General features: G+C 48.9%; 97 protein-coding genes, 1 tRNA gene and 1 pseudogene (2 of these 99 only partly in view). 30 read left to right on the forward strand and 69 right to left on the reverse strand.

The features are described 5' to 3' along the window. Positions 1-352, reverse strand: partial view of a M20/M25/M40 family metallo-hydrolase gene (locus BM202_RS06245; protein WP_093824100.1) — the 5' end (the start) only. Its footprint begins 923 nt before the window's first position; only the first 352 of its 1,275 coding nucleotides appear in the window; its start codon is at positions 350-352; its stop codon lies beyond the left edge, outside the window. Between the two features lie 213 nt (positions 353-565). Here BM202_RS06245 and BM202_RS06250 point away from each other — a divergent pair, with 213 nt between their 5' ends. Next, a complete protein-coding gene (locus BM202_RS06250; RefSeq protein ID WP_093824102.1) occupies positions 566-1,705 on the forward strand; it encodes an amidohydrolase in 1,140 nt (379 codons plus the stop codon). A gap of 7 nt (positions 1,706-1,712) precedes the next feature. On the opposite strand, the gene BM202_RS06255 is transcribed toward BM202_RS06250, so the two are convergent. After that, positions 1,713-2,084 carry a GerW family sporulation protein gene (locus tag BM202_RS06255; RefSeq protein WP_218160521.1) on the reverse strand — a complete coding sequence of 124 codons (372 nt, stop codon included), beginning with the start codon at positions 2,082-2,084 and terminating at the stop codon, positions 1,713-1,715. Positions 2,085-2,250: 166 nt separating this feature from the next. On the opposite strand from BM202_RS06255, the gene BM202_RS06260 reads away from it, so the two are divergent. Further along, positions 2,251-3,063, forward strand: coding sequence for a hypothetical protein (locus BM202_RS06260; protein ID WP_093824105.1), 813 nt, complete (start codon positions 2,251-2,253; stop codon positions 3,061-3,063). Between the two features lie 77 nt (positions 3,064-3,140). Here the strand turns inward: BM202_RS06260 and BM202_RS06265 are convergent, their stop codons facing one another. Further along, positions 3,141-3,842, reverse strand: coding sequence for a porin family protein (locus BM202_RS06265; RefSeq protein WP_093824107.1), 702 nt, complete (start codon positions 3,840-3,842; stop codon positions 3,141-3,143). A 73-nt stretch (positions 3,843-3,915) separates the two neighbouring features. After that, entirely contained in the window at positions 3,916-5,382 is a 1,467-nt protein-coding gene (locus BM202_RS06270; protein ID WP_093824109.1) for a DUF952 domain-containing protein, read from the reverse strand. A gap of 462 nt (positions 5,383-5,844) precedes the next feature. Here BM202_RS06270 and BM202_RS06275 point away from each other — a divergent pair, with 462 nt between their 5' ends. Then, positions 5,845-6,786 (forward strand): helix-turn-helix transcriptional regulator, encoded by a 942-nt coding sequence (locus BM202_RS06275; RefSeq protein ID WP_245776544.1) that lies wholly within the window; start codon positions 5,845-5,847, stop codon positions 6,784-6,786. A gap of 8 nt (positions 6,787-6,794) precedes the next feature. Here the strand turns inward: BM202_RS06275 and BM202_RS06280 are convergent, their stop codons facing one another. Further along, the gene (locus BM202_RS06280) at positions 6,795-7,292 is read right to left on the reverse strand and encodes a cupin domain-containing protein (RefSeq protein WP_093824113.1); all 498 of its coding nucleotides are present in this window, start codon (positions 7,290-7,292) and stop codon (positions 6,795-6,797) included. 258 nt (positions 7,293-7,550) lie between these two features. Here BM202_RS06280 and BM202_RS06285 point away from each other — a divergent pair, with 258 nt between their 5' ends. The 3 genes from BM202_RS06285 to BM202_RS06295 all read left to right on the forward strand — a co-directional run bounded on the left by BM202_RS06285 (position 7,551) and on the right by BM202_RS06295 (position 12,003). Next, positions 7,551-8,636, forward strand: coding sequence for an alkene reductase (locus BM202_RS06285; RefSeq protein WP_093824115.1), 1,086 nt, complete (start codon positions 7,551-7,553; stop codon positions 8,634-8,636). A gap of 64 nt (positions 8,637-8,700) precedes the next feature. Beyond that, positions 8,701-9,642 (forward strand): NAD(P)-dependent alcohol dehydrogenase, encoded by a 942-nt coding sequence (locus BM202_RS06290; RefSeq protein ID WP_093825145.1) that lies wholly within the window; start codon positions 8,701-8,703, stop codon positions 9,640-9,642. Positions 9,643-10,116: 474 nt separating this feature from the next. Further along, positions 10,117-12,003: a CocE/NonD family hydrolase gene (locus tag BM202_RS06295; protein ID WP_245776545.1), complete on the forward strand. Its 1,887-nt coding sequence runs from the start codon at positions 10,117-10,119 to the stop codon at positions 12,001-12,003. A 63-nt stretch (positions 12,004-12,066) separates the two neighbouring features. On the opposite strand, the gene BM202_RS06300 is transcribed toward BM202_RS06295, so the two are convergent. Continuing rightward, entirely contained in the window at positions 12,067-12,327 is a 261-nt protein-coding gene (locus tag BM202_RS06300; RefSeq protein ID WP_093824119.1) for a hypothetical protein, read from the reverse strand. Between the two features lie 246 nt (positions 12,328-12,573). On the opposite strand from BM202_RS06300, the gene bla reads away from it, so the two are divergent. Further along, positions 12,574-13,323 (forward strand): subclass B1 metallo-beta-lactamase, encoded by a 750-nt coding sequence (bla, locus tag BM202_RS06305; protein ID WP_093824121.1) that lies wholly within the window; start codon positions 12,574-12,576, stop codon positions 13,321-13,323. Positions 13,324-13,393: 70 nt separating this feature from the next. After that, a complete protein-coding gene (locus tag BM202_RS06310) occupies positions 13,394-14,323 on the forward strand; it encodes a nucleoside hydrolase (RefSeq protein ID WP_093824123.1) in 930 nt (309 codons plus the stop codon). An 81-nt stretch (positions 14,324-14,404) separates the two neighbouring features. On the opposite strand, the gene BM202_RS06315 is transcribed toward BM202_RS06310, so the two are convergent. The 3 genes from BM202_RS06315 to BM202_RS06325 all read right to left on the reverse strand — a co-directional run bounded on the left by BM202_RS06315 (position 14,405) and on the right by BM202_RS06325 (position 20,817). After that, positions 14,405-15,391, reverse strand: coding sequence for a GlxA family transcriptional regulator (locus BM202_RS06315; RefSeq protein WP_093824125.1), 987 nt, complete (start codon positions 15,389-15,391; stop codon positions 14,405-14,407). A 368-nt stretch (positions 15,392-15,759) separates the two neighbouring features. Beyond that, entirely contained in the window at positions 15,760-18,645 is a 2,886-nt protein-coding gene (locus BM202_RS06320; RefSeq protein ID WP_093824127.1) for a M14 family zinc carboxypeptidase, read from the reverse strand. 48 nt (positions 18,646-18,693) lie between these two features. Beyond that, positions 18,694-20,817: a S9 family peptidase gene (locus BM202_RS06325; protein WP_093824129.1), complete on the reverse strand. Its 2,124-nt coding sequence runs from the start codon at positions 20,815-20,817 to the stop codon at positions 18,694-18,696. A gap of 378 nt (positions 20,818-21,195) precedes the next feature. Here BM202_RS06325 and BM202_RS06330 point away from each other — a divergent pair, with 378 nt between their 5' ends. Beyond that, positions 21,196-22,074: a hypothetical protein gene (locus BM202_RS06330; protein WP_143100642.1), complete on the forward strand. Its 879-nt coding sequence runs from the start codon at positions 21,196-21,198 to the stop codon at positions 22,072-22,074. Positions 22,075-22,290: 216 nt separating this feature from the next. On the opposite strand, the gene BM202_RS06335 is transcribed toward BM202_RS06330, so the two are convergent. Genes BM202_RS06335 through BM202_RS06345 form a run of 3 tightly spaced genes read right to left on the reverse strand, consistent with a single transcriptional unit; the run spans position 22,291 to position 25,780 of the window. After that, on the reverse strand, positions 22,291-22,656 hold the full coding sequence (locus BM202_RS06335) for a hypothetical protein (protein ID WP_093824133.1): 366 nt from the start codon (positions 22,654-22,656) through the stop codon (positions 22,291-22,293). Positions 22,657-22,699: 43 nt separating this feature from the next. Then, entirely contained in the window at positions 22,700-25,450 is a 2,751-nt protein-coding gene (locus tag BM202_RS06340; RefSeq protein WP_218160522.1) for an ABC transporter permease, read from the reverse strand. A gap of 3 nt (positions 25,451-25,453) precedes the next feature. Further along, on the reverse strand, positions 25,454-25,780 hold the full coding sequence (locus BM202_RS06345) for a PadR family transcriptional regulator (RefSeq protein WP_093824135.1): 327 nt from the start codon (positions 25,778-25,780) through the stop codon (positions 25,454-25,456). Positions 25,781-26,008: 228 nt separating this feature from the next. Between BM202_RS06345 and BM202_RS38690 the strand changes: the two genes are divergently transcribed. Further along, positions 26,009-26,143 (forward strand): hypothetical protein, encoded by a 135-nt coding sequence (locus BM202_RS38690; protein WP_262507664.1) that lies wholly within the window; start codon positions 26,009-26,011, stop codon positions 26,141-26,143. Between the two features lie 223 nt (positions 26,144-26,366). Here the strand turns inward: BM202_RS38690 and BM202_RS06350 are convergent, their stop codons facing one another. Together BM202_RS06350 and BM202_RS37125 are read right to left on the reverse strand one after the other, a co-directional pair. After that, positions 26,367-26,693, reverse strand: a complete 327-nt coding sequence (locus tag BM202_RS06350; protein WP_093824137.1) for a hypothetical protein — start codon at positions 26,691-26,693, stop codon at positions 26,367-26,369. A 210-nt stretch (positions 26,694-26,903) separates the two neighbouring features. Further along, a complete protein-coding gene (locus BM202_RS37125) occupies positions 26,904-27,119 on the reverse strand; it encodes a hypothetical protein (protein ID WP_177236516.1) in 216 nt (71 codons plus the stop codon). Between the two features lie 257 nt (positions 27,120-27,376). Between BM202_RS37125 and BM202_RS06355 the strand changes: the two genes are divergently transcribed. The 3 genes from BM202_RS06355 to BM202_RS06365 are packed head-to-tail and all read left to right on the forward strand — an operon-like array spanning position 27,377 to position 29,989. After that, complete coding sequence (locus BM202_RS06355; RefSeq protein ID WP_093824139.1) at positions 27,377-28,516, forward strand: FIST signal transduction protein; 1,140 nt, start codon at positions 27,377-27,379, stop codon at positions 28,514-28,516. Further along, a complete protein-coding gene (locus tag BM202_RS06360; RefSeq protein WP_093824141.1) occupies positions 28,513-29,559 on the forward strand; it encodes a sensor histidine kinase in 1,047 nt (348 codons plus the stop codon). The genes BM202_RS06355 and BM202_RS06360 overlap by 4 nt, the downstream gene beginning before the upstream one ends. Positions 29,560-29,614: 55 nt before the next feature. Beyond that, a complete protein-coding gene (locus tag BM202_RS06365; protein WP_093824143.1) occupies positions 29,615-29,989 on the forward strand; it encodes a response regulator in 375 nt (124 codons plus the stop codon). A gap of 92 nt (positions 29,990-30,081) precedes the next feature. On the opposite strand, the gene BM202_RS06370 is transcribed toward BM202_RS06365, so the two are convergent. The 4 genes from BM202_RS06370 to BM202_RS06385 all read right to left on the reverse strand — a co-directional run bounded on the left by BM202_RS06370 (position 30,082) and on the right by BM202_RS06385 (position 34,531). After that, positions 30,082-30,627, reverse strand: coding sequence for a DUF4136 domain-containing protein (locus tag BM202_RS06370; protein WP_093824145.1), 546 nt, complete (start codon positions 30,625-30,627; stop codon positions 30,082-30,084). A 170-nt stretch (positions 30,628-30,797) separates the two neighbouring features. Further along, positions 30,798-31,904 carry a hypothetical protein gene (locus BM202_RS06375; RefSeq protein ID WP_093824148.1) on the reverse strand — a complete coding sequence of 369 codons (1,107 nt, stop codon included), beginning with the start codon at positions 31,902-31,904 and terminating at the stop codon, positions 30,798-30,800. Between the two features lie 9 nt (positions 31,905-31,913). Continuing rightward, the gene (locus BM202_RS06380) at positions 31,914-32,774 is read right to left on the reverse strand and encodes a class I SAM-dependent methyltransferase (RefSeq protein ID WP_093824150.1); all 861 of its coding nucleotides are present in this window, start codon (positions 32,772-32,774) and stop codon (positions 31,914-31,916) included. Between the two features lie 17 nt (positions 32,775-32,791). Further along, entirely contained in the window at positions 32,792-34,531 is a 1,740-nt protein-coding gene (locus tag BM202_RS06385) for an FAD-binding protein (protein WP_093824152.1), read from the reverse strand. 252 nt (positions 34,532-34,783) lie between these two features. On the opposite strand from BM202_RS06385, the gene BM202_RS06390 reads away from it, so the two are divergent. Both BM202_RS06390 and BM202_RS06395 read left to right on the forward strand, forming a co-directional pair. Then, the gene (locus tag BM202_RS06390; protein WP_093824155.1) at positions 34,784-37,156 is read left to right on the forward strand and encodes a glycosyltransferase family 4 protein; all 2,373 of its coding nucleotides are present in this window, start codon (positions 34,784-34,786) and stop codon (positions 37,154-37,156) included. A 166-nt stretch (positions 37,157-37,322) separates the two neighbouring features. After that, positions 37,323-38,828 carry a glycoside hydrolase family 130 protein gene (locus BM202_RS06395; RefSeq protein WP_093824158.1) on the forward strand — a complete coding sequence of 502 codons (1,506 nt, stop codon included), beginning with the start codon at positions 37,323-37,325 and terminating at the stop codon, positions 38,826-38,828. Between the two features lie 70 nt (positions 38,829-38,898). Here the strand turns inward: BM202_RS06395 and BM202_RS06400 are convergent, their stop codons facing one another. Together BM202_RS06400 and BM202_RS06405 are read right to left on the reverse strand one after the other, a co-directional pair. Then, positions 38,899-40,275: a SusD/RagB family nutrient-binding outer membrane lipoprotein gene (locus BM202_RS06400; RefSeq protein WP_093824161.1), complete on the reverse strand. Its 1,377-nt coding sequence runs from the start codon at positions 40,273-40,275 to the stop codon at positions 38,899-38,901. 21 nt (positions 40,276-40,296) lie between these two features. Beyond that, positions 40,297-43,401, reverse strand: coding sequence for a SusC/RagA family TonB-linked outer membrane protein (locus BM202_RS06405; protein WP_093824163.1), 3,105 nt, complete (start codon positions 43,399-43,401; stop codon positions 40,297-40,299). A gap of 1,125 nt (positions 43,402-44,526) precedes the next feature. Here BM202_RS06405 and BM202_RS06410 point away from each other — a divergent pair. Both BM202_RS06410 and BM202_RS06415 read left to right on the forward strand, forming a co-directional pair. Next, complete coding sequence (locus tag BM202_RS06410; protein WP_093824166.1) at positions 44,527-45,042, forward strand: hypothetical protein; 516 nt, start codon at positions 44,527-44,529, stop codon at positions 45,040-45,042. Positions 45,043-45,104: 62 nt separating this feature from the next. After that, the gene (locus BM202_RS06415) at positions 45,105-45,500 is read left to right on the forward strand and encodes a hypothetical protein (protein ID WP_093824168.1); all 396 of its coding nucleotides are present in this window, start codon (positions 45,105-45,107) and stop codon (positions 45,498-45,500) included. Between the two features lie 136 nt (positions 45,501-45,636). On the opposite strand, the gene meaB is transcribed toward BM202_RS06415, so the two are convergent. The 4 genes from meaB to BM202_RS06435 all read right to left on the reverse strand — a co-directional run bounded on the left by meaB (position 45,637) and on the right by BM202_RS06435 (position 48,880). Then, positions 45,637-46,623: a methylmalonyl Co-A mutase-associated GTPase MeaB gene (gene meaB, locus BM202_RS06420; RefSeq protein WP_093824170.1), complete on the reverse strand. Its 987-nt coding sequence runs from the start codon at positions 46,621-46,623 to the stop codon at positions 45,637-45,639. Between the two features lie 4 nt (positions 46,624-46,627). Next, a complete protein-coding gene (locus tag BM202_RS06425) occupies positions 46,628-47,299 on the reverse strand; it encodes a 2-C-methyl-D-erythritol 4-phosphate cytidylyltransferase (protein WP_093824172.1) in 672 nt (223 codons plus the stop codon). 58 nt (positions 47,300-47,357) lie between these two features. After that, positions 47,358-48,401, reverse strand: a complete 1,044-nt coding sequence (queA, locus tag BM202_RS06430; RefSeq protein WP_093824174.1) for a tRNA preQ1(34) S-adenosylmethionine ribosyltransferase-isomerase QueA — start codon at positions 48,399-48,401, stop codon at positions 47,358-47,360. Between the two features lie 119 nt (positions 48,402-48,520). After that, a complete protein-coding gene (locus BM202_RS06435) occupies positions 48,521-48,880 on the reverse strand; it encodes a hypothetical protein (RefSeq protein WP_093824177.1) in 360 nt (119 codons plus the stop codon). 147 nt (positions 48,881-49,027) lie between these two features. On the opposite strand from BM202_RS06435, the gene BM202_RS06440 reads away from it, so the two are divergent. Next, a complete protein-coding gene (locus BM202_RS06440) occupies positions 49,028-50,017 on the forward strand; it encodes a gluconolaconase (RefSeq protein WP_093824179.1) in 990 nt (329 codons plus the stop codon). A gap of 119 nt (positions 50,018-50,136) precedes the next feature. On the opposite strand, the gene BM202_RS06445 is transcribed toward BM202_RS06440, so the two are convergent. Continuing rightward, positions 50,137-50,781, reverse strand: coding sequence for a 3-keto-disaccharide hydrolase (locus BM202_RS06445; protein ID WP_093824181.1), 645 nt, complete (start codon positions 50,779-50,781; stop codon positions 50,137-50,139). A 314-nt stretch (positions 50,782-51,095) separates the two neighbouring features. On the opposite strand from BM202_RS06445, the gene BM202_RS06450 reads away from it, so the two are divergent. After that, positions 51,096-53,081 carry an ABC-F family ATP-binding cassette domain-containing protein gene (locus BM202_RS06450; protein WP_093824183.1) on the forward strand — a complete coding sequence of 662 codons (1,986 nt, stop codon included), beginning with the start codon at positions 51,096-51,098 and terminating at the stop codon, positions 53,079-53,081. Positions 53,082-53,184: 103 nt separating this feature from the next. Here BM202_RS06450 and BM202_RS06455 read toward each other — a convergent pair whose 3' ends face one another. From BM202_RS06455 to BM202_RS06490, 8 genes and pseudogenes are all read right to left on the reverse strand, one after another. Then, entirely contained in the window at positions 53,185-55,455 is a 2,271-nt protein-coding gene (locus BM202_RS06455; RefSeq protein ID WP_093824185.1) for a TonB-dependent receptor, read from the reverse strand. Positions 55,456-55,478: 23 nt separating this feature from the next. Next, positions 55,479-56,816: a HupE/UreJ family protein gene (locus tag BM202_RS06460; RefSeq protein ID WP_093824187.1), complete on the reverse strand. Its 1,338-nt coding sequence runs from the start codon at positions 56,814-56,816 to the stop codon at positions 55,479-55,481. Between the two features lie 396 nt (positions 56,817-57,212). Beyond that, positions 57,213-58,655: a DUF3500 domain-containing protein gene (locus BM202_RS06470; RefSeq protein ID WP_245776546.1), complete on the reverse strand. Its 1,443-nt coding sequence runs from the start codon at positions 58,653-58,655 to the stop codon at positions 57,213-57,215. A 339-nt stretch (positions 58,656-58,994) separates the two neighbouring features. Further along, positions 58,995-59,699, reverse strand: coding sequence for a LytR/AlgR family response regulator transcription factor (locus BM202_RS06475; protein ID WP_093824189.1), 705 nt, complete (start codon positions 59,697-59,699; stop codon positions 58,995-58,997). Further along, positions 59,696-60,892 carry a sensor histidine kinase gene (locus BM202_RS06480; protein WP_093824191.1) on the reverse strand — a complete coding sequence of 399 codons (1,197 nt, stop codon included), beginning with the start codon at positions 60,890-60,892 and terminating at the stop codon, positions 59,696-59,698. The genes BM202_RS06475 and BM202_RS06480 overlap by 4 nt, the downstream gene beginning before the upstream one ends. 492 nt (positions 60,893-61,384) lie before the next feature. Then, complete coding sequence (locus BM202_RS38135; protein ID WP_245776547.1) at positions 61,385-61,567, reverse strand: hypothetical protein; 183 nt, start codon at positions 61,565-61,567, stop codon at positions 61,385-61,387. A gap of 82 nt (positions 61,568-61,649) precedes the next feature. Continuing rightward, positions 61,650-61,856, reverse strand: a pseudogene (locus BM202_RS39015) (DUF3667 domain-containing protein); the annotation flags it as partial. A gap of 140 nt (positions 61,857-61,996) precedes the next feature. After that, positions 61,997-62,467 carry a DUF2306 domain-containing protein gene (locus BM202_RS06490; RefSeq protein WP_093824195.1) on the reverse strand — a complete coding sequence of 157 codons (471 nt, stop codon included), beginning with the start codon at positions 62,465-62,467 and terminating at the stop codon, positions 61,997-61,999. Between the two features lie 261 nt (positions 62,468-62,728). Between BM202_RS06490 and BM202_RS06495 the strand changes: the two genes are divergently transcribed. Next, positions 62,729-63,787: a PA0069 family radical SAM protein gene (locus tag BM202_RS06495; protein WP_093824197.1), complete on the forward strand. Its 1,059-nt coding sequence runs from the start codon at positions 62,729-62,731 to the stop codon at positions 63,785-63,787. A gap of 8 nt (positions 63,788-63,795) precedes the next feature. Here the strand turns inward: BM202_RS06495 and BM202_RS06500 are convergent, their stop codons facing one another. Next, positions 63,796-64,740: a bestrophin family protein gene (locus BM202_RS06500; protein WP_093824199.1), complete on the reverse strand. Its 945-nt coding sequence runs from the start codon at positions 64,738-64,740 to the stop codon at positions 63,796-63,798. Between the two features lie 189 nt (positions 64,741-64,929). On the opposite strand from BM202_RS06500, the gene BM202_RS06505 reads away from it, so the two are divergent. Further along, positions 64,930-66,186 carry a type IX secretion system plug protein gene (locus tag BM202_RS06505; protein WP_449448520.1) on the forward strand — a complete coding sequence of 419 codons (1,257 nt, stop codon included), beginning with the start codon at positions 64,930-64,932 and terminating at the stop codon, positions 66,184-66,186. A 50-nt stretch (positions 66,187-66,236) separates the two neighbouring features. Here the strand turns inward: BM202_RS06505 and ychF are convergent, their stop codons facing one another. Together ychF and BM202_RS06515 are read right to left on the reverse strand one after the other, a co-directional pair. Beyond that, positions 66,237-67,337, reverse strand: coding sequence for a redox-regulated ATPase YchF (gene ychF, locus BM202_RS06510; protein ID WP_093824203.1), 1,101 nt, complete (start codon positions 67,335-67,337; stop codon positions 66,237-66,239). A 227-nt stretch (positions 67,338-67,564) separates the two neighbouring features. Continuing rightward, positions 67,565-67,891 carry a DUF3276 family protein gene (locus BM202_RS06515; RefSeq protein WP_093824204.1) on the reverse strand — a complete coding sequence of 109 codons (327 nt, stop codon included), beginning with the start codon at positions 67,889-67,891 and terminating at the stop codon, positions 67,565-67,567. 272 nt (positions 67,892-68,163) lie between these two features. On the opposite strand from BM202_RS06515, the gene BM202_RS06520 reads away from it, so the two are divergent. Beyond that, positions 68,164-68,598, forward strand: coding sequence for a septal ring lytic transglycosylase RlpA family protein (locus BM202_RS06520; protein ID WP_093824206.1), 435 nt, complete (start codon positions 68,164-68,166; stop codon positions 68,596-68,598). Positions 68,599-68,787: 189 nt separating this feature from the next. Next, positions 68,788-69,699 carry a DUF58 domain-containing protein gene (locus tag BM202_RS06525; protein WP_093824208.1) on the forward strand — a complete coding sequence of 304 codons (912 nt, stop codon included), beginning with the start codon at positions 68,788-68,790 and terminating at the stop codon, positions 69,697-69,699. A gap of 99 nt (positions 69,700-69,798) precedes the next feature. Here BM202_RS06525 and BM202_RS06530 read toward each other — a convergent pair whose 3' ends face one another. Continuing rightward, on the reverse strand, positions 69,799-71,289 hold the full coding sequence (locus BM202_RS06530) for a TlpA family protein disulfide reductase (protein WP_093824210.1): 1,491 nt from the start codon (positions 71,287-71,289) through the stop codon (positions 69,799-69,801). 101 nt (positions 71,290-71,390) lie between these two features. On the opposite strand from BM202_RS06530, the gene BM202_RS06535 reads away from it, so the two are divergent. After that, positions 71,391-72,203: a YdcF family protein gene (locus tag BM202_RS06535; RefSeq protein WP_093824212.1), complete on the forward strand. Its 813-nt coding sequence runs from the start codon at positions 71,391-71,393 to the stop codon at positions 72,201-72,203. A 10-nt stretch (positions 72,204-72,213) separates the two neighbouring features. Here the strand turns inward: BM202_RS06535 and pfkA are convergent, their stop codons facing one another. The 15 genes from pfkA to pseB form a co-directional block, all read right to left on the reverse strand. Next, on the reverse strand, positions 72,214-73,188 hold the full coding sequence (pfkA, locus tag BM202_RS06540; RefSeq protein WP_093824214.1) for a 6-phosphofructokinase: 975 nt from the start codon (positions 73,186-73,188) through the stop codon (positions 72,214-72,216). Positions 73,189-73,431: 243 nt separating this feature from the next. Then, entirely contained in the window at positions 73,432-74,187 is a 756-nt protein-coding gene (locus tag BM202_RS06545; protein WP_093824216.1) for a glycosyltransferase family 2 protein, read from the reverse strand. 60 nt (positions 74,188-74,247) lie between these two features. Continuing rightward, a complete protein-coding gene (locus BM202_RS06550; RefSeq protein WP_093824218.1) occupies positions 74,248-75,567 on the reverse strand; it encodes a glycosyltransferase family 4 protein in 1,320 nt (439 codons plus the stop codon). After that, on the reverse strand, positions 75,564-76,535 hold the full coding sequence (locus tag BM202_RS06555) for a hypothetical protein (protein ID WP_093824220.1): 972 nt from the start codon (positions 76,533-76,535) through the stop codon (positions 75,564-75,566). Before BM202_RS06555 ends, BM202_RS06550 begins: the two co-directional genes overlap by 4 nt. Before the next feature lie 72 nt (positions 76,536-76,607). Further along, the gene (locus BM202_RS06560; protein ID WP_093824222.1) at positions 76,608-77,414 is read right to left on the reverse strand and encodes an FkbM family methyltransferase; all 807 of its coding nucleotides are present in this window, start codon (positions 77,412-77,414) and stop codon (positions 76,608-76,610) included. 83 nt (positions 77,415-77,497) lie between these two features. Next, a complete protein-coding gene (locus BM202_RS06565) occupies positions 77,498-78,994 on the reverse strand; it encodes a lipopolysaccharide biosynthesis protein (protein ID WP_093825151.1) in 1,497 nt (498 codons plus the stop codon). A 67-nt stretch (positions 78,995-79,061) separates the two neighbouring features. Beyond that, complete coding sequence (gene pseI, locus BM202_RS06570) at positions 79,062-80,123, reverse strand: pseudaminic acid synthase (protein ID WP_093824224.1); 1,062 nt, start codon at positions 80,121-80,123, stop codon at positions 79,062-79,064. After that, entirely contained in the window at positions 80,120-80,617 is a 498-nt protein-coding gene (locus tag BM202_RS06575) for a GNAT family N-acetyltransferase (RefSeq protein ID WP_093824226.1), read from the reverse strand. Before BM202_RS06575 ends, pseI begins: the two co-directional genes overlap by 4 nt. A gap of 31 nt (positions 80,618-80,648) precedes the next feature. Beyond that, positions 80,649-81,680 (reverse strand): UDP-2,4-diacetamido-2,4,6-trideoxy-beta-L-altropyranose hydrolase, encoded by a 1,032-nt coding sequence (pseG, locus tag BM202_RS06580; protein WP_093824228.1) that lies wholly within the window; start codon positions 81,678-81,680, stop codon positions 80,649-80,651. Between the two features lie 60 nt (positions 81,681-81,740). Continuing rightward, complete coding sequence (gene pseF, locus BM202_RS06585; RefSeq protein ID WP_093824230.1) at positions 81,741-82,430, reverse strand: pseudaminic acid cytidylyltransferase; 690 nt, start codon at positions 82,428-82,430, stop codon at positions 81,741-81,743. Then, positions 82,430-83,080: a pseudaminic acid biosynthesis-associated methylase gene (locus BM202_RS06590; protein WP_093825153.1), complete on the reverse strand. Its 651-nt coding sequence runs from the start codon at positions 83,078-83,080 to the stop codon at positions 82,430-82,432. The genes pseF and BM202_RS06590 overlap by 1 nt, the downstream gene beginning before the upstream one ends. A gap of 11 nt (positions 83,081-83,091) precedes the next feature. Beyond that, positions 83,092-83,757, reverse strand: coding sequence for a TylF/MycF/NovP-related O-methyltransferase (locus tag BM202_RS06595; RefSeq protein ID WP_093824232.1), 666 nt, complete (start codon positions 83,755-83,757; stop codon positions 83,092-83,094). A gap of 95 nt (positions 83,758-83,852) precedes the next feature. Further along, a complete protein-coding gene (locus tag BM202_RS06600; RefSeq protein ID WP_093824234.1) occupies positions 83,853-85,448 on the reverse strand; it encodes a hypothetical protein in 1,596 nt (531 codons plus the stop codon). Positions 85,449-85,474: 26 nt separating this feature from the next. Beyond that, positions 85,475-86,671: a UDP-4-amino-4,6-dideoxy-N-acetyl-beta-L-altrosamine transaminase gene (gene pseC / locus BM202_RS06605; protein WP_093824235.1), complete on the reverse strand. Its 1,197-nt coding sequence runs from the start codon at positions 86,669-86,671 to the stop codon at positions 85,475-85,477. 87 nt (positions 86,672-86,758) lie between these two features. Then, positions 86,759-87,775, reverse strand: a complete 1,017-nt coding sequence (gene pseB, locus BM202_RS06610) for a UDP-N-acetylglucosamine 4,6-dehydratase (inverting) (protein WP_093824237.1) — start codon at positions 87,773-87,775, stop codon at positions 86,759-86,761. 607 nt (positions 87,776-88,382) lie between these two features. On the opposite strand from pseB, the gene BM202_RS06615 reads away from it, so the two are divergent. The 6 genes from BM202_RS06615 to BM202_RS06640 all read left to right on the forward strand — a co-directional run bounded on the left by BM202_RS06615 (position 88,383) and on the right by BM202_RS06640 (position 91,143). Continuing rightward, complete coding sequence (locus BM202_RS06615) at positions 88,383-88,781, forward strand: hypothetical protein (protein ID WP_093824239.1); 399 nt, start codon at positions 88,383-88,385, stop codon at positions 88,779-88,781. Positions 88,782-88,849: 68 nt separating this feature from the next. Then, a tRNA-Arg gene (locus BM202_RS06620) sits at positions 88,850-88,921 on the forward strand. A gap of 180 nt (positions 88,922-89,101) precedes the next feature. Beyond that, positions 89,102-89,311: a hypothetical protein gene (locus tag BM202_RS06625; protein ID WP_177236517.1), complete on the forward strand. Its 210-nt coding sequence runs from the start codon at positions 89,102-89,104 to the stop codon at positions 89,309-89,311. Beyond that, a complete protein-coding gene (locus BM202_RS06630) occupies positions 89,308-89,490 on the forward strand; it encodes a helix-turn-helix domain-containing protein (RefSeq protein ID WP_177236518.1) in 183 nt (60 codons plus the stop codon). The genes BM202_RS06625 and BM202_RS06630 overlap by 4 nt, the downstream gene beginning before the upstream one ends. Positions 89,491-89,864: 374 nt before the next feature. Continuing rightward, on the forward strand, positions 89,865-89,981 hold the full coding sequence (locus BM202_RS39020; RefSeq protein ID WP_093824243.1) for a transposase: 117 nt from the start codon (positions 89,865-89,867) through the stop codon (positions 89,979-89,981). A gap of 730 nt (positions 89,982-90,711) precedes the next feature. Further along, positions 90,712-91,143 carry a DUF1810 domain-containing protein gene (locus BM202_RS06640; protein WP_093824245.1) on the forward strand — a complete coding sequence of 144 codons (432 nt, stop codon included), beginning with the start codon at positions 90,712-90,714 and terminating at the stop codon, positions 91,141-91,143. A gap of 10 nt (positions 91,144-91,153) precedes the next feature. Here the strand turns inward: BM202_RS06640 and BM202_RS06645 are convergent, their stop codons facing one another. The 17 genes from BM202_RS06645 to BM202_RS06725 all read right to left on the reverse strand — a co-directional run. Beyond that, a complete protein-coding gene (locus tag BM202_RS06645) occupies positions 91,154-91,978 on the reverse strand; it encodes a ceramidase domain-containing protein (RefSeq protein ID WP_093824247.1) in 825 nt (274 codons plus the stop codon). Positions 91,979-92,072: 94 nt separating this feature from the next. Further along, positions 92,073-92,783 (reverse strand): DUF92 domain-containing protein, encoded by a 711-nt coding sequence (locus BM202_RS06650; RefSeq protein ID WP_093824249.1) that lies wholly within the window; start codon positions 92,781-92,783, stop codon positions 92,073-92,075. 67 nt (positions 92,784-92,850) lie between these two features. After that, positions 92,851-93,039: a hypothetical protein gene (locus BM202_RS36580; protein ID WP_143100643.1), complete on the reverse strand. Its 189-nt coding sequence runs from the start codon at positions 93,037-93,039 to the stop codon at positions 92,851-92,853. Positions 93,040-93,124: 85 nt separating this feature from the next. Then, positions 93,125-94,024 carry a helix-turn-helix domain-containing protein gene (locus BM202_RS06655; RefSeq protein ID WP_093824251.1) on the reverse strand — a complete coding sequence of 300 codons (900 nt, stop codon included), beginning with the start codon at positions 94,022-94,024 and terminating at the stop codon, positions 93,125-93,127. Then, positions 94,002-94,700, reverse strand: a complete 699-nt coding sequence (locus BM202_RS06660) for a siderophore-interacting protein (protein ID WP_093824253.1) — start codon at positions 94,698-94,700, stop codon at positions 94,002-94,004. The genes BM202_RS06655 and BM202_RS06660 overlap by 23 nt, the downstream gene beginning before the upstream one ends. A 370-nt stretch (positions 94,701-95,070) precedes the next feature. Beyond that, positions 95,071-97,071 carry an FAD-dependent oxidoreductase gene (locus tag BM202_RS06665; protein WP_093824255.1) on the reverse strand — a complete coding sequence of 667 codons (2,001 nt, stop codon included), beginning with the start codon at positions 97,069-97,071 and terminating at the stop codon, positions 95,071-95,073. 61 nt (positions 97,072-97,132) lie between these two features. Continuing rightward, entirely contained in the window at positions 97,133-98,893 is a 1,761-nt protein-coding gene (locus BM202_RS06670) for an FAD-dependent oxidoreductase (protein WP_093824257.1), read from the reverse strand. 102 nt (positions 98,894-98,995) lie between these two features. Then, positions 98,996-99,739 carry an RraA family protein gene (locus BM202_RS06675; protein ID WP_093824259.1) on the reverse strand — a complete coding sequence of 248 codons (744 nt, stop codon included), beginning with the start codon at positions 99,737-99,739 and terminating at the stop codon, positions 98,996-98,998. 25 nt (positions 99,740-99,764) lie between these two features. After that, the gene (locus BM202_RS37775; protein WP_218160523.1) at positions 99,765-101,417 is read right to left on the reverse strand and encodes an SMP-30/gluconolactonase/LRE family protein; all 1,653 of its coding nucleotides are present in this window, start codon (positions 101,415-101,417) and stop codon (positions 99,765-99,767) included. Next, positions 101,414-102,670 (reverse strand): spinster family MFS transporter, encoded by a 1,257-nt coding sequence (locus BM202_RS06690; protein WP_093824261.1) that lies wholly within the window; start codon positions 102,668-102,670, stop codon positions 101,414-101,416. The genes BM202_RS37775 and BM202_RS06690 overlap by 4 nt, the downstream gene beginning before the upstream one ends. 2 nt (positions 102,671-102,672) lie before the next feature. Then, positions 102,673-105,534 carry a beta-mannosidase gene (locus tag BM202_RS06695; protein ID WP_093824263.1) on the reverse strand — a complete coding sequence of 954 codons (2,862 nt, stop codon included), beginning with the start codon at positions 105,532-105,534 and terminating at the stop codon, positions 102,673-102,675. A 12-nt stretch (positions 105,535-105,546) separates the two neighbouring features. After that, positions 105,547-106,335 carry an SDR family NAD(P)-dependent oxidoreductase gene (locus tag BM202_RS06700; RefSeq protein WP_093824265.1) on the reverse strand — a complete coding sequence of 263 codons (789 nt, stop codon included), beginning with the start codon at positions 106,333-106,335 and terminating at the stop codon, positions 105,547-105,549. A gap of 102 nt (positions 106,336-106,437) precedes the next feature. After that, the gene (locus BM202_RS06705) at positions 106,438-107,628 is read right to left on the reverse strand and encodes an enolase C-terminal domain-like protein (RefSeq protein ID WP_093824267.1); all 1,191 of its coding nucleotides are present in this window, start codon (positions 107,626-107,628) and stop codon (positions 106,438-106,440) included. Between the two features lie 92 nt (positions 107,629-107,720). Further along, the gene (locus BM202_RS06710; RefSeq protein ID WP_093824269.1) at positions 107,721-109,100 is read right to left on the reverse strand and encodes an endo-1,4-beta-xylanase; all 1,380 of its coding nucleotides are present in this window, start codon (positions 109,098-109,100) and stop codon (positions 107,721-107,723) included. Between the two features lie 61 nt (positions 109,101-109,161). Beyond that, positions 109,162-111,069 (reverse strand): glycoside hydrolase 5 family protein, encoded by a 1,908-nt coding sequence (locus BM202_RS06715; protein ID WP_143100644.1) that lies wholly within the window; start codon positions 111,067-111,069, stop codon positions 109,162-109,164. 104 nt (positions 111,070-111,173) lie between these two features. Then, entirely contained in the window at positions 111,174-112,625 is a 1,452-nt protein-coding gene (locus BM202_RS06720) for a RagB/SusD family nutrient uptake outer membrane protein (protein WP_093824273.1), read from the reverse strand. 144 nt (positions 112,626-112,769) lie between these two features. Next, positions 112,770-115,343, reverse strand: partial view of a SusC/RagA family TonB-linked outer membrane protein gene (locus BM202_RS06725; protein ID WP_093824275.1) — the 3' portion only. The gene runs 438 nt beyond the window's last position; only the last 2,574 of its 3,012 coding nucleotides appear in the window; its start codon lies off the right edge, out of view — the gene reads right to left on this strand; it ends in the stop codon at positions 112,770-112,772.

The following is a 115,343-nucleotide window of genomic DNA, read 5'->3' on the forward strand; positions in this document are numbered from 1 at the left end:
GCAGGCTTTTTTCAAAGACAGTGTCCAGGTGGCCAATCAGAAACAACTTTTTGCCCTTTTTACCTTGCCGGGTGGCCACCAGATGTCCCGCCCGATTGAGCGAATCAGGAAGCGATACCCATTCGGTTTTAAAGCCTAGTTTATCAAATTCATCGGCCATCAATTTACCAACCGTGCGTACGCCTTCTTTATTGAGCGTGCCACTGTTGATGTTGACGACTTTTTCCAGAAACGCTTCGGTTTCGGGCATGTGTTTCTTAACGGTGGCAATGACCGCCGTTTCGGGTCTGGAAAGTGACTGCGCTGACGCGCCAAAACTGGCAAACAGCCAAAGAAGGACAAGTTTTCTCATGAGGTATTTTTCGCTAAAACAGGTTGTGTAAAGGGCTAAAATAAGTAAAGTAATCTGTTGATTATCTGATGCGATGGTTTAGTGCAACTTTTACTGAAATAGCTTCTACTACGTTGTAATATCCATGTTTATATCGCCTAAGGCAGAAGAATACTTTGTTCTTCTGCCTATCTTCGATTGAAAAAATGAATATTCACTGAGCCTGAGCCAATCATGCCTTTAGACCAAACTGACCGCTTCGTCCAGTTCAGACGTGAACTTCACCGGTTTCCCGACGTTTCGGGTCATGAAGTAGACACCCAGAAACGGATAAAATCGTTTGTTAGCCAGTTTAATCCCGTTGCCAGTTGGGAGGTTGGCGGAACGGGTTTATTACTGCAATACGGGCCGGGCAATACGGGTCCCGTTACGTTGATTCGGGCCGATATTGATGCGTTGCCCATTCAGGAGGTCAATACGTTTGGGCATAAATCGCAGATCGACGGCGTGTCACACAAATGCGGTCATGACGGCCACACTGCAATTCTGGCCCGATTGGCATCTTTGTTAGCCGAAAATCCGGTTGCGAACGGTCGGGTATATTTGCTGTTTCAACCCGCCGAAGAAACTGGTGCGGGCGCTGCCGCCGTTTTGAACGATCCTGCTTTTGCCGACATTACGCCTGATCGCGCGTTTGCGCTGCACAATTTACCCGGCTTTCAACAGGGCGTTATCGTATGCAAACCCGGCCCGTTTACAGCATCCGTTTTGAGTATGATCGTTACGTTCACGGGCTACGTATCCCATTCGGCCGAACCCGAAAAAGGACGTAACCCGGCGTATGTGATGGCAGATTTTACGCTAAGGAGCCGCACCTTGCAACAGCCTGCGGATCAGGCTGATGACTTTGCGCTAATCACGCCAATTTATACGACAATGGGAGAGAAGTCCTACGGCATTTCGGCGGGTTATGGAGAGGTGCATCTTACGCTCAGAACCCGAAATGCCAAACGAATGGAAGCGCTGACCGCCGAACTACTGGCTTTACTGACGGAACTGTCGACCGGCACGGGTATCGACGTAGCAACGAGCTATACGGAAGCGTTTTTTGCCAATGAGAACGACCCTGATGCCTTCGCCCAAATCAAACAAAGCGCCCTGAAACTCGGATATGCTTTTGTTGAAAAACAGGAACCCTTCAAATGGGGCGAAGATTTTGGCCTCTTTACGCAAAAATACAAAGGGGCTATGTTTGGTATTGGCAATGGCGAAGACTCCCCGGCACTGCACAACGACGATTACGATTTCAACGATAACCTGATCGAACCAGCCGCCCAACTGTTTTTAGACCTGATTGCCGTGGCGCATGGATAAGCAGCGATCAACGATTGAATAACTTGCTGACGACAAGGCCAATGGCCACGCCCAGTGCTACATACCGCACTCTTCCAATTGGTACGTAGCGGGTTTCGGTGGGCGTTACTTCAATAAATCCCTGTGGGCTGATCATTAAACCGCCCCCTAAGCCGCCCCCGTCTCCCTGGCTGCTGCCAGCTGCATCACTGGTCGTTTTTCCGGCCGCCAAATTTCCCTCACCGAAACCTCCGCCCAAGCCGAGAGTAACCCTAGCGACGGGAATAATGGTTTTATCTCCGGCCACAATGGGTTCTCCGTAAACCTTGCGGACCGAAGCTTCTCCGGTGAATCGATCGATGAAGGATCGCATGAGTTGTTCTGTATGTAGCGAGCTCATAAACGGGATGGGTTTGGGTTAGCCGTAAGACAAAAATAAGGTAAATTGAATGAGCTTACTTCTTTGTTGTACACGGAAATTTTTGCTTATGTCTGCAACAAATAAGTTCTAAATCGGTGTCATTCCAGTAGCAGTTACAGAACACGTAACGAACCTCATTCCACCAATGAAAACAACAATCCTGTTCCTATTACCACTGGCGAGCGTATTATCCTGCAAGGAACCCCGAAAGGATATCACGCCCACGAATACTACGAACCCTTCTTCGGCTGGCTCACAAACTCCGCCTGTAGTCGAGAAGTCGGGCGTTGTGAAGTTAGGGCCAGTTGTGCAGATTTCGGGCTATTCTGTAGACCCAAATGGCGACAAAACGTTCCTGCTGAATGGAAACCAACTCAGAGTAGTCTGGACCCGTACGACCAATTATGACTACGACGAACAGAACCGGCTGACGGGTGAAAAATCTGTGGCCAGCTACGACCGTAATTGGTGGGAGGGATATTCCTATCAGTATGCGCCAGATCTGAATACGCGCTACCAGAATTCAGAAAATAAGGAGTTTCTCAATACGTTACTGCTGAACGAGCAAGGCTACCTGAAAGGAAACTCAGGCCCCGGCGAATACATTTATAATGCCGAAGGGTATCTGATCAGCTACAACGGAAACGGCCAGGAAGATACGTACACCATAGAAAACGGGAATGTTATCGCCAGGAAAACAGTCTATCGGAATGGCAGTGTGCAATACAATACCTATGAATATGACCTGACAAAACCCGGTATTCCATCCCCTTTCACCTACCGGGGCAAGCCAAGTCAGAATTTGCTTATTAAGCAGACATTGGCTGATTCGGCATCACCGACTACCGTATTCACCCACTACTACCATTTTGATACGAAGAATCGGCCCATCCGGGAGTTTGTCGTTACCGATAAGGACCCCGTTCCAAGAAGCATTCGGGAGTTTATGTATAAATGAGTTGACTCACGAGCGTATTCATAAAAAAAAGGCCAATGCTACGTAGCACTGGCCTTTTTTCATGAATACGCTTCTGTCTACAGTTTGTATTCCAATGACAGAGAGGCATTTCTGTTCTTGTAGCTATTTTTATAGAAAGGAAAATAAGGGTCACCCGCTGGTCCAATATTTTTCAAGCCCAATTCATACGTCAGGCCTAGAACGGTTCTGCCGAACTCAAACCCGATTCCGGTTCCTACGCCAAAATCGAAACGCTTGAGACCCCGGCTATCAAATGTCTTTTCCTCAACGGTGCTGTAATCAATCATATCGCCATAAATGATATCGCCAGTTAGTTGGGTTTTGCCGCCTATGCCATAGGCAAAGTACGGCCCAGCATTAAGTACAAGCTTTGTTCCCGGCTTTAGATCAATCTTGTAGCCTAGATAGACAGGTGCCTGCAAATACCGCTGATTGCTTTTCATATATGCTTCTCTACCTGGCATTACTATCCTGTATTCGTAGCCAAGGGGCGCTTCGCCTTTTATTTTTGTCCCTTTGGTGGTAAACGAAAGCCCGGATTGAAGAAAGAGGTTTTTGCTAAACTTGTAGTTGGCGGTAACCCCTGCATTGACACCGGTCTTTACGTTATAATTTGGTAAAGTAGTGTTGTTCAGGGATAAAGAAGATAGATTCAATCCGCCCTTTAATCCGAATTCAAACGGTGAACTCTGTGCCGATGAGGTAAATCCTGTCAGGAGCAATAAGGCTGTAAGTAAGGGTCTATACATATTTTTCATTTGTGTTGAAATAAGGTTCGCTGAAAAGACCCAATACGTAGCAAGACGGTTGTAACAAGCAATCCACGTTTGTTTAAAGATTTTTGCTGGTTTCCCAGGAGCAGGTTTCCAGAAACATTCGGCCCTCAAGTGTTCTGGTGGTGGAACCTTCAGAAATTGAGAGGGTGGCGGGTCCGCCCACGGTTCCCCAGACCTGATTTGGGTCGGGGGAGGGATAACAAACCAGGGTTTTCGACGTAGCAGGAGGGAGCTTCAGTCGAAATGTGAGGTTCTCGTGCCGAAACGATATCTCGCCACCGGTCAACAACTTGGTGTGATCGGGGCTGGAAAACGTTCGATTTTGCAGCGTATACTGCCTGGCCAGCATGTGAAAGCCAGCCCGTATAATCTGGTCGCCCTGCTGAAGGTAAATATAGCTGCCCGGACTGCCGAAAATATTCCACCCGTCTCCGCTGAAATGATACCAGGTCCAGCTACCGCCCTGCCGGTCGGGTGTGTCGTCCAGCCGTCCCTGTTCGTGGTAAGCCTGCCCTTTGATGTTGGTTTTATAATCCCCCCAGGCCAGCGACCCCGATACGTTGCTATGGGGAATCTGGGAGACGTAGCTAAAGCTGGGGCTACCTAGGCGCGCACCACTCATCAGGCTCACCAGAATACCCGGCATAACGCCCGTTGGGAAAGCAGCAAATGGCGGTTTCGTAGGGGTAATGTCAAAAACGCCCGCTATCTCCGGGAAATTTACCTTGATGGCATACGTTCTGTGTTTACCGGAACCGCTGGCCTGAATAAGAAATCGGGATGGGACTTCCAGCCGGTCTGCCGAAGTCCTGATGTCTGCTTGAGGAATTTCGGTTAAAAATCGTTTTACAAGACCATCCCTGGTCTTCAGAGCCATAGTGAATACCGACTTTTTCTGGCCCGATCCGGGTTTACTCCACCAGTCCTGAGGGATAAACCCCACCACGACTGAGCTGCCATCGCTGAGGAAAAAGTCAAAATACCACCACTGTAACTGAACTTTAGGCTGGGTGAAGTTTTTTGTCTGGAGTTTATGCAATCGGTCGGTCTTCTGCCAATCCTGGTAATACAGGAATTGGTTTATGGTGGATTTGGGAATGCTCCACGCCACCATTCGTTTGAGAAAAGGGTCAGCAGGCAGTGTAAAACAGCCATCTCTTTTTGGTGGGAAGGCATAGACCTTCCGAACGTACTTTGTTGCGAGTGAACCGTAATAATGCGGGCAGGAACCCTCGCAGCCTACTACGTTTTCCCACTTCAATAGTGGATCGCTGTCGGAAATTTCGATTTTAAGTAAGAGCAGATCAGCCTGACCCAAAAACAACGTATTGGCGGTTGGAATCACCTGCTCTGGTGTTGAAAGCTGAATATATCCCCTTTCTGAAAGAGACAATGGGCAAAAACTGGCCTTGTCCGCTCGGGAAAGCCAATCTGATTTCTTGACGATATAGAAAAACGTTTCCGAAGCTAAAGCAGTACCGGCGTTTAGTAGGGCAAACAGAACTAAAAATAGCTTACTCATAAACGTCTGACTCTAGTGGAACAGGCTCGGCCAGCCGGTCATCTCTACGGTGATGGGTTATCTCCATAAAATACGGAAAATACAGCGTTAGCGATTTAGTAAAGAATCAGATACGTAGCGCGAATTGTTTCGTGATGGATATTGTCCGTCTGCGTCTATTATCGGGCCATACATAGGGTGATGCCCCCGGCTTGCTGACGAGTCTAAGAACAGATAGCCGCAGGCTTACATTTTGACGTACTGGATCGCAGGTTTCGATGCGATTCCAACACACTACTTGTTTTGCCGGTAGAGGGGAATGCCAAACGATATATAGACAAATGCTTGGCTGATCAAAGCGTAACAATTTTCAAATCCGAACCTGAAATTATACATTACGAATGTGCGATATTGCTAAACGTTGGCACATAAGGCTCTATCGTTATGCTATTCAGCTTTACCTCTACACCCGATTTTGACTTTATGACTTACTTTGCCCGTCATATACAGGCAACGGTACAGAACGGCCTGCTGGTGATGCCAGAGCATGTTGGACAGGGTTACATTCGCAAGTTAGTATTCGAGCCGGACTTCAAGATCACCATACATCGTTACTCTCTCAAGGAAGATCTTATCATCAAACGCAATGCATCCGGCCAGAGGAATGACCTGATCACTGTCTTTTTTTACAACAACGAGCAGGCGCTTGAGATCGCTTACAATGATGACACCCAGGTCCTGTTTTCGCAGCGCGATGAGTCGGCTATCCAGGTTACTTCCAACGATCTCAGCTCAACTATTCGTTTTCCCGCCTATCAAACTATTCATTATGTAGTTGTCGCTATAAAGCCGCTCCGTTTAACTGAATTGTTGGCTGTCAGTGAGCCTAATTCGGTACTCCAGACCATCACCGGCAGCGGTAATTCCTTTCTTTTCTTCGAACGCATGGGAGCCGAAACCAAGCTGTTGCTTAAAAACATGGCCGCCGTGGACATGAATGATCGCTTGAGCCACTTCTACATGCAGATCAAGGTGCAGGAGCTACTTTATCTGGTTTTCCATAAATTGTCTTTCCGCGAAAGCGCTGCTCATCAAACGATCAACAGCGCCGACGTGGAAAGACTCTTGTACATACGGAATGAGATCATCAGCGACCTGAGTGTGCCGCCAGTAATCCGTGAGCTGGCACAGGTGGCAGCCATGAGTGAAACCAAACTAAGACAGCTTTTCAAGCAAACGTTTGGCACCACAATCTACAATTATTACCAGCAAGCCAGAATGGAAGAAGCCGCCTTCCTGTTGAAACAGGGCAAGCACTCCGTTGGCGAGGTGGGCTATGAGCTGGGATTTTCCAACCTGAGCCACTTCAGCCGACTATTTGAAAAGCATTATGGCCTGAACCCGAAGCGGTACTCGTATTCCTAACGCGCTGTCTACCCCAGATAATCGGGTGGGAATACTTTCTGACCATGCTTTTCGGCTATGGCCTGTAGTTTTTTCACGGCGGCTTCGTCCAGCGGTGGCGGAGGAAGAAACTGGCCGGAAGCAACCGGCTGGCCAATCTCTTCGAACAGCGTTTCCAAACCGGCAGGTACCACGGTGCAAAGCAAATGGGCCGTTTGCTGGGTCTTATTTGTAAAGGCGTGCACCACCCCCCCTTTAGGAATGGTAATAAATGATCCTTTACCCGCTACATAGTCGCCAAACTCGGATTTGACTTCTATTTCGCCTTCGATCACGTAAAAGGATTCCTCAAAATCTGCATGGGCATGCGGCCCAGGTCCACCGCCGGGCGGGATTAGCATGTCAATCGTGGAGAAGGCTCCTGCTGTGTCTTTTCCACTGATCAGGATTCGGTAGGTGTCACCCACAACGGAAATGCTTTTTCCCTCTTCGGCCCCCACGGTGAACGGTTTTTTGTGATTTTCCATACCAGTTGATTTAAATACGCCACAAATCTCGGAAAGCTCCAGATTAGAAAATATTCCGATAGGACTGATTTATAGTCCTATCAGACAAACTGGATCATGCGGCTCATCAGCCTGTATAATCATACGATAACAATACCCGCCGGGTAGATATCTGGATTGACGGGTCTCGTCGGATTCGACTGTTTTTCTGGCTCTTTGCGCTATTTACAGTTCGTTTGAAGGCTCAACTTTGCTGTGCAGAAACTAAAACACACGGCAATGAGAAAATTAGTAATGCCTTTTACAAAAGGCTCACTACGGTTAAAAAACCATGTTGTAATGGCCCCGATGACGCGCAGCCGGGCACTGAACAATCTACCCAATGAATTAATGGCTACCTATTACAGACAACGTTCCGGCGCTGGCCTGATCGTTACTGAAGGTACCTCACCTAGCCCGGAAGGATTAGGCTATCCGCGCATTCCGGGCATTTTTTCCGAAGCACAGGTTGATGGCTGGAAAGCGGTAACGAAGGGCGTACATGAGGCCGGTTCCAGGATATTCCTACAGTTGATGCATACTGGCCGGATTGCCCATATCGCTAATTTACCGGAAGGCTATCAGCCAGTAGGACTCTCTGATCGTAAAGCAGCCGGAGAAATCTTTACCGACACCGCCGGTTTGCAGGAACATTCCGTGCCGGTAGCCCTGGATGCGGAAGGCATAGTCAATGTGATCAACAACTTTGTAAAAGCTGCCATAAACGCTGTCAGAACTGGTTTTGACGGTGTGGAACTTCACGGTGCCAACGGGTATCTGTTGGAACAATCGTTAAATCCCCATGTCAATACCCGTACGGACAACTATGGCGGAAGTATTGAAAACCGCAGCCGCTTAACCCTGGAGATCGCCGAAAAGATAGCCAGTGCCATCGGTCGGGAGAAAGTTGGTCTGCGTATATCGCCGTACTCTACGCTAAGTGATATGCCGGCGTACGACGAGGCAGACGTACACCAGACCTACGCTTACCTGAGTGGTGAATTGAACCGCCTGGGCATTGCATACATCCACATTTCCGACAATCCTTCGATACCACAAAAAACGCATCAGTCAATCCGCAGCGCCTTTTCCAATACGCTTATTTACTGCAATGGACTAACCGCCCAAACAGCCGAAGCAAAATTACAGGCCGGATCGGCCGATCTGGTGGCCTTTGCCAGAAGCTTTCTGTCAAACCCCGACTTCATGCGGAGGATAGAAAAAAACGCCCCCCTGAATGAGGTGGATTACAGGACTTTATACACCCCCGGTGCGCAGGGGTACACCGATTATCCTGTACTGGATGAATTGGCACAACTCGTATAACCTATAAGGCCCGGCACCTTTTTGGATGACCGGGCTTCTTGTTCAACTTAACAAGTCAACCAACATGAGAAAAGTAATTTATAGGCAATTTGGCGACGAAAGCGTGCTGGAGGTAACCGAGCAAGCGGTGCCAGGTATTGAGAAAGATCAACTGCTGATTCGGGTAAAAGCGGTTTCGATTAACCCCCTGGACTGGAAGGTGTACGGGGGAGAAATGAAATTGATGTCAGGATCTACATTTCCCAAATCGGTGGGTATCGACTTCTCCGGCATTGTCGAACAAACTGGCAGCGCCGTAACACGCTTTACCGCTGGTGATGCGGTCATTGGGGTGCTGGACGTATTTAAAGGCGGAGCCCTGGCCGATTTCCTTGTCGTTAAAGAGTCTGATATTGCCCCAAAACCTGCCAATATTTCGTTTGAGAAGGCCGCAGCCCTACCCGTAACCGGACTGTCAGCCATTCAGATCATTGATCAGCTGGCCGCCGTCAGCGCTAACCAGGAGGTGTTGATCAACGGGGCTACCGGTGGGATTGGTGTGTTTGCCGTGCAGATTGCCAAAAAACGCGGTGCCCGGGTAACGGCGGTTGTCAGTACCAAAGGCGTTGCCGAAGCAGCAAAATGGGGCGCAGATACCGTAATCGACTACACAAAGCAGGATATTAAGCTTCTTAATCGACGGTTCGACGCGGTTATTGATTTATCGACCACGCTTTCCTTTAACCAGGCAAAAATCCTGATGAAACCAAAGGCCGTCTTTGTCACTACGCTTCCATCCCCGTTGACGCTCATTTACTCGTTCGTTAACAATCTTATTTCAGGGCAAAAACTCAAGGTCCTGATCGTGAAACCGACCATTGAAGGGCTCAATACGTTGACGAATCTAGCTGAAGCTGGCCTGCAGATCGTGCTGGATAAAACGTATTCCTTCACTAACGTCAGGGACGCATACCGGGAAGCCCGTCGGGGTAAACTAATCGGAAAATCGGTGATTGTTCTTGATTGATGGCAGACTCAGCAATTGACTATTTGCCCAATACAAGGGCATGAAAAATGGCTAATCAGTAAGTAACTCCTTACCTGGATGAGGTGAGGATTTTTTCCGTGGTATCTTACCTGGGGCTAATTGACTCTATAAATTTGTACTGGTAGAAGGTTTTTTTAGCAACCATCGGGGGAATGAAAATCTTCCAGTTTACCAAGGGGGCAACAGCGCAGAGCCTGTAGGAAAGGCAATTTTCAAGATTCATTTAGCGTACCGTCATGTACGCAACTATATTGTTTTTACAACTGATTGTGTATCTGAGGATGCTCTCAGGGTATAGATAACCCGATTTCCTGCCGACGCAGCCCTGTTGAGCTTCTGACGGAACAGGATCATGCATGTCGAATAGGCTACTAATTAAAATTGGTACCTACCAGCGTTGACCAGTTCAATTAGACGCTATTTTGCACCACAAACCAACTTCATTCAATCTCATTGAAAACGCTACTAGCTTTTCTGTTACTGCCAGCCATAGTCCTTGCCCAGGCGACGCCATCGGCCAATCCATATCCATACACGCCCGCGCAGGATTCGGTTTATGTGGCTGAGACGTATCAGAAGTCTGAATTTATGGTGCCCATGCGCGATGGCACGAAGCTCTTTACGCAGGTATATGCGCCTAAAGATCAGGTAACGAAGCATCCGATTATCATGCAGCGGACGCCCTACAGTTGTCAGCCTTATGGACTGGATCGCTTTCGTCGGCGGGTAGGGCCGAATGCGTTCATGCTACGTGATAATTACATTGTTGTGTATCAGGATGTTCGCGGACGTTGGGCGTCGGAGGGGAAGTTTGTGGAAATGACCCCGCATGTGGACGTTAAAAAAGGAAACGCCGATCATGACGAAGCTTCCGATACGTATGATACCATTGACTGGCTGCTGAAAAACATACCTGGTCACAATGGAAACGTAGGGCAGTGGGGCATCAGCTATCCCGGTTTCTTTACATCGGCGGGGTCGGTGTCGGGACATCCGGCCCTGAAAGCGTCATCACCACAAGCGCCGATGGCTGATCTCTGGCGCGACGATGCGTTTCATAATGGAGCCTTCCAGATTGCAGCTAACTTTGGGTTCTATACGTCGTTTCAGGAGCAGAAAGGGCCAACGAAGCAGCGCCCGCCCCTTTTATTTAACATCGACGATCCGGATGGTTACCATTTTTACCTGAACATGGGGCCAACGGCCAATTCGGAAAATAACTATTACAAGGGTCGGAATGTGTATTACCACGAAAATTTCGAGCATCCCGACTACGACGAACACTGGAAAAAACGTAATATTTTACCGCATTTAAAAGGCCTCAAACACGCAGTGATGGTGGTTGGTGGCTGGTACGACGAGCAGGATCTGTATGGTACGTTCAATACGTATAAAGCTATTGAAAAACAGAATCCGGGTATTCAAAACATCTTTGTGGTAGGTCCCTGGGTACATGGCGGCTGGGCGGGTCCGTCGGGGCAAATCCTGGCCGATCAGAATTTTGGCTCGAAGACGTCGCCCTATTATCAGGAGAACATCGAAGCTAAATTTTTTAAGCATTACCTGTTCAATGAAACAACACCGCTAGCGCTGCCCGAAGCTACGTTGTTCGAGACCGGCACCAACCGCTGGCGCAGTTTCGATACGTATCCGCCGAAAGGAACGGCGCAAAAACAGTTATATTTGCAGGGAAATGGTAAACTCGGTTTCTCCCCATCCACAACCGGAACCACCTTCTCCGAATTCCCGTCGGACCCTGCACACCCGGTTCCGTTTTCCAGTAAAATCAATGATGGTTTTTCGGCTGATTATATGGTCGAAGATCAGCGGTTTGCGTCGTCCCGCCCCGACGTGTTGACCTTTCAAACCGACGTACTCACCGACGATTTAACACTGGCCGGGCCGATTCTGGCTCAACTGACCGTATCAACGACCGGCACCGACGCCGACTGGATGGTGAAAGTGATCGACGTATATCCGCCCGATATGCCCCAGAATCATCAAAACGGCGATGTCGTTTATGGAGACTATCAACAGTTGATACGTAGTGAAATCATTCGGGGACGTTATCGGAACAATGTTAGCAAACCCGAAGCTTTTAAACCGAATCAGCCAACCCAGGTGGCTGTGGAGTTGCAGGACGTACTACACACGTTTAAAAAAGGACACCGGCTGATGGTGCAGGTTCAAAGCTCTTGCTTCCCGCTGGCTGACCGTAATCCGCAAACATTCGTCCCCGTCTTTTTCGCCAAAGAAGCTGATTATCAGAAAGCCACGCATCGGGTGTATCATGGCAAATCGGGTGCAAGTTTCCTGAAAGTTGGGGTGCTGAATCCGTAGTATCCTGGCGACTTCTCTGCTGAGCGTAATCAGAGACTACGCTCAGCAGAGAAGTCATGATAGCTATGATGCCGTATACAATCCACCGCCTACCAGACCATTATCTACCCGATTACTTCCGTAAAGCTTGATGCTTTTAATAAGTCCATTGCCGATATAGTCGCTGGGTTGAGCATACTCGTCTGTACTTGCACCCGAAGTGCTAGTACCAGCACGTTGTCCGCTTTTATTTTTGAAGTATTTATAGATGCCAAAACCAGCACCGGCAAGTAGGGTGGCGGCTCCTAACGCAATACCCAGTGAAGTTGTCGTTTTCTTGTCCATGATTATGAATGGGTTGTTTACAGAGAAAACCTGTGGTAGACCAAATAGTTTTCGGCAGCTATTCAGATTTATTAAATAGGCGCTGGCCTGTTTTGTAGCTTGTTAAACCCTGTTTTGGCTTGTTTTGCCACTTTTTTACTAGTCATAACCAAGCATTATGAAGGAAACTAAACCGCTCGATAAGCCTTGCGCAATAAGTTATCAACGTGCCTGTTTTAGTGTAAAATTGCCAATTTCCTCCGACCTATGCGTAGTCTGATTGCACTCTTTCTTGCTTTTTTCTCTCACCATGTCGTACAAGCTCAGCCGCCCATAAGGCCTAAATTAACCGTTACCCCCCTCAACGAGCAGGTGTATGTCCACACTACGTATGGTATGTATGGCAAGACGCCATTTCCATCCAATGGGCTGATCATTAAAACGAAAGACGGCGTGGTGCTGGTTGATACCGGCTGGGATACCGATACCAACACCGATAATACCCGGGACTTACTTCAATGGGTTTCCAGTAACCTGCACCAACCTGTCCGACTTTGTATTGTTACGCATGCTCACGAAGATCGTGTGGGTGGAATCAGTGAACTCCACAAGTCAGGGATTCGGGTTGTCAGTACGCCATTGACCGCCCGGAAATCGGTCAAGCTGGGCTTTGAATCGCCCGAAGGTATTTTGCCCGCCGATACTACGTTTAAAATCGGCCGGGAGCCCATTCGCTGTTATTTCCCCGGCGAGGGGCACACCAGCGATAACATTGTCGTGTGGTTGCCGAACCAGAAAATCCTGTATGGTGGCTGTCTGGTAAAAAGTGTCGTTGCCTTTGGCATGGGGAACCTGGCTGATGCCAACGTAAACGCCTGGGCTGGTTCCATGCGGAAGGTGCTGAGTCAATTTGAAACCGCCCGAGTTGTGGTACCCGGTCATCAGGATTGGGGTGATACCAAGGCGCTGGCGCATACCTTGCAGATGGTGGAAAAATGCATGGCTTCCCAAAAATGATAACCTCAGCCAAGCGTGAACGGGGCAACACAATACTACGTTGCCCGAACTTCATTTAACGAATAATATCATGCCCAAACTTATTTTAATGGATCACGACGGAGCTATTGACGATTTGCTATCGCAATTGCTTGTCCTGACAATGCCCGATACTGAACTGATCGGCATCACCGTAACGCCCGCCGATTGTTACATCGAGCCAGCCCTGGAATCGACCTATAAGTTACTTCAATTAATGGGGAAAGAATCGGTTCCGTTGGGTAGGGGAGACTACTACGGCATTAATGCGTTCCCGAACGAGTGGCGGGCACGACCGGAGATTATAAACGCCTTACCAATGTTGATCAATCTCCCGAAATCGCCTGATCCGTACACGTACCTGAGCGCGCCCGATCTGATTATCGACAGGCTGAGTTCGGCTACAGAAACGGTAACGATTTTGATGACGGGTCCTTGCTCCAATCTGGTGTTGGCCCTAGAGGAAGTCCCGGAGCTGAAAGACAAAATTAAAGAGATTGTCTGGATGGCGGGCGCATTTCGCGTGCATGGAAATGTCCAGACCTTTCAACACGACGGCACGGCCGAATGGAATGTGTTCTGGGACCCGATCAGTTCCCAAAAGCTGGTTTCGTATGAATTGCCGTTAACGCTGATTCCGCTGGACGTAACGAATCATGTGCCCGTTACCCGGAAATTTCTGTCAACCTTAGCGACGCAAATCGACTACAAGTTGTCGAATTTAACGGGCCAGTTGTGGGCATTGACGCTCGATACCATTCCGAGCTATCATTACACCTACTTTATGTGGGATATTCTGGCGACCAGCTATCTGGCGCTACCTGAGAAGTTCACCACCGAGATTGTGAAAGCAAACGTCAGCACGCGCCCGCCCAACGCCGGACAGACGTATCTGGATGATAACGGCTATACGGTGAAAATAGCCACCGATGTCAATCCAGCCCATTTTTACGAATATATCCTGACGCATTTTAAGCGGTAATGAATGTAAGTCAGGAAGCTCCTTTCTAGCCTGTATTTATATAGACGAAAATAAGCTTCCTGATTAGTAGTCATTGTTGTGTCAGGCTTCTAAAACCATCGTTTCTTTATTGTACTTATTTCTATAATCGATGGGTGATAATCCGGTAATTTTTTTAAATGTCGTTCTGAACGCTTTGTTGTCGGAATAGCCGACATCATACATAATTTCGTTGACGGTTTTTCGATTCGTTTCAAAGCTTTTTTTCGCTACTTCAATTTTTACGCGCTGTATATATTCTGTAACGGTATTGGCGGTCGCTTTTTTAAATCTCCGTTCTAAACTTCGGCGACTTAGCGCTAAAATATCTGATAATTGATCAATCGTTATTTTTTCCTGGAAATTAGTCTCAATAAACTCCTGTGCTTTTTTAATTGGCTCATCTTCATGTTCTTTCTGCCCCTGGAAAATAGTAAAGGATGATTGGCTGTCCCGCTCTATTTCGATCGCGAATACTTTGGCTGAAAGAATCGCTATATCGCGACCGGCGTACTTCTCAATAAGGTACAGGATCAGGTTGAGGTAGGAGAAAGCGCCCCCGCTCGAATAGATGCCGTGCTCATCGGTAATGATTTTCTCCGTCACCAGGTCGACGTCCGGAAACAATTGTCTGAACTCATTGGCGGCCATCCAGTGCGTAGCACATTTTTTTCCTTTTAACAAGCCCGTGGAGGCCAGAATAAAGGCACCTAAGCAAAGGCTGGCTACTTCTGCGCCCCGTTGATGCTGTTTTGTTATCCAGGGGAGGAGATCACTGTTGTTTTCAATAGCGCTTTTCAACTCGCCATCAACGGCCGGGATAATAATCAGATCGGTTTTTTTTACATCGTCCAGTAGCACATCCGCGTGAACCGTGAATGAGCCGCCACTTAGGGGGATTTCTTTCGAACTACCTACCAGTTGCACCGTAAACAAAGGGGACTCGCCCCTGGCCATAACGAACTGATTTACCTGAGTAAGCAACTGGCGTGAGCCTTCCAGACTGCCTAAAATAGCCCCTTTAGGAACAAGGATCGATATATGTTTCATAGGGTAAAAATAGGTAAAATCTATGTCGTAACCAATACTCAATTTGACGCGTTGGTAGCCTGTTTTCAGCTGATGAAATTCGTTGAAATAAAGAACTGGATAGTGGCGAGGTTAACAAATAATCCAGACAGAATTAATTTAATTTAGTGTGTTAAGTTTAATGATTTTTGCCAGTAAAATCGCAGAATATAATTGAAAAAAATGTTTAGTTTGTAATCTATAAGTAGCTATTTAAATTGATTTTTCTAGTATTGGTTGCTAGGGGGTTTAATTTGAACGAAAGAGGTTTGATATGTTCTCTACCAGGGAAAAACAAAGGGGTTACAAATTAATGTAGCCCCTTTGTGACGTATTAAAAAACGCGTTTTCTACTCATCTGATTTCGTTGCCGGGGTTGCTTTTGCTTCAGCCGTATTGGCTGGGCTGGCCGGTGTGTCCAGGTGATTCCAGTTAATCAATACGTTCCAGAGTAGGGGCGCATCATGATGGTTCAGGTAACGGTGCAATGGGTCGAAGGTGAACGCAATGACCCGTCCAGTGCCGACCGGTACGTTAAAAATACCGCCGTGGCCAATAATCGTCTGTTCGTTGCGAACCATGCCAGATACGACGTATGGATCTTCCTTTTTAGGCGTCGCGGGTTTCGCAGGTTCCTTTGCGATCTTTTTGTCGGGCATACCCATAATCAAACCTTTATATTCCTCCTCGTCCTTGAGTGGTTTCGTGCCGTACTGCATCAGCATCATGTCGCGGTTGTACCGTTTCGTTTGCAGCAGGGGCGCAATACCGCGGAAAATCGAGAAGGTTTCCGGGAAGCCGTACATAACCGGGCTGTCTGGTTTCCGGTTTTTTACCTGCACAATCGACCCCGGGTGGAACAGCGTTGGCGCACTCACCTGATCCAGATCGCGGGCAATGCCCGTCTCGGCAATCATCAGCGATGAATTATCTAACGTAACGAGTACACCACCCGCTTCAACAAACTTTTTCAGGTTGTCGACTCCCTCAAAACCTGGTCCGCCGGTGATGTCGGCAGTAGCATCGGGGAAGCCATGCGACGGAAATTCAGGCGTTTTGGTGTAGGGGATTGGCCCGTATTTCGAATCGAGTTCGTGAATAAAGTTCGTCGCCGATCCGCGCATCCGGGGAATGAGAATCACGTCGAATTTCTTCCGGAGATCGCCCGCTTTCAACTGGTCTTTATTGATGGACGTATACGGAATACCGCGTTGCTCGAACGTGTACCGCGCCCAGCCTTCGTCCTGCGTATTGAACCAACTGTGGTAAATCGCCACGCGAGGCAGGCTAACTTCATGCTGACGCAACGTAGTACCAAGTCCTGTTGGCTCGGCCTTCGTGGCCAGCAGATCAAGGCCAAACTGGGTCGATAGCTTTTTCGCCTGATCGGTCGTTAAGCCTTTGAAAACGACGGCTCCGGCCGTTAGTGTGTCTTTAATCCCGGCAAAGGTTGTTTTGGTATCCAGCACAAATGCTTTCGCTGTTTTGCCCTGCGTTTTCATCCACAGAAGTGCGGGCATCAAAGTGCTCTGCGCTTTGTAGTTCAGTACGTAGTTCGTGCCGTCGCCATCGAGAATACCAGTGTACTTTACGTCCTCGCCAACCATTTTCAGTTCGCTTGGCGCATATGTAAGGCTGTCCTGCGCTTTTACGTCCACGCCATACAAATAGCCCAATGTCCAGGCAATGTCATCGTAAGGCGGAAACTTCGCTTCTTTCGGATAGTTCTGTTTGGTCAGCAGCGATACAGCCAGATTGCGATACGGCTGATTCAATAGCACGACGTAATCGCCCTTGTTTTTACCCGATTCCGCCTTGTGTACTTCAATAGCCTGCGCCCGAAGCTGATTGACCAGGTAAGCCGCCATTGTCGGGTCACGCTGATCTTTGGAAATGACAAACGCCCGTGGTTTTTCCTCTGTGCCTTTTCGAATGTTGTTCAGCCCTTTCTGATAGAAATTCTTCAGCAGCATTCGGCTGTTCGTTGCGCCGTAGGACAGAGAAGCCAGTACACCAGCTTCCATGTAGTTGATGCCATTCCGGTAAGACCAGAGTACTTTTTCGGTGGCCGGATCGGGCCGGTACCACTCCTTGGACGTAACGGCATCGCCCGCATATTTCTGCTCGGCCAAATCGCGGAGGTACGTATTGGCACCTGCGTTTCCGAACGTTTCGTAGAAGCGGCCAACGGCATTGTGATTGTTGGAAATCCAGAGGGCATACCCCGGATACCAGCCATCGTAGAACGCCCAGGTAAATACGCCGGGTAATCCCTGTGCCGCCAGCGCGCCCATATCGTGGTTCCCCATCGTCTGCCATTCGCCAATGGTGATCGGGTCGATAGTTTCGTTGTAAGGGCCAGTTCCGGTCGAAATATAGAGCAGCGGCACCGACTCGTGAAGGTCCAGACTGGCCGTTGGATGCCAGTCGTAGAATATTTTAAACATGGCTTTGGTGATGGCCTGTGACACCTGCAAACCGTCGCGGTTGTTGTCATGATAGACGTATTTCCCCCAGTACGGTGGTGATTTTGGGAAGCCGTCATCAAAGTCTTTACGGGATTTCGTAAAGCGGAAATACCAGTCTACCTGCTTGTCCCAGCCATCGGGTTCCGACACGGGATTGATCAGGACGATAATGTTATCCCGAATTGTTTTAATCTCGGGCGTTTGGCTGGTAATCAGGCGATACGCTAACTCCATCAGCATTTCGGGTGATCCCATTTCCGGTGAATGAAGTCCCCCGTTCAGGTAATACACCAGCTTGGTATCGCCCAGAATTTTCTCAATATCCTGCGTACCCATTTTGCGGGGATCGGCCAGCAGCGCCAGTTGCTTTTTGTAGTGATCGAGCCGTTTCATGGCATCCTCGCTCCCAATGGCGATCAACTGAATCGGGCGGCCTTCTTCGGTGGTGCTCACCTGCTCCATGCTGATGTTCGGCGAGGTTTCCGTCAGCTTTTTGTAATAAGCGTAAATCTCGGGTGTGCGATGCAGAATGCCGGGCGTCCCGATAATTTGTCCAAAATGCTTCCGTGGCGAAGGGACTTTCGGGTCGTCGGGCAGGTTCAGGACCGAAGCTGGCAGGAAACGTTTGTCGGTCGTGTACTCCTTGATTTTCTCATTATACGTCTCGTCGATCGACTGCGCCCGGAGTGATACACTAGCGAGCGTAAGTCCGGCCAGTGTAAAGGAACGTAGCTGGCCGAGTCGATGCCTGCTGATAAAGGTTTTCATGATTGCAGCGTTGGTTTATTAGTAAAGGTTCTTTGGTATACCGAAAATTTATTGCTTGGGCTTCATAAACTGCCGCTTGAAATAATCGGCGGTGGCGGCACTCATTTTGATCGCATTGCTATGTTTCATCCAATGGTGCGTATCATCGACGATCACGAGCGTTTCCATGGGTACGCCCTGCTTGTCAAGGCGTCGGACCAGATCGGTGCTCTGATTGAATCGTACGTTACGGTCTTCGTCTCCGTGAATGATGAGCACGGGCGATGTCCAGGTGCTGATTGACGAAACCGGCGACGATTCCCACACCACTTTAGCCGCTTTGTCGGCATCGGGAATTTTCTCATAGCGGTCGGTCTGGCTGATGCCGTTGCGTTGCTGACTCCAGTCATGTACGCCATGAATGTCGACGCCAGCTGCAAACAGTTTGGAATCACGGGCGAGGGCCAGTGCAGTCAGGTAGCCGCCGTATGAACCACCGTAAATACCAATTTTTGACGCATCGACCTGTGGTTGTTCCGATAACCAAACGGCTCCAGCACGAACATCCTGATATTCAGAAGCGCCCGTAGCTCCGCCATTGGCGGGTTGGTGAAAATCGAATCCGTAGCCAATACCCAGTCGATAATTTATAGACAAAACGACAAACCCCTGGCTAGCCAGGTATTGATTGAGGGCGTATGAGTTAGCGTAGTAATCGGAGTAATTCCAGCCCAGCAGCATCTGGCGGGGTGGCCCGCCGTGTACATAAATGAGAGCCGGTTTTTTGGACGGGCCACCTGCTGGTTCAAACAACTGACCATGAACCGTCATGCCATCGGGCGCCTTGAAAATGACCTGTTTGGGTGTGACCAGTTGATTGGCTGGGAAGTTCGCCGGCACCAGATTCTGGCCCAGCACTTTGGGCGTTCCTTTCGTAAATGCCATCACGGTGGGCAGCGGTGGCCGTTGGGCGGTGGCACTGATCATGGCAACCGTTGCACCATCTCCCGTAACGACGGGCGTCCATTCGAGACCCGTTCCTGGGACGAGTACTTCCATTTGAGCCTTGTCTACGGGTACCCGAACCGCGTGCCGACGGTCGATGTCCAGTTTGTCGGGGCCGGTGTTTCCGCTGAATAACAGCCATTTGCGGTCGTGGCTTAACGTAATGTGCTCGGCCATGAACGAGCCAGGCGTTAACAGCAGGGGTATACCACCCGACGAGGCAATCGAGTAGAGGTGCGGCCAGCCATCCTGATACGACAGGAAAACGATACGTTCGTTGGCCGCCCAGTGCAGATTGAATCCACCATGTGTGGAAGGTTCCGAACCCGCCAGCGTTTTTGGGGCCGTCCAGATGGGCGACGCCGTTCCTGAAGCGACATCGGCGGTCCAGATCGACCAGGGGCGGTGTCTGCGAGTCAGAAGGGAGTCTGGAGCGCCACCAGTGCCGGGCGTACGAACAAACACCAGTCGTTTGCCATCCGGCGACCAGCGTGGCGATTCATCATGCCCAAAGGACGGCGCAATCCAGTTGATAGGCGTTGTTTCGTTCGTAAAGACACCCACAAATGCGTGATCTTTCCGATCGCAGACAAACGCCAGTTTTGCCCCATCCGGCGACCATTCGATGGAACTGTTCGTACCGCGTGCGTTGAACATCGCTTTAGCCGCCGAAGAACCGTCGGTTGGCGATATCCAGACCTGTCCGCCTTTGATGAATGCAATCCGGTCGCTCCTGGGCGAGATAACGGGCATGTCCCCTTCGGCGATGGCTTTGGGCTCACCCCCCGCAAACGGAACACTCCAGACCTGTACTTTGGGTGGTACGGGCGACGAGGTTACGTTGACGGGCAATTCATCGTCCCAGTTGGAGCCATGGTCACCACCCCGTACATAGACGACCCAATTTCCATCGGCAGAGATTGATAAGCTGGTGATTTCCTGTCCGTCGTCGTTGGTGTAATTTGTGAGTTTACGGGGCGCGAAATCAGGGCCCTCTGCTACGTAAACATTGCGTTTACCCTGCTCGTTAAATGCCCAGGCGATTCGTGAGCCCTTCGCTGAACTGGTTAATTCATTGGGAAAAGGGTAGCTTTTGACCGATTCGAGTGAGAAGGTTTGGCCCGGCGATGGGCTGGATTGAAGGAACAAAAAGCCTGTTAACAGGCACAATAGAGGAATCGTTTTCATGAGTAATGCAGGAAGAATTGAACGTTATACATAACGAGCTCAAGTGCGGAACTCAAATAAGCTAATAATTTTCTATTATGCTCGTTTGGGGAAATAAAATTCTAAAGATCACCAATATAATACTATGATCTGCCAAGAAATAGCAGGTGTTTTACTTGTTGCAGCAGAGTGGTAGTCAGGGGGTAATTGAGCCCCTGGATTTCCTGAAATTATGAAACTGAATCCTAATTTTTACCGTATATCATGGAAAGGTAACAACGATTATGCGATTGTCCAGTAAAACAGATTACGTTACTGGACTTGGTCAATTAAGGGTAAACTAGTATACTTACAGATTAATAAGCTGAATACGTGATCATACAACACTATTACGATCAAATGAACGACTATATATTGAGCAGGGATGGGCTAATGAATCGGGTTGTTGCGACGCTTTGCTTCTGTGCTCTTTTGACAAACTGGACAGGAAGTTCAGCCCAACCAGCACTAGGCATCCCGTCGCAGCGAGTCGCTCGTCTGGAAATTTTTTATCCAGAGTTTTCGCCCTATCCTGCCAGTCGGAAAGCGCTGGACGTAGTAACGGTTGATGGGAAAGAAACCCAGTTTGTGGCCAAAGATACCCGGCTATTTCAGTATGACGGTCAGCAACGCTTGATCAGCTATAAATTAAAGCAGATCGCTCAGACCGACGAGGGTCAGGAGTATGGCGGTGATACGCTCAGAAACAGGTACTCATATAACAATGGACGCATGACGGAGGTCGAAGGTGGGACGCAACGAACTTATGAGTATCCGCTCGACGACACCCAGCATCGGGTGCTGACGCATACCAAAACGGGTTATTCATACATCAATGTCGATACGTTACGAAAATATTCGACCGAGGGCATTCTGACAGAAATAACCACCCAGGGTTCACGGCAGGTGATTACTGTTGCTGAGGGTAATGTCACTAAAATTGAGCAGTATAACGTAGCGTCAGGCAAGCTGGAAAAGGTTACGAACTTTGATTATGATAATGCCCATTACGCCCCGCCGGCTCAGGTTACATTTCTGGGAGAAGCCAGCCGCAATGCCCTCAACAAACAGACAATTCTTGATTACTCGTTTGCCGAGGGTGTGCGGACATATACCTTTTCATACCGAAACCAGTATGATAATCAGGGGCGTATGAACCAGCAACTTGAATACACTGAAGACCCAACGTTAAATCAGGGCAAGGCTTTTGTGTCGCAGTTGAGAAAGTATTATTACTGAGCAGCATACATAACGTAGTCATGGAAATCGCTTAGCTGAACAGAAACAGGAAGCGATTCAGCTACCCCTATCAGCCAGTGTGTTCAGTCTGGTTGATAGGGGTAATTTTTTGCCGGTAACTATTGGGTTTACGGCCTGGATCGTTTGCCAAAATTCCGGGCAGTGAACAGGTGTATTAGGAGCGGCTGTCGAAAAGTCAACAGAATACGTAAGACCTCACAAGCCAGCTGGTTTCATAAACACTCCTTTCCTGACCTGATACCCCACGATCAATCCCGTCAAAATCAACGTAATTACGACTAAAGCGGTAAAAAACAGCCACGAAATTTCGTGAAAAGGGATGGCTACGCCAGCTGAGTTGAACGCACGGTATTTGAGCATTGTCTTTTGTAACGCGCTCATGTCCGCTACGCTAAAATGTTGGCTATAATGAATCTCCTTACCATTTTTGAACCCATCGATTTGAATCGAGAGCGTTTGGTTATCGTCGGAGATACGCGTTTTTAGGTTCGACGCATTTGCGTTTGTGGTCATTGCGACCAGGCCAATGCTCAGAAGCAGGGCGATTAGAAGGTGTTTCATAAGGGCATAGGGTAGGGCAGGGTTTTATTTCCCATGCCCTGCGTTATTCAGAACGTAGTGATTTAACGGGATTCATCAGGGCAGCTTTGATACTGTGGAAACTGACCGTAGCGAGGGCGATCAGGATGGCGGCAAGACCGACCAGAATAAATATCCAGACGCTTATTTCGATCCGGTAAGCATAGCCATCCAGCCATTTCTGCATAAAGAACCAGGCCAAAGGCGTAGCCAGGGCAATGGCCAGAACAACCAGTTTTACAAAGTCCTGCGAGAGGATAATAACGATGCTCGGAATACTGGCACCCAGTACTTTACGAACGCCAATCTCTTTAGTACGTTGTTCGATCACCATCAGGGCAACGGCAAACAGACCCAGGCAGGAGAGCAGAATCGCGATGCCCGAGGCCAGACTGAAAATCTTTGACAGCCGTTCCTCGCTTTTATACCAGGCATCGGTATTTTCATCGACAAACGTCCCGGTAAACTCCGATTGCGGAGCGACTTCTTTCCAGACGCCTTTCAGCTTATCCATCGAGCCCGCCAGACTTTGGGGAGCCACCCGGACAAAAATGTAATTGATGTTGTCGTTGAAAGAGAGGAACATCGTAATCGGTTTTTTCTCATTCGTCGTGGAATACAAGTGAAAATCGGGCACCATACCGATGATCTGGTACCTGGCACCAGCCGTATCGGTCTGGAAAAACTTGCCAACCGGATCTTTTTCGCCGATCATTTTGGCCATGCTTTCCGTGATAATCACCCGAGCTGACGTATCTGACGGATAGGCCGGGTTGAATTCTCGGCCAGCCAACAGGTTAATGTTAAGGGTTTTCAGATAATCATAATCGATGTGTAGCCAATCGGTCGAGACCTCTCTCTCTTTATACGTAAACCCCATAACAGACCTCGACGTACTTCGATCCTTACCAAGGCCAAGGTTTACCCCGCTTCCGGTTATCGCCACAACCATAGGATCGCTGGCCAACAAATTCCGCATCCGTTTAAGCGCCTGCTGGCCATTCACTTTATTGCCTACGGGAATGCTGATGACCTGTTCTTTCTGAAAACCCAGCGGCTGTTTGCGCATGTGATCTACCTGCTGAAGGGCAATGATCGTACAGCAGATCAACAAACTCGATAGCGTAAATTGCGTAACAATGAGCGAATTACGAAGGAGGCCCGGACTTTTTATCGTTACCTTTCCTTTCAGGACTTCCACGGCGTTGAACTTCGCCATTTGCCAGGCTGGATACCCACCCGCCACCAGCGTAACCAGCACAAACAGGCCCAGTATGATCGCCAGCTTGTCGGGCTGGAGGATATAGTCGAGGGTTAGCTTTCCCTGGAACGTTGTGTTAAACGTGGGCAAAAGCAGGTAGGCCAGCACCATCCCGACGACAAACCCAACGAAGCAAATAATGGCGGCTTCGCCCCATATCTGCACAAATAGCTGATTTTTGAGCGCACCGAGCGACTTCCGAACGCCTACTTCCTTAGCCCGGCTGAACGACCGGGCAATGCTCAGATTGATGAAGTTGATGCAGGCGATCAACAGAATAAATGAGGCAATGCCGCATAACGCGTAAACGAGCGCAACCGGCGTTCCTGATCGGCCAGATATTTCCGTGTCGAAATGGACGTTCGCTAGTTTTTGCAGCCTGATTGCAAATAAATCACCCCGTTCGTCGGGTTTGGCCCCTTTCTTTTTAAGGCCGTCAAAATTTCCGGCAAAGTATTTTTTGGCAAAGGGTTTTAATTGATTCTCAAACGTAGCCTGATCGACCTGGGGCGATAATTTTAGATAGACTATATGAGACATTGCGTCCCATTTGTCTTTATCGCTCTGATAATTGCCCGAATTGGCGATTTGAATAAAGGCATCGTACTTAATGGATGAATTATCGGGGAAATCGCCCAATACGCCCGTAACCACGTAGTCCTTTCGGTTCTCATCCAGCCCCAACTGCACGCGTTTGCCAATGGGGTCTTCGGTGCCAAATACGGCCTTCGCCATGTTCTCGCTGATGACAATGTTACTCCGATCATTCAGCGCTGTGGCCCGGTTGCCTTTGCGCATCGGAAACGAAAAGATCTTCAGGAAATCAGGGTCCGTCAACATGACCTGCTTATCCAGTGATTTCCCTTTATAGGTCACTACATTGCTTCCGTTCATGAGCCTCGATACGGCTTCCACTTCCGGGAAATCGGCTTTTATGGCTGGCGTAAGCGGCAGCGGCATGCCACTAGAGCGACTTGCCTTTTCGGGATCATTCGAGAAGAGATAGGTCTGGAAAATGCGGTCGCCATCTTCATGAAAGGAATCGAACGACAGTTGGAAATAAGCCGTCAGAAACAAGAACACGCTGACAAAGAAAGCCACCGAAAGGCCAACCACGTTGATGGCCGCATAGCCTTTGCTTTTCCACAGATTCCGAAAGGCGATTTTAAGATAATTACGTAGCATAGAGGGATGGAGTAAAAAGGGTCGGGGATAATCGCCATAGGTAGCATTCCGAAGCGGACGTACTGCCGAAGTATGAAGTTGATTTCCCGTTTTTAGTGTATCATTTGTATTGTTGATGAAATGGGCTGCCTGCCGGGTAAGGAAGTAAGGCCGAATGAATGTAAGGACCTCTACTACGTAGCGTTGCCGCGCCTTGTGCTCACCGATTTCGTCTACCTGATCGGCAAACTGCTCATGCAGATCGCCCAGCAATTCTTCGACCAGATAAGGCGGACACAGCCACCGTAGCAAGCGGTCGGCCCAGGCTGGGGGAGTGGAAGGGTTAGCCATACGTTACGACATTGACGGATTAGGAATGGAATTCCATAGTTCGTTACGTACCTCCCGCAGCTCGCCCAGCGTTTGTCTGCCCAGGGACGTAATGGTGAACAGACGCTTTCGGCGACCCCCTCTGGCCGACGTAGCACCGCCCAGTTCGGAGTGTACAAACCCTTTCTCCTCCAGGCGATACAGGGCAATATGCACACCACTAAGGCTAATGGTTCGGCTGGTTCGTTGCTTCAATTCAGCCGCCACCGCCACTCCATACGCTCCGTCGGTCAGTACGGCTACAGCGAGTAAAACCAGTTCCTCAAATTCACCCAGGTATGATCTGCCCATAATCGCTCGTCAACGACCGTTTATTTCATTGCTATTTGCTAAACAAATCAAGTGCCAAACCTGAAAAATGGCTTTAGGGCGCTATTTGGGCGTGAGCCGATAAGAGGGCATGTCCGAAATCGTACAAGCGTTGTCCGGTAGTGTACGGAGGAGTTGTTTCATTCTCGCCGGGCACGAACGGCTATTATGCTATTGATAGTGCGGACCGCAAAATGATCAACGGCGGTAGTGGAACCGTTACCATTACAGGAAAACTATCACCAGCATAATTGGCACCTTAGCTTCACGGCCTACGATGCAACCGCCACCAACAAGCGGGCATTAACTGAAGTCACCTTCAACGTACCAGTTCGCCAGGGATAGTTAGACATATAATTTTAACGCGGCCAGTCCTGAGGACTGGCCGTTTTTGTTGTTTTAAACGGGTTTATTTGTAGTAATTTCACTGGGTCCACTTTCATTTACAGTAAAAACGTCCACGGCTAAACCGTAGGCACAGAAAAGCTCAATTTCGTTTTAACCTTAAAGCATATGATCTACAGGTGCTGCCTCTGCTTATGGCAAAAGAATAGAATTTTCTACCTACCTAAGTGCTGAGCGTGAAGGTGAGAGCTTTGAGATCGCCGTCAATGGAACGGGACTGGATGATCAATCCCGAATCCTCGTTGAACAAACGATCGCCAATTTGGGGTAGGGTACCAAAGGTTGTATAATACGCTTGTAAGCTAGTAAAGCAAATGCTGAGTCTGTCCATCACGGTTGAGGTTACAATCGGGTCTTCATACCAATTGTCGACCCGGGATAGTTTTTTTACCTGATGCAAATACCGTTCGGAGAGCAGGAATTTTACTTTCCATTCTTTAATTACCCAATCCTGATCTTCAATAGCCTCTACAATCGATTTTGTAAGCATAATTAAAGAAGTTAAAATTGAGTTGTATTTAATGAGCTGAAAAGGGTAACTACAACTTATTATTCGTTGGTCGATATTGTAGCAAACTGCGCCAGGAACCCGTCCAACCCCTATAATTGGTAAAACATGTTATCCTCCCCTCCGACGTACCGGTATCTTCTAGCGTAGTAAATCTTCATGTCGAACGGACAATGACTCTTCGTCGAAATCCTAGCGGGAAATATCCATGTTTTTCTCGATAAAATGAATAAACAATACGTTTATTTTGTGAACTGGTTGACTGGTAAAGTCGCTGATCGTTAACTCTTTATTACGTCCAAAGTGAGGTAGCGGTACAAATTGTCCGGCACCCCTAATTCCACTAGCTGTGTAAATGCTACGTTTATAGCCAACGTTGCATATACGGCTCAAGCTAATTACAAGCATATGTACCGAAAATGTAGTAATAATTGACTGAAAAACGCCATTTCCGCAAGTTGCAACACCTATCCCCTTATGGGATTCGTGCCGATTAAATCAGCGCTTTATGAGTAGACACCCAAAAGCCTGTAGTTTGCTCCTTTTCTTTTGTCGCTCGCGGCATTTTTCTGCCTATTGGAGACCAATTTAGTATGTTTGGTAAGCGATAAGTTGTAGCCTATGCTACCTTACAAACAATACCACTTTGCCTTAAGCCCTCTGTCATGAAAGCCAAATCAATTAAAGGAAAATCACCCGCAGCCATCGCTACTCATCTTCAGGAAAGTATGGCCGACGGGTTTAAGCCAACGCTGGCTGTTGCGTTCATATCCATCAAGCAGGATTTCGAGGCTATCAATAAACTTCTCGATGCGCAGGGAATTATCGTTTTTGGTGCGACAACGGCTGGTGAATTTATCGACGGTGATCTTGGCGACGGCTCAGCCGTTGTGTTGCTTATGGATATGAATCCCGCTTATTTTCGGCTGGAATGTATGCACACGGGTGAGCGCACAACGCGCGATATCGCGCAGGATATTGCCCGAATTGGTCAGGAAGCGTTTGAAAAGCCCGTATTTGTGGTGGCTTCGGGCGGCCTAAGCACCGATGGGGAAACAATCGTTGAAGGTCTTGATGATGTATTGGGTGCTGATGGAGCCATTTTTGGCGGTCTGGCGGGCGATGATTTCACCATGAAAGCTACCTACGTATTCAGTAACCAGTTCAATAGCGATAATGGCCTGGTAACCCTTATTCTGGACGGTGAGCATGTACAGGTTTCGGGCCTGGCCACCAGCGGCTGGAAACCCGTCGGTACGGTTCGGACTATCACCCGGAGCGAAGGGAACGTCATTTACACCATCGACGATGAGCCTGCGCTGGATGTCATTATTAAGTATACCGGAACGCCCAAGGAACTTTCAGGTTCGAATGACATAATCAGTGTGGCGTCAGAATTTCCGATGCAGTTACTACGTGACGATGCACCGTCAGTGTTGCGGGCTCCCTTGTTTGCCAATAAAGCCGATCGATCAATTGTTTGCGCGGGCTCGTTGCCACAGGGCTCAAAAATCCGGTTTTCGCTTCCCCCGGACTTCGATATCATCGACCAAGTGGTAGCCGACTGCAAGCAGATTAAAGAAACCCAGCCCGAAGCCGATGCGCTCATCATGTTCTCCTGTTTTGCGCGGCATATGTCGTTGGGCCCGCTGGTCAGCGAAGAAATCGACCACGTTAAAAACGTGTGGAATAGTCCGTTAGTTGGATTCTTCTGCTACGGCGAAATTGGTAAAGCCTTGACAAGCCATCACGATTTTCATAATAACACCTGTTCGCTGGTCGTATTAAAAGAAGTTACACAATGAACACGCATCTTCAGACTATCCTCGATCTCATTGACAGTAAGCCCTCAATGGACGAAGCCGACTATGCCCTTATTTCGAATGCCGTTCGGGAAGTAGATAAGACGCTGTCTCTGGCGGAATTCAAGTTGAGTCGATTCAATAAAGAGAGCCGAACCGTATCGGTTATTCTGGAAGAGACCATTGACGAACTTCAGCAAAAATCGACCGTGCTGGCACAGGCCAATACGGCGTTGACAGAAGCTATCCAGAATCTGCAGTCTACGCAGTCTCAACTCGTTCTGACGGAGAAAATGGCCGCCCTGGGCGAACTGACGGCGGGTATTGCCCACGAAATCCAGAATCCACTCAATTTCGTCAATAATTTTTCGGAGGTCTGTATCGAGCTGGTCGACGAGTTAAGAGAAGCCCTTAGTCAACCTGAAACGGCCAATGACCGGGCGAATACCGATGCGTTGCTGAAGGATCTTTCGCAGAGTATGAAAAAGATCAATTACCACGGTAAGCGGGCCGATTCGATCGTGCGGGGTATGCTGGAACATGCCCGTACCAGCACCGGCGAACGCCAGCCTACCGATCTCAACGCGTTGTCGGATGAATATTTACGACTGGCGTATCATGGGTTACGGGCCAAAAACAAGGAGTTTAATGCCCAGCTAATCACTGATTTTGACCCCGCTATTGGCTTGGTGGACGTAGTGCCGCAGGATATGGGCCGGGTATTGCTGAATTTATTTAACAATGCCTTCTACGCGGTTCGGGAAAAACAGAAAACGGCCAACCAGGCCTATCCCCCAACCGTAACGGTGACTACCCGACGGTTGAAAACGACCACTGAAATCCGGGTGCGCGACAACGGAACGGGCATACCCGATGAGGTAAAGGAAAAAATCTTTCAGCCTTTTTTTACTACGAAGCCTGCTGGTCAGGGAACGGGTCTGGGCTTGTCCTTGAGTCACGACATCATCAGTGCGCAAGGGGGGACGCTGATGGTGAAAACGCAGAAAGGAGAAGGTACCGAATTTATTATCAATCTCCAGATTTAATTGCGTAGGCATCTTCCATCTTTTAATTCAACGCCGGTAGTAGGCGTTTGATAACATGAATATACTCATAGTGGATGATGAACAGGATGTGCAGGCGCTGTTTGAACTGCGGTTCCGGCGGGAAGTACGGGCGGGTGAGTACTCGCTGGCTTTTTGCTATTCTGGGGAGGAAGCGCTGGCCTATCTAGCCGACCATCATTCTGAAGTGGTGCTGATTCTGTCTGATATAAACATGCCGGGTATGACAGGTTTCGACCTGTTAAAACAAATCCGTACCCAGGTTGACATGACACAACCCGCCGTGATGATGATTACGGCCTATAATGATGAGCAGTCCCGGGAACAGGCACTGGCCCTGGGCGCCCATGATTACTTAACGAAACCAATTGATTTTGCGGCCCTGAAGCTAAAAATTAACCGTGTTCTGTAGCGGTATGATCAGACGTTGTTAGCATCAATTTCATAAAATGAGAAAGCGCGTTCAATCCGAGATTGACGCGCTTTCTTGGGTCAACAGATCAATTAAAATTTGTCGGCCCGATACGGATATTTGTTGAAGATCAGGTTAACCGCTTCACGGACCCTGCCTTTTTGACGATCGAATCCGTTGGAGGAAGTCAGACCCGAAGCCAGCCCCTGCCAGACCACCTGATCGGTCCTGGTATCAACAAGGTTGACAAGAATGGTTCCTGCGTTTACGCTGATATCCTTGTCGCTATTCAAGCCTGGCCCTTCGCCTGGGGTGACATACGTAGCGTCGGCACCTACGTATCCTTTTATAGTGGTTGGTTTGTCAAACACCTGGAAATTGACAAGCAGATCGGGCGACTGAGAAACAAACGTATACCCCCGCCCGTCCAGAGCATAGCCAACGGCATCCTGAACCTGTTTTTTTAAGATCAGGCTGTTTGCAGGATCGAGTTTGTTATCCAGTTGCGAAGCCCAGACATAGGATTTATAGTGGCTAAAGTCAATATTAGGTCTGAGTTCGCTATCCACAGTAATCATTTGTGCCTGTGTCAGGCTGGTTGCCAGTGCTAAAGCGGCAACGAAAAATAACCGGTTCATATACGTTGTTATTAAATTTACTCAGATGTTACACCTGGTTGGTATCAATAACGAACGCCCGTCAAGTCGGTTAATTAAAAGGTAGTTAAACCTAATATGCCCAGTTTTTTTGACAGAATTAAAAAAAGGCTTTTCTGGCTATTGCAATCCTGTTTAATCCTGTCAAAAAATCAATAATCATACACATGCTCAATTTTTACACCCTGCTCGTTCACGAACCGAACGGTCTTATCTAACCATTTCACCTGTGTTACCAGAGCGACACGTTTCAGCCCGGGTTTGGTCAGAATAGGCTGCGTAAATACCAGCCTGAAATCGGGGGAGGCCGGTTGCCATGTGGCGGGGGCCAGGACAGTTAACAGAAGAGCTGAGTTATTGCCCGCAATTTCGCGGAACGTAACGCCCTGCTGCGCCAGCGCCGATACCGCCGGGTGAAAGGCTTCGTAACGCGGCAGCAGCAATAAAGCCGACCCATCTGCATAGGTTTTAGTGGGAGACACCGAGCCGGGACGGCCTGTCGTTATGGCAGTGGGCAGTTGGTCTATAATGACGGCTGTTGTTGGCAAGGCTTCGTCGTACGAAGCTTTGGTGCCGAGCTTGATCAGGTACCCATAGCCCGCTTTAACCAGCAACTCTGTCAGCAACATATACTTACGGTCACACTTACGCAGAAAATGCGTTCCGAAAAACGACGTACCGGAAAGCAACGCAGGAATTCGGGACGCGAAGTCGAATTCGTACCAGGGCGACACCCGAATGAAATCCACGTAATCCTGCGCAAACCGGGCATTGAATTTATCTTCATCTGTCACGACTTCCCCATGGGTCGGGTTAGTCAGCCGCCCAACAATCGTTTCGTAGAGGGACTTCATCGCGTACTCAACCGTGGTGCTTACGCCAATGACCCAGATCATGATGTGGTAACCGGTGTTGAACGGAAAGCTGCCCTTTATCTGGTCATATACAACGCTGTAACTTTGCCAGAGCTGTTTAATGTGGCTTACATACGGGAACGTAGTGGTCGTTTTTACGTGTGCATAATCGGCTATTTCGGCGGGACTGTGCACCAGAAACCATTCGGGATATGTCAGAAACGTCTGATCGGCAGGACGAATGTGTTCCACCGGTGTTACCGGATGCGGATTGCTGACCAGCCAGTCTTTCGGGACTACGCAGCCTTCTCCAGCCGGAATCGTCAGCGAGTGCCGTCCTTTTCGGAGAAAAATAAAGCTGGCAACTAGTACCATCAGTACCGTTAAAATGGGGAGTCGGAGCATGAGCAATGGTTATTTTTTCGTGAACAGCACCATCGTATTGTCAGACGGATCATTGGCCTGAAGAAGCCGTTTGCCCGCATCTATAAACCCAACGCTCGTAACGATCCGGCTCCATTCCTCGATGGGCTTAAAGTCCTTGTAGTCTTTCTGATCCGTTTCCCAATCGATGTTCAGACCCAGGTTAAAGACCGTGTGCACGAGCGACACGAACGTAGCCATGTCATCGGTTTTTACGTCATGATCACGCAGAATAAACCAGCCGCCCGGCCGCAGAATCCGGCGGATAGACGCCACAAAAAGCGTCAGTTGTTCGGGCCGGGTGTGGTGTAACCCGATCAGGCACGTAACCAGATCGACGCTCTCGCTGGGAATGGCATCGGGGCTAATGGGCTCAAAATCATGTGACTCAACGAACGTACCGATTTTGGTCAACTGGCCCCGCTCCATAATGTCGGCAGGGCTGTAGGTGGGCGCTACGTCGTTGATCAGATAAATGGGCTCACTGATGGACAGGTGTTTACGCAAATCACTGATGTACCGACCCGGCGATCCAATTTCGACGTAGCCATTTATTTTTACATCTGCTGGCAAGAGGTCCAGCATCTGCCGGGTCATTTCTTTTTTCTGCGTTTTGAGCGCAGGCAGTGCATAGGTCAGCTCCGACAGAAACGGTTTGATACTTGGCAAACGGTTCTGTATGGTTTTATAAATGTCTTCATCCGATGTTTCGGCTTCCGTCACTTCCCCAATCAGGTGATGAAATTTATTTTCGGGATATAGATGAAAAACGACCTGAAGAAAACGGTAAAAAGCATCGCGTGATTTCGTCTGATTGAATACAGTCCGAAATTCAGAAGTTGTGTTAGTCATGGAGAGTAAGGGTTAGGTTATAACCTTTCATAATACGTATCCCAAAACACGTTGTGAAACCGAAAATTGGGATCTAGTTTTTTCTTGAGCGCGAACAGCTTTCCGGCATTTGGATACGCCCGGTGAAACTGTTCCGACGTAGCATGCGCCTGATAGGGGAGGTAGTACGCGCCACCAACCGACACAGCCGCATCGATCAATTCGCGGGTCCAGATCGCTACTTCATTTTTAGCAATTTCACTGGTCCGCTGTTTGTAATACACTACAAACGCAAAAACCTCTTCGCGCGCCCAGGCCAGGTACGAACCTGAATCGGGGAGGGCGTGGCGAATGGATACGTTGATGACATTAACATGATACCGATTAAAAATCTCGCTCATCTTTCCGGCAAACTCGTCGAAGTGTCGCACGGGTACGAAATACTCCTGCAACACGTAGGTGCGCTTCGTGCGGGAGCGGGGTTCGAGTTCGGCCACGTCGTAGCCGGCTTCGTAGTTTCGCCAGTGGATCGGCTTGCTTAGATAAAGAAGCGGATCGACTATGTGCTCCCGACGCCAGTTGCCAAAGAACGTCTCTGTAAACGCCCACAGAAAATACCGCTCCAGCGGATAGGATTCGCGCAACGGCATCAGCCGGGTTTTAACCGTTGGTTTCTCCAGTGTCTTAACCCACGTAACGGCCCGCATGTTTGTGAACGAAGGCGGATACATGTCGCCGTTATGAAAAACCGCTTCGGGATTGTCGCGGATGGAATCGGCAAAATAAGTGCGGTAATTTGGGCGTGTCAGCTTGTAATATTCGCGCCGAACGGCCAGATTTTCTTCGAGGTCGAGTTCGACTGATACAATAATGCCAATGCCATTGTAGCCACCGATAGCGCCGAAAAATACCTCCGGATTTTCGGTCCGGCTAGCCCGAACGAGTGACCCATCAGCCAGAACAATGTTCATGGAACGGACGGCCAGAATGAGTGGACCGTGCCCCATGTATCGACCATGACAATTTACGCTTAGTGCACCACCTACGGTGAAATTCGCGTAGGTCTGCATGATCTTGATACTCAGATCGTGGGGATCAATAAATCGCTGAATGTCGCACCAGCGAATACCTGCCTGAACACTGATGGTACGGTCGTCTTTCGAGAAATCAAGAACCTGATTCAGGCCCCGCATATCTATGTGCAGGCTATGCGAACTGGCCGTTTGCCCACCCATGCTGAACCGTCCACCCCCCACTGAAACGGGACCAGTCGTGCTACGTATCCGCTCCCGCAACTCATCGACCGATAAGGGTCGGAAGACCTCGGCTACCACAACCGGGTTCAACTGCGTTACGTCGTTGATGATACGTTCCTTGGTGTTGAGATTTGGAATTAGCTGGCCGGTATCGTTTTTGAAGTAGTCGGCGGCTTCGTCTGGCACGGTTCCGAAGGTGTTAATTTTCGGCGTACCTTTTTTGAAGCCTAATTGATAAAATAACCAGATTGGCCCCAGCACCGGAATCAGAACGGCAAGCAGCCAGTAGCCCGATCGGTTCGCGTCATGCAGTCGCTTCGTGGCCGTCGCAAACAGGGAACCAACCAGAAGTGGATAGAGAAAATACGTCGCCCAGACGCCAACGAGATCGTGCAGGGCGGTATGCAATACGTAAAAAGTACTCCAGATAAAGGTAGAGACAATCCAGTACGTTGCGCGGTGGATACGGCCCCGGCTTGTGAAAAGAAGGTAACTGAGAGGAAGTTTATCTTTTAAGCGCATAGACTCAACAAATATACGCGGGCGCCTGTTTTAGTAGCTGATTGATACGCACTTGTTAGTAAAAGGTAAGTAAAGCGTGCAACCCATCTACTCAGAAGAAGTATAGGGTAAAACAGTGGTTTTATTGGATAATAGTTCGTAAATACACATTAATGACCTTTTGCATTATTAAATCGGTCTGTTTGCCAAAACAAAAGGGAGGAAAAGTCGATTACACTTGTATAGTATATGTACAGCCATAGCTAAACTATTATGACAACTCCTATAAACCGTACCGGAACGCCGGATTCTTCTGTGTGGGCGCGTAACCCCAAGAATGTTGCCTTTATTGGTGACTACCTGCCCCGTCAGTGCGGAATTGCTACGTTCACGGCTGATCTTTATAAATCGTATAATTCGTTCATCCCTGCTTCCAATGCGTTGGTCGTATCGGTCAATGACACGCTGGAGGGCTACGACTATCCGAGCGAAGTTCGGTATGATTTCTACCAGCATGATCAGGACGCCTATCGGAAAGCGGCTGAGTTTTTAAATTCAAAAGATGTCGATGTTGTTTGTCTGCAACACGAGTACGGCATTTATGGTGGACAGGCCGGCAGTCATATTCTGACACTGCTGCGTAACCTGACGATGCCTGTTGTGACAACCTTTCACACAATTCTGAAAGACCCCAGCAAGGAGCAGCTACTGGTTCTGAAAAGCATTGCTGACCTCTCATCCCGAGTGGTCTGTATGTCGGAGAAAGGACGTGATTTTCTGATCAATATTTACGAAGTTCCCGAAGAGAAAATAGACCTGATTCCACACGGCATACCTGATATGCCCTTCGTTGATCCCCATTTCTACAAGGATAAATTTGGCATGGAAGGCAAACATACGTTACTGACGTTTGGGTTGTTGTCGCCAAATAAAGGCATTGAAAACGTAATCAGAGCGCTGCCCCGTATTGTGGAGCAGTGCCCGAACGTAGTGTATATGGTGTTGGGGGCCACGCACCCCAACCTGATAAAAAATGAGGGTGAAGCCTATCGCGACAGCCTGAAAAAACTAGCGGCCGACTGTGGTGTTCGCGATCACATCCGGTTCTACAATCAGTTTGTGGAGCTGGACGATCTGCGCGAGTACCTGGGCTCGGCTGACGTATACATTACACCTTATTTAAACCCGGCCCAAATCACATCGGGCACCTTATCCTACGCCTTTGGCTGTGGGAAAGCCGTGATATCGACGCCTTACTGGCACGCCGAAGAACTCCTCGCCGAAAATCGGGGTATTCTGGTTCCGTTTGGCGATTCTGATGCTATTGCTGAGCAGGTTATCAACCTGTTCACCGATGAGTCGATGCGTCACGCTATGCGTAAGAAGGCGTATATGATGGGTCGCGAGATGACTTGGGAACACGTTATTCAGTCGTATGCCAACTCCTTTGCGCAGGCTCGTCAGGAGCGTATGAATACGGTGAACAGCCAGGCGGTTTATATGATGGGTGCCCACAGCAGTTCGGCGTTCAAATTGCCTACGATCCGGCTTGATCATCTGTTCCGGTTGACCGATTCAACCGGTATTGTGCAGCACGCCCGGCATCACCTTCCTTTTTACGAAGAAGGCTACTGCACCGACGATAACGCCAGAGCGCTGATTCTGACTCAGATTCTTCAGGAAACGGGCCTCGGTGATCGCAAGCTGGCGCAGGCCGCCGATAATTATTGCGCGTTCATAAATCACGCCTACACCGACGATTACCACCGGTTCCGAAACTTCATGAGTTACGACCGTCGCTGGCTGGAAGATATTGGTTCGGATGATAGCACCGGACGTACCATCTGGGCGCTTGGTACGGTCATTGGTCGTTCCTCCGATCGCAATGCCGTTACCTGGGCCATGAATCTGCTGGAACGCGTCATTCCCACAGTAGTGTCGATGACGTCGCCCCGTGCCTGGGCGTTCTCGCTGCTGGGTATCTATGAGTACCAGAAAAAATTCAACGACGACCGCCTGGCCAAAACTATTCAGCGGCAGTTGCTCGATAAACTGATGTTCCGGTATACCGAAACTGCCACCGAAGAATGGCCGTGGTTCGAGAATACCTTGTCCTACGACAATGCTGTTTTGGCGCATGTATTGCTGCGTTCGGGCGATAAACGGTTGATCGAGATTGGAGTAAATTCCTTAAAATGGCTCGTGAAACTGCAAACCGCCGATCGGAGCAATCCGGCTGAATCGCCCCGCCATACCAGTCAGGGGCATTTCCAGCCCATTGGGTCGGACGGTTTTTATACCAAAGGCCAGCCTCGCGCTTATTTCGACCAACAACCACTCGAAGCGCAGAGTACGATGTCGGCTTGCCTGGCTGCTTTCGAGATAACGGGCGACGATGAATGGCACCGGACAGCGATTCGCGTATTTAAATGGTTTACGGGGCTCAATGATCTGGGTCTACCCCTTTATGATGAGCAAACGGGCGGTTGCCGCGACGGTCTTCACATTGATCGGGTCAACCAGAATCAGGGCGCTGAATCAACTTTGTCCTACTTATTAGCTCTGGCTGAGTTGTATACGACGCAGAAGCGACGTACCGACACCAAGTCGGTAAACGTGGGAATGCCCGTATTGATGAATGGATAAGTAAAGTTCCGTCTGGCTGCGACAACACCTGACTACATCTGATACGTATTGACTACCTTTTAAAGAAGACGCCGAAAACAAATTGCGCTGAATATTCAGCTTACAATCTTGTTTTCGGCGTCTTCTTCGTTCTATTTTGTGTTTTACTAAAGACCGTACTTAATCAATGAGTATTAAAGCCATTCGCACCGGCATCGTTCTCCGGCCTGACCCGACTCGTGTTCTATTCCGGGCTTTTGAACTGGGAAGTACAACCCGTACCCTGAAAATCATTGCGCGGGTGGGCGGCATGACCGACGAAGAAGCAGCCCAAAAACTAGATGAAGTCATTCGTGAATTTGGTGGTCGTCATTATAAACTCGAACGCTTTCTGTTACAGCGCTTTGAGCAGGTGAAAACCCATTTGTTAACGGATGAACCCCTGACAACGGAGCGTAAACTGCTGCTAGGTGCGTATTTTACGATGGAATATTCCCTCGAATCGGCCGCGCTCTTCAACCCGTCCATGATCTGGCATCCTGATCAGACAAACGTCCCACCCGGTTATAAACGCTTTATTTTGAGTTTGCGGGCAACCGGCGAAGGTCACGTTTCGTCGATCTCGTTCCGGATGGGGTACATTGACGAGGCCGGAAAAATTATCCTTCGCAAGCCGTCGCGCTACGTAACATCGCCCGAAATAGTCCCTAACCATCGCTTCAACCGAGCTCAGTTTCTTCGTAAACTTTATGAGTTACGCCTGGAAAACAGCATTCAGGAGAAAATGATGACCGGTCTTGAAGACGAATTCAGCCTTCCCGAACTCGAAGCGCAGATCAAACGCGTGCTGGCGCAGTACCGCTATAACGCCGAGTACGAAACGATTGCCAGTGGTTTGCTGGCCCTGGCTAAATCGAACTACGAAATCCATTTCGAAGACGATCAGAGCCTGGATGAACGCTGTATTTTCCCGACGTCGCCCAATGAAACCAATGGCATTGAAGACGCTCGTTTTGTGCAGTTTACCGACGAAAACGGTGAAATAACCTTCTATGCTACGTATACGGCCTACAACGGTCGGGTAACGTTTCCGCAACTGCTGGAAACTAAGGACTTTACTAACTTCAATGTCAGTACGCTGAATGGGGCCGAGGTGTCCAACAAAGGTATGGCCCTGTTTCCCCGTAAAATCAATGGAAAATACGCCATGATTTCGCGGCAGGATGGCGAGAACATCTACCTCATGTACTCGGACGATCTTTATTTCTGGCAAATGAAAGAGCTATTGCTAAAACCAACCTATCATTGGGAGTATGTGCAGTTAGGTAACTGCGGATCGCCCATTGAAACCGAAGCGGGCTGGCTGGTGCTGAGCCATGGTGTTGGCCCTATGCGGAAATATGCCATTGGTGCGTTCCTGCTCGATCTCAACGACCCCAGCAAAGTAATTGGTCGCACAACAGAGCCCATCCTCAGCCCTGACGAGAACGAACGCGAAGGTTACGTTCCGAACGTAGTGTATAGCTGTGGTGGACTCATTAACGGAAACGAATTGATAATCCCATATGCCATGGCTGATTACGCCAGCAGTTTCGCCACCGTAAACGTAGCCGAACTCCTCGCTGAGTTGACAGGGCAAAACCGGAGCAAAATAGAAGACGTAGCCGTTCAGGAAGCCGTGACGGTGAAATAGATAGTAGGTCCCTAAAAAAACAGCCAGCTAATGAAAATTAGCTGGCTGTTTCTGTTTACTAACTATTGGCTTATTTATCCCACCAAACGGGTTGATAAATGTCGCCGACTACGGTCGCATTTTTGTTGTAGTTCCGTTCGTCCTGCGAGGTGGGCAGACGTAATGGAATCGCTTTTTTATCGGTGTCCTGATTTGCTTTCAGCGCAGGAAAGCCGGTCCGGCGCCAGTCGTTATAGCCTTCTGGAATCGAAAAGAGCGCTATGTATTTTTGATTGATAATTTTTGCCAGCGTGATAGTTGCCGCCGTTTCGCTGGCCACTTGTGTCTTGAAAGCGGCCGAAATATCAGCGCCGGTAATTTGCTTCACCGAAGCACTCACTGCCGTATTAAAAGCCGTAGCCGCATCGGCTGCTTTCCCTGATCGAAGCTGGGCTTCGGCTTCAATAAACTTGGCTTCTACATACGTAGCTAAGGGCGTCGGAGAGTCTGGCGAGGCAATGGCTGGACCTGGATCGGACACCGCCGTATTATCAGACTCTTCGGGAGCCAGGCCTGAGTAACCACCGGCATCATCTTTTGACACAAAAGAGGCTAGGCGAGGATCACCAGTTGTTTTCAGGTAATCGACAAAATATTTGCCCATTTTGATATAACCGGTCCGGCTTGATAAAAAATCATACCATTGGTTATAGCTGCCAGCTATGTCATAAAAAACGGCCTTCATATCGGGCTGATCGGCCGATACTTTGCTCAACGCGGCCAACGCCTGTGTTGCACTGCCTGATGGATCGGTTTGGCTGAGCCGGTTAGCATAGCGGGCCTTAATAATATAAGCCGCATTGATCCAGGCTTTCGTGTTGCCATTGAAGATAATATCATCGGCTGCTGGCAGGAATTGATTGGCGGATGAAGGCTGACTCAGATCCGAGATAGCTCCATCGAGCAGCGTTTGAATCCCTTTGATCACATCTTCCTGTTTGTCATACTTCGGCTGAAAATTTCCTGACAAACCCTGGGCAGCCTCGCTAAATGGTACGTCTCCCCAGAAGTCGGTGGCTATACCGAAGTTCAGGGCCATTAGTACTTTCGTCATACCCGAGTAATAGGGATTTCCCTTTCCATACGAATCCAGCAGTGTTCTGGAATTGATGAGCGTACCATTGTAAATTGTAGCCCACTCGTTGGTGATATCCGTTTCGGTGATAATGTATTTTCCAAACGTCTGCAATTGAAACTGGTTGCCAGCCGTTTGCTGGGCCAATACACTGCTAATACGGGACAACTGACCGCCGTAGGTCGCAAACGTAGACAGCTCGGCGCCCGACAGTAATAAGGCTGCAGAAGCGGTCTGTGGTGAGTTCGGGTTAATCGCGTACTCATCAAACTGTTTCGTACAGGAACTGGCAGCCAGTGTTAGGCCCAGCACTGCAATAACTATCTTCTTCATGGTATAGTAGCTGTTGAGAAATTAAAAACCGATGTTGACACCGAAAATATATGAGCGTGTGCCAGGGTTGTTGAAGTAATCAAACCCTTGCAGGTTTGAGCCAGCACCCGTGAGGCTCGTTTCCGGATCGACACCTTTGTAGTTGGTGTTCAGGTACAAATTCCGGCTGGAAACGGAGAAATCTACGTATTCAACGTATTTCTTGAGTTTCAACCGGTAGCTTAAGGCCACCTCACGTATCCGGAACCAGTTCACATTTTCGACAAACTGCTCAGCCGCTCCACCGCCATCACCCTGATATTGGCCGAAATACGTTAATGCGGGAATTGCTGTCGTATTGGCTTCACCCGATGCTAATACACCTGGAATGACGTAGGTCCGTTCGCGATCAGCCGACTCCTGCGTAACGCCAATGCGTTGCAGACGGGCATACGTACCGTTCCAGATAGCACCGCCATGACGAATGTCGAGCAGGGCCGTTAACGTAATGCCTTTGTATGTAAACGTATTACGAATGTTGCTCAGCCAGTTTGGATACGGATTGCCAATGTTCCCCTGGGCTTCCTGCAACAAGGGTAAGCCGTTGGAGCCAATAATCAACTGACCCGCATTGTTACGTTGCCATTTTGTACCATATAATACACCTAGCGGCTGACCGACGATAGCGTATCCGCCAATGCCATTAAACGCTGATTCCAGGCTAACTTCGCTGACACCATCAGCCAACTGGAGCACTTTACTGACGTTTTTCGACCAGTTTATGTTAATGTCCCAACTGAAAGATGGCGTTTTGATTGCGTTGATGCCCAGCATCACTTCAAGGCCCCGGTTTCGCAACTGAGCCGCATTGGTGTAGGCCGCTGTGAAGCCAGATCCAGGTGCTGTTGGCTTTGTCAATAGAATATCGACCGTTGTTTGCTGATAGGCCGTTACGTCCAGATCAATTCGGTTCTGCCAGAATTTGAGGTTAATCCCAGCTTCAAGCCCTTTTACCCGCTCGGGTTTTAAATCAGGTGTTCCCACAATTGCGTTGTAGTACGAATAGCCGTTTACACCACCGTAAGGGAAGTTGAGTCCATTGGTGAACCCATCCGTGAACGACGGTTTGCTGAAGTAGGTGCGTGTACGGTAAGCAGCGGGTGAAATACCCGATTCAGCATAGGCTAACCGAAGTTTACCAAATGAGATGGGTGTGTTTTTCAGGGCGGTTTCGGTGAACACCCACGACAGCGAAGCTGATGGGTAGAAGAAATTGTTCTTAACCGTTCGGTCAAACGTCGACGACCATTCATTCCGGCCCGTTAAAGACAGATACAACTGATTGGCATAATCGAAATCCAACTGACCGAAAACGGCCGTTGTCATTTTACGTATCCCGGAGTTAGAGGCATACAACTCAGCGGCATTGCCCAGGTTATAGAAATTCGGTATGGCGAGATTACGACCACGAGCGTAATTATCGGTAAAGTTTAACGACGTAATGTTTTGCCCTGCTGTATAGTTAATGCCGAATTTTTCGCTGAACCGGTGCTCACCCCGCAAAATTAAGTCACTATAGACATCTCGACTGGTAACGTTGTCGTAATTGACCTGACCGTACCGCTGGGCATTGTCATCCCCATTCGAACCGATAGAAAAAACCTGGCGTCGGGCATCAGAATAGGCATCGACCCCAATCTTATAGGTCAAATCCAGGTGCGACGAATGGTGATAATTCAGATAAACATTTCCCACCACACGGTTTATGTCATCCGTAAATGGGTTGTTATAAGCTGTGTAATTCGGGTTGTCGTAGGGGGCGTAATAGTTTCGGTTGTACCCATTGGAAAACTGATAATCCCGCAGATCATACGATGCTGGTGCCCGTAACAAGCTTAACATGACCCCTGCTACGTTGCTGCCATTCTGGGCTTTAATACCTCCCGACTTAATATAGCTTACCGTACCGCCAAGTTTCAGGTTGTCGGTCATATTGGCTTCACCCGTTATCCGAAGCGTGTTCCGTTTGTAATCGGTATTGGGGATGATCCCATTCTGGATCAGGTTTCCGTAAGAGATACGGAAATTGGCTTTTTCATTGCCACCCACCAGGGCTACATTTGTGGTATGCGATACGGCTGTCTTGAAGAAATTGCCTGGGTTGTCGTATGCCTGAAGTGTTGGATCACTGGAAATTTTTGGTCCCCAGCTGTTGGGCGTACCGATACTTACATCGTCATCCGTACCATAAATCTGGTCTGGACCGACATCGGCGGTTGAATACTTTCCGCCAGATCCCTGTGCATAGGTCGACTGCAGTTTAGGCAGTTTATTCACTTGCGAAAGCTCCACTCGGTAGCCAACCGTTACGCCAATACCGCTACGTTTCTGCCCTTTTTTCGTGGTGTAGATAATAGCTCCATTACCCGCCCGTGCTCCATAGAGCGCAGCAGCCGCTGGTCCTTTCAGAATCGTTACCGACGCAATATCGTCGGGATTTAAATCCAGTGCCCGGTTCGAGTTGTTTACTCCACCAAGGTTCGCATTGAATGGGTAATCACCTGCTGACGTCGTAACGGTTTCGTTATTAATCGGTACGCCATCGACTACAATCAAGGGTTGTTGTTCCCCCGTAAACGTCGATGGACCACGTAGCACAATTTTACTGGAGGCCCCTGGTGTACCCGATGAACTGGTGACAATGACCCCGGCCGTTTTGGCCGCTAACCCTTGTATTACGTTCGGTTCGCCTGATCGGGTAAGGGCATCGCCCCCCACATTCGCTACTGAATAGCCCAGCGTTCGTTTCTCCCGGGAAGCGCCTAGAGCCGTTACAACTACTTCGTTCAATTGCTTGGTGTCGGCTTTCAGCGAAACGTTGATCGTCGTTTGCGAGCCAACAGGTATTTGCTGTGATTCAACGCCGATAAAGCTGAAAATGAGTGTAGCATTATCGGGTATGTTAATGCGGTAATTCCCATCCGCGTCCGCGTTCGTACCCCGCGTAGTCCCTTTAATCTGGATGTTAGCCCCAGGCAGGGCTGCTCCATCCGCAGCGGTCGTGATCTTGCCCGTCACGCTTCGCTCCTGTGCATAGGAATAGCTTATTGAGCTAAGCAGCACGAGTCCAAATAGAAGCTTTCTCATGGATGAATTGTATTTGAAATAGATTGGTTGAAAAACTTTTAGATGAAAAGGAAAAGAGACGATACCGATGACATTTGTTGCATGCTACCAGTAGGATAATTGAACCGTAGGAAGCTTTAATCAAGCGGTACGTATCTTGTTCGTTGTATAACGAATACTTATTAAGTTACAGATGGTAACAAATCTGAAGGAACCAATACGTCAAGGCTGAAGGGATTGACCTCGAAAACCAGTTGAGCTGGTAAAAAGCGAGCAAATTGGCATCTTGCTACAACCCACAAGCAAGGCATTTGTCTGAAGTATAATTTTTTTCATATCTGTTGATGAAATAAGGTATAAATGCAATACTAACTTAACTCCTGTTTAACCCCAAATTAAATTTTTTTGATACAGGGCAACAGGTTATGTCTAGGAATATGATTCAAAAGTCACCTTAAAAGTAACAAAATACTACGCAATGATGAAAATATTATAAATTGCAAATGGATGACGGCTGATTGTATTATTAAGTGATTTTACTTATTTCTATATTGAAACTAGATACGTGTTGTCTATAACATTGTGCATAATAATTTGTTTATTTTTTGGAACAGCACTATAATATCTTGCCGTATCATCATTTATTTATAAAATATAATATAGTTTACTATTATAAAGCCAGGCTATTCTACTTACTGCCTTCTGTTGAGAAAATTCTTGTCTAGTAACAAAAAAGCGGGTCGACATGGTCGACCCGCTTTCTGCATTACGCTTTATCCAACTATTAAAGTGCTGTATATTGAGAGAACACGTTTTTAAATAACGGTTCGATACGCCGTAACTTTTAAGGAGCTTTCTGCAACTAATTGAGTGATCTCTGCACCTACTAACTCATTTGTAAACTGACCTAAAAGTAGGATGTTATCTTCTTTAAGTCATAATCTACTTTGTAAAAGTATATTTTTCGGTAGTTATATTAATTTTTCGGTAGATAATCGGACTGAATGCTAGGACTAGTATTAACGAGCCGACTATCTAAACCTACTTCCTTCACGCGTATGGGTTGCGTTATATGATTACCAAGGAGAAATACCAAACTTTTTGACCGATGCGTAGTTATTCTATGACATTAGCTGACTCAATGCCATGGAAGATGAAAAGGATGTAAAACACGATAGTGCCTATATAGCTGGTCGAACACAGGGCCCGTTCGGTTCTGATGATACCGATGTCGACAGACCGGTTGAAGACAACAAAAACCAGTACGAGCAGGAGAACTCGGCTAATGGCACCGATAGCCAGCAGGTTCGGGGAGGGCAGGATGGCCGAAACGAAAGAGCTATAGGCAGCACTGACATGGATAGTAAGAACGGGATCTTGAGAATGGGCGATACCTCCAACAGCACCCTTGAGGTAACGGAGGAAGGTATGAATGCGGCTGTTGCCGACGGAAAAAAAACAAACACGGCAACAGTAGACGTAACGACGAGCGGCCCAGATGATTACGGCTCAGCCGACCAGGTAAGTACGCCAAAAGCACAGGAAGCGGCTAAAAAGCAGGACGACTCCGAGAAAACGGATAAAAACGATAAGGATCAGCAGGAACGCGAAAAGGATGTTGCCGAAACCGGCACAGATCTGAATAATCAGCCAGCCTACTGACTATTATGTCGTTAGAAAATTAGTTTATTTTCAAATACTCAACCACTTAATCCATTAACGTTATGAGCGTAAGTAGTAATTCTCGTAAAGAAAGCACCGAGTCGCATGCGGCTCAGGCTATGCACAACACGATGGGTATCCCCCCCGCGTTAGCACAACTGAATGATAAGAATCTGGATAATGAGTTGCCTTCGCGCGTTGCCGGTAGCAGCGATACCGACGTGCCAGGTGATGTAGCCCAGGCGGAGTCCTTGGTTGCCGAAGCCGATAATGAGAATGGTATAACAGGTGAGGACATTGAAGAATCGAAACGGGCATCGTGGGGGCAACCACCTCTCTCAACTGATGCTGAAGACGTTGTGACCGTAGATGACGCCGACTGGAACCGCAGCACAGAAGAAGGTGCCATTCCGGCAACCCGCGTGAACGAGCCCGATCGGACGTTGGGGAATTCGTAGTCTTGTGACATATAGTTGATTAGGCTGCCTGATCAGATTGATCTAATCGAACCAGCAATCAGGGAGATTAATAAAAAGAGAAAGCCATCCAGATCGTCTGGATGGCTTTCTCTTTTTTCATCTGTAAACCACTGAATCAAAAATCTGATAACGGGTTCAAGAGTCTATCTACAGCCGGGGCGGGTAATAAAATCCCATTTTGTACTTGGGTTTCAATGGATGCGAGTTGATCGCGTATGCCTGGCTGGTCGTAAAACCGGCCTTCAATTTTTTGACGTAGTAGCGACCGGAACCAAGCCAGTTGCTGGTGCTGGCGTCTACGATTACGGTATCCATTCTGGATGGTTAGTTGCTGCTGCTGTTGAATGGTTTGCCAAACGCCCGTGATACCCACGCTGGTTAAAGCCGAACACATGAGGACTGGGGGAAACCAGCCCGTATCGGTTGGTGGAAACAGGTGTAATGCATTTTGATACTCGACACGGGCACGGTTAGCAGGGGCCTGATTGTCACCGTCCGCTTTCGTAATGACCAGCGCGTCGGCCAGTTCCATAATGCCTCGTTTCATTCCCTGCAATTCGTCGCCTGCACCGGCCAGCATTAGTAACAAAAAGAAATCGACCATGCCGTGCACAACGGTTTCGGATTGCCCAACGCCTACGGTTTCAACCAGAATCACATCGAATCCGGCGGCCTCACACAGCAGCATTGACTCACGGGTTCGATGTGCTACGCCACCCAGCGAATCACCCGCCGGGGAGGGCCGAATGTAGGCCGCAGGATGCATGGAAAGCGTTTCCATGCGGGTCTTATCCCCTAGTAGACTCCCCCCTGAACGCTGGCTGGTTGGGTCGACGGTTAGCACGGCCAGTCGATGCCCGAGCGTAGTCAGATACGTGCCAAATGCTTCGATGAACGTACTCTTGCCCACTCCCGGAACGCCCGTAATGCCAATCCGGACTGACTGCCCTGTTTTCGGCAAAATGGCGTCCAATACCTGTTGCGCCAATGCCTGATCGTCGGGACGTCGGCTTTCAACGAGGGTGATAGCCCGACTGAGCAATAGTCGATCACCAGCAAGGATGCCAGTAACGTAGTGGTCGGGTGAGAAACGTTGGCGCATATGATTACCTCAAATCGTCCGGTGTCGTAATCTTTATATTCTCGTACGACCCATCGATGAGCGTAATCGGAAAACCGGCGAACTCAATAACGCTGGCGCAATCGGTAAAAAATGGTTGCTCTTCACTTTGAAATGCTTGCCTGAATAAATCTAATTGAAAAGTTTGGGGCGTTTGAACGAGCCGATAGCGATTACGATCAACCGCCTGACTGACGCCATCGGCACCAACAACCCGTACAGAATCTTTGACGAGTACACACGTCACCGCCGACCCTGTGCGGGCTGCCGTCTCAAAGCTGTTCTGAATGATTTCTGAGGAAATAAATGGCCTGACACCGTCATGAACAGCAACCAAACCAGCTTCTTCCTGAATGCTATTCAGCCCATTACGTACGGATTGAAAACGGGTTGCGCCCCCATTTACGGTCTGGATCGCTGGATGAAAATTGTGCTGATCACAGAGTGTTTGCCAGATAAATTGATCGCGGGCGGGCAAAACCAGAATGACCTGGATGGGTAGTGGAACAGCCAGAAATCGCTCGATGGTATGTTGAAGAATGGGCTTACCGTTGAGCAGCAAAAACTGTTTTGGTACGTCGGTCTGCATCCGGCTACCACTACCTCCGGCAACGATAATGGCAAAAAAATTAGTCGATAGTCGATAGTTGTCAGTCATCAGCACGAAGCAAAGACCAAAAATACTAACGACTATCGACTAACGACTGTCAACTTACTTAAATAATCAACATCGCGTCGCCATAGCTGAAGAAACGATATTTCTCTTTTATGGCTATCTGATACGCTTCCTTAATCAATTCATGACCGCCGAATGCGCTGGTCATCATGATCAAAATAGACTCAGGCAAATGTAAATTCGTTAACAGGGAATTGGCGATTTTGAAGTCGTAAGGCGGGAAAATAAATTTATCAGTCCATCCTTCAACCGGCTTCAGGCGGCTATTGGCCGATACGGATGATTCAATAGCTTTCAGGGACGTAGTGCCAATGGCACAAACGCGCTTACCAGCGTCAAGGGCCGTATTAACAATCTGCGCCGATTCTTCAGGAATGCGATAGTTCTCAGAATCGCTTTTATGTTTAGTCAGATCTTCAACGTCTACCTGACGGAACGTACCTAAACCAACGTGCAGCGTAACGGGCGCAAAATGGATACCTTTAATTTCCATACGCTTCATCATGGCACGGGTAAAGTGCAAACCGGCAGTTGGAGCCGCTACGGCGCCAACGTGCTGCGCAAAAACGGTTTGGTAGTCATCACGGTCAGCGCTTTCGGCTTCGCGGTTCATTTCGCGGGGAATGGGTGTTTCGCCCAGTTCGTCCACCGCTTTCATGAATTCTTCGTGATTGCCATCGAACAGGAAGCGAATTGTCCGGCCGCGTGAGGTTGTGTTATCGATTACTTCAGCAACCAGATCGCTGTCGCCGAAGTAGAGTTTATTGCCAACGCGAATTTTACGAGCTGGGTCTACCAGTACGTCCCAAAGTTTCATTTCGCGATTTAATTCGCGCAGGAGGAATACTTCTATTTTGGCACCCGTTTTTTCCTTGTTGCCATAAAGCCGTGCTGGAAAAACTTTGGTGTTATTGATCACCATCACATCGCCATCTCCGAAATAACTCAGCATATCCGAAAACTGCTTGTGTTCAATGGTTTTGGCTTTCCGGTCAACGACCATCAACCGTGATTCACCCCGCTCAACTGGGTATTTGGCAATTAGACTTTCGGGTAAATCGAATTTAAATTCGGATAACTTCATAGTGTATCGGCACGAAAAAGAACGGCGTTTTTTTTGTAAAGGCCGCAAATATAGTCAAAAACCCGGAAAATTTGACATGTTCCGGGTCGTTTTCTTGCAAATATCGAATAAATGCCTTATTAGTGCGTTTCTACCGGGCTAATTGGCTTGACCGCACCGTCTGTATTAACGTGCGCACGGTCTGAAACGTTGAATTTTGCCATTAATTCGGATGATACTTCATTGGCATACGTGCCTTGAGCCGATACGAAAACACCTTTCATACCATTGGCGGCCGTGATCGCATACAGAGTCATTTCATCGCCGGGGTCCGATGTTCCTTCAAACCGATGAAATTCATCGACATTAAATTCCTCACCTTTCAACTTCGTCTCTGTACTTTTTTCTTCCAGAAAATCTTTTTTTGGGCCAAACTCGTGCGTGTAGCCGCGAGCCCGAAGGTCTTCCATTGCTTCGGTTAGGGTGGTGAAATGAGTCATAACGGTAGAGAGTTTGTGTTCCTAGTAAAACTCATAATAGACTGGATAGTTTTAAGGTTGATACGAGTATGGTACGTACCTGCTGAAACATTTGCCCGCGAAAGATTATTAGCTAAGTACTGGTCTAGTCAATAATTATAGTTTCCAATGATTCGTAATACCTATTTGGCCTGCTTACTCTGCCTTATTACGTTGTGGCTGACGGCCTGCAACACCGACGATCCCGAATTCAACGCCCCGGTTACGCCCGAACGTATTGCCTTCTCCTCAAGTCGCCTTTACCCCGAGGGTATTACCTACTCGACGGTACTCGACAAGTTTCTGGTCAGTTCCATTACGCAGGGAAAAATTGGTACGGTAGATCAAAATGGACGATATGCCGATCTGATAACAGACAGCCTGCTTATCAGTAGTCTTGGTATGAAAGTACAGAATGGCCGTCTGTATGTATGCAATGGCGATCAGGGCGTATCGACTAAAAGCACGGCCCAGACGACGGGTAAAACGGCCGGTCTGTACATTTATGATCTTAGTACCCGGCAGGCCCTGCGCCGGATCAATCTGACCACATTGTATCCAAATGCAAGCCATTATGCGAATGACATGGCATTCGATTCGCTCGGAAATGCGTATGTAACAGATTCTTTCGCGCCGGTCATTTATAAAGTACCTGCTGATACAACGCGCCCCAGCCTATTGATTAATTCACCACTTTTTTCGGGCGCGCCGGGGACGATCAACCTGAATGGCATCGTTTATCACCCCGGTAAGTACCTGATTGTGGTGAAATCGAATGAAGGAAAGTTATTTAAAGTGGATCTGGCCAATCCAAGCAATATTACGGAAATAACGGGCGTGAGCCTGCCAAATGGCGATGGTATGTTGTTGTATAACAATGATTTATACGTAGTGAACGGTCGAAATAAAGTCTCGCAGATACGAAGCACGGACGGCTGGAAAACCGCTTCCGTTATCAAAACGGATTCCGTTGGCTATGATCAGGCTACGACCAACGTATTATTTAATGACAAGATTTACACAATTAATGCTCGTATCGGTGAGGTAAGTGCCGCCGTAGCCGCCAAAAATCCATCGTTGCTACAGTCTAACGGATATAGTATTCAGCAGTTCAAGTAGTTGGTTCTGGTGCGGGGGTCGGTCCGGCGTTCCGGTGAACCCGAGCCAGCCATAAACAGAAGAACCCGAACCTGTCAAGCGTTCGGGTCCTTCTGTTTATGGCACTGTAGTACGTACTATTAATCAGGCAGCACCTTCACCATGATGTCTTTGTAATAGATAACGCTTTTGGGGTCGTGGCCTTGCAGGGCAATGGTGCCGTGGCTCAAATGGCGTTTGTCTTTGCGGCCGGGTGCGCTCAGGCTGTCAGCTTCCGTGTAGTCATTAATGATTTTGTCATTTATGCGAACCGTTACTTTCTTACCCTGCACCGTGATTTGCTCCGTATACCATTCGTCGTCTTTCACAAATACATCTTTCACGTCCTGAAACGAATAAACGCTGCCCGTTTTGCGCCAGTCGGTATGGCTCTGGTTCACCTGGATTTCGTAGCCCTGAGAAGGCCAGCCCGTTTCCTGGTAAGCGGTGTGAATAAACATACCTGAGTTGGCGCCGGGCATGGTTTTGACTTTCGCTTTCCACTCGAAATTTTTGAAATCGTGGTTGCCTACAGGGCCTTCGTAGAATAAGTGTGCCCGTGGGCCGGCCACCATAATAGTGCCATCTTTAATGCTGAACGTACTGGCGTTGTCACCAACTTTCCAACCGTTAAATGTCTTGCCGTCAAAAATGCTGACCCAGCCATCGGCCTTGGGGTGACTGATGAAGCTGATGCAGAAACCAACTACTAGCGTGGCCGCTAAAAGAGTCAATCGAGTTTTCATAAGGATAGGGCGAGTTGTGTTTTAGAATCGTCCATCATCAAAAGCATGAAAGTGGTAAAAACTAATCGTACTACGTATTGCATATGAATTTTGGCCCTCTTTATTTACCTGATAAAAAGAGTTTAGGGTGCAGTTCTACGTCGTCCAGCCAATGGCCTATAGAGTAAAAAATTGAGCTAAATCAGAATTATAATTACCATAATTCTGATTTAGCGTGAAAAAGAGCCATTTATTTGGCCACTAAGACCAGACCTGCTCCCAAAACTGCCTGATTCCATGCAAGAACACTGCTCTAATTTTGGTAAATTTGCGGTATGATTTCCATTACAAATCTCTCTTATTATCTCGGTAGCCGGGCGCTTTATGAAAATGCATCGCTACACATCAAGCCAAATCAAAAAATTGGTCTGATTGGGCTGAACGGCACCGGAAAGTCGACGTTACTACGTATCATAAACGGCGAATACCAGGCCGACGGAGGAACAATATCGAAAGCAGGCGACGTAACCATCGGCTTCCTGAATCAGGATTTACTATCCTACCAGACCGACGATTCCATCCTGTCAGTGGCCATGCAGGCATTTGAACGGCAGAATGAATTGCAAATCAAGATTGAGGAATTGCTCCACAAAATGGAGACCAATTATACCGATGATCTGGTTGATAAATTAGGGAAGGCGCAGGAAGAATTCGACGCCCTTGATGGCTACACGATCCAGGCCAGAGCCGAAGAAATTCTGGAAGGTCTCGGTTTCTCAACCGACGATCTGCACCGGCCTTTGAAGTTGTTTTCGGGGGGATGGCGGATGCGGGTTATGCTCGCGAAGTTGCTGTTGCAGAAGCCCTCGCTGTTGATGCTCGATGAGCCGACCAACCACCTGGACTTACCATCCATTCAGTGGGTTGAAAAATACGTTCAGAACTATGAAGGTGCCGTAATTGTGGTTTCCCACGATCGCGAATTCATTGATAATGTGGTTGATACCATTGTTGAGGTATCGGGCGCGAAATTGAATTACTACGCGGGCGACTACTCGTACTATATGGAAGAGAAAGCGCTACGTAATGAGATTCAGAAAGGCGCTTTTGAAAACCAGCAGGCTAAAATCCGGCAAACGGAACGGTTTATCGAACGATTCAAGGCGAAAGCGTCAAAGGCTAAACAGGCGCAAAGTCGGGTGAAACAACTCGAACGCATGGAGCTTGTCGACGATGTGATCGACAGCAATGCACGGGTCAATTTCAAGTTTAACTTCTCGCAGCAACCCGGTCGGCACATTCTGCACCTGGATGATATTTCGAAAGCGTACGGCGAGAAACGTATCCTGACCCATTCCACGGCCCGGCTCGAACGGGGTGATAAAGTGGCCCTGATTGGGGCAAACGGACGTGGGAAATCGACACTGCTACGTATCATTTCGGGTTCAGAACCTATCAACGGTGAGCGCGTACTGGGCTATAACGTATCGTTTAGCTTCTACGCCCAGCATCAGCTTGAGTCACTTCGGGTAGACGATTCGATGCTGGACGAACTCAAGCAGGCCAACCCGACCAAATCGGATGGCGAACTCCGTGGTGTACTGGGCTGCTTCCTGTTTTCGGGCGACGATGTATTCAAGAAAATCAAAGTGCTGTCCGGGGGCGAAAAGTCACGCGTAGCCCTGGCGAAGGTGTTACTCTCACAAGCGAACTTCCTGCTGCTTGACGAACCGACCAACCACCTGGACATGCAGTCGGTGAATATTCTGATTCAGGCGTTGCAACAGTACGAAGGTACCTACGTAGTGGTTTCTCACGACCGGTATTTCGTATCGCAGATCGCCAACAAAATCTGGTATATCGAAGACGAACAGATCAAGGAATATCCGGGCACCTACGACGAATATGAATGGTGGCAGGAAGAGCGTAAAGCGCAGGGCATTGTGCCGTCGAAACAACCCGTCGACAACTCGAAGATGCAACCCGTAACCAGTCCCGCACCCGCTGCAAATGGTCATGCAACAAACGGGAAGTCAGCCACAAATGGTCGCGCATCGGAAGATGAACGGAAGGAATGGCAGAAGACGCTTAAGAATCTGACTCGTCAGGCGCAGGAGTCGGAAACCAAAATCGCCCAGTTGGAAGATCGCAAAAAATGGCTGGAAACTGAACTGGCCAACCCAGCCACCTATGGCGATGATAAGCTAATGCAGGCCAAAAACGACGAGTACCGACACGTAGTGGCTCAAATTAATCAGTTACAGGACGAGTGGGAGTTGGCCATGCTGGAAGCTGAAGAATGGGAAAAGAAATTGGCATAGCCAGTTTTTACACAATAAAAGCCGGAGCGTTCACCACCTCCGGCTTTTATTGTGTAAAAGCGTTTCAGATTAGCTAAGGATTTCCACTACGTAACAAATCGCTCTACCAGAAATAGGTTAAGCTCAGCCGGGCGAAGAAAGGTATGCCGGGCGTAAAATGAATTTCATCGACTGAAGCAGCTTCACCCTTTAGCCGGCTTTCCGTAGCAAACTGGGTTTCTTTCCAGCGGGTGTTCAGCAGGTTCTGCACCGAAAGCCCCAACGTGTAATGCTTTCGAGCGTAATTCGCCTGCATGTCAGTGACGAAATAGCCTTTGGCTACGATTGAGTTGTCTTCATTAGCTGTTCGGCTAGCCATGTACCGGTAACGTAGCGAACCGCTTAACCCATACTGCGTTTGCAGCGACAGGCCGCCCGTTGACGTAAACACGGGGGCCAGTGGCAGGTAGTTTTGCCCGGCTTCGGCGTCAAGCGATCGGGGATTGGCCGTGTTCAGATCAAGGTCAGCAAACAGACTTTTGGTCAGCTGATACCGAACCGATACATCTATACCCTGCCGACGGGACCGGCCACTCGGCTCAACAACCCCTTCATCACCAACGTAGACAAACTCCTGCTGCATCCACAAATACCAGGCAGCCGCATTAATCAGCAGTTTAGGAAACGGTTTAAAAATGACACCTAAATCGGACCCATACGCACCTGGCAAAATCTCGCGTCCGTTCTGGGCCGTCACCACACGGGCATCATTGGAATGAAATCCTTTTCCCGTGTTTAAATAGAACTGAAGCCTGGGATTAATCGTGTAATAAAAATTCAGCCTGGGCGATACAGTCGCCTGCGTTGCCCGCCTGGTTGTAGCGGCCGGGGTAGCCAGTAAATCCTCATATTGGGAGCGAAAATAATCAATCCGCACCCCGGCATTAACGGTGAAGTGGCTCGTTACCTGAACCAACTCATCTGCATAGAGCGCAGCATTGATTTCGTTGACATTACCAAGCTGAATCGGGTTTAGCGTCTCCACCCGATTTTTGGTGTGCGACAGTTCCGTGCCCTGCGTCAGATCCTGGCGGTACTGTGCACCCAGAGTCGTTGTCCAACTGGTTTTACCCAGACTCGTTTGTGTGGCATAGCTGCCATTGTACCCAAACAGATTCCGGTGTTCTTTCTGCCGAATCTGGTCGCCATTGACACTATCTTTCAAAAAGAAGGTGAAGTTGGAATACAGCTCAAAGGAGTAATTACTGTAGAAAAACTGGTTCTTGATGGTGTGATTACGTGGGGTTACCGTCACCAATTGAGCATTGACATTTGTCCGACTCGTCTCTCCGCCTTCGGTAGGATCAACGGAGCCGAACCAGCTAATCAAACCGGAAGCCACGGCTCGATCAGGAATCTGCCCCGAATGATTCCACTTGCTCCAGAACGTAGAGCCCGTCAACGTTAGCTCTGTGTTAGCCGCCAGGTGGTCATGATACTTTCCGACTACATTTATTCGCTTGAAGTGCTGTGGATTGTCGAAATACGAGTTCGTATATGAATACTCCGATGCCAGATAAGCCGATTGGTTTTTTTTCCTGCTTCCCGGCCCCAAGAGATTCAGTCCAACCACAGCCCGATACGTATCAAACTGACCGGCTTCCAGTTTGACAAAGGACCGGTCCAGGACAGTGCGCGTTCTGAAGTCGGCCCAGCCCGCCGTAGCCAGATTGCCCTTATCGGTCGTATAAGGCCCTTTTTTAAAGTCTACTCCGTCGACCAGTTCCGGAATCACAAAATGCAAATCGGCATACCCTTGTCCGTGGGCGTGAGAAACCATGTTGACGGGCAGGCCATCGACGGTCAGCCGAATATCGGTTCCATGGTCTAAATCGAAGCCCCGCAGGAAAATCTGTTCCGCTTTGCCACCCCCGGCGTGTTGGCCTATAAACAAGCCGGGCACGGACCGGAGAATTTCCTGCGAATTGGTGATAGGGCGTAGTTTAATGTCCAGGCTACTAATAAGTTGCTGGTCATGGGCCCGCTGCGCCGAAACCTGTACCTGCTCCAGTTGAATGGGCGCACTGACCAGAGTGACGTTAAGAAACGTAGTACGATCATCGTTTACTGTCGCTATAACTGACTGATTTTGAAAGCCCACATGAGAGAACTCCAGTTTATAAGGAGCCGCTACAAGGTCTGTGAACCGAAACTGTCCCTGGTCATTGGTAAGCGTTAGTTTACTCAACCCCGTCAATTGAACCGATACGTTAAGTAGTGGCAAATGCGTCGATTGGTCGTAGACAATCCCGGAAATAGTGCCCAGATGCGCAAACGCTACCTGGAATGTGCACAGTCCCAATACCAGCGTAGTAAGTACGGTCTTTAATTTCATCGACTGTAAGGTTGCTAACGGGCCTAACGTGAACCTGCCTGATGTGGCCCGGCCTGTTTCATTCGCCAGGTCAGAAATAAAGCCAGGCCAGCCAGCAAAACTAGTAGATAAGGCGCATAACCAGCTACCTGTTCTACTTCTTTTGTCAGCCCGTTAGCCTTACCGGTAACTCGCTCAGCAGCCCAGCCGATAGCGGCCACGGCGGCCAGAAAAGCACCGATCAACCGTACTGTCTGGTATGCCGGTGTACGGCTCAGGAGCATTAGCCAGGGAATCGTCAGGGCGATTACCAGCAGTTGCATGAGTTCGATACCCAGGTTGAAACCCAGAATGCTCAACGCCATCGGACCAGTATCCAGGTGCAAATTGGCTAGTGTATCAGCGAACGCCAGCCCATGAATCAGGCCAAATCCGGCTGCTATCCAGGGCTCCCGGCCAGCAAACAAAGGCCGTACGGCATGAGCCGCCGACACTAGAATGGACACCGCAATGAGTAATTCGACAGGTTGGCTGGGTAACCGAAGCCAGCCCATCGCTCCCAGTAGCAGCGTTAACGAGTGCCCGACTGTAAACGCAGTCACGATCAGCAAAATGTGGTGAAGACTGTAGCGAACGCCCCCAAATCGGCCCCATCGACCATTAGCAATCAGCAACGGTGCAGGCAGCAGGAGTACCAGCAAAAACAGTAGATGGTCCGTTCCTCCGGCAATGTGCTGCATCCCGAGCCGTACCATGGACTTAAATCCCGTCCATGCACTACCTGATTCAAGACTGATCGTAAGAGGAAGAACTCGGTTATTCACAATATCCAGACTAATGATGCCCACCTGAGTTGGGGAAGCATCAGCCACCAGCCCCCGTTCCCAATCTTGCTGGACTGATACCAGGATTTTATGTGTAACCACCTGATGCAGGACGACATCATACTGAAAGACAAACCGCCGAACATCGGCTCCTGCAGGGGGAATAAGTCGGACTTGCGCCGTCAATTCGCGGTATACTCCGTTAATGAGGTTTTTGGTTTCCTGCACCGCCAACGTGCCCACTGATACGTTCCAAGCTCGTCCATCAGGGCTTTGCGGGCGGATGTGTTGGGCCAGATACGCTCGCAATTGAGGGCCAAGCCGATCCACCAGCATAGCGGACGAATCATTGACGGCATGACCAAAAGCCGCCTGTAGCTCATTTAGCGGAATCTGCAGCTCGGCGTCGATTCGGTCGGCATGAACGCTAAGCAGCACCACCGAATTGGGCATTGGGTGAGCGATAACGGTGTTTGGCAACCCTAGTGCCATAAGGCTCATCAGAAAAACCATCAGCCATCCGAATGGACGGCTGATCGGAAAAAACAGATACTTCATGAGAGATAGTTACTTGGTTCCTCTGTAATCGGTGGTTTGGTCACGCCAGACCGAGTGCGAGTGCGGTGTATCTTTAATGATAACCCCACCCTGATACGAAAATTCGATTCAGACGTTTGGCTCATCGAAGCGGATGTAATCATTCCAGGAAGCCACGGCGGTTGTTCCTGAGCGGGCAATATACGTATCAGCTAACTGAGATGTATACTTGGCCAGCACGGGGCGGCTGTAGTAGCATTCAGGTCATTGACATACAGCTTGATCGCCTTCAGCACCAGGGCCTGTTTGTCCGCACTGAGATTACCTACCTTCAGACCTGTTTTCGTGGTGGGCTCGATTTAGTTTATTCAGGTTGCTTCTTAAGTCGAGCCGATACAGCAGGCCCTGATTGGTCTGCTAATTGCCGCCGTAGTCGGAGGTGTGATCACGCCAGACGGAGTGGGAGTGGGGTGTATTCCTGATAATGACGCCACCCTGATACGAAAATTCGATCCACACACTTGGCCCGTCGATCCGTACGTAGTCATTCTGCGTGGCCATCGCTGTCGTTCCTGAATACGAGATGTATGTACTGGCTAACTCCGATGTATATTTCGCCAGTACGGTCGCAGCTGTGGTGGCATCCAGATCGTTGACATATAGTTTTACGGCATTCAGCACCAGGGCCTGTTTGTCCGCGCTTAGCGTACCGACCTGTAAGCCCGATTTGGTGGCAGGGAACTTACCATCCTGACCAGGTCCCAGCACCAGATCCGTGTACGTACCCGATAGTTTTGCCGTAGACTGCTCGCTGGTGCTCAGGCCTGTCAACATGGCGGCAAACGCGAGTCGCTCCTGCTCAAAGGCCTGGTAGGTACGGTTGGCGGCTGTCACCGCTGCCTGTGGCTCGGTACCCCTGAAAGCGGGCGTAACGCCAGTGAATGCCCCGGCATTGAAGGTGAAAGGCTGGGTATAGTGGTGACCCGTAAACAGAATCTCCCACTGGCCCGTCGTGCTGGGTGTTCCCAGGAATGACAGATAATAGTTGCTCGCCCCATAATCGGAGCCGCCACCGATCGTATTTAGGTAATCGTCGGCAACCAGGTTGCCTATCATCTCGTCGTACCCTTCATTGGTCGTACTCACGGATAGCAAACCAACCATCAGGTTGCGGAAAGCGGCCAATTGCGTTGAAGAGAGCGAACCAAGGTTGATGCCAATCCGGCTGGAAAGACCAGCGGGCAGGTTCGACCATTTCTGCGCATTCACCTTGGAATAGGTCAGTTGGATAGTAGTCAGTTGCGTACTGCTCAGGGTTGCTTTGAAGGCTTCAGCCAGGCAAACGATCTGAGCCACGCCGGTAGACGCGCAGGTGGTGGTAGTCGCCGTAGCGGACAAAGCCGTTGTAATAGCGCTTGAGTTCGTGGTCGTGGTACCTGAACTGGTTCCGCTAACGGTCAGAGCGAGACTGCAACTTTGCCCGCCAAAACTGAGGGCGAAGGTAGCCGTACCAGCCCCTGAGGGCGTACCACTAATTGCATACGACAGATTTCCAGACCCGCTGGCCAACGTACCGGCTTGAAGCGTAGCTGTCAGGCCCGTTACGCCCGCCGATAAGATAGCACTACCCGCCGAATACGACAGGCCGTTACCTCCCGTATAAGGTATCGTAGCGGTACCCGTATAAGCGGTACCGCTAGCCGCCGTCGTTGAAAATGTACCGGAACTGCAACTCACTCCTGTAATGGTCGCGGAGCTGGGTGTAACCGTATCATCGTTAGACTTGCAGGACTCTAAAGCAGATAAGCCGCTAAAAATCAGCGAGGTTGAAATGAGGATAACCAGGATATTCCTTTTCATGAAAATAAGTCTTGTTTTGTAAACAGCGTATAATTACTTATCAACTAGTACGTGAAAGCCTGAGCAAGCGTTGATGGGCAGGGGCTAAGTCGGGGTGAATACGTACTGGACAGGGGTGAACAGGCTTTTTATTGATCAAACGGTCTACGTAACAAGCGCATGGCCTTACTTTTCTAACCTTGTCTCGGGATGAGCAGGGGTATTAATTACGCTTCTCTTTCTCGATGATTTAAAGTTCGCTTATAAAAACCAGAGCAGAGAGATATTGTGGCCAATAGGTCTATTCTGGGGGTAACAGACGTGTTTTTGTGGCGAACGTGGGAAATATAGGGGTAAAACTTACCGGCGAAAAAGACTAAAAAAGTCTTTTTCGTAACTGTTTCCAATAGGTATTTCTTCTTGTCCAATCAGAATCATCCGGTTACGAAGCGCCTGAATTTTGTCGATAGCGACGATAAACGAGCGATGGACACGAATGAAGTGTCTGGCTGGTAATTTATCCAGCATGGCTTTTAAGGTGAGCCGCACAACCAGCGGCTCACCTTCCTTCAGATGAATTTTCAGGTAATTATCCAGTCCCTCAATAAACAGAATATCGGCCAGTGTAACTTTCACTAGATTGAAGTCGACCCGGAAGTAGAGATAGGTCTGTTCCAGGCCTTCCAGCGGATTGCCGCTTGTTTGCCGCAGTGCCTGCCACCGTGCCTGAGCCCGCTGAACGGCTTGTTTGAACCGCTCAAACGTAAACGGTTTTAACAGGTAATCGACAGCCTCAATCTCGTAACTCTCGACAGCAAATTCGCTGTATGCCGTTGTGAAAATAACCAGGGTTTGCTGGGTAATGGACCTGGAAAATGTCAACCCAGACTCCTTTGGCATATTGATGTCCAGAAAAATCAAATCGACTGGTTTGGATTCCAGATACAAACGAGCTTCGCCGGTACGGGTAAACGTTTTAACCAGCTCAACCGAATCAATACGATTACAGAAGGCGTCGATCACATCCAACGCAGGCCGTTCATCATCCAGCGCAATAGCTTTCATCGTGATAAGACAAGGGCTAACGTAACGCGGTAATGCGTAGGTGTATCGTCAATGGTTAACTGATGTTCAGCCGGATAAAGGAGCCGTAGCCGTTCCCGGGCGTTCTGTAGGCCGACAGTCATTGATTTTTCGAGTTGACTAACCTCCACCTTATTATTGGCGACAAACAGTCGTAGTTCGTCGGCCTGAATGGTTAGGCGAATGATAATCAGCGAATCTTCTTCAGGGCTCACGCCATATTTGAACGCATTTTCAATGAAAGAGAACAGCAACAGCGGAGCAATTTGTAATCGGCTCCCATCGCCTTCCAACTGGTAGTCAATCTGAACGGCATCCTGCAGACGCGCCTTTTGTAAATCAATGTAATTCGCAATGTAATTAACCTCCGTCATCAGGGGTACCTTGTCCCGATGCGCGTCCCGAATTATGTAGCGCATGAACTCCGAGAGCTTGACAATAGTGTCTGCCGTTCGCTCATCGTTCCGGATCGCCAGTGAATAAATGCTGTTGAGCGTATTAAATAGGAAATGGGGATGGATCTGCGCTTTTAGTTGCTGTAACTCGGCTTTTAACTGATCGTTTTCGACCTGTCGGAGTCGATTGGCCGTTTGTACTGAGATCGACAGTAGGGTACTTACACTTCCCAAAAGAAAAAAGAGAGCTAGCTTGACCGGAAGCAAGAGCGTAAACGGGCCCCCGTGGTGATCACCCGGCCGTCTGTCTGGAAGTAGGCCGTTGGGTCGGCGTGGCGGTCCTTGTTCATCGTGAGGTTTAAAAAAAGGAGTAAGATCATTATGGCCGGCCTGATCGGGTGGTCCAGCATGAGGGCCCAGCATCATCTCTTCCACAAATATTTGCCGGGCCCAGGCCAGCGGAGTATGCTCTTGAGGTGGTTTAAAGAAAGCCCACTGCTCGATCCGATAGGGAAGAAGGGCAACAACTAAAACGCAGGCAACCGTTACGAAAGCATACCGCACGTACTGTTTGCTAAGAAACCAGCGCGGAACAAATACGGTGTGGTTATAATACGAGAAGAGCAACAAAAACAGATAGGCCAGCCCATTTTGAATAATATGTTCATGGGGATCAAGCGGTTGCCAGCTTACGTCCGTATACACAAAATAGACGAGCGGTAAAGCCACTAAGGCGATACCAATCAATAGCTGTTTACCGTGTGTTCTTAACCAGGCCACCGTTCATGGATGAGATAAGGGACAAAAGTACAATAACACCTGAGCAGGTGGGTACAAATGTGGTCAATGCCTTGAATTCTGGGGTAAAGGAATGGTTAACTTAGAAAGCATACAGGCGCTACAACGATAGTTTTAATAAGCCGCTGTTGCAGTTTGCAACTGATCATTTTCGCTGAATTCAAAAGAAACGCTTACATACAGGAAAATGACGCCCCCCGACACGGCAACCCAACTCAGAAGCGCCAACAACGTAGCGGTACTGGTCCTAACATAATCGACTGGCTTCTTATAATTTAAACACTGGTAGTAGGCAATCGTCAGATAAAGTAGCTGAAAGAGGAGTAGGGTTCGGTTCAGAAACGGTAAGAATTGCTGTAAGACCAGACCAAATCACAGAGTCAGAAGAACACTGATCAACGAAAAGAAACTCGAAAAGAAAACCTGCGTCACTAGATGCTCCGCATAGGTAAGCCCACTTCGCCGGAAGAATAGCTAGAAAACGAAGGCGAATAAAGGGATAGCCGCCAAACCGACTACGTTGATATTTTCTTCAATGAAAAGGGTTGCCTGTCGCCGACGCTCGTAATAGGGAAGATCTTCTTTGGGTATCGCTGGGGCTATCTGTTGACCTGTTTTCTGAGTAGCCGAATGATTCTTTGTGAATGGTTTTATCAAAACCATTCACGGTTAAGTTAAGTCCCAGCACAAGCAAAAGATACGAGAAAGGATTGACGTATTTCTTGCGCTTCGTTTCTACTACGTATTCACGCGCTGTGACGCCCGGTTGCAGTGCCAGGTTTTTTACAAGAAACAACACGCCTTTGTCAACGCTGAAAATGGCCTGGAAAAACTCGTCGAGAATATGGCGGACCCTGAAACGGGGTAAGTTCGCCGTTCGCCCGCAAGTTGGATAGTGTAAAAAATGGCTTTCTAGTGTAGCCGAGCAATTTGGACATTTTTCCATACCTGACACGTTTGCCTCCTACGATCATCCGTTTTCTGCAATCTGGACTAAATTGATGAGTAAGTCAACTGGTTAATCAGCAGTACGTTAGGAGCAAATACGTCCATCTCTACTAACGAATGACTTTTTACGAATCAGGCTTATTTAGCGGAGGCTAGCAAGCGGGCGGCATGCTTGCGTATGAAGTAGGAACCAAGCCAGCTTGTAACACCGGTCGCGCCCAGAACGACGGGCCAGAACTGACCCATAGGCAGCGTGCGGGTGAAGAGTTCTGCCCAGAAGGCGGCATAGAGCCCTACTACCGACCAGGTCATAAAGTAATAATGCCAGTGCAGCCAATTCCGGACGTGCTGGCGTGCCAACGCTGGAATAATACCGCCTAACACGCAAATCAGACTCATTATAGCTAGTACATGGAAGGGCCCAAAGTGACCAAACAGATGATAAATTTGAAAAGCGGTACTGTTCAGGAGTAACATACTGACGACATAGCCGTAGCCAAGGCGTTTATGGAGAGTTCCCATCTTGGGATTAACTATAACAAGTGCTCCGGTAAGCATAGCCAACAAGGCAGAAGCGGTATGAATGAAACCTAGTGTAGAATGAATCATCGTTTTTCGGTTGATCGATACCCAAACGTAGCCACAGCAATCAATTCTTTAGGTAGATATCCGACGAATTGAGTTTCCAAAAGAGCAAATCGAGGAAAAGTCAGGATGGATTTGGCACAAATAATTTTTTGCCGCCAAGTTGCAGATGAGGTGCAACGAATTATACACGATTCTTTAGAGAGACTCCGCTACATCGAATAGCTCACTAAAATTTACCTATATCGTACAACTAAAATATAATTGTGTTTTATTTGTACCACTATGGGGGACTACAAAAAGGGTAGGGGGGCGCAGTTCAATACCGCTAATTCATATTCTACTCATCAATACGAGCCAGAGAATTTGAGTCCAATAGAGGATGCCGATTTTCCCGAACCAAAGCTGAAAACGCAGTTTTTGGTGGAGACGCCCAAACAAATTATCAGTCGTTCGACAAGCCCGGACATTGGTTTTACTGCTTCCATCAACCCATACCAGGGGTGCGAGCATGGTTGTATTTATTGCTATGCCCGCCCCTCGCACGAATACTGGGGCTTTTCGGCAGGACTGGATTTTGAGAGCAAAATAATGGTCAAAAAAAACGCGCCCAGGTTGCTGGAAAAACAGTTTCAGTCACGTTCCTATAAGCCCGAAGTCATTCATTTTTCGGGCAACACTGATTGTTACCAACCTGCCGAACGAACGTATCAGCTTACGAGACGGATGCTCGAAATCTGCCTACGCTATCGAAATCCAGTGTCGATCATTACAAAGAATGCCCTGATTCTGCGTGATCTAGACATATTAAAACCGCTCGCTGAATTGAAACTGGTGAACGTAGCGATTTCCATCACTACGCTCAATGAAGAATTACGTTTGCTGATGGAGCCACGTACCGTTACCGGCCTGCAGCGCTTACGGACGATGGGAATATTACACAAAGCAGGTGTTCCGGTGGGCGTGATGACCGCACCAATTATTCCCAGTTTGAACGACCATGAAATTTCTAAATTGATTGAACTGGCTGCTGAGCAGGGGGCTTGCTGGGCGGCCTACACCCTTGTTCGGCTCAACGGAGCGCTCGGTCCGTTGTTTACTGATTGGATAAAACAAGCGTTGCCAGACCGTGCCGATCGCGTATTGAACCAAATTGCCGATTGCCACGGTGGACAATTGAATGACTCGCGGTTTAAAACCCGGATGTCGGGCGAGGGGCCGTTTGCCCAGCAGATTGCCCAATTTCACCGGATCGCGTGTCAGAAATACCTTGCCGGACGACAGCCCGCCAATCTTACTACGTCCTTATTCAGGCCAGCCGGACAAATTGGGCTGTTTGAGTGATCGTGGTGCTATTTCTCAACCGTAAATCGCTTCGTTGTTTCATTGACGTTCTCCGCCTGTGCCAGTCGGGTGGTGTGATCAAAGGATTGCGTTACGGTTGTGTGAATGCCTTTGCAGATCGAGTCGAGCGGTAAATCGTTGTCGTCGGTACCAAACGGGTTCTCAATTTCTTCGGCAATAACCTCAAGACTGGCCAGTACATAAAAAACGAATACAACCAACGGAACGACCAGAAAATGGAGTGTGTAGACGTAGCCCAGCGGTAACGTAGCACAGTAGGTGAAAATGAATTTTTTGATAAATGAGCTATACGAGAACGGAATTGGTGTGTTTTTGATACGTTCGCAGGCACCGCAAATGTCCATGAATGACTGAATTTCAGGATTCAGAAACAACAGATGCTCGGGTAGCAGTGTTCCCTGACGCTGTAAGTCATTGATCTTGCCGAAAATCGCCATCGTAATTTGCTGTGGCACATGCTCGCTCAAATGCAGATCCTGGATACCGAACGTAGCACTATCCGTAAACTCTTTCTCGGGCGATCGTTGCCGAAGGTGATTTTTCAGCGCATAGGCAAAGTTGGGAATCATCGTTCGAAAAAACTGGCGGCTTTCCGTATGGGAAGGGTCCAGCAACTGGTCCATTTTGAGCGCCATATTTCGGCTGTTGTTCACCAGGGCACCCCATAGTTTCCGACCTTCCCACCATCGGTCATAGGCCGTGTTGGTGCGAAAGACCAGCAACATCGAAATAACGAAGCTCAACAGCGTATGCATGAGCGACAGGTTCTTCAAATGTTGATTATCACTCAGGCCAAGAAATTCGATAATGTAGACGATAACGAAGGAATACACGCCGATAGCTATCAGAATAGGCAGTAGCTTGCGAACTGTGTCAGCCCGGTTAAACGTGATGATAAAGCGGAACCATTCTTTCGGGTTATAATTGACCATGTAGAGTTTTGACTGTAGAGACTATAATCATACGGGAATTTACGGACGTTGTCAACTGTAAATCCGTCCGTCATTCAGAAGTTTGTATAATCATGTCGTCTCGAAAGCGTTTAGGTACCAACTACGTCCCATAAAAAAGCATATTGAATGATTGTTCCCTTTAGGTTGGTTTCTGTTCTTTTTTTCTGGATGCTGATGGCTCCGTTGGTGGCGCAACAGCTCCAGACCATTGACCACATTTATGACCCCAAAGTTGAAACGGTGCTCCTGTTTCCACAAATCAGCACGAACCTCAACGATCCTTCGTTGACTTTAAATCCACCCATTATTTCGCTCGATGAGCAGACTCCGCTCCAGCTCGAATTCGATGATCTGACGGCTAATTATCGTTCATTTCGAGCTCGCCTGGTTCACTGCAATGCCGATTGGCAACGTTCCATCCTGAGCGATATTGAATTTACGTACGAGTATAACGATAATCCAATTACGGAATATCAGACGTCGATCAATACCAAGATTCCCTATTTCCATTACCGGTTTACCTTGCCACGCGTAAAGCTGCCGGGTAATTATTTGCTGGTAGTGTATGACGAACGAAATCGTAGCAATATCATCTTCACCCGCCGGTTCTGCACGTATCAGAATCGCTTGCAGGTAAACGCTGCGATACGTTTCTCATCAGCGCCGGACCGCCAGTTCAGCGACCAGCAGATTGATATGGCGATCAGCTACAAAGGGTATCAGGTTATTTCTCCGCAGGACGATTTTAAAGTCGTGATCCGGCAGAACTACCGAGACGATCGGGTCATCCGGGGACTACGGCCAAGCAATGTGCAGGCATTCGATCAGGTGCTGGAATACCGACTGATTGATTTGAGTAACACCATGCCTGGCGGCAATGAGTTCCGGTTTTTTGATACTCGAACCGTATTGTCCCGCGCCAATTACATCGATCGAATCGACCGGCTCGCTGACCGTAATATTGCGTATGTACAGGTCGATAAGCCACGAAATCAAGGCACATATATCCAAAGTGACGACTTCAACGGCTTTTTTGTTATCGACCAGCGTGAAACCAACAACGGTGCCACCAACGGTGACTACATTGAAACAATTTTCACGCTCAAGATTCCCGAAGTGCCGGGCGTCGATGTGTTTGTTAATGGAGCATTCAACTTCTGGCAATTAAACGATCGCAATAAGATGACGTTTGATCCCCTGCTGAGTGCTTATCGGGCGTCTATGCTGCTGAAACAGGGCGTTTATAATTACGACTACGTTGTGCAGACGACTGGCGCGCAACCCAGAATAGATGAGAACTATATTGAGGGTAGTTTCTCCGGCACTGAAAATGATTACGAGATATTTGTTTATCATCGCCCACCAGCCGCCCGCGCCGATCAACTGGTCGCGTATCAGAAGGTGGGCGTGAATAAACGGAAGTGATTCTATGACGTTACCCTTAGCCCCCGAATTAATTCGGGGGCTAAGAGAAATTATGCGCTGTGCAAAAACTCCATAATATCGCCGTCCTGCACGACGTATTCTTTGCCTTCAACGGCTAGTTTTCCGGCTTCACGAACACCCGTTTCCGTCTTGAATTGCGAGAAGTCGGGGAGTTTCATGACTTGGGCCCGGATAAATTTTCGTTCGAAATCGGAGTGAATAACCCCGGCGGCCTGCGGTGCTTTCCAGCCCCGGTGAATTGTCCAGGCACGAACTTCCTTAACGCCCGCCGTGAAATACGTAATCAGGCCCAGCAATTTGTATGACTCTTTAATGAGTTTACTCAAACCCGATTCAGTCAGGCCGTATTCGCTCAGAAACAACTCACGTTCTTCGGGGTCTTCCATTTCGGCGATTTGCGATTCGATACCCGCGCTGATAATAATGACATGGGCACCCTCTTCTTTCACGGCTTCCTGAAGCGTGTCGGAATACGTATTGCCATTCGGCAACGACCCTTCGTCTACGTTCGCTACGTAGATTACAGGCTTCACGGTCAGCAGGGAAATATCACCAATGGCGGTTTCACGTTCTTCAGGTGATACCTGTACCGTACGGGCGCTTTTACCGGCTTCAAGGGCGCTTTTGTATTGCTTCAGAATTGCCAGTTCGGCTTTCGCTTTGGCATCGCCAACCTGTGCGGCTTTCGCAATCCGCTGGATTTTCTTGTCGACCGATTCCAGATCTTTCAACTGAAGTTCGGCGTCAATAATCTCTTTGTCAGAAACTGGATTCACTTTGCCTTCGACGTGCACGATATTGTCGTCTTCGAAGCACCGAATCACGTGCACGATGGCGTCGACTTCCCGAATGTTAGCCAGAAACTTGTTGCCCAGACCAGCACCCTGGCTGGCTCCTTTTACCAAACCAGCGATGTCGACGAACTCGATAATCGTTGGCACTACTTTTTGGGGTTTCACCAGGCCTTCGAGTGTATCCAGACGTTCATCTGGAACAGTTACTACGCCCACGTTAGGTTCTATTGTACAGAATGGATAATTGGCTGCTTCAGCCTTTCCACTCGAAATGGCATTAAATAACGTTGACTTACCTACATTCGGTAAACCCACGATTCCACATTGAAGTCCCATATATAATTGTGAATGAGTGAATGAGTGAATGAGTGAACAACACAAACTGATAGTTATTCACTCATTCGCTCATTCACAATTCGCTCATTGTTTTTTGCAAAAATACAACTGCAATGGCGGACCGCAAAAAAAGCCTTCGACACGGGTCGAGGGCTAAGAGTGTGATGGATGAGTTGAAGACCAATAAGAAACTAGTGAAGTAAAGTCTAAATCATTCGTATGTCTGGTTATTCCCATTTTAGTTCACTGGCGAAATCGCTCTGTTCATCGCGTTCGCGCTGGACAAACTGCGTAAAATCGACGTCGGGCATTAGTTCCGTTTTGACGTGCTCTACGGTTTCCTGTAAGGCTTCAACGAACTTATCGAAATCTTCTTTATAGAGAAACATCTTGTGTTTTTCGTAAACGAATCCTTCGCCTTGTGGATGCCGCCGGCTCTCCGTAATGGTGAGGTAATAGTCGTTCGTGCGCGTCGATTTAACGTCAAAAAAATAAGTTCGTTTACCCGCCCGAACCCGCTTCGAGTAGATTTTCTCCCGGTCTCTTTCGTCCACAATCAGTAAGGTTTAGTCAGTTCACAACCGCTAAAGTACGGGCAAACAGGAAAGAACAAAAAGAAAGCGGATAAATATTATTTGGGGCAGAATAGCCCCAAATAATCAGCGTGTTGTGGAGGCTGCTCTACAGTTTTTTTGCTAATTGCTTGGTAATTAAGCCAATCTGTTCTATCTTTGTTATACAGGAATTGCACTTTTTGGGGACGGGATGTATGTGAGTTCGATCAATATACGTGCCGTCTGTTTTTTTTCACGTAACCAAAAGCTGTATGAGTTTAATCGTGTCCCTTATGTTGTTTTTTAGCAACATAAAATCGGCGGAGGTCCTTCCGGGCCTCATACAGAAAGGCAAAGCGTCTTTTTATTCCAAGAAGTTCAATGGTCGCAAGACCTATTACGGTGAGCGCGTTAGCTCCGATGCGCTTGAAGGAGCCCATCTCCACCTCCCACTGAATACGTTAGTTGAGGTTACAAACCTAGACAACCAACGTTCGGTAATTGTACGAATCAATGATCGTGGGCCATTTTCGAAGGGCCGTGTCATTGACCTAACCCACGCAGCGGCTAACGCACTGGGCATGGTTTCCAAAGGAATTGCCAACGTATCGCTTCGCGTTGTTGGTAAAGGTCGCGCGATCGCGTTGTCTCCTTCGGCATTCTCTGCGCCCATTGCTTTCCAGTCGATGCTGGAACCAGTCCTATAACGTAGTCCAACCAGCCTACGCCAACAGAACCGTTCGATATTTCCTTGTGCAATTCCTGCCGGAGATGTCGAACGGTTCTCTTTTTGCGTTGTTAAAGAGTGAAAGAATGAATGAGCGAAAGAGCGAATAGCTGGACTCGCAATTTTTTGTTCGCTCTTTCGCTCATTCATTCTTTCACTCTTTAAATACATGAAACAAGCTCTTAATCTGGGTCAGGTACGCTCGTTTGGGAACGTCGAATTTCTGGCCCGCCAGTTGGTCGAAGGATTCATTACCGGGCTGCATAAATCCCCTTTCCACGGCTTTTCGGTGGAGTTTGCCGAACACCGACTTTATAATACGGGCGAAACCACCCGCCATATTGACTGGAAAGTATTTGGTAAAACGGAGAAATTGTTTGTCAAGCGGTACGAAGAAGAAACAAACCTGCGGTGTCACCTGCTGATTGATACGTCGTCGTCGATGTATTATCCAGAGGATAACTACGGTAAGATGACATTCAGTGTGATGGCATCGGCTTGTTTAGCCTATATGCTTCAGCGTCAGAAAGATGCAGTGAGCCTTACTACGTTCGCCGATGTGATTGATCTGCAAACGCCAACGAAATCGACGCCTTCGCACGTTCACAAACTCTTTACGCAGTTAGATCAGTTGATGCAGCAGCCCAAACCGCTACGTAAAACGTCGGCGGCTGAGGTGATTCACGAAGTGGCTGAGAAAATAAACAAACGGTCGCTGGTAGTAATTTTCAGTGATATGTTCGATAACAGCGATAAATCCGACGCGTTGTTTTCGGCCTTGCAACACCTGCGCCACAATCTGCACGAAGTATTGCTGTTTCACGTAACGGACAAAAAAACGGAAGAAGATTTTGCGTTCGATGAGCGTCCCTACGAATTCATTGATCTGGAAACGGGCGAGAAAGTTAAACTTCAGCCAGGTCAGGTACGTGAAACCTATCAACAGGCCGTAAAAACGTATTTTCAGGAATTGAAAATGCGTTGCGGCCAATATAAGATTGACTTCATCGAAGCCGATATTGCCCAGGGATTCGACCAAATTCTAACCGCTTATTTAGTGAAACGCACGAAAATGAAATAGACGTAAGGCGGCTGGAAAGCCGTGAAGCCGAAGGCTAATTGTAAAGATACCTAACAGTAACTGCACAATTGCCTTCGGCTTCACGACTTTCCAGCCGCCTTACTTTTTAATACTTGCTTTTACATTGGCTGGCGCAGCGGTGGTCTTTTTGGCGGCCTGACCTGCGTGTTGTTTTTTGTGAAAGAGCATGAAATCTTCAATCTGTTCGACGGGTAATTTGCGAGCAATAATCCGTTTATCCTTGTCGAGCATGTAAACTGTCGGCGTCGTCCAGACATCATACTGGCGTCGGTAATCGGTACGGGCGGGGAAGTCAAATCCGTTTATGACGTTGCCAAATTTGAATTCCTTAATAAATTTCCTCCACTCCTTAGGGTCCTGATCAATCGCAATCGCTAATACTTCAGCCCCTTTCCCTTTGTAGGTATCCGCAAATTTTTGCAGGGCGGGAGCGCTCTCCCGGCAGTGACCGCAGGTTGGTGAATAGAAAAAGACGACAGTATAATCGGCCTTAATATTCTGAAGAATAATGGGTTTCCGAAGCGTATCTGTAATAACGGGAGCCACCAGCACCTTTCCTACGAGATTAGGTTTCATCGTGGCCACACGTTCGCCAATACTTTTCAGCGTCGAAGAGTCTGTTACCGTCATGATGCCCGTCGCGTAATATTTCTCGAACATATGGACGAATAAGCCATCGGTACCCATCACTTTGGGTTGCTCATACGGTTGCGTGATGTAGAAGATGGTGTAATACCGCATCTCCTTGTTTTTCCCGGCTATGGCTTTTCCGACTACGTAGTCAGCTTCTTTAATAAGCGAATCGGGAACCTGCACGGTCAATTCTTTGATGTACCGATCAATTTTCTTTTGCAGGATGGGTGTGCGAATGAAACGCTCGTCGGCAAAGTCGAAATTGTCCCAGAAATGGCCTTTGAAGTAGTTGAATACCCAGGTAGAATCGGGTCGTCCGTTGGCTAATTTAGGCGCCGGTGGGACTTCGGGCTCAGCCGTTGCTTTGAGTAATTTAACCGCGAACGAACTCGCATTATCGGTCAAAAACTGGGCTCTGTAATCAGCCGCCTGTTTTTGTAATGTACTCATCTCCTTGTCAATCGTTGCGGACGACGTAGCATCCTTGCTGGCTTTTCTCTGCACATTCAACGCCTGAGCCTGTTCATATAGCTTGCCAAGCTGTTGCTGATAGCCGTAAAACAACTCATTTTCCTTCGAACCCGTTATGGTCATTACCTTGATTGTATTGACCGTATCGGTGTCAAACGAAAACTGCTGATCGTTGGTAATGAGAAATTCGATGTATCGGTTTCTAGGCGTTACAACGATGTATAATCCTTCGGGCAGGCTTTTTTTGCCTTCAAAGACCATGTTGCCTTCGCCATTTACACGAGCCGTGTCTTTAGGAATGTATTGAGTGGCCCCAAAGTAATGGGCCAATACGCAGGTCGTATCCCGTAGTCCCTTGATGTGGCCATTAATTTTATACCCGTCGGCTGTTCCGGTGGTCGATTGTGCCTGGGCACCAGCTACTAGAAGCAAGCCAAGCAGACCAGTCAGGAGGAGGTTTTTCATAGAAAGTGATACGTATCTTCGCGGCAGAATAGAGTCAAATTTACGGTATTTGCTGGTAAGTGCGTTGTTTTACAAAACGCTGGCTCCTACCGGTATAGTCTATGTTTTATTTCTTTTCCAAAACGATTACCTACCTGCTGACACCGGCGGGTTTCCTGGTAATAACTTTATTGCTGGTATTTTATACGAAAAACGTTCGCTATCGTCGCCGGTTTATTGGTCTTTCCCTGGTTGTTTTCTGGTTGTTTGGCAATTCGTTTCTAACGAATGAGCTAGCCTCCTGGTGGGAATATCCGCCACAGAAGCCTCCAGCTGTGCCAGCCGATTCGTCAGTGCAGATAGCCGTTTTGCTTACGGGTGGCATGGTCAATGGCATGAAAGAAATTCCCGTTGCCACTCCTGGTTCAACAACAAATGGGCGCTTTTTGCTAGGGCGAGAGGCTGATCGGGCTGGTCAGGCTTTGTATCTATACAAAGCTGGTGTTGTCCAGAAAATTCTGATTAGTGGCGGCATGGGCAGTTTGCCTTTTCAGCCAACGCCTGTTAGCGATGAAGGGCATATGACAGCCCAGTTTCTTATCACGGCTGGCGTTCGTTCAGTAGATATCATACTGGAAAATAAGTCGCGTAATACACACGAGAACGCGCTTTATTCGGCTGCTGTACTTCGGCAACGCTTCCACACAAATCGCTGTGTAGTTGTCACTTCCGCCTGGCATATGCGCCGAGCTGTGGCTTGTTTTCAAAAGGAAGGGGTTACCGTAAGTCCCTTTCCGAGTAGTTTCCTGAGCGGACGCCGGTCATTCGCGCCGGGTGAATGGCTGCTGCCGCACGAGGAAGCATTTTTCAATGCGTATTACCTCGTGCGGGAACTAGTGGGCTATGTTACGTATAAGGTTGTTGGGTATGCCTAAACCGAACGCCTTAAACCGAAAGAATTTTTACCATACGTAGTAAATCCTCGCTGATAGGCTTTGGGAGCCGGATGGTGTCGCGGAAAGGCGTGTAGACCAATTCGTTATTCACGACACCGGCCATTACGTTTTTCTCGCCATTCATTAGGCCTTCTATTGCTCCCAAGCCTAAGCGGCTGGCCAGAATCCGGTCGTAAGCCGTTGGTACACCTCCCCGTTGAATGTGGCCCAACGTAGTGACGCGCATATCGATGTTGGGGTCAACCTGCAAGCGAATTTTCTCCGCAATCTCGGCGGCATTACCTTCCTCTTCCCCTTCGGCAATCACCACGATAGACGACGATTTCTGGCGGCTCCAACCCGATTTTAGTGTTTCAACAACTTCTGAAATGGGGGTTAGTACTTCCGGAACCATCACCATCTCGGCTCCCCCCGCAATACCGGACTGGATGGCGATATAGCCCGAATCCCGGCCCATTACTTCAATGAAGAAGATACGGTCGTGGGAGTCGGCGGTGTCCCGAATTTTGTCAATAGCTTCCAGAGCCGTGTTTACCGCGGTGTCGAAGCCAATCGTATGGTCAGTGCCGTAGAGGTCATTATCAATTGTTCCGGGTGCGCCAACGGTAGGAATACCGTATTCATCATAAAAGAGCGTTGCCCCCGTGAATGTACCGTTGCCTCCAATGGCGATTAATCCTTCGATGTCATGTTTACAGAGTTGTTCATAGGCTTTCGCACGGCCTTCAGGTGTCATAAACTCTTTACTGCGGGCTGATTTCAGGATGGTTCCTCCCCGTTGTACGATATTACTCACCGAATGAGAAGACATCTGAAAAATATCGCCATTTATCATTCCGCTGTACCCCCGGCGGATGCCGAACACTTCAATTCCGTGGTAGACCGCCCCCCGGACAACCGCTCGGATGCAGGCGTTCATACCCGGCGCGTCGCCACCAGAGGTAAAAACAGCTATTCGTTTCATAGGTCAATTCAATTTTTTAAGGAAATTTCACAAAAAGGTTAGGCAAGTCACATTATCAACCCCGCAAATTTATCCGCATTTCCCAATCTAAAGGCATGTGTCTGGTAATAATCCCATTGTTTTCATACAAATTTCACAAAACAGGCCAAATGAGCATTTTAGGGCCATTATGATTTTAATACGTCTGGAATCGGTATGAGTAGCCAACTATTCTTCTCTATTCATAACCCGAATTCGGAACATTTAGCGTGCCGAAAACCTGGCTGATCGCCAAAGGATACGTCCGTGATTTAAGAGGGTGGTCAAAAGCCCGAAGTGCGTGACCAATACGTTGAACCGATCGATCAGCGACCGCCGATGCTGCTGTACCGACAATCCTCCAACTAAGTATTTGCATAGGATAAACGGCAGAAATTCAACGGTTTGGGCTGCTTTCAGGCAACGGATCTCCCAGTCCAGATCAGCACTAAGGTTATCTGTCGGATAGTCGGGTGCGATGGCTCGTTTAGCGACAAAAGCCTGATGACACACTTTCATCCCGAGCGCCATATCCTGCCATTTTAACGTATGCGGCAGCGTATGGGGCGTCACCTGGCTCCGCAAGCCGACTGGAATACCAATGTGCTTATCGTCATCACGAACGAATAACGCATCGCTATAATACACATCAGCCTGTGTTGCTTTACTCTTTGCCAAAAGGCTCGGTAGCGTTTGCGGGTCGTATAGTTCATCGCCAGCATTCATGAACCAAACGTATTGCCCACGCGCCCGATGAAGTCCTTTGTTCATGGCATCATAAAGGCCACGGTCAGGTTCAGAAACCCAGGTCGTAATGTGTTTTTCGTAGCGCTTGATAATGTCCAGCGTGCCATCCGTCGAGGCTCCATCAATGATGACATACTCGAAATCGGTTGCCTGCTGCGCCACAACGCTCTGAATCGTGCGCTCCAGAAACCGCTCGGCATTATACGTAATGGTGATGATGGAGACGGTTGGCATGTTCAAAGAGCGAAAGAGCGAAAGAGCGAAAGAGCGTAGCATGATGCGTCAGCCACTCTTTCACTCTTTCGTTCTTTCGCTCATTAATTTTTGGTATAACTCAATATGTTGCTTCGCTACCACGGCTTCCGAAAAGCGATCTTCGGCGGATTGCTGGGCGTTTTGACGTAGCATGTCTGGCTGTTGATGCGTGAGAATAAAGGCCAGACCATCGGCGAGTTCCTGGGCTGAACCGATCGCTGCCAGATAGCCATTCTCTTGATGGTCAATCATTTCGGGAATGCCTCCGGTACGGAAGCCTACTACGGGTGTGCCGCACGAAAGCGACTCGATAACTGTGTTGGGCAGGTTGTCTTCCAGCGACGGAACAACCATTACGTCGGCTGCATTGTAGGCCGCTACGATATCATCTTCACTGGTCAGTATGCCAAGGTGTCGAATTGGATAAGGAAGTTCGTTGAACAAGTAAGAACGGCCTTTTCCGAACACCAGGATTTCAGGTTTTAACTCCGGATGTTGTTGGTGTAAAAGCGTTAAAGCTTCAGCGAAATACCGGAATCCTTTGCGCGTATCCGTTACGTTCGCACTGCCAAACAGTACTCTTGCCTGCCCAACGTTTAGTTGCTCAGTGTCGGGTAAATCCAGGCGAGCGTTGGCTTCGGCCCGATTTATGGGCTGAAATATATATTGGTCAATGGCGTAAGGAATAACCGTAAACGGAAATTCCTTCAGCAACGTACTGCGTTTAGCCTCGTCGGCCAGCCATTGGCTCGGGGGCGTAAAGTGAATCTGGGCATTCGAAAAAACACGTTTTTTCTGCTCAAAAACTCGATACGACAAATCCTGGTCTGCGGGTTTTTTTAAGTACGGACACGTATGGCAGTGTGTCAGAAAATGATCGCAGCCGCGCGAGTAATGGCAACCGCCCGTAAAGGCCCATTGATCGTGAAGCGTCCAGACAATGGGTTTCCCCAGATCAACTAAGGAGCGTAGTCCGTCAAGGGATAGAAACCCAAAATTAATCCAGTGCAGATGCAGCAGATCGGCCTGTTGGATGGCCGGATGGAAGTTGAGATTTGCGCCGAATTTGGCTGGCGAAAACTGAAACCGTACCGACGAGTCGCGCTCTTGTGGCAGGAAATACAGGCGTTCGGCCACAAAACGCCCGAAGGCCGTTTGTTCCGCCAGAAAGTTATTAGCCAGATACGTTACGCCCGGCTCTGGCTGGTGGGGTTCAAGCCGTTTGGGTGTCCCAATCAGCATGGTACTTTCAATGCCAGGATACGTCCAGATCTGTTTTTGCAAAGCGCGATGCAGCCGATTCGCGGCTACGGCGGCCCCGCCAAATAAATGGTACGTACTCAAGTGCGTGACTCTCACCGACCCAGTAGTTTATCGAATTTTTTAACGACTTCGGGCCAGAACCCAAGCCCAAATACGCGCCCCCAGATTCGTCGGCGCGAATACGCTTCCATGTCGGCGAAAATCGGATCAGGAAAACGGCTTTTTGCTTTCTGCGTCAGAATGAGTGCAAACCCATGTTGTTTTAAGGTGGTGGCAAACACCCAGCCTAATAGCAGATTGCGCTGGGTTAACGTAGCGTCATCGGCGAAACGGTTGAGATAGGTCATTTCGCCCCAGACCGCACTGTTTTTCAGCGAAAACAGGACGAATTTCTTGAGTAGCGGCTGACTGGTGAAACTGTCCAAAAGGCCCGGCGTGATACGTGGCGATCCTTTCGGAAGCAGTTCGGCAAGCCAGTGGCTCCCTGTCTCTTCCATAAACTGCAACACCTGATAGAGTTTATCCTCCCCGTCGTAGATCGACGCAATACCCGGCTCAAACTCGGCCGTCAGGACCTGCCGGGTACGCTCATCGCCGAGGTTGCGAAACAGCCGGAGATCGGTACCCTGCGAGTCGGTTTTGAACCAGTCTACCTGCTTTATTTTCAGGCTGTCGAGCGTTGAGCGGAGGCTACGCGTCTTGAGCTGTACTACTTTTGTTGGCTCAAACTTGGGCGCAAAGGCATATTCCTGAATCAGGTCGGGTCGGGGACGTAGTAAACTGGAACAGTGGGGCGACGCTGTGAGGTAAAAATCAGCCGTCTCCGTGTCTGCTTCCGACGAGCTGGGTCCCGTGACAATATTATTGAAGGTATAAAGCTTACGAAAATGCCCGGATTCGCTTTCAACGTAGCCAAAATCGCGATCATCGGCGTCGAACGCAATGCAGACGGCATATTTGGCAAACGTTTTCCAGCGGGCGTGCAATTGCCCTGACGCACCGATGTCCACCAAAACAGGCGGTTCAGCTTGGAACTCAGGGCGGGAAAGAATTTTGTCGATCATAATAGTCTTTGGTCGTCAGTCAATAGTCATCAGTTAATAATGGAATGCCTTTGTACCACTAACGACTGACGACTACTTTCGATAGGCAAAGATATTCAATTGGAGGTCCATACTGTCGTTGCCCCGATAACGGTGGTTCACGAGGGGGGCCTGGCGATGCTGACTCGTGTTAATGTAGTAGCGAAATCCGCTCTCTTCCAGTACGTTCATGACTTCCGCCAGCGTTTGTGGATGATCGAGGTAGGCATGAAACTCAACAAATAGATTCTGGACATGAGCCAGTGCGTCGCGGCAATCGGTGAGCACAGCGGTTTCGGCACCTTCGATGTCCATTTTGAGCATGTCGATTCTGGTTTCTCGTAGCAGATAGTCACGCAGCCGAACGGACGGCACCAATTTCTGGTCCGTTTGGGAGAAAATAGACGCCGAATCGGCCTGGTCGCTTCCAAACAAAATGCCCTCGTCATTGGTCCAGACAGCTTTCGTCACGACTTCGACGCCCGAAATCTGATTCTTTTGCAAATTCTCCTGCAACGTAGCGCTAATCGTTTCATCGGCTTCAAACGCTACGATGCGGGCATTGGGATAAAGCTGATGAAAATACACAACGCTGGTGCCAACGTTGGTGCCACAATCGAAAATAACGGGCGCTAAACTGGTCGTGTAGAATCGATAGAACTCATCCACAAAAATCTCCCGAAACTGCCAGATAAACGACAACGCATCGGGTACGCGAAACTGGTATTTCCCGAACGTAATGTCAACAGGTTCATTACGGGGTCTATTCCCGTAACGTAGCGCCAGGCCCAGCAGCCGACGTCCTTCAGCCGAACGTAGCAGCCGGGCCGTTTCCGTAAATAAAAATTTAAAAACCCACATGGGAAAAGTGTTTACGGTTTGTAGTTTACGATATTCGGTAGGCTGGCACAAAAAGCTTGACACAATAAGCCGAAAACTGCAAACTATTTTAAAAAGCGTTTCCGCAGGCTCAATACCGTCTGATTTATATCCGGCGATAGGTTTAGTAAAACAACCAATCCCCCGAACAAACCCGTAATCAATATTGACCGCCAGACTACATCAAACACAATTCGCCATTTCGGATCGGTTGGGCCGGGGTAAGAAACCTGTACGGAAATCCACCAGACAACGGCTGCCAGCACAATAACGGCCAAGTTTCGCCAGGTGAAGGGTTGCATGCCAAAGGCAAAACCGACAAACAATGTTCGGCCAAGATTATATAACAGTGTGGCCAATGCGGCCCCAATGGCGGCTCCGTTGATGCCATAAAGCGGAATCAGGTATTTATTAGCCGCAATTGTTATGAAAATGAGTGCGACAAAAAACAGCGAATCATACACGTAAAAACGTGACGTATTCAGAATAATGCCGTTAACACCTGTTGCCATATCGATGAGTTTTCCCAAGCCCAGCCACAAAATAACGTAGTAGCCCGCATCGTAGCCAGCCGGTAAAAACCGGAACACATTCGGCAGATTGGCCGCTATACCGACAAACACCAGACAGCCAGCAATCAATTGATTCAGACAGCTTTTACGATAAATACTGATGATATTTTTCAGATCGTTTGTTTTCCACGACTCTGCTATGAGCGCCCCGGCAACTTTGTAGAGCGCCGTAGCGGGCAGTGCAATTACCGTGGCAAAGTATGAGGCAATACTGTAAACACCCGTATTGGCTAGCCCCTGCGCATCGTTAATCATCACTTTATCAATCGTCAGGATGATCTGTGAGGATAGCGCCGTTGTGAGTGTCAGGGCTGCGTAGCGTGTTATATTTCGACGTAGTTCGGGCTCAAGCGATACGAACTGACGGCTGTAAAACAAGGCTTCATCGCGGGCAACACTGATAACCATCAGCAGGGTTTGAAGAAAAAACGCCAACAACCAGAGGCCCAGAAATTGCGGGAATGTAACCCAGCCCAACCAGTAAATCACCCCCGCCAGCAGGATCAGTAGTCGTTGCACAAACTGTTGCAGCAACGTACCCGTAACCGGATCATAGAGCAAACGGGCGTAATTATCGAAAACGGTAAAATAGACCGTGAAAAACGACAGTGGAATAAGCAGGTAGTAGTAATCAACGAACAAAGCTGACTGCGTCTGGTAATTTTCGATTATCCACGGACGGGCCAGCCACAGCCCCAGAACGCATAAGCTAAAACCTACGAGGGTAGTCAAGCTCGTCAGCAATAAGTATCCGTTATGCTGTTTCTCGGCGTTCCGGAAGTAGGGGAAGTATCGCCCCCCTGCACCATTTGTTCCCAGATTCGATAATTGCGCCAGCACCTGCGCCAATGAAATCAACAGCGTCAACAAGCCGACCTGCGCCTTACTGAACAGATTTGGAAAGAAAATCCCCTGCGTCAGAAAACCAACGGCCACGCCCGCATAGGCGTAAATCGAACTCTGAATCGTCTGCCGTTTGATGATACCCATGTAATTGAATGATGAATTATAAATGATGAATGATCTGGTAAAATCATTCATCATTTATAATTCATCATTAGTTTATTAGCTCCCACGCCAGGGCTGTGCCTGCGGGAATGTTGGTGGTGGCGGTTTTGCCGATTATGTCGTCGTAGTACCGAGTATGTAGTCCATTTGCGGGGCGGATGCTGCGGACGTTGTCGGGGGTGAACGGGTCGCCCGTTTTCATGTCGCGTACTACGTATAACGATCGCTTGAATTGCAGACTTTTTTCTTCTTTTGGCGTTAGCGTATAACTGACTTGTCCCATTGCCAGTTGCGCCCGTTCAGTTTCGATAACCAGGTTTTTTAGCTCGTCGGGTTCCAGCGAAAAAGCGGAATCGACACCGCCATCTGCCCGGCGTAACGTAACGTGTTTCTCCAGAACGACCGCGCCTAATGCCACAGCCGCCACAGCCGCACCAATGCCCATCGTATGGTCTGACAGGCCAACTGGTACGTCGAACAACTGCCGCATGTGTGGAATCGTGAGCAGGTTTGTCGTTTCAGGTGTGGCCGGATACGTACTGGTGCATTTGAGCAGAATCAGGTCTTTGCAGCCGTTGTCACGTAGCACTTTTACTGATTCATCGAGGTCGGCCACAGATGCTACCCCTGTGCTCATAATGACGGGCTTACCCGTTTGCGCTACTTTTTTGAGCAGAATGTGATCCGTATTTTCGAAGGAAGCGATTTTGTAGAGCGGTACGTTGAGCGATTCCAGAAAATCAACAGCTGTAGTATCGAACGGTGAACTAAAGGCGATCATACCCCGCTTGGTGGCGTGCTCAAAAATGGGCTTGTGCCACTCCCAGGGCGTATAGGCTTCCGCGTAAAGTTTATAGAGATTCTTATCGGCCCATAGCGATTTGGTGTCACGGATGTAAAACTCCTCCGATGCGCCGTTGAACGTAATGGTATCGGGGGTGTAGGTCTGGAGTTTAAGTGCATGGGCACCAGCATCCGCTACGGCATCCACGATTTCCAGCGCCCGGTCGAGCGACTGGTTGTGATTCCCCGACATCTCGGCAATAACAAACGGCCGATGCGCCGGACTGATGGTATAGTGGGCAACCTGAATCGGTTGAATACTTGTCATTGACTGTTAATGTAAAGCAAACTCGGCCGCTCCTGACCGGAGTCGGCATCGACAAATTTACCGCTTTCGCCCGACAATCTGAAACCAGCCCGCTCGAAGGCACGTACCGACGCCTGATTTTCAGGTTTGACATAAGCGTGAATCGTGACTTCACCCCATCGTATCCGGCAAACGGCGCAGCCCTGCGCGATCAGTTGACTGGCTAATCCCTGGCCTCGCTGACTCGCATCCACTGATAAACCAATAATAACTTCGTCGGGCATATCGGCCACGGGTGCCCGCTCAAAACGAACCTGTCCAACGGCTTTACCCGTTTCGTTCTCAAAAATCAATAACAGTGAATCGGGATCGGCTAGTTTACGACTAAACCAAGTTGTATGGGTTTCGAGCGAAATAGGCGCTGAAGTAAACGACTGACGGCGGGTATCGGGATCATTCGCCCAATCGAAATAAAGACGCGCATCAGTCGGTTTGGCCAGACGGTATGTAAGCATGTTGGTTGCAGAAACTATCTTGTCGGCCGAATTACGCACTTAATTCTTGAAATACTTGCCGAAACCGTTCCGGTGATCGTCCATCAAAAAAACGACGCTGATTGGCCAACGTTTTTTCTACTGTTTCGGGTGAAAATTGAAAGGACTGAATCGATAAACGTAGCAGTTTATCTAACGCAATGACGGGAATCGAGCGAGTCAGAAGCGTGGGGAAATTGACCGATAACGCTAGCTTCTCATCAGACAGAAACTGGGCTAATTGCGACTGATTATCCGCCGTAACGACCGCAATTAACGGGCGATTTATCGCGCAAACTTCATAGGCAATCGTGCTGCACGCTGTGATCGCCAGACTACACTGTTGTAATTCTTCGACCATCTGCGCAGCCGTCAGATTTTGCAGAATTGTCAGGTTTGGTACCTGACTTCTGAATGATTCGATCGAAGCGCAGTCTGGATGAAATGGCCCTAGAACAATATGAACCGGCAACGTAGTGTCGACTTGCCGGATGGCTTCCAGTACCGTCAACGACGTATTATGCGGGTCAGCGCCCCCCAGACTAACAAAAATTGGCCCATCGGGTGGGGGTGGACCAAATCCTTCTGGCCGAAAAAATTCGGGTCGGAGCATGGCGTAATGTGGGCCCAGATACAGGTGTGTATACGGAGCCGCATTGTACTGGGTTTCTGCAATACCACCCGCATGATTGATGACCACATCCGCCACCTGATGACCTTGTATGAGATCATCGATAAAAACCAGTTTCCTGACGCGCACCCGAACCGCCCGCTGAAATGTTTCATCGAACGAATAACCGTCCAGCACCACGATATCGTTGTGGTGGATGGCGCCCCAAAAAGCGGCTTTGTCGGCTGAATCAGGAAGCGGAATGACCGTTAAGCCCGCCGTTTCGATCAATGTCTGAACAGCCGGGTCTGGGTCTGTTATGGCAAATCGCATGGTAAAAATGCCTTTCAGCATATTGGCCAGGGCAAGGCATCGCATCACATGGCCTATGCCAAGCTGGGCGTTACCATCAGCACGAAAGATGAGTTGGTTCATAGGGGATGAAGAATGATGAATGATAAATGAAGAATGATGAATGCAGTAACAGCGTATTCATCATTCTTCATTCACCATGCTATATTTAAGTTCTGCCACTTGCCAATCCTCCTCATTATCAATGTCATGAGCTTCCAACTCGGAGATGACGATGCCACCCGAATTATCCGTAATCAGGCGATGATTTTGCTGAAACGCGGCTACGTTGACGAAATAAAATTGACCGGCATCGTGATAGGCTGGTTCCAGATCCTGCGACCGAGTAAGAGCGTGTTCAGGCTGAAACCACTGTACTTTTTCATTACGGAGTAACACTGCTCGCTGAATTGGGAAGCTGAATTGTTGAACCGGATAAACGGTATCGAACTGTTTCCGGGTCAGGGTTGAAAAAGCCTGCTTCAGTAAGTCGGGCGTAACGAAAGGAGCGGTAGGATAGAGGCAACAGGCGTAGTCGAAAACCTGTCCCTTTTGTGTGTACTGGTCCACGACTTCAGTCAGCACGTCGGCGGTGGTGGCAAAATCATCCGCTGTTTTGGTACTACGTAAAAAAGGTACTGCTGCACCATAGTGCCGGGCTACTTCCGCAATTTCCTGATCATCAGTCGAAACCATCACTTCGCTAAACAGGCCGGATTTGCGTGCTGCGTCAATAACGTAGGCGATAATTGGCCTGCCCAGAAACGGCCGGATATTCTTGCGCGGAATCCGTTTGCTGCCACCCCGCGCCGTGATGATCGCTACGTTATTCATCAGGCCGTTTTTTCGAGCAGATACATGTAATCGACGTTGCCGCTCTCGCTGGCGTTGACGTATGGATACAGTTCTTTTTTTACCTGCTTCAGCGACGGATGACGCTGCTGAAAGAGAGCTGCATAATCGGCTTTCCACAAAAATCCCTGATTACCCCGATACGGAATGGCGGTTAACTCGGGGTTGTAATATTCAAATCCCCAGATGTATCGGCTACTGCACCGAACCATCTCGTCCATGATTTTAGGTAAGTCGTCGGGGGCGATGTGAATCAAAACACCGTTGGTACAGACAACGTCAAAATACGCATCGCGAAACGGCAAATCGAAACCCGAGCCCTGAATAATATTGATATTGGTCGTCGTTTGTTTCGCTTTTTCGACAGCATAGGGCTGAAGTTCAACGCCGTATAAGTTGGTGAAGCCTGCATCCTGCAAGCCTCGCAACTGCATGCCTGTGTTGCAACCAACTTCCAGAATGCGCGTTTCCGGCGACCAGCCAGTCGTGAAACGAGCGTTCATTTCGGTTTTTGTAAGGCCCCAGTTTTGGGTATAGAAATCGTCCCACTCGGCGCGGTCGCGGGTGTTGCGGTCGGTATATTCCTGGCCAAATTCGCCGGACCAGAAGTTTTCCTGTTCAGTTGTTTTCATAGAGGTGGGCATTAAGGTTTTACTACGTAGCAAGGTGTGACGGCAAAAGGCAATCGCTTGACGATCACATCTTTTCCTGCCAGAAATTCTTCAACAGCCGCATTGGCTCCGGGGAATACGTTAGCATAATCGTCCAGCATAATGACGCCCCCTTTAACGACCCGGTCGTATAAATGCGTCAATACGGCGAGGGTTGGCTCGTAAACATCGACATCAATGTTAAGCAAACTGATACGTAGTTCAGGGTGTTTTTCCAGATAGGCGGGAATGGTCTGGCAAACGTCACCCTGGATCAGTTCCACATTTTGTCCAACACCTTTGTGATTCAGCACCGTCATGAGTTGATCCATATCAATGCCTTCTTCGCCCGAATCACTGATGAACTTTTCCCGCCAGACTTTGTCGGCTGTAAATTCTGTTTCGGGAAAACGGCCGAATGCATCAAAACCGATGATTTTTTTTGCGGTCGGGTTGCTCATCAGTTGCCGGAACGTAGCCAGCCGGATAAGCGACGCGCCCTTAAATACACCACATTCCACAATAGCACCGGGAATATCGAGCGTCATTTTATACAACTCGTAATGTGCCATCACTTTGGCCATTCGGTTAACGTCCGACGCCCAGTAGTAGTTATTTTCGTACTCGAACGAGCGCGTGAAATCAGGAAGCTGAATCATTGAAATTGGTTTACGGTATACAGGTTACGGTATTCTGTGGGCTGACGCATAAAGTTATTATTGACGCGTCAGGCCGCCGAATACCGTAATCCATTTTAAAACAAATGATCGGCGGCAACAGCGCCGTTCGGGTGAAAATCAAAATAATAACCGTTTAGAAATGGATTGTCGGCGCGGGCTGTCAACCAGCCGCTATCATCACCAAAAAACTGCCTCAGTTCATCGTCGTCGCTTAACCGTATCGTATACAGGCCATTAGGCGGTACTACGCAGGTACGCTCAATGACGGTCTGGTCGGATTCGCGATAAAATGAAAGTATTACGTTGGCCAGTCGGTCATATACTTTCAATGGAGCCGAGTTAGTCAGTACTATCTCCGAATGACCAACGTTGACGAAAGGCGCCCATCGAAACGTACCGGGTTTGTCCAGAATCTTCGGGTTGCCAACCTGTGGGGCAAAACAAATATTGCTCGGCAGCGATGACGGTTTATCTATCTGCCCAACATTCAGTCCGAATTTCAAGCGCGTTGGAATGCGGGATGCATCGGTCCAGTGCGCGATGAGCTGCGCTGTTTTGGCCATTTCGGATGGTACACCGGCTTGTTTCGCCACTTCACCGAGGTCCAGTTGAACGTACTGACTAGCTGACGATCGGAACGGATAGGCATCAGGTGTTTCACCCAATAATTTGCCGTCGGCGTCAAAAAAACGGAATGACAATGTAAAGTCCGAAGGTGAAAAAATCGGGTATACAACCAGTTTGGTAAAGAAACTGTCGGTCAGGTACAGCGGAATTGAGGTCGATGAATCCAGAAAACGCTCATCCTGGCGAGGCCAGTAGGCGCGGGTATCGGCCACGCTGGAGCTGTCATAATACGAGTGAGTTATGCTAACACTCTCGGCCGTCCGGTCGAGATTACCGACCAGAAAACGAGGAAAGAAGCCCGTGAAATTATGCCCGAACCGAATCATACCGGGTTCATCGCCCAGCAGGGTTTTCAGGTCCAGGTGTTCTTTTAAATACAGAAAAACCGTCTCATAAGGTTTGAGCGGAGCTAAGTCAAACGTACCGCTGGTCGCTTTTTGATACGTATCGACAATCTCATACGTCACCTTCGGGTGCTCAGTAGGAAGTGGCCCGTTGGTGAAGCTCAGGAATGGAGACAACCCATCGCGGCCGTAAATATCGAAACCCGATTCGCTAACCTGATACTCATTATTTTGTTGCAGATCTTCGATATCATTGTAGATACGCCCCACAGTATGGACAACGCTACTGGCATTTTCGTTGTAATAAACCAGCACGAAGGCCGGATATGGAAAGACCAGATCCTGCGTCGAAAACACTTCCAGTTCCAGCGAACCCGTAAAGGCATCGGCAGACTCGCCTACTTCAGGCAGTAAATCCGCATATTCGCTCATCTGCACCGACCAGGCTTTAGCCGAATCCAGCAGCATATATTTTCGCGACAGCAACGTACCGGCGGCATTCCGAAGCGTATACAGCAACCCAACTTCCTTAATATTTCGCTTAAGCAACCAGTAACCCATAAAGATTACTTTGCTAGAATACACATCGGTATGCAGTACCGGAAAAATCGCCGAAGACCGTAGCACGGGTTTTCGATTGGCTACTAAAGCCTCGCCCGCGCTCTGGGTTACCTGAAGATGACTTTGGTAGGAACGCATAGTTTAAAAGCCTAATAGGTACTAGTTTATCGACTGGATTTGAAGAATGCTGCTACGTTATCGATAACGTAATCCTGCTCCTCGTTGGTCAGCGTCGGGAACAACGGCAGACTTAAGCAGCCAGCATAATAACGTTCGGCATTTGGAAAATCGCCCGGCTTACCCCCTAAATTTTGGTAATACGGCATCAGATGCACCGGTACATAGTGAACCTGCGCCAGAATCTCTTTCGTCCGCAGAAAATCGTATAATTCTTTACGGTCCAGCGTCTGAATCACATACAAATGATACGCATGACCAACGCCCGCCGGTGGAACGATAATCTGCACCGGAATTCCAGCCGATGCGGCTTCCGAAAAAGCCAAATCATATCGGGCTGCCAACTCGCGACGCCGGTCGAGCATCGTGTCGGCTCGCTCTAGTTGACTCAGCGCCAAAGCTGCCTGAATATCGGTCAGCCGATAGTTATAGCCCAATTCCTGCAACTCCATATACCAGCCACCCCGTTCGGGTTCGTCAGCATACGGTGTTGTGAACTCCAGTGGTTTATTCGTAATGCCGTGCGTCCGGAGACGTAGCAGATGTTTGTACAACGACTCATTATTCGTCGTGATCATCCCGCCTTCGCCAGCCGCAATGTGCTTCACCGGATGAAAACTGAAAATCGCCAGATCGGCCAGTAACCCATCGCCAGCGCGATGTTCGATGCCCGTTTCGCTGACGAACGAAGCGCCCGGTGCGTGGCAGGCATCTTCAATGATCCACAAACCAAATTCATCGGCCAGTTCCCGAAAGGCAACCATGTCGACGGGATAACCCGCGAAATCGACCGGAATAATTCCCGAAAAATAGCCCTGAGGATGGCTTTCGAGTAATTTACGTACTGCATTAGGATCAAGAAGAACGGTGTCTGGATCAACGTCAGCGAAGAAAACGTCACCTCCGCAATACCGCACGCAATTGGCCGAAGCCGAAAACGTAATGGGCGTTGTGATAACCCGCGTTCCTTCTGTGACGCCTAAGGCTAAACAGCACAAGTGCAATGCCGCCGTACCGTTGGCTACGGCAACGGCGTACGTTGATCCGATATAATCCGCAAAGGATTCTTCGAGTTCACCAATTTTCGGGCCTTGGGTAAGGTAGGGCGAACGTAGCACCGCCGTGACGGCCGCAATGTCCTCGTCTGTAATGTGTTGACGACCGTATGGAATGGGTTTGTTCATTCGTAGCACGGGTATAAACCCGCATTTTTCTGTCTACAGTGGGTTTTCACCGCACGGGCGGCCCTGCGCAACGGCGGACCGTCCGCGTTACACACTGAACTGTGGATCGACGTGTTCCCGGATTTGCTCCCGCAGTTGCTCCACACTAAGCCAGTCGGTATTGGTACCGGAGTTGTATTTAAAGCCGAGGTCGACGCGGTTACCACCAAAGGCTTTTAAGTAATCGTCTACATCCCAGGTTGGTGTTGAGGGTGTAATAACGTAGTAGCGTTCTGTTTCGACCGTGTTGAGCGAGTCGGTTTCGGTAATCATTTCCTCATGCAGTTTTTCGCCTGGACGGATGCCTACGATTTTCTGTTCTGCCGTTGGGGCAATGGCTTCAGCTACGTCGGTGATGCGGTACGACGGAATTTTAGGGACAAAAATCTCCCCGCCCCAGGCATGTTCGAGGGCATGAAAAACCATTTCGACACCTTCCTCCAGTGAAATGTTGAAGCGGGTCATGTCGGGATGCGTAATGGGCAATACGCCATCTTTTCGCTTATCGAGAAAAAATGGTACGACTGATCCCCGTGAGCCGATTACATTGCCGTAACGCACAACGGAAAACCGTAGATCGCGACTACCCCGCATGTTGTTAGCCGCTACGAATAATTTGTCGGAGCATAGTTTCGTGGCTCCGTAGAGGTTGATCGGCGCTGCTGCCTTGTCGGTCGAAAGGGCCACAACACGCTTGACGCCATTGTCTAAAGCTGCATTGATGACGTTTTCGGCACCGAAGACGTTGGTTTTAATGCACTCCATCGGGTTGTATTCGGCAGCCGGTACCTGCTTCAGGGCTGCCGCATGGACAATGATGTCTACTCCTTCGCAGGCCCGTTTCAGTCGTTCCCCATCGCGCACGTCGCCGATAAAAAACCGGATGGACTTGTACTTCGATTGCGGGTAATACTGGGCCATTTCGAACTGTTTCAGCTCGTCGCGGGAATAAATAACCAGGCGTTTTATATTTGGATATCGCTGGTACACCATCTCGACGAATTTTTTGCCGAAAGAGCCGGTGCCGCCTGTAATCAAAATGGATTTATCTGTTAAATCTAACACGTTCTTTATAAGATTCTTGTAGTCAGTAGTTTATGCTAAATTTATTAATTGGCTACTCAACTGTTATTGAATTGGGAAAGCAACTGACTCCTATCTTCCAGGTTTCTACAGGCAAAGGTAGCCTATCTGAGTGTAGCAAAAAAAGCTTGATTATCCGGTTGCCCGGCTTACATGCCATTCGGTTGTCACTACGTTGCAATTTACTATATGGGCAATTCTGTTTATGTGAAAAAGTGATAACACATATGGTCCGATGCTTTTAACAATCCCAGGCAGGGTAGATTGAAATAAACAAAAATATTTTTTGTTGACGACGTTACTTGTAGAAGTATAATACGTCTAAAGCCGACGTTATAAAAATTACCTGATATTGGGCATGAATAGTCCAAACTAATGAAGTATTATACCACGCTACGGAACAACACCTGTTTAGACATACGTAACGTTCTTCTTAGTGCATAACTCATTAACTTCGGGAGTTATCTTAAATTAACATTCAATAGAATCGTTGCTTGCTGGATTAATTAGGGATAATACGCGTTAGTAGATTTATAAGGAGGAGGCAACACTGGTTGTATGTCAGAACAGGCTTTCCTTTTGCCTATAGATGATTCAAAAAGCGATCATACGTTTCTCTAAATGTATTCAGGACTCGCAGGAGCTTGGCAGTAACGCCGACCGCATGGTTTCACGCGTATTCTTTAGCCTGCAAATAGGCAGCTTAGTCCATGATGATCTCTGGGCAAACATTCACCAGGCGGCTGGCGATGAGCACGAAAATGACCGGGTCAAGATTGACAGGCCAGATGGATACCAAGGATTGATGAATTTTGAAGCTTATTACGATGCAGCTGAACGCTATTATCGGAAATGCGTAGAACTTGGGTTCGAAATGGCCGGCTTTGTGCCTGGTACGCTCGGTTTACGGGTTCGCCAGTATAACAATACGCACGAACAGGAGTATCAGGTCGGGTTTGATGTGGACGAAAATAGACGTAAGTGGTAAGTTAATGCCCAATGACAAGGGTTTTTTTGTATCTTGCGGCTCTTGCAGGATTTGTTGTCCTTTGAAATGACTCTATGGTGTAATGGATAGCATCACAGTCTTCGGAACTGTTGGTTGGGGTTCGAGTCCCTATAGGGTCACAAAAAAAGCTATTTTTTGAATGAGGGTTGATCAGTGAAAGAGCTTATTTGCTCTAAATCAACTGGTTAGCCCTTATTTATTATCGAGCTTTATCAAAAAAGATACGGCTTTGTAAAGTTGATCCGTCAACTGAATCTTTTTATTTCGTAACTTGGATTTAACTAAACCAGCTACGATCAATGAAAACTATATCTGATCAGGATATTAAATTCCTTCTCAAGTCGCCCCGTTCTGACCGCCCTACGCTTATATCCTTGTTTTATCGCTACGATAATCAACGATTTGTGTATTCAACTGATCTGACTATTCACCCTCTGCAATGGGATGCTGATCGCCAGCTGGCTAGCACCAGTCAAAAAAAACGGATTGCTAACTCAGTCAATTGGTGACTGAACTCAATAAAGGCGCAGAACTGCATGGTTTTAGCGGAGCGATCTGGACGCGCCCACGCGTTAACGAAGTGATCAAAACGTTATTTGGCGTCAGTTATGAGCCTTCTCAAGTAGGCCGTATTTTGACAAAACTAAGTTGGCGCCGACAAAAACCGCAGCGAAAAGTCAGTCAGTAAGATCCTGAGGCAGTTGCTCAATGGCGAGAAGAGCATTTGGCTGAACTAAAAAAAGCGGAGGATGAGAGTCGGGTTATATTATATGTAGATGAGTCGGCGTGTTATTTATTACCCTTATTATTCCCTACTTGGGCACCTTGCGGGCAGACCCCAGGACTAGTTGAGCAAGCAGGACGCGCTCATTTGAACGGTCTGCTGTGGCGGTTTGATTGCCGCTATTGGTCGGATCTATGTAGCGGGTCAAGATCAGTCATTTGCTAGTGAGGCCATCGTCGGGTTTCTTAACAAGCTGTGTGGGCGTTATCGCAAACGGGATAGGCTAATTAGATGGCAGGGCCGCCTGTGCGGATGGGGAAGCTATCCACCGCAGTGAAATGGTAAAAGCCTTTTTGAAAAACCGCTCAGGACGGATTCACCTGGAACGTCTACCAGCCTATAGTCCCCAACTCAACCCAGTCGAGTTGGTCTGGAGCCAGCTAAACGTAGTTTAAAAAATCATCAGGGCTGCCTGAGCGGTTTTTACGAGTCTGGAGGAGCTAACGGTAGCGATTCTTGATCAAGTCAAACGCCTGGAAAAAGGCCCAAAATTAGTGCAGGCATTCTTCAACAAAAAAGAGGTAACATTCATTAAGGACTAATACACAGATCAATAGCGTCCCCTGTTGAGAAAGTCACTGGCAACTAGCCCACCTGATTTTTTCAAATCATTTATACTTAGTTTAACTAATAGAGCGGGTTATTAAACGGCAATGAATTATTCTCTGGCTTGATAATTTTAGCTAAGTATTCAGCTTTATTTCTGACTAAAACACAATTTTAAAATTTGTCGGTTTCGTCCAAGAAAACCCTTGGCCAAATGAACGCTTACCATACTCGGCCAATTTCTTCCTATAGGTCGTTCCGTTAGTTAACGTTGAATGTTTTGTCAACCAAGTTGATAAGCTGGCCAGTAGTTGCTTAGCTAAGTGATTAGTGGGTGAGACCCCGTCGTATTAGACCTACTTGTATTAGAGCCGAGTGTATTTATCCCACTTGCTGGTGGTGTATGTATCAAGTTTATCAGTCTTCTTGATTAAATCGTGCAGTTTGGTTTTATCAAGATACATTAGTCGGGGTTCGGTTTGTCAGTGACCTAAGCTGGATTATAATTAAAACCAATCGCACTGAAAAAAGTCTATATAGCTAGTAAGTGCCTATATATTACTGTAAAACTCAACTGCTATGACATCAGAAATAAATTTAACCCGATTTGTTGACGCTCAGGAAGGGGACTACGATCGGGCACTGGCTGAAATAAATAATGGACGAAAACAAAGTCACTGGATGTGGTACATCTTTCCCCAAATTTCGGGCCTTGGCTTTAGTGAGATGGCCATCTATTATGCCATCAACGATTTAGCCGAAGCCAAAGCGTATCTGGATCATCCCGTTTTGGGAAGTCGGCTGATTGACATAGCCAACGCGATGCTACGTATCGAGGGCAAAACGGCCAGTCAGGTTATGGGAAGTCCCGATGACCTGAAACTACGGTCCAGCATGACCTTATTTAGCTTGGTAGAGAACGCAGACCCTGTTTTTCAGGCGGTGTTGACTAAATTTTTCAACGGTCAGCCGGATTCAAAAACACTTGCTGCAGTTAAAAACGGCAACTAAGGTCATGGGCTTACGTTTTTTTCGTAAACCGGAAAAATGCGTAACTACAAAAACTACTTAACCCCGTCAGCACATGCCAGAGTGCATGACCTTGAAGAAAAGAATGGGGGTCACAGCCCACTTTCTGCACATCCAGTGTCCGTATCTTAATGGCCAGCACAATCAGTCCGAAACTCAGTAGGATCAGCCAAAATGAACGCTCTTTTCGGAACTGGATATAGTTGATGAGCATCAATACGTTCAACCCTAAAATCAACGCGGGCACCAGGCGGGAGCTGGGTACCAACAGGGCAATCGGGAGAAATACGCCAATAAGAACCAGTAAAGCCAGTACCCAAATGGTTTTTTGAGCAGGTGTCCATCTCAACCGGTGGCCAAGGTGATAGAGCGCCATGCCCACCAGTGTCAGCATTATACTGTAGGTCGCATTCATATCTACCCGCTGGCCCAGATACGTGAGCGACGCATGAAAAAACGCGCTGCCAAACCCCAGATACACAAAGCACCCACCCAGTAGAGCCGAAAGCATCGGAAAATTCTCCAGTCGGTTCAGGCCCGGCTTCCCTTGCTGTGTATGATCGTCCCAGGCAATCTGGAGAAGGAGAACCCCAAAAAAGAAGTACGCCAGGTTGGAATAGGTGTTGATGGGCTGATGGAAGAAGCGATGAACATGGTTGAACTCGCAATACTCAACTGTCATAGCCGATTGACTGATTCGCAGGCCTGCCCAGGCGGTTCCGTCTAGCCAGGTATCCAGGCCGATCCAAAGCAAAAGCATCCCGATCGTCAGATAAGCGGAGCGAAGCAGCCATTTGTATGGAAGAGGTAGCACCATACAGTTAGTAAGCCCGGAAGGCCCGGCGCTTACTGATCTGACCCCCGACACCGCTACGTTGGATGGCGTTACCGGCTTTTGATGGGCGGATAGATTACCAGGTCGGAAATAATAGGACTACTAGGGCGGCTATCAACGTATTGAGAAAATTTACCGCGTCATTCTTCAGAATACCCCTTCGCTCCAGACTGGCCCCCAGCACCGAGTCAACCAGATTGCCGATGGTGCCAGCCATCAGAACCCACAGGACTGGCCAGCCCCAGCCAAAGCCAATACCATAGATACTGCCAATCAGGCAACTCCCCAGAAAACCCAGCAGCGTCCCCTCCAGACTCACTACCCCATCCAGCCCCTTGGTATCGGTACGCCAAGTGAGGACGTTGTAAAAATGTCGGCCATAGACGTTGCCTAATTCCGACGCGCAGGTGTCGGCTGTGGCGGATGCGAAGCTGGCGGCCAGCATCAGCTGAAACAGATCTGCCTGAGCCGGATAGAACCAGGCCAGCAAACCTGTTATGCCCGCTACCCCGGCATTGGCCACGACCTGAGAAGCGGTACGTCGTCCCTTATTCGACTCGGCTAATCCGGCGGCTATCTTATCGGGCAGTCGCCAACTGGTCGCCAGTGAGCCAATTATAAAAAAAGTGCCCAGCATCACCAGACCCGGTAGGCCAGCGCCCAGAAAGATGGCAAAGCCCAGCACACCCCCCGTCAGGGCGCCGGTTACGTTGAGTTTTCTCGCTTTGACGCTGAGGGCCATGCCCACCAGCAGACAACTTACGACGATCCAATAGGGGAGGAGCATACCGGTTTTGAGAAACGAGGGAATTTTGCGGAAATGTACGCCACGGGGCTCTTATATATCGTAGATTTCAGTTGATATTATACATTGGCCAGCTTAGATCTAGCCTTATCCCCCCAGTACGTATCATTTGTTTGACCAGATTCCCCCCCGCTTGCTCATAAGCGAGTTTGGCTTCCCCTTTTTGGGCACAGGCTAACGAGGCATTGCCTTTCAGCACCCACATCCAGGCACTGGCTGGAAAATACTTGATGGACACCGTTGTCCACTCGGACGCTTCGCCACTGTTGAAGTGTAGGGGTTGGCCATAAACTGATAAGCATGCAAGTGCAATTACGTACCTTTTACGTATTGTTCTTCCTGAATTTAGTCGGCGATAAACCGGCTGCCTTTCCAAACAGTCGAATAAAATATTTGGGATCTTCGTAGCCCAAACGGGCGGCAATTTCCTGAATACTTAAGTCAGTATATACCAGCAAACGCTGGGCTTCGGCCAAAACCGCTTGCTGGATGTGGTACGTAACGGAAAAGCCAGTCACAGACTTAACGGTATCATTCAAATGACTAGCCGACATATTCAACCGTTGGGCATAGTCTGAAGGCTTTTTACACGTAAGAACCTGTTGAGTCAGTAACTGCCGGAAGTTCTTGGTCAACGCCAGGCTGCGCAAGGAATAGTCCCGAATCCGGTCATTGAGCTGTAGCTGGAAAATAGCCGCCACTCGGTAGATAAACCCATTGAGCAATGTCTGAACGAGCTTATGGTGAAACAGATACGTCTTGTTTTCATGAAGGGACCGATCAATCATCATAAGCATACTCCTAAACCAGTCCTGCTCCTGCTCATCCAGGGTTAACAGCGTTATGGTTGACAGTGACTGTTCGAATACATGTCGAACCCCTTCATCAATCAGTTTGGCATCAAACCCCAGAATCCAGCCTTTACAGGAGTAGGCCGAGCCAACTTGATGGATTTGGCCTGGATAGGATAATAGGAAAGATGTTTTATTTATTATAACAGGTTGAAAATCAATGCGTGTGCTTATCGTACCCTCTTCAAGAAAGAAACAGGTATAATGGTCATGGCGGTGGGGATTCGTTGGTTGGTCCTGATACTGTTGTATCATCGGGAGCGGCAACCGGAAAAGGGCAACTCCTTCCGAACGTTCATCCATCTGATAGACCAGTATTGGGTCTTTAGCCATCGGCCTGATTGGATGATTATCGCCAAAATCCGTGTGCATAAAAGGTGGTGTTTTGAGGGACTCTGCTTTTTAGCTTTTTCCGTAACTCCCGAACCATGGGTATATATCCTGCAATATAAACCGAGCTATACTCACTTAAGTCTTTGGTGCGTGTCCAGTTTTCCAAACTATCCAGACTACTACGCTCAGGCTCGAGAATAAACTCAAATTCCGGATTGTCAAGGCTCAACGCGTTCGGAAGCTGGTAATCTTCATGTAGAAATACGCCCACTTCCAGGGGGTGCTCACCTGGATCGGTCAACTGTTTTAAACCCAACATGTGACCCAGCGCACTGCCATCAACCAAACCTAGAACTTTACCCTTTTTTGATGGAAGAGGGGCAGCATGAGCAGGCCCCACCATGAGCTCATCACCCGGCTGAACGCGTTGTGCCCAGCGGCTACCCGCCCCGTTATGGCCGGTTTCTACAAACAGGGTACAAATGCCCTTTTCCGCTTCCCACCAGGCAGGGGTGTAATCCCGGTATTCAAATTCATCCACTTTGCACTTAAGCCGAGGTATCGTTGTCCACTTGCCCATATTAACGGTAGGTAGGTACAGGTCAATTTCATACATAGAACCAGGATTCCATGTTCTGATAGCCAATACGTTGGCCTGTTCAGCCAGTGTTTTTTCCATCAGCTTAAAGGCGGCTCTTTTAATAATATTTGCCATAGCTATTCGTTGATTTGCCTGGCAAATGTAGACAGCCTGGATTGGTGAATTAGCTGACAAATGGCGGTTTATAGTGGACTATTCGCGTTTAAAGAAAGCTAGTAAACTGATTAAGGACTCTAAAGCTAACGGTTATAGACCAGCTCTTCCGGGAAGTTTGGGTATATGCCTTTGGGGGATGACCTATTTCTACTTATAAACCAACGGTTTCTTGGAGCCCCTTAAGCGAGCCAATTGATACACTAATCCGTCGCTTCCAATCTTAATTAAATTTTCCTGGCTACCTAAAATTAACCGGGTTACATCCTGGGAGGTACAGCAAATTTATCACTGGGAACATCAACCCGAAAAAAATCTGAACGCCAGTAATTCACAAAACCAGGACGAATAAAACCGCATCGGCCACCACCGGGCCATCGGTTTGCTTGACCGCTATATCAACAGATGACGTTTGACCTTTGGGTAATTCGTACTCACCCAGTGAAACCCATTCGCCTGACGTTTGTCCAACGACAACAATTTCGGCTGGCTTGATGGCAATGGATTTGCTTGTTTTTCCGTCCGAAACCGTAACGCCCAACTCAGAAGCTGTTTTGGCTAATCGGGGAAAGTAGGCATAAACATGGTATTTGCCCGCTTTTACGATTTCTGGGGTAAAGCGGACGGAGGCCATTCCTGCATCCTGACCTTCATAAACCAGATAGGAGGGACCGTAGCCCCCTTTACTTTTACTTTCAACCCGCCACGAACCCGTAACTTTCGTTAGCGCTTGATTTTCATTGTCTACCAAAATTTCGGGTGTACTACCGTCGGCCAGCGGATTTGCTTTCAGTTCCCGTTGTAGTTTGGTAATATCTACTTTTTGTACGCTGGTTTTTGCATCGATTGCCATCACAGCCGCCAGCGCCGTCGACTGGCCCAACACCATAAAAACAGGTTCCATACGGATCGATCCGTAGGCAATGTGCGAAGCCGACAGGCAAACGGGAACCAGCAGATTCCGGCATTCGCTTTCTTTGGGAATCAACGCACGGTACGAGATAGGATATGGTCCAAAACCACCAACTTCCACGTTGCCCTCATTCTTAGCCATTTTCTTGCCATCCTTTTCAATCACGATACGTTGAATATTGTGCGAATCCATTGTATAGGCTGCCATACCTACACCGTCCGTTACGACTTCTTTCCCCTCGCAATTCGCCTGCGTCATTACGTAGGCACCCACCATCCGACGCGCTTCCCGGATGTAGAGCTGTGGCGACCAGTGGCCCGAATCGGTGTACTCATCCTTTGGGTAACCCCATTTCAGCATCTGCTCCCGAAGCGACTGCGGAACGCGGGAATCGTGCCCGACGAAATATAGTAATCCTTTGGTATACAGCTCATGATCGCGGATAATCTGCGCTCGTTTTTCGTAGCTTCCATCTGGATACTCATAATTCATACCGATCATATCGGTCGAAAAGCCATTTCGATTGTTGATGTCGGTTTTTTTGTTGGGCATTCCACTCCAGATGAAATAGTCGTTGAGCGATTGTTTCTGGGGTTGTGTCGCCAGCAAACGTACGAGCAATTCGTATCGGGTCGAATCATAGCCCGCCGGACGCGTAATGGGGACCTGATTGGCTGGGTCAGAGGAGAGACAAATTCGATAATTATAAGCCTGTATCTTGTCATCACCCGTTCCGTTTGGCTCCAGTTTAGCCGGACTGACGCCCCAAACCAATCCCGATTCCGGCTTGCCGGGTGTTTTGTAAGGATCGATACCGTCGGGAAGTTGGTGGCCGGTCATCAACTGCACACCACTGATGGTTTCGTTGTATTTTGAATTGTCTTCCCGACCAACCGTATAGGAAACTCCGGCCCTGGCCATCAAATCACCCTCGTAAGAACAGTCGATGAACATCTTTGCCCGAATGGTTCGTTTGGCAGATGATTTGTTTGAGTCTTCCAGAACGATTTCCTGAATTTGGCCACTGCTTTTCTTGACACTCGAAAGCCGGTGCGAAAACAAAACGTCTACTTTGCCGCGTTTGACGTAGTCGTTGAATAGAGCTTCGGCCACATGGGGCTCAAAAACCCACTGTTCAAACTTACCATAATGTTGCCCGATACGTCGATAATAATCACGGGAAATTCCCGTAATGGCGTATTTATTGCCAATGTCCGTCAGACCCAAACCGCCCGAGGTCATACCACCCAGATGCTTGCCAGGGTCGATCAGGAGTACGGTTTTTCCAGCTTTCCGGGCCGTGTAAGCTGCAATAACTCCGCCCGATGTACCCCCGTATATACAGATGTCGACTTGTTGCTGGGCAATGGCGGAGCAGGTTACTAAAAGACTGAGGCAAATAATAAGTACGTATCGCATACTGAGGGACAGGGCAAGTTGAGAAATTGCTTTTACACCAAAGCAACTCGATCGTCAAATCTCATTTTTCGTTTAAAGCCGCCAGTTGGTTCGCGTCGAAATTCGGATCGGTGGGTGAAATCCCTTTGCTATAGACCAGAATTGCTTTTTGCTGAAGCAAGGCTTTCTGTAGTTCGGGAATCACTAACGCATGCACCGATTGCGATTTCTGTACACACAGGGCCGCAGCCGTTCCGGCGGCCTGACCGAGCGCCATCCAGCAAGGTTCCATACGTAGTGTGGAAAAGCCAATGTGCGTGGCTGATGCCGGAACCGGGGCCAGTAGATTTTCCAGCGGAGAATCGGGTACAATCACCCGGAACGGAACGGTGTAAACTGCGGATGGATAACTGATAAATCCATCCAGATGAATACGACCTGCTTCCCGCTTCCGAACCGCGTGCGAATCCAGGGCGTAATGGCTGGCGGTGATGCTATCGGCGTGGAGTGGAGGGCGCCCACCGGGCTTGACGGGTTGTACATCCTGGGCTTTGAAGATGTATTTTCCTTTCATCCGGCGGCCTTCCCGAACGTAGAGCTGCCGGGGGAAATGCCCATTGTCGGTGTATTCATCTTTAGCCCAACCCCACTCAGAACATTCTTTTCGGAACCATTCGGGTAGTTCGGAGTCGTTCTGAGCAAAATAAAACAGACCTTCGGTATAGTCCCGAAGCCGCTGGGCAAAATGATCGCGCCATTCCCAGCCCGACGTTGGATAAGGCCAGTTCTCTTCGGGCAAATCCGTCGAAATAAACGAATGATGCTGGTTATTGCCGTCATTTTTACCGTTCGGCAGTTTGACCATATTCGTTAACCAGGCAATTCCTTTGGGCAAACCGAGGACTTCGGGTGGCATACCAGCTTTGGCCCGGCGCAGATTCTCAGCTTTCTGCGCATCGGTAATCTTCGTCATGGCAACGCCCGTGTAGTTCCCCGTGGTCACATCGCCGATCATCGATACGTACTCCTCGCGGTTGTAGCGAGCCGGTTTCTGAATCTTGACCCGAATTTTGGGATCATTAGTCACGCACAGCCGGTAATTGTACGACTGAACGGCATTATCACCCTGAAAGGTAGAGCCCGGCCCTTCTGCTCCAGCCCAATATTTGTAGACTCGTCCGGCACCTACCTCATTGTATTCCGATTTACCTTCCCGTCCGAGAAAAAACGGTACACCTGCGGCCGCAATCAGATCGCCTTCATAAGTCGCGTCGATAAAAAAGCGTCCTCGATACGTTTCCGCCTTTTTCGTGTTTCGATCCGTTACCCGAATGCCCTGAATTCGATTGTTCTGAATGGTCAGATTCTCGGGTTCAAAGTCGAATTGGCGCATAGTCAACACAGTGGCATTAGGGCTCTCCTTCAGAAAACCATCGAAGATTTTGGCCGCCACCGAAGGTTCGAAATGGTAGCCATCCGAGCAGTCCTTTGCCTGTTGAGAATCGGCGCCATATTTCTCGACGTAATGGGCTTTTATACGATCCACGAATTCAAGAAATAACCCACCCGTAGCACCCCGCGTTGCAATGTCAGTGGCGCCAAGGCCGTTGGCAGGCAAACCACCAATGTGGGCTGTTCGCTCCAGAATCAGCGATTTTTTGCCTAGCCGGGAAGCGGCCACGGCTGCCATAATACCACCCGGCGTACCACCAACAATGATAAGGTCGTACTCTTTTTCGGCCGGAGGACTGATTATACCAGCGTGGATGTCGGGAATTCCAGCGGTGAGGGCCAGGCTGCTCAAGCCGGATAATTTCAGGAAATTTCGTCTGGTTGTCGGCATTTTCACGGCAACGAAGTTGACTAATTGACTTTGGGAATACCCTGGATTTTGTGTGAGAATCCTGTTGCTTACAGCTAGGAGAAAATGGGCGTGCCGTTCTACTCAAAAATACCCACCTTTCTCGGTGATTTCCTGAATCGATTTCCCTTCGTGCACCCACCCGAAAATCATCTTTTCGTTCGCAATAATTTCCTCGGCACGCATCAGTACGTTATACGCAATGTCGCGCGGAACAACCAACACACCGTCTATATCGCCCAGTACTACGTCGCCTGGTTTAATGGTTACATCGCCAATCTGAATCGTGACCTGATAATGCGTAATGAGGCATCGTCCCAGACTACCATTTGAGATTCGATACTTGTAGAATACTGGAAAGTCGGCTTCCAGAATCTGATGAGTATCACGAATACCGCCGTCAATACAGGCCGCTTTTACCTTCTTGCCTTTCGCCGTAGCCGTCATAACGCCCCCCCAAAGCGTGGCCTTGCTATCGCTGGTTGTATCCCAGATTACAAACGCATCTTCACCCATTTCTTCCAGCATTTGCGTACGGAATTCCATTTCACCCCGAATCATGGCGTTTGGCGCACTTTTTACGGTAAAGGCAAAGCCTGCCACGGTTCGGTATTCGCGGAGTGGCAGAATATGGCCAGGTAACGCCTGATTCAGTAGACAAAATTCGCGCATAACGTCGTTGACCGCCCCGGTGTAGAGCTGTTCAAACCGTTGCAGTAATTCTTTTTCGGGGATAGGGAACGTGGTGTCGGAAACGCCTTCACGCTTTTCGATCAACGTCTCCAGATTCATCAACCCGATTTCTTTCTTATACTGATCGACACTCATGATTTTTCGTTTAGCTTGTTTATAATCAATTGAATAATGTAATTCCTTTTGTGTTCTTTACTACCTGTTGCAACTGCCCTTTTTCAGCTTCGGTCACGACTAACCCTAGTTTGCCCGATGGGTCGAAAGCGCAGTTGGTTGGATGCTGGCCTGCTACGTTGATTTTTTGAATAACCTTACCTTCCGGCGAAACGACATGGATTAAGCCAGTTCCGTAGACCGCTACGTAGAGATTTTCATCTTCGCCAAACGCCATGCCATCAGGCCCGCCGGGACCCTGTGGTCCTTCAACCGTAGCCCAGACAATCGCGTCCGTCCATTCGCCGGTTGCTGGATTCCAGTTGCCTTTCCAGAGTCGATGTTTGTAGGTTTCGGCCAGCACCAGCGTTTTGCCATCGGCGCTGAATGCCAGACCATTGGGGAAGTATTTCTCCGTGGTTATCTTTCTAGCGGAGCCGTCGCGCATTCGGACAACAGCGTAGCCCGTTGGTTCCTGACGCGATTCGCCAGGGCAGGTGAAAACCAGATTGCCTACCGAATCGAAGGCCAGATCGTTGGGTTTGTTAAGGGGTTCTCCGTCGATTTTGTCCAGAATGGTTTCTGTTTTTCCAGTAACTGGATCGAAACGCCGGATGCTACGTTGCGCTGAATCGCAAAACCATATTTTCCCTTGTTTGTCGATAGCGATGCCGTTCGGACCTCCGCCCACATGGAAGCGTTTTAGCTTTCCATGCCTGTGCTGAATCAGACTTTCGCCTTTCAGCTCAACCGCCCACAAGCTGCCGTCAGCCGCAAAAGCAGGCCCTTCGGGAAAGTTAAGTCCGGTTGCCAACGTAGCAACCGATGGTTTTGGCAGTGGATGCTGCTCATGAATCTGCGCAATTTCATCCGCCGACAGCGCCCGGTCGAAAATAGCTAGCCCACCAAGTTGCCCGACGAAATCATTGCCGATTGCGCCCAATCGATGAACAGCCCCAACGGTAAAATCGGCCCCATCAGCACCACCCTCGAAAATGCCGCCTTCGTATGGGTACGGATTGCGGTCAGCACGGGCATCGAACTGACCGTTGCGGTACGATTTAATGACATGTCCATCGTAGGTCATCGCCACAAACGTCCATTCATCGTATCGAACGGGTGTTTGCCCAATCGATACGTCGATGCACCATTTTTCGCCGGGTGTAGGGCCACCCACACCCGAAATGTGCCCACACACCTGACTTTTGCTGTTGTGCAGCCGAATGTTCAAAAACAGGCAGTACTGCCGTTTTTTCTGGGTTTCGTTCCACATGCCGGCAATAGCTTCACACTCGATATTGTCGCGGCTCTTGACCTGCCGTTTTACCCAGGCTAGTACTGTTACCTGTGCGTTTTCACCCCGAATGTTCAAGCCGGGGCAGTCGGCGCGGGGAATGGTCAGGTATTCGTGCTCTTTGATGTCGAGTGAATTTTCTGACAAAACTCCATCGTTCACCACTGGAATTTTATTCGTTGGCTCCTGTAGCTGATACGTATATTTTCCCTTTGAACGTAGCGGCTGTTTTCTGGCAAAGTCCCAGAGGCACAACAGGTTCGGAATGGAAAGTAAATCCGATTTCGCGGATAGAGCATGTGTTGCGTTGGTCATCATCAGGCCGCTGAGTAGGGTTGACTGGGTGATAAAATGGCGTCGGTTCATAGGCTGGGTTCTTTATCCCGGTCGAAAAATACAAAGGCACCGATCCAGAGAAACAGACTCCCAAGCACATACACGCCCGACAGACTTGCCAGCCCAGTCGTCAGTCCCAGCGTTGGTTTTAAAACACCCAATAAGTAGGGAGCAAACGAGCCGATCAGAAAAGCGCAGGCCAGCATTAGTCCGTAAGCCGACGACCGGATTTTAGGCGATACCACTTCGTAAAGTGAGGCTACAATGTTGGAGTCGTACCAGCCCCGGAAAATGCCAAATAGAAACAACGCTACGTAGGTGAGCAGCTGCGTATTGCTCATGCTGATGCCGTAGATGAACGGCGCGCCAAGCAGCAGTCCCAATGCTTGAACAATCAGCCGACTACGAGGATTAGTTTTGGCATAGTAATCAGCGATTTTAGCGCCTGACAGTACGCCTAAAAACGCACCGAGGTGGTGATAAAACAGGGACGAAAAACCGGCGTCGGTCAGGCTCATGCTGAACTTATCGACTAGAAACGATGGCATCCAGGTTAGGTAGCCAACGTTGACGAACACCATGCAGCCGAAGCCCAAGGTGAGCATGATGACCGTTGGTTTTCGAATAACGATATGGGCCGTTTCGCCAATTTCGGCCAGCATCGGTTGCCGCGTTTCAACGGTTGCTGTTACTACGTCTTTCGGAATCCGGGTGAAGAATACAATCGCTAACACAATCCCCAGACTACCAAATAGATAGAATGCTTTCTGCCAGCCGTAATGCTCGCCAATATATCCGGCGATAATGCCGCTCAGGATAATCCCGAAGTATACCGCCGTTTGGTGAACGGAGAGCGCAAACGAGCGACTCTCTTTGTAATTCTCGCCCAGCAACGCATTGGCCGACGGCGCGTAGAACGCTTCACCTCCACCCGTTGCCACACCCCGTAGCATTATAAACTGCACCATGCTCGAACAAAAACCCGTCAGCATTGTAGCGCACGACCAGAACAGCAGGCAAAATCCGAGAATATTCCGGCGCGAAAATCGGTCGCCGATGAACCCGGCAATGGGAACCAACAGCCCATACGTCCAAACCAGCGCCGACGCAATCAGGCCGAGCTGCGCATCGGTCAGGCCGAGGTCTTTCCGAATGAGAGGTAGCACAACACTGAAAATCTGCCGGTCGGCCTGATTCAGGAAGAAAGCCAGCCAAAGCAACGTCAGCAACTCCCAGCGGAAGCCGGTTGGTTTTTTAGTAAGCGAAGGCGGTGATTCAAGCATGGTTAAGGGAGTTTAGCAATTGTGAGAGTGGCATTCCAGGCACTGACGGTGAGGCTAGCCTTCGAACGGGTTTCGGGTTCGCGCCAAATCACGTCCAGGTCGAACTCCTGCGTTTCGCCGGGCGCTATCCAGGTAAAATTGTCGGATGCCACAATGGCCCGTTTCGTGCCCACGATGTCTAGCTTCGCCATAAACGCAGGTGCTTTTCCGGTGTTCGTAACCTTCACCCGAAGCTGGCTTTGGTCGGTGCCCGTTGGTTTCTGGCTCAATACCGAAGCGGTCAGCGACGTAGCGGTTTTGGCAACGGTCGGTTTCAGAAACGGTCCTTTATCAAGCGTGGGCCAGGGAATCGGATTGCTGATGTATTTCTGATAAAACTCATCGTTTTCGAGCATCGACAGACTACGCGGGTAATAGAACGAACGCGACAAAAGCTTGCCTGAACCATTGTGCAACTCGGCAACGATGAGTACGTAGCGGTCGCGGTAATTCGTTGGAATAACGTATTCGCCCAGATTAGCAGAACTCACCGACGTACCAGCCGTTACGGTCACTTTCTGCTCCTGTTTCCAGAGTTGTTTGAACGTATCGTCGAGTACCTGTACCGAAACCGTTGCGCCCGGTATTGCCTCTGGTAACGAATGCATTACGTTCACGGGCAACTTGATATGTTTACCGGGCTTCCAGAGTAAGCGTGAAATGTCGACGGCTACGTGCGTGGGCTCGTAGGTACGTTTGAGGAAATAGTAGGGTGCGCCCGCATTGCCAAACCAGTCCATCATCTGAATAGCAACTACCGGCCAATGGCGCTTGAACACCCACGGCATCAGCCCCGACGTAACGGGATAATTGCCCTGCATTTTTTCGGAGAAAATCTGATAAAACTCACCCGCTCCCACCTGCGATGCTTCGGTAACGGCTTCTAGGGTTGGGTCGGCCATGTCCGTAATGTGCGACGCCCGGCTCAACATGCGCGGTACGCGACTGGGGCCGTATTCCGTAAAATGATGGATAAATTCATTGTGGCCTTTGTAGAACTCTTTATCCCACATTTTTCCTAAGTCCGTGAACTCCTTATTGTCAACGGTTTCGTAGAACATAGTAGCTTCCGGCATCGAGTGCATGCCCGTTTCCGAAATCCAGGGTTCGTATTTATAGCCCACGCCATACCAGGTCGGGTCCATGTCGGGGTAGGTGTGAAGGCTGCCATCGTCAGGCGTAGTGCGCACGTAGAGTCGGGACTTGTCGAAAATGTCGATGTTGCGTTCAAGAATGCCCATGGTAGCCGCGTTGCCGTAGGAGTAGGGGTTGAATTCGTTACCACCGCACCAAACCGCCAGTGATGGATGATTCCGCAGCCGAACGATAGTTTGCACAACCTGCGCTTCCCAGATGTCCTGCGGATAAAGCGGTGTATCCTGGTTGCCAATCGGGAAATCCTGCCAAACCATGATGCCCAGCTCGTTACAGATGTCGTAGAAGTGCTCGGTTTCCAAAAGACCACCGCCCCAGATACGTATCAACTGAACGCCCATTTTCCTGGCGGCTTCAAGCGTCCAGCGGTAGCGATCTTTGGACGTTTCGAGCAGTACGTCCTGCGGGGTGAAGTTCATGCCTTTCACAAAAAACTTCCGGCCATTTACCACGAACTGCCAGTTTTCCCACCGGTCGGTGTTACGCGGACCAGCAGACGCAACTCGCTCGATGGTACGTATGCCAAACGGAAATTGAATCTGATCGACAAGCTGACGATCTTTTTTAAGGGCTACCCGAACCGTGTATAGATTGGCTTCTCCTAACCCGTTCGGATGCCAGAGTTTGGGATTCGTTACGCTTAAATCGTCTTCAAACCACGTCCGTCCTTTGAACGCCTTGAATGGTTTTTCCTGCGTGAAGGCAACTTTTCCGGCTTTATCAACCAATTCAACCAACACGGATAAATTTGCATTGGATGATGTAGTACCCGGAACGCGCCCGTCGTAATGGTGCATCTGGGCGTTTTTCCAGGGGTGTAACTGATACGCAAGCGAATTCGTATCGGCCAGCACCTCACTCGCGAAGTGGAGTGTTGCTTTCCCGTTTTGGATTGACGTAGTGGTCAGATAGGGCCGTTCGAGGTGGTAGGGCTGCACAATTTCGAGCCGAACATCCTGCCACAGGCCCACACTGAAAAACATTTCGCACCCCGAACTCCCCGAAATTACCCACGGTTTGATAATCCGGCCACTGGCCCGTGGATTGTAGCCTTGTCGCTTCTCAATCATGTATTCGCCATTGCTATTTCGGGGAAGGCTTTCGTAATCGGTGGCTTTATTGCCCCAGTTGCCCGCCCGAACTTCAACCAGCAGTTCATTTTGTCCACCAGTCTTCAGCAGCTTACTAACCTCAATCGATGGTCCGCCGAACATGCCTTCATGAACACCGACCAACGTACTGTTCAGCCAGACTTTCGAGAAATAATCGACCCCATCGAAGCATAGGAATACGTAGCTGCCCGATTTCGCGCTGGCGGGTGTGGGAAAAGATTTTCGGTAATACCACGCCTTCTCATCCATGAACTTATACTGGTCGGAATTCTTGTGGTAATAGGGATGCGGCAACTTCCCAACCTTGAAATAGGACCAATGTACCGAGTTCGGAATGGTCGTCTGAAACGCATCTTTCCGGGGCGCGTTCAGGTCGGTTATGGGCTGATCGGTATGCGACAACTCCCAGCCATCGCCCGACAGTGATACGTGTTGCGTTCCTGTTCGGGGCGTAATTCGGTAAGGCTGCCAAAGTTTCGGGGCTGTCGTATCGGATTGAGCCGAAACGAGGTGCGCCAGCAGTAGCAGACTGAGAATGAAAAGAATAGTTTTATTCATCTTTGATTGAGGTTAAGAATCTCCATAAGGTTTCGGTTTTCCATAGCCCCGCATCAGCAATAAACCACCGTCAATGGTGATGGTCGAGCCGGTCATGTAGCTGCCCGATGCAATCAAATCGACCAGTACGTTGGCGATTTCTTCGGGTTGGCCCAATCGTCCCGCGGGTATGCCGTCGGCTACTTCCTGAAGAAAAGCCGGATTCTCCCAGACGCCCCGATTGATGTCGGTCTGCACGGCGCCAATCGCCAACGTATTGACTCGAATATTGTGTGGCCCCAGTTCCATCGCTACGCCTTTCATGAGCGTTTCCAGTGCACCTTTCGTGGCTCCATAAAGCGTAAGTCCCAGTCCCGGTCGAATGCCGTTGACCGACGTAATGGTCCAGATGCTGCCCGCTACGGTATGCTTCACCATGTTTCGGGCAATCGATTGTGTCAGGAACGTAGTACTTCGAAAGTTGACGTTGTTGAATTGCTCAAAATCGCTTTCCGTTACGTCCAGAAAGTGCTTTTTATACGAAACACCCGCGTTGTTTACCAGAATATCCAATCCACCTGCTATCTCCCAGGCATGTTCGCCCAGTTGGATGGCCTGTCCTGTCTCCTGCAAATCGGCCTGCAATAGATGTGCCGTGCCACCTTTCTGTCGAATCGTCTCCGCTACGGTTTGGGCATCTTCCCGGTTTTCGTAAAAATGAATCACTACCTCACAGCCTTCTTCGGCTAGTTGCAAGGCAATGGCTTTACCGATTCCCTGTGAGGCTCCGGTGATCAGTGCTTTTTGAGTAGTTAGTCGCATCTGTTCTTTGCTGATGGAACCGCGTCGGCGGACCGGCAGATAGTTATGATTTTTATGATCATGCCTTATCGTAAAATATCGTAAGAATCCGTATTCTATTATTTACATTCCACCCACCGTCGGAAACCAATCGGGTCGGTAGGGGTCCTGATGGAAACGGGCGTAGTAATCGCCTTTTTCTTCGTAATATTTCTCGTAATGCTTCATCTTGTCTTCATCCAGCGCTACGCCTAAGCCGGGACCGGTCGGTACTTTGATGCACCCATTCTCGTACTTCATCAGTCCGCCTTCGATGATATCGTCGGTGAGGTAATGGTAGTGCGCATCGCCCGCGAAGTTCATTTGCGGAATGGTCGACGCCGTATGGATCATGGCTGCCAGCTCAATACCGAATTCGGCTCCAGAGTGCATGGCAACACCCAGATTGAACGTATTGCAGACGGCCGCCAGATCTTTCACTCCACGAGGCCCTTCCCAATAGTGAAGGTCGGTCAAGACAATATCGACCGAACCCATCCGAATGGCGGGAGCCAGATCATCGAATCTAGCTGGATACATGTTGGTGGCAATGGGAATCCGTATCTGCTTGCGAACGGCTGCGTTACCTTCCAGTCCCCACGACGGATCTTCGAAATACTCGATATTCAGATCTTCCAGCCGACGCCCAATCTGCACCGCCGTCTGCACCGACCAGAGGCCGTTCGGGTCGATACGGAGGCCAAAATCATCGCCCAGTTTCTGGCGACAGAGTTCCAGCACCCGCGCTTCTTCTTTCGGGGATTTTACCCCCGCTTTCAGCTTCATGGAATTGACCCCCAGCGTTTCATGGAGTTCTACGCAGAAGTCGGCCAGATCTTCGGCTGTTTCGTCGTGTCCTCCACCGGGACGGTCGTAGCGCCAGAATAGATAGGCAATAAAGGGCACTTCGTCGCGAACGCGACCACCCAGAAGATCGCTTAAGGGACGGTTCAGCACTTTTCCCTGGATGTCGAGACAGGCCATTTCGATGGCGGCATACAACCGCGCATTGGACATATAATAAATGCTGCGGAGTACCTTCAGCTTGATTTTTTCGAGATGAAATGGGTCTTCACCTACAATTCGTGGCTTGAGTTTTTGCAACGCTCCCCGCTGATCGCCCCCGCCTACTTCGCCAAGCCCGACGATGCCCTCATCGGTAAAAACTTCGAGAATAGTACGCAGGAAATAGCCGGGATGCACGCCCGTATTATGACGGAGTTGGGCATTCAGCGGAATGGCCACGCAGCGCGTGCGGATGTCAATAATTTTCATGAGCGAAAGAGAAAATAAGCGAAAGAGTGAATGCGAAAAGAGCTTTTCATCCTTTCAATTTATAAGTCAAGTTGTATATGATTATCCTGCCGTCAGTCCAGTACCACTACCTGCGTGCGTGTGCCGCTTTTTGGAAACTGTACGTCTTTTTCGTATTTCTTTCCGTTACGTTGCGTCACTACTTTATACGTACCGTAGAAACCCTTATAACTTACCGCGTTATTTTTAGGCGAAGCCGTTACGTTCGTGCGCCATTCCTTATTGATAAGCCTGTCTAATACGTCGAAAGCTGGCTTTTTGGTGAAGTCGCGGTTCAACAGGCCGCCTTTCCATTTGTCTTCACCGGGAACAATGCTTCCGTCGGGTTTTATGGCCGCTGGTGCGGCTGTACCATCCAGCAGATTCCACCAGATAATGCCTTCTACCTTAGGATGGCTGAACCACAATTTGTAGTAATTCTCAGCCATGACGGCTTGATATTCAGGACCTTTTTCTGTCAAAGCCGACACCGTAATTTCGGTAATGTGAATGGGTAAATTGAAATCAGAATACAGGTCGAGTGTATTGAACAACGTAGTGGGCGTCATGGCTTTACCCTTCAAAATCTGCTCATATTCAGGCTCACTGAAGTTGTGAAACTGCATGCCGATGGCGTTGATTTTAGCGTTCCGTTGCAACAGGTTTTGGATGAGCAAGTAATCGGCACTGTATTCGCGCTTGTTGCTTCGTCCCCAGATACCCGTGGTGAAATTGAGCGTAAACACATTGCTATTTGGAAATTGCCGCTCGCTTTCCTTAAACGCCTTGAGTGCAAAATCCTTGGGCATCAGCACGTCGGGGTGGCGGTCGGTTACTTCATTCACTACGTCCCAGATCTGAATATCATGGCCATAGCGCGTACCGATTTCCTGAAGGCGCTTGCTGATTTTCTGCTCCATGATTTTTTCGTCCTTCGGCAACCAGGTTGGGATGGACCAGCGCGGGTTATCCCACACAAGCGTGTGACCTTTGGGGGTAATGTTATATTTTCGGGCAAATTCCAGCACGACGTCGGGAGCTGGCCGACGATAGCTATACGGGCTGTCTTTACCGAAACGCAGTTTGCCCGGCTCCGGCTCTAGTTCAGGCCAGTAAAACGGGATGGTCACGAAATTGAATAGTTTCGCAAAATTCTCTTCATAGAGCGCATCTTCCTTCGGATTCTTGAATCCTTTCACCATAAAGCCATTGGCCCCGAAGTAGAAATCATGGCGCGTCAGCGTCAGGGAAACCTCGCCCGGCGAAACCGGATTACCTTCTTTGTCGGTAAACCGAATCGTAAAGGCGCCCATCCTATTTTCGCGGATACCGTCGGCAATGCGTTGCTGAACAGCCGGATCGCCCCATTGATTTTTATAGTCGTCGGAAAGCTGGGCCAAGGCCTGAAGTGCCGATAAAGTCAGAACTGTAGCCGTGAGAATGTGTTTCATCATAAATTGTCAACCTATTAGAAATGGGCAGGCTTATTCAAAAATTCTGATCACCTGATTGAGCTTATTTTGTTGTTTTCAATGACCCGTTGAAGCCGATATGAACCCGCGCAATCCAGGGATACGTATTGTCGGCCTGCGCATTCCCGGTCACGATCTTGACCGCGACTGTTCCATTTGGTAGCGCAGGGACAGCGTATGTATACTTATCAACCGGGTTGTCTTTTTCCTTTGAAATCTGGCTTGGATAGGCCGGTCGGTGGCTTTTGATGATTGCCCCTTTGGGTAGCGAATTCCAGGAAGTCCCATTCGTTGAGTAGAGCAACTCAATACTATCTATCCGGTCGCTAAATGAAAAAACGTCAATCCACTTCAACCCCTCGGCGCTATACACCAGCTCGCCCGAACTACTTCCTTTGGCTCTTTCAGCCTGAAAAAAATCCTCTTCCGTTTGTCGGAGCCTTGGCCATGATTCTGTGCTAATGCTGAGGTTTTCGGAATGGGAATAGGTGAATGAAAAGTCCTTCAGGTTATCCATAACCATTCTGGTGACAGGTGATAAAGGACCTATTGTATTCGAAGCGGGAGAGATACCGGACTCATTTTTGCCGGTAATGCGGTAATAGTATGATTTGCCCGGAACCGCGCTGTTATCGGTAAATAATGGGTAAAAATACAGGTGATAACTAATGTCTAAATCACCGCTGATAGTCTGCCAGGGACCTTTTGCCGAAGTGGCCCGTTCGACAACGTAGTATCTAGCTCCCGGCGAACAACGCCATTTTAACGCCACCGCATCGTTCCGTACACTGGGATATAAATAGGGGGCGTCCGTTGGAGCTGGTAGCGGTGGTACGTGTTCACCTCTGATTTTGTAGCCATAGGATCTGATCATCATCAGGTTTCCCCGTTCCCTGAAGTAATCCCCACTATCGAATCCGGGCCAGCGGCTGCCACCCCAGGCATAGGCATGAAACAGGGCATGACCACCAATTCCACCACTATATTGCGGTTTCATCAGGCTCCACAGTAACGCTCCGCTGGTGCCCGTGCTGCAAACCTGCTTGAGCACATCTTCAAAACCCTCCAGCCGTTGAAACTCATCGATAATCATGGGGCGTTTTCCTTTGCATTCATTCCAGAGTTCGGTTACGCTGTTTTTGTAGTTGGGATACTGTCGGGTTTTTACGATATCTATCTTCGTATTATGCGCTAGCACATCGCTTACGTTTTCCTTCATCTGATCCACACCGTTTGCCCGCCGAGGGTCGGCGATTAAGTGATTAGGGTCAATGCTTTTCATATAATCGGCCATCTCCGCAATCCACGCCCTCTTACTGTTGGGTACTTCATTGCCGAACTCCCAGGCCAGAATGGCCTTGTCGTTTTTGTAAATCTGGCCCGTAAACTGATTCTTTCGGTTAGCAAACACACGCAGTAAATCCTTGAAACCCTCTTTTACGGCCGGAGTCTGGTAATAATCTCCGCCCCCGTATAGCTTGCTAAACGATTCTGTAGAGCCCCAGAACTTGTTCTCTTTGACGAGACAAAGAATTACCCTGATTTTGTACTTATTGCACAATTCCAGCATCTTATCGACGCGCCGGAATGCCATCTCATTGTAGGAGCGAGGACCGTTAACTAACGCTTCAAATTCTCCCGAACCATCGTCAATGGTGATTCCCCAGGTTCGAATCGTTGTAACGCCCATTTGGGCCATATCCTTAAAATGGGCTTCCATTTCATAGGAAAGCTCTATTGGGTCGTAGATATAGCCACTTGCGGGGTTCGTATTTTTATAGCCGTCGTATTGCCCGTTAATGTTTGGCGTATTTACAGCTATGAACCTGAACACCTTGTTGCCATCCTTTAACTGATCGCCATCTCTGGTGATAAAATGAGTAAAGCCATCTGCGTTTGCTGTAAAGGCAATCAATAGACAGAATACTGAATGGATAAACCTTATTTTCATTAGTACAAGGGCTTAAGAAGAGTTAAGAATGATGAATGATAAATAGAATCGACTCGCTACTATCAAATACAGATATATTTATCATTCTTAATTCATCATTCAAATCAGTATCCTGGATTCTGATCGGTGGGAACAATAGCCGTATTATAATTCAGTTCGGAGACCGGAATGGGCCAGAAGAGATGTTTGTCGGCAACGTCTTTGCCGGTTGCCGCCTTGATGATTTCTTTCAGTTTGGGCGTTCCCAGCCGCTTCAGATCGAGCCAGCGTTTCGCTTCGTACTGAGTCTCATAACCCCGCTCTCTCAGCACCAGATCACTGAACGTAGTGGCGGTATAATCAGCCAGTTTGAAATCGACATCCGAAGCCGTTACAGGCGCTTTACCATAGGCCCGGCGATGCACCTGATTGAGCGCTTCCACAGCCGCAGCCGTTGGTCCGTTACCCGCACGACTGGCCGCTTCCGCGTAGAGCAGCAAAATGTCAGCGTATCGATAAACCGGGAAATCATTACCGGCACCTGTGCTGGTTGCAGCTATCGGATCTGAAAATTTCTTACATAGAATACTGGTTTTTCCCAACCCAATATCCCAACTATACCAGAAGGCACTTTTGCGAAGATCTTTATCATCCCAGCTTTTGATAACCGGGTTTGTCTGCGTATCGCTGTAGTGCGCGTAGAAGCCACCCGCCCCATGCAATTTTGAGCCGGGATGGTGCGCAAACATGGCCAGATACATACCCTGGTCGTTTTGCCGTGTTTCCTTTAGATACCAGATTTCTTCGGTAGATGTAACAACCGTTGGCCCGAAAATCTTCGTGTCAAATTCGGTCGCTGTCGTTACAGGAACCAGCGAAAAGGCCCCCGATTTGATAATTTCATCGGCTTTATCGCGGGCTTCGGCATATTGATTTCGGGTAAAGTACACCTCGGCCAGAGCCGCTTTAGCCGCCCATTTGGTGGCCCGGCCTACCTGCGCCCCTTTATCGGGCAGGTTCGCTTCCGCTTCTTTCAGATCGCTCAGAATCAGTGTATATACCTCATCGGCCGTATTACGTTTCACATTTGGTTCGTTCAACTGCGCTTCGGTACGTATCGGAACGCCACCCCAGTTACGAACGAGCCAGAAGTAGGCAAACGCCCGCAGGTATTTTGCTTCGGCAACGTATTTCGTTACGTCGGCCTTACTAATGCTAGCACCTTTGGGGGCGTTCTGAATGACTAGGTTCGCATTACGAATGCTGAGGTAAAACAGCCGCCAGCCATCGTCGGTACGTGGAATGTTGGTGCTATTAAGCCCCTGGAAATCACTCAGCACCTGATAGCTGCCCCGGCCATAACTATAATCTGTATACGCTTCGAGCTGAGCGCCTAACTGCCCCGTAATACCATTGACGGCCCGGAGCTGGGCGTAAGCCGCATTAACGGCCGCTTCTACTTCACTGGCTGTGTTGTAGAATGTTTCTACAGCCACGGCTTTGGGCTTTTCGATCAACTCCTCTTTACAGGACTGGAGCAAACAAAGCACCGGGAGAACGAATAATATCTTTTTCATGATTTTTAAAAGAGCGAAAGAGTGAATGAGCGAAAGAGTGGTCCCCGGTTGCGGTGGAAGGATGAATGTAAAGCCCTTGCGGGTGCGCCAGCCGGAATGCTGGTCCACCGCTCTTTCACTCATTCACTCTTTCGCTCCTTGATTTTAAAACCCAACCCTGATCCCGAATGTGACCGATTTAGACGTAGGATAACTGTAATGGTCGATGCCCTGACCGATGGAGTTCGCTCCTCCCTGTGAGTTAACCTCGGGGTCCCACCAGGAGTATTTTGTTACCGTCAGCAGGTTTTGTCCGCTGGCGTAGATTTGTGCCGTACGCATCCAGCTGACACCCAGTGCCTGTAAGGGTAAGTTGTAGGCTAACTGAACGGTTCTCAGGCGTAGATAAGAACCATCTTCCACAAATCGATTCGAATAGTTGTAGCTGTTGGCGCGGGAGATAACCGGATACTTCGCATTTGGATTCGTGGGCGTCCAGTGATTTTGGTACACTTCGCGCGGCATGTTTAGACCAAAGCCGTAGTCAAGCGTATTGTTGATTGAGCTGACGTTGACAAGATTGTTGCCCTGCGTCCCCTGAAAGAATGCGGTGAGGGTAAATCCTTTGAACGACATGACTGAGTTCAACCCATAAATAAAATTAGGATTCGGATTGCCAATAATGGTTTTATCCTGCTGATTGATGACGTTATCGCCGTTCAGATCTTTGTATTTTACTCGCCCCTGATCGGTGTATCCATCCTCTACGTAGCCGTAAAACACGCTCATTGGCTGACCTTCACGCAGCAGATTCGCGGCATCGCTAATCAACGTAACACCGACACTTCCACCCAGAATATCCTGGCCGCCATTGAGTTTTACGACCTTAGAGCGGTTGAACGCAATATTTCCGTTCAGATCCCATTTAAAGGCTTTGTCGATCACTCGGGCCGACAGGGCAATCTCCAGCCCTTTGTTCTGAATTTGCCCTACGTTCCGAATGGTGCTGGTAAAACCAAATCCGCTCGGTAATTGCACTGTATTGAGCAGATCGCGGGTGTTTTTGATGTAATAATCGAGTGTTAATTGAAAGCGGTTATTCAAAAAACCAGCATCAATCCCAAAATCAATCTGCTCTGTCGTTTCCCATTTCAGGTTTCCGGGCAGTTGTGTTCCCGGCGCGAACGTATTATATAGTGCATCGTCGAAAACGGTCTTTCCGGCCGACAGATTATTCAACGTAGCATACGCATTGATAGCCTGGCTACCCGTTAAGCCCCAACTCGCACGTGCTTTCAGATCGGTCATAAATGATATGTTTTTCATGAAAGCCTCTTCTGATACACGCCAGGCCAGTGCGCCCGACGGGAAATAACCCCACTTATTACCTTCGCTGTATTTGCTGGAACCATCAGCACGAATGCTGGCCGTCAGTAGGTATTTATTGTTGAAGCCATAATTGACTCGACCCAGATACGACAGGAGTGTGCTAAGCGCATAACCCGGCGTATCTGGAGCTGCACCAGGAATTCCGGGCGTAGCCGCCGAACCTAGGCTGGCCGTCTCGGTAATGTCACTCAAGAAGCCTACGCCTGATACCCCCAAAGATTTGGTTAAAAAATTCTGATACGTAAAGCCAGCTACAGCCGAAATGTTGTGCTTCTGGGCAATGGTTTTGATGTAGCTGATAGTATTTTCGCTGAGCAGGCTCATGCCCCGTATTGTGGAAACACTCGCACTGCCCTGCGAATTGACAAACTTGGTAGTGGTATAGGTATCCGTACGGTCATCGCTGTTTTCAATACCCCCTGAAATCTTGATGGATAACCCATCGAACGGCTTGAAGGTCAATGCTGCATTGGCCAGTATCCGGTTGGCATCGACATTATCGGAAAACTGCTCCAGGTAATTCAGGGGATTGATCAATACATTGGAAATAAATGGATAGGCCGTTGCCAGAACCCTGTACGAGCCATCATCATTATAGGGAGTAAGCGTTGGCGGGGCCGAAATAGCAGCAGAAATTAACGTACCTCCCCGGTTACCACCCCCCGAATTCTGGCGGCCCGTCAGAATTTTTGTCAATGTAGCGCCGTAGGTCAGATTAAACTTTTTGCTAACGTCCGTCGAAATATTGGCCCGGAGTGAGTAACGTTTGTAATCGCTTCCACGGATTATTCCTTCCTGATTGAAAATACTTCCTCCGACCGAAAATCGCGTTTTCTCGGTACCACCACTAACCGTCAGGTTGTGGGTTTGCATGGGTGCTTTCTGAAATACCAGATTCTGCCAGTCGTATCCATCGCCAAAACTATTAACCTGATCCTGTGTGAAATAAGGCGTTACTTTATCATTGGCGGCCTGTTCGTTATAGAACATTGCATACTCTTTCGCATTCATTAAATCGAGCCTTTTCCGGAGCGATTGAATGCTGTAACTACCCTCATAATCGACGGTCATTTTACCAGCTTTACCCTGTTTTGTTGTGATTATCACCACCCCGTTGGCCCCACGCGATCCATAAATAGCCGTTGCCGACGCATCTTTCAGAATTTCAATGCTCTCGATGTCAGAATTGTTAACGATGGTGGGATTGCTCCCCGACGTTGGGAACCCATCAACTACGTAAAGCGGCTCGTTACTGCCCTGAATGGAATTTGTTCCGCGAATGCGAACACTAATGCCCGCACCCGGTGCGCCCGTATTCTGCGTCACCTGAACCCCTGGTGCCCGACCCGA

It is taken from the genome of Spirosoma endophyticum (genome assembly GCF_900112365.1).
GTDB lineage: Bacteria > Bacteroidota > Bacteroidia > Cytophagales > Spirosomataceae > Spirosoma > Spirosoma endophyticum.

Bases quoted from the DNA above. Each gene is read 5' to 3' on its own strand.
- pseI (WP_093824224.1), bottom strand. From the start codon at position 80,123: ATGACAAGTATTCAACCGATTCAGGTTGCCCACTATACCATCAGTCCG.
- meaB (WP_093824170.1), bottom strand. From the start codon at position 46,623: ATGCGCCAACGTTTCTCACCCGACCACTACGTTACTGGCATCCTTGCT.
- BM202_RS06555 (WP_093824220.1), bottom strand. From the start codon at position 76,535: ATGATCGACAAAATTCTTTCCCGCCCTGAGTTCCAAGCTGAACCGCCT.
- BM202_RS06715 (WP_143100644.1), bottom strand. From the start codon at position 111,069: ATGAAAATAAGGTTTATCCATTCAGTATTCTGTCTATTGATTGCCTTT.
- BM202_RS06455 (WP_093824185.1), bottom strand. From the start codon at position 55,455: ATGAAATTAAAGACCGTACTTACTACGCTGGTATTGGGACTGTGCACA.
- BM202_RS06505 (WP_449448520.1), top strand. From the start codon at position 64,930: ATGCTGATGGCTCCGTTGGTGGCGCAACAGCTCCAGACCATTGACCAC.
- BM202_RS06365 (WP_093824143.1), top strand. From the start codon at position 29,615: ATGAATATACTCATAGTGGATGATGAACAGGATGTGCAGGCGCTGTTT.
- BM202_RS06345 (WP_093824135.1), bottom strand. From the start codon at position 25,780: ATGGGCAGATCATACCTGGGTGAATTTGAGGAACTGGTTTTACTCGCT.
- BM202_RS39020 (WP_093824243.1), top strand. From the start codon at position 89,865: ATGGTAAAAGCCTTTTTGAAAAACCGCTCAGGACGGATTCACCTGGAA.
- BM202_RS37775 (WP_218160523.1), bottom strand. From the start codon at position 101,417: ATGAACCGACGCCATTTTATCACCCAGTCAACCCTACTCAGCGGCCTG.
- pseF (WP_093824230.1), bottom strand. From the start codon at position 82,430: ATGAATAACGTAGCGATCATCACGGCGCGGGGTGGCAGCAAACGGATT.
- BM202_RS06470 (WP_245776546.1), bottom strand. From the start codon at position 58,655: ATGAAAAGGAATATCCTGGTTATCCTCATTTCAACCTCGCTGATTTTT.
- BM202_RS06265 (WP_093824107.1), bottom strand. From the start codon at position 3,842: ATGAAAAATATGTATAGACCCTTACTTACAGCCTTATTGCTCCTGACA.
- BM202_RS06695 (WP_093824263.1), bottom strand. From the start codon at position 105,534: ATGAATAAAACTATTCTTTTCATTCTCAGTCTGCTACTGCTGGCGCAC.
- BM202_RS06355 (WP_093824139.1), top strand. From the start codon at position 27,377: ATGAAAGCCAAATCAATTAAAGGAAAATCACCCGCAGCCATCGCTACT.
- pfkA (WP_093824214.1), bottom strand. From the start codon at position 73,188: ATGAAACGAATAGCTGTTTTTACCTCTGGTGGCGACGCGCCGGGTATG.
- BM202_RS06600 (WP_093824234.1), bottom strand. From the start codon at position 85,448: ATGCGTTCCTACCAAAGTCATCTTCAGGTAACCCAGAGCGCGGGCGAG.
- BM202_RS06350 (WP_093824137.1), bottom strand. From the start codon at position 26,693: ATGCTTACAAAATCGATTGTAGAGGCTATTGAAGATCAGGATTGGGTA.
- BM202_RS06645 (WP_093824247.1), bottom strand. From the start codon at position 91,978: ATGGTGCTACCTCTTCCATACAAATGGCTGCTTCGCTCCGCTTATCTG.
- BM202_RS06410 (WP_093824166.1), top strand. From the start codon at position 44,527: ATGGAAGATGAAAAGGATGTAAAACACGATAGTGCCTATATAGCTGGT.
- BM202_RS06525 (WP_093824208.1), top strand. From the start codon at position 68,788: ATGAAACAAGCTCTTAATCTGGGTCAGGTACGCTCGTTTGGGAACGTC.
- BM202_RS06640 (WP_093824245.1), top strand. From the start codon at position 90,712: ATGACATCAGAAATAAATTTAACCCGATTTGTTGACGCTCAGGAAGGG.
- BM202_RS06415 (WP_093824168.1), top strand. From the start codon at position 45,105: ATGAGCGTAAGTAGTAATTCTCGTAAAGAAAGCACCGAGTCGCATGCG.
- pseC (WP_093824235.1), bottom strand. From the start codon at position 86,671: ATGAACAAACCCATTCCATACGGTCGTCAACACATTACAGACGAGGAC.
- BM202_RS06545 (WP_093824216.1), bottom strand. From the start codon at position 74,187: ATGCCAACCGTCTCCATCATCACCATTACGTATAATGCCGAGCGGTTT.
- BM202_RS06495 (WP_093824197.1), top strand. From the start codon at position 62,729: ATGGGGGACTACAAAAAGGGTAGGGGGGCGCAGTTCAATACCGCTAAT.
- BM202_RS06575 (WP_093824226.1), bottom strand. From the start codon at position 80,617: ATGCTTACATACCGTCTGGCCAAACCGACTGATGCGCGTCTTTATTTC.
- BM202_RS06565 (WP_093825151.1), bottom strand. From the start codon at position 78,994: ATGGGTATCATCAAACGGCAGACGATTCAGAGTTCGATTTACGCCTAT.
- BM202_RS06490 (WP_093824195.1), bottom strand. From the start codon at position 62,467: ATGATTCATTCTACACTAGGTTTCATTCATACCGCTTCTGCCTTGTTG.
- BM202_RS06405 (WP_093824163.1), bottom strand. From the start codon at position 43,401: ATGAGAAAGCTTCTATTTGGACTCGTGCTGCTTAGCTCAATAAGCTAT.
- BM202_RS06285 (WP_093824115.1), top strand. From the start codon at position 7,551: ATGAGAAAATTAGTAATGCCTTTTACAAAAGGCTCACTACGGTTAAAA.
- queA (WP_093824174.1), bottom strand. From the start codon at position 48,401: ATGAAGTTATCCGAATTTAAATTCGATTTACCCGAAAGTCTAATTGCC.
- BM202_RS06270 (WP_093824109.1), bottom strand. From the start codon at position 5,382: ATGAGTAAGCTATTTTTAGTTCTGTTTGCCCTACTAAACGCCGGTACT.
- BM202_RS06320 (WP_093824127.1), bottom strand. From the start codon at position 18,645: ATGAAAACCTTTATCAGCAGGCATCGACTCGGCCAGCTACGTTCCTTT.
- BM202_RS06290 (WP_093825145.1), top strand. From the start codon at position 8,701: ATGAGAAAAGTAATTTATAGGCAATTTGGCGACGAAAGCGTGCTGGAG.
- BM202_RS06595 (WP_093824232.1), bottom strand. From the start codon at position 83,757: ATGATTCAGCTTCCTGATTTCACGCGCTCGTTCGAGTACGAAAATAAC.
- BM202_RS06435 (WP_093824177.1), bottom strand. From the start codon at position 48,880: ATGACTCATTTCACCACCCTAACCGAAGCAATGGAAGACCTTCGGGCT.
- BM202_RS06625 (WP_177236517.1), top strand. From the start codon at position 89,102: ATGAAAACTATATCTGATCAGGATATTAAATTCCTTCTCAAGTCGCCC.
- BM202_RS06520 (WP_093824206.1), top strand. From the start codon at position 68,164: ATGAGTTTAATCGTGTCCCTTATGTTGTTTTTTAGCAACATAAAATCG.
- BM202_RS06375 (WP_093824148.1), bottom strand. From the start codon at position 31,904: ATGCTCCGACTCCCCATTTTAACGGTACTGATGGTACTAGTTGCCAGC.
- BM202_RS06475 (WP_093824189.1), bottom strand. From the start codon at position 59,699: ATGAAAGCTATTGCGCTGGATGATGAACGGCCTGCGTTGGATGTGATC.
- BM202_RS06530 (WP_093824210.1), bottom strand. From the start codon at position 71,289: ATGAAAAACCTCCTCCTGACTGGTCTGCTTGGCTTGCTTCTAGTAGCT.
- BM202_RS06670 (WP_093824257.1), bottom strand. From the start codon at position 98,893: ATGCCGACAACCAGACGAAATTTCCTGAAATTATCCGGCTTGAGCAGC.
- BM202_RS06655 (WP_093824251.1), bottom strand. From the start codon at position 94,024: ATGCACACGGATTTTGGCGATAATCATCCAATCAGGCCGATGGCTAAA.
- BM202_RS06330 (WP_143100642.1), top strand. From the start codon at position 21,196: ATGAACGACTATATATTGAGCAGGGATGGGCTAATGAATCGGGTTGTT.
- BM202_RS06450 (WP_093824183.1), top strand. From the start codon at position 51,096: ATGATTTCCATTACAAATCTCTCTTATTATCTCGGTAGCCGGGCGCTT.
- BM202_RS06300 (WP_093824119.1), bottom strand. From the start codon at position 12,327: ATGGACAAGAAAACGACAACTTCACTGGGTATTGCGTTAGGAGCCGCC.
- BM202_RS06260 (WP_093824105.1), top strand. From the start codon at position 2,251: ATGAAAACAACAATCCTGTTCCTATTACCACTGGCGAGCGTATTATCC.
- BM202_RS06460 (WP_093824187.1), bottom strand. From the start codon at position 56,816: ATGAAGTATCTGTTTTTTCCGATCAGCCGTCCATTCGGATGGCTGATG.
- BM202_RS06385 (WP_093824152.1), bottom strand. From the start codon at position 34,531: ATGCGCTTAAAAGATAAACTTCCTCTCAGTTACCTTCTTTTCACAAGC.
- bla (WP_093824121.1), top strand. From the start codon at position 12,574: ATGCGTAGTCTGATTGCACTCTTTCTTGCTTTTTTCTCTCACCATGTC.
- BM202_RS06535 (WP_093824212.1), top strand. From the start codon at position 71,391: ATGTTTTATTTCTTTTCCAAAACGATTACCTACCTGCTGACACCGGCG.
- BM202_RS37125 (WP_177236516.1), bottom strand. From the start codon at position 27,119: ATGCTTGTAATTAGCTTGAGCCGTATATGCAACGTTGGCTATAAACGT.
- BM202_RS06255 (WP_218160521.1), bottom strand. From the start codon at position 2,084: ATGAGCTCGCTACATACAGAACAACTCATGCGATCCTTCATCGATCGA.
- BM202_RS06370 (WP_093824145.1), bottom strand. From the start codon at position 30,627: ATGAACCGGTTATTTTTCGTTGCCGCTTTAGCACTGGCAACCAGCCTG.
- BM202_RS06660 (WP_093824253.1), bottom strand. From the start codon at position 94,700: ATGGCAAATATTATTAAAAGAGCCGCCTTTAAGCTGATGGAAAAAACA.
- BM202_RS06325 (WP_093824129.1), bottom strand. From the start codon at position 20,817: ATGAAAACGATTCCTCTATTGTGCCTGTTAACAGGCTTTTTGTTCCTT.
- BM202_RS06380 (WP_093824150.1), bottom strand. From the start codon at position 32,774: ATGACTAACACAACTTCTGAATTTCGGACTGTATTCAATCAGACGAAA.
- BM202_RS06390 (WP_093824155.1), top strand. From the start codon at position 34,784: ATGACAACTCCTATAAACCGTACCGGAACGCCGGATTCTTCTGTGTGG.
- BM202_RS06675 (WP_093824259.1), bottom strand. From the start codon at position 99,739: ATGAGTGTCGATCAGTATAAGAAAGAAATCGGGTTGATGAATCTGGAG.
- BM202_RS06395 (WP_093824158.1), top strand. From the start codon at position 37,323: ATGAGTATTAAAGCCATTCGCACCGGCATCGTTCTCCGGCCTGACCCG.
- BM202_RS06710 (WP_093824269.1), bottom strand. From the start codon at position 109,100: ATGATGAAACACATTCTCACGGCTACAGTTCTGACTTTATCGGCACTT.
- BM202_RS06335 (WP_093824133.1), bottom strand. From the start codon at position 22,656: ATGAAACACCTTCTAATCGCCCTGCTTCTGAGCATTGGCCTGGTCGCA.
- BM202_RS06425 (WP_093824172.1), bottom strand. From the start codon at position 47,299: ATGACTGACAACTATCGACTATCGACTAATTTTTTTGCCATTATCGTT.
- BM202_RS06705 (WP_093824267.1), bottom strand. From the start codon at position 107,628: ATGAAAATTATTGACATCCGCACGCGCTGCGTGGCCATTCCGCTGAAT.
- ychF (WP_093824203.1), bottom strand. From the start codon at position 67,337: ATGGGACTTCAATGTGGAATCGTGGGTTTACCGAATGTAGGTAAGTCA.
- BM202_RS06400 (WP_093824161.1), bottom strand. From the start codon at position 40,275: ATGAAGAAGATAGTTATTGCAGTGCTGGGCCTAACACTGGCTGCCAGT.
- BM202_RS06650 (WP_093824249.1), bottom strand. From the start codon at position 92,783: ATGCTCCTCCCCTATTGGATCGTCGTAAGTTGTCTGCTGGTGGGCATG.
- BM202_RS06440 (WP_093824179.1), top strand. From the start codon at position 49,028: ATGATTCGTAATACCTATTTGGCCTGCTTACTCTGCCTTATTACGTTG.
- pseG (WP_093824228.1), bottom strand. From the start codon at position 81,680: ATGAACCAACTCATCTTTCGTGCTGATGGTAACGCCCAGCTTGGCATA.
- BM202_RS06560 (WP_093824222.1), bottom strand. From the start codon at position 77,414: ATGTGGGTTTTTAAATTTTTATTTACGGAAACGGCCCGGCTGCTACGT.
- BM202_RS06665 (WP_093824255.1), bottom strand. From the start codon at position 97,071: ATGCGATACGTACTTATTATTTGCCTCAGTCTTTTAGTAACCTGCTCC.
- BM202_RS06280 (WP_093824113.1), bottom strand. From the start codon at position 7,292: ATGGAAAATCACAAAAAACCGTTCACCGTGGGGGCCGAAGAGGGAAAA.
- BM202_RS06340 (WP_218160522.1), bottom strand. From the start codon at position 25,450: ATGGCTAACCCTTCCACTCCCCCAGCCTGGGCCGACCGCTTGCTACGG.
- BM202_RS06360 (WP_093824141.1), top strand. From the start codon at position 28,513: ATGAACACGCATCTTCAGACTATCCTCGATCTCATTGACAGTAAGCCC.
- BM202_RS06700 (WP_093824265.1), bottom strand. From the start codon at position 106,335: ATGCGACTAACTACTCAAAAAGCACTGATCACCGGAGCCTCACAGGGA.
- BM202_RS06275 (WP_245776544.1), top strand. From the start codon at position 5,845: ATGACTTACTTTGCCCGTCATATACAGGCAACGGTACAGAACGGCCTG.
- BM202_RS06690 (WP_093824261.1), bottom strand. From the start codon at position 102,670: ATGCTTGAATCACCGCCTTCGCTTACTAAAAAACCAACCGGCTTCCGC.
- BM202_RS06500 (WP_093824199.1), bottom strand. From the start codon at position 64,740: ATGGTCAATTATAACCCGAAAGAATGGTTCCGCTTTATCATCACGTTT.
- BM202_RS06590 (WP_093825153.1), bottom strand. From the start codon at position 83,080: ATGAAAACAACTGAACAGGAAAACTTCTGGTCCGGCGAATTTGGCCAG.
- BM202_RS06315 (WP_093824125.1), bottom strand. From the start codon at position 15,391: ATGAAACATATATCGATCCTTGTTCCTAAAGGGGCTATTTTAGGCAGT.
- BM202_RS06720 (WP_093824273.1), bottom strand. From the start codon at position 112,625: ATGAAAAAGATATTATTCGTTCTCCCGGTGCTTTGTTTGCTCCAGTCC.
- BM202_RS06310 (WP_093824123.1), top strand. From the start codon at position 13,394: ATGCCCAAACTTATTTTAATGGATCACGACGGAGCTATTGACGATTTG.
- BM202_RS06250 (WP_093824102.1), top strand. From the start codon at position 566: ATGCCTTTAGACCAAACTGACCGCTTCGTCCAGTTCAGACGTGAACTT.
- BM202_RS06445 (WP_093824181.1), bottom strand. From the start codon at position 50,781: ATGAAAACTCGATTGACTCTTTTAGCGGCCACGCTAGTAGTTGGTTTC.
- BM202_RS06615 (WP_093824239.1), top strand. From the start codon at position 88,383: ATGATTCAAAAAGCGATCATACGTTTCTCTAAATGTATTCAGGACTCG.